Origin of the sequence: Winogradskyella sp. 3972H.M.0a.05 (assembly GCF_040493455.1) — a bacterium.
GTDB lineage: Bacteria > Bacteroidota > Bacteroidia > Flavobacteriales > Flavobacteriaceae > Microcosmobacter.
Genome location: NZ_JANFDA010000009.1, coordinates 1 through 85,816 on the forward strand (window position 1 = coordinate 1; position 85,816 = coordinate 85,816).

Below are 85,816 nucleotides of genomic sequence, written 5' to 3' on the forward strand. Positions count from 1 at the left end.
GCTGGTGGACCGGGACAACAATAGAACATCCTAAACCGACTATATCAAAAACCCCTATCGATCATCGATAGGGGTTTTTCTTTTACGTTCTTTAAAGCAAAGCTAACTGAACTATTTTCTCGCAACTTGATTTTCCAATAGAAAACCTTCTTAAATAGTATGATTGTAAATAAGTACTCCTGGTCGAATGACCAGGAGTACTTTCTAAAAATGAGGAAAGGCGGTTGCTGTATCTATAATCAAAATATTTAACTCACTATGAAATTGCTATAAACAACCCCCGCAACCGCCCAGAAGAATGTAGGTTTTATGTATATTATAATGGTAGATTATAATGACTTTATACTCTAATTAATTGCTCAAGTTTTTTTTGCTCCTTTATTTACTGAGCAAACGTGTTCTTCTATCATTGTTATATTCCATTTACCTACCACTACTTTTTTGCATAATCATTACCAAATTTGTGGGTTTCAATAAGATAAGGATATCCTTCTTCTTGATAGCCTTTAATTTTTTGCTTTAGTCGTTTATATGAATATGGTAGGTTTATTTGCTTGGCTTTCATTAAGTCAATGGACAACGTCCAAAACTGTGAAATCGTAACATTAAACTCTTTTTTTATAATGGCTTTATCTGAGGTAAGCTCTATAAATAGGTTTAGCCAGTTTGCTGCTTCTGTATATCGCTGTACATAGTTGATCTGCTTTTTACCTTGCTGGTCATAATCTGCGCCTGGCAGCATTTTGCCATTCTCCAAATTGTAATTTTGAAAAAACTCTTGCGCTTTATAGTCAAACTTTAGGGTTTTCAAAATTTGTTGTTCACAATAATATTTATAGGGATCTCCGTAAAAAAAGTTTATGGCCTTTTTGTAATTGGGAGGCAAGGTTTCAAATTCGATAAAAACTTCCCTCCCGTTACTTTCATCATTATGTATCTTAAAATCCTTTTTACTTTGGTGATATTTATACTCTTCTAAAGAGAGTACATCTGGTACAAGTTCATTAAATTCTAAGCACAATATGTTGTTAATGTATAGCAAGAAAAACCTCAATAATCTGCCCCAATTATCTTATACTAAAAGCTATTGTAATTCTGCCAATATAGGCGAGTCTAACAATTTTCATTACAGTACAAAACCTGTTGTGCTTATTGCATAAACAAGCCTTCTATTTTAAAGTAAATAGTGATTTGTTAAGTTTAAAACAGGTGATTTTTAGGACATCTTGTTTTTTGTTTCGTATATTTCTGCACGCTTAAAGCGATTAGAAATACAAATATACAAACAAGTTTGAATTATACAAATATCATTGTAATTTAGTGTCAGATATTTCCAACATTTTTTTAAGACTTAAACAAATTGCTGAGCTCAAAGGCTATAACAGCATTAATGATTTCGCTAAGAATGGCTTAGGTTATAAGTCATCTGAAAAGCTGAACCGTTTGAAGCATAGCTCCAAAAAACCTTCGTATGAAATTATCGCTGATATTTCAAACAAGTTTGAAGACATTAACATAAGATGGTTTATTAGTGGTGAGGGTGAAATAACTGGCAATGGCAATTCAGTACACGAACCAAATAGTTCTTACAGGAAGACTTTAGATAAAGAGCTTGCTATACCACTTTATGATATTGAATCTATAAATGGACTGGATTCTTTATTTGAAAACCCTAAAGGATATAATCCTATAGATTCTATTTTTATTCCTGGTTTACCTAAATGCGATGGTGGAATAAAAGTTAATGGTGATAGCATGTACCCTTTGCTAAAGAGTGGTGATATTATTCTGTATAAACAAATAAGTGATTTACAGAATGACATCTTTTGGGGTGAGATGTATCTACTTTCTTTAGCTACTGATGACCACGAATATATTACTGTAAAATATATACAACCTTCGCAAAAAGGTGAGGAATGGTTGAAGCTTGTATCGGAAAATCAGCAGCATGAAGACTGGGATATTCTAAGGTCTAGAGTAAAAGCTTTGGCTTTGGTTAAGGCTAGTATTCGTATTAACTCCATGAGCTAGGGTTGATTTTTCCTCTTCTTGTTTTCTTACTGCCTTAATGAAAATCTAAATCACTTCTTGGGATAGGGTTTCTAAACATTGAAGGCTCTAAATGAGACATCTTGATACATCACCAAGTTAGTAAAATTGATTTATATCTATTTAATAAAGAAGTGAGAACGTATATTGCTCTAAGAAACCTTTCTGATTATCTCCAAAGCTTTATCTAGTGCTTCATCAGAGCTTGTTTCTACATGTGGTTTTACGCCTTTGCCTTCCCAATTGGTTTTGGTTATTGGGTTAATCGCTCTTCCGGTAGGTAGCATGAGTTCAAAGTTGTCGTCCAAGATTCTTGGCTCTACAGTATGGGCTCCTCCTCCTGTAACTTCTCCTACCAGTGTTGCTCTTTTCAGCTGCTTTAAGTCATACGAGAATTCTTCACCTGCAGAAAACGTTTTACCGCTAGTCAGTACATAAACCTTGACTTTTGGCAATGGTGTGCCAGCAACTTTATCGGTATAGGAACTCATAGTTGAATTGCTTGGACGATAATAGAAATCATTGAGGTGTACTTTTTTTCCTTTAGGATATAGATATGAAATGAGATAGCTTATCATTTCGGGATCTCCTCCTCTACATTCTGTAAGATCAAAGATGATGGTTTTACACGTCTTGAAACGCTTCATCATATCATCTGCAGCATCTTTGGCTTTAGCATCCATTCTTATTGGGAAGAAAACAGGCATTTTTACATAACCAATGGTATCGTCTATAATCTCAATATTAGTAAAGCCATAGTTCTTTATGCTTTTGAAAAATTCATTAACGCTAGGTTGTTGAGGGTCTTTGTTTTTTTCTATTGGCTTTCTGCGGATGACTTGAACGTGTTTGTCATTTGTTATATTGAAGATATCTTGTCTAAGGCTAGAAGCTAAACTATCGTAACTGTTGTGGTTAAAATAAACGCCTTTACTGAGATTGGATATTAAAACACTGCTTACTTCTTTTCCTTTATCTGGAAACGTATATTCTGTCTTATACAAATCGCTTATCTGTTCTACAATTTGTTTTACATATTCGTTATCAACGCTTGCTTTTTGAGCATTCCCGTTGCACGATACAAGGGAGCATATCAATAGGATTCTAAATAGCAGCTTCATAGTGATTAATTTTGCATGCTTTTGTCTCGAATCTTTTTATACTCTGATCCTTCATTCCAGTTTGGCCAGTCTTTAGAGTTCGCTAATTCTAGACCTATTAAGAAATTCATCGTTGCATCTGCTGTTATGTTTTGAGCATTAAATCCTTCGTAATACTCATCGGTTACCTGATGATAGTGTTGCATATAGTCAGCAATTTTTTGAGCTTCTGCTTCTCCGCCTTCAACCGGATTCTGATTTCCCATAGCCCATACTGCCGGAACGCCTTTTTTTACAAATGGATAATGGTCTGAGCGTTGAAAGATGTTCATATATGCTGGCGAGGTATCTTCTACAGTATTTCTATCAATCTTGGCTACGGCGTTATCGACATAGGTATCCATCTCGGAATATCCTTTAAGGACACTTGTTGCTGTTTTCATTTTGTTTGTAGCAAAATGTCCATCTGCATTGATAACACATACTGCCTTATTTAAAGGATACAATGGATTATTGGCATAATACTCTGCGCCAAGAAGTCCCATTTCTTCTGCCGAAGTAAAGAAAAACACTATAGAGCGTTCTGGTTTTTTTCGCATCGTTTTATAGGCTCTTGCAACCTCCAAGTGCATTGCAGTACCAGACGCATTGTCAATGGCGCCGTTAAATATGGAGTCCTTACCAAACCTTGCCGGTCTGGTTCCTACATGATCCCAATGTGATGTGTAGATAATATGTTCGTCTGGTCGCTTTTTTCCCTTAAGTATCCCAAGCACATTCCTAGTAGTGACGACATCTTCAGATACTGAAGAGTTTGTTAATGACATTTTTGCTTTCAGGTTTAATCCTTTAAAATCTTTTGATAGCGCTTGCTCTGTATAATCATCTCCATGTCCTGAAGCGGAAAGCAAATCTTTCATAACTGGAATTGAAATAATTCCAGAACACAAGAGCCCTTCTGATACTGTTTCAATATGATCTTTTACAAAAGCTGCGGAATATCCGCTGTTTGGTGATTGCCCTATTTGATCCCAATCGATGAACTCGTGATGGATCATGAACACGGCTTTTGCCCCTCTTTCCATGGCCAATTTTTTCTTGAGATCATAGCCTCCATGTTGTGAAACACTCATGCCATTGAACATGCTTTCATCTTTGGTGTAGAACCCTGGATCGCTAAACAGCACTAAAACAACTTTATCCTTAACGTCTATGTGCTTATAATCATCCCAGTTATATTCTGGTGCAATAATACCAAAGCCTGCAAATACAATCTCTGCATCTTTTAAAGACACTTTTTCGTTGGCTTTGAGACTGGTCTTGGAATAGAAATCTTTAGTAAAGTCATATTCCGAAGTTTCCCCATTGTTTTTAAAAATCACCATCTTGCTTGGCGTTTCGTATTTTAGGCGAGATATGGTAAACTCCTGAAAGTAGCTATCTCCATTGGCAGGTTCTATCCCTATCTCTTTTAATTTTCCTGCTAGGTATTCTACTGTTTTTTCTTCTCCCAAGGTCCCTGGTCTTCTTCCCAGAAATTCATCTGAGGCTAAGGTTTTTATATGGGTCTTTATATTGTCTTCTGATATGGAAGGTAATGATTGTCCTTGGCAACTGTAAGTGGTTTGCAATAGCAGTATTACGGCTAAAAATTTCAATAATCTCAAATTCATTTTTCTTCGGGTTGTTGAACTACCAAAGTTAGAGTTGATCTACTCTATCTAATTGTAAAAATTAGACATAAAACATTCAAGCATTTCTAGCCTTAGTGCTTATGCTTTCTTTTCAGAGGTGCTTTAATCATATTATAATTTTTCCGATAGTATATACGCTTTTCATCTGAAGAAATTGTAGGTGAAAAATCGGGTCCAGCACTATTCAAATCATCTAACAAACTTGGCGTTGACCATCCTTCATCTAATGCATAAGAAATATATAGGTCACATGTTTCATTCCATTGGTCAATCTCAAATCCAGTAAAGATTAGGTAATCTCCATTTGGTGATAAGCATGGATCTGAGCTATTCAAATGGAAATTTGGGAAAAGAATTTGTTTGCCTTTTTTAGTGTTTTCGCCTTCAAAATGTGTTTCGAATAAATAATAATTGCTTTTTCCATTTTCGACAACTTCTCGAGAATATATAAGCTTGCCGTCATTTGAAATCGTTGGGTAAGACTGTTCTTCTTTTACTTCACTTAGATGTACCATAAATTTTGGGCTGCTCCACTTATCTCCTTCTTTTTCAACATACCAAATATTGTTTTTAGAAACCTGTTTTCCATTTACTGGTCTATCGGAATTAAAAAAAAGAAGCTTTCCCGTTGGTGATATGGTTGGCTCATAATCTTTATACTCTCCAGAGATGCTGAGCAAAACGGGTTCTGTCCAAGTATTCTCTTCAGCATTTGCTCTGTACAAGGCTAGGCGAGGTGTATCTCCAGAAATTTTGATGTTGTGTGACGCCAAGTATTCTCTGTGTGGCATAGAAAAGTACATGACACTATCATTATCCGAAAAGCTAACTCCTTGCACTAGCCTCTGAGCTCTTTCCTTATAGGGTGTAAAATTCTGAGCGATACTTACTTGAGCAATAAAGAAAAGTGTGATTAAAATAATACGGTTCATCTATAACATCACTTAATCGTTACATTACTCGTCTGCAATTGAAAAACACCTTCTCTACTGTCGCTCCAAATAAGTTGAAAGCTGCCATCTGCCTTTGTAGTTAAACCCAAGTAATGACCTCCTCCAATAAATTTGTTGGCCACATCTCCATTTTCTTTTGTTCTTGGATTAGAGCTAACATTAGTAACTCTTACAGGTCTTTGAAAACTCTCTCCTCCGTCTCTTGAAATCGAAAAATATACGTCATAGGCTTTTTGATCTTCACTATGTTGTCCATCAACCCATGAGATTCCTAGCACGCCATCTTTATTAACTGCAACACTGGCAACATTGGCTTTGCTTAATAGATTATTATCAAAATGATCGATGCGCTTTTCCTTTGTCCAGCTTTGCCCGTTATCTTTTGAATAGTTAAGCCATATACCGCTAGAGCTACTGCCATTGGCTACGGCTCTTACGAAATAGATTCTGTTTTTATATTTTGAGTTAGAACCAACATCAGCTGCCATTCTGGAATATCCTCGCCCTACTTTAGGGTTATCTGAAACTACTTTTTTATCGGAAAGTTGTTGGGTTTTTGGGTTATATAGATTCACCCAAACTTTTCCTGAACGATGTAATGTAGGCACTACTACTATACCACTGGAAAGAATAGCTGGTTCGCAAAAATTTAACCGCAAACCTTCACCTTTTACAACAGCGACTTCTTTGAACGCGTTGTCATTTTTTGATTCATATAAGACCACATCTGCTCCCATATCTCCGTTGAATCTAACTGTCGTGAGATAAAAAGATTCTTTGTAGCCAACTAACTTAGTTCCATCGTGTCCGTGCCCAAAACCATTAAAGGATTGTATTTGATTATTCCACGACGCACCACTATCGTTTGAAGTAAATACTTTTAATGGAAACTGATGCTTAAAACTATTTGGAGTACCTAGCCAACTCATGGCTGCTTTACCGTCTGGAAGTAATGCAACCCAAGGATCATAACCCCAATAATCGTGAGCGGTTTCGGACCAATTTTTACCGCCATCTTTAGAAGCAAAACTAGATAATCGGCAACTCGCATAGGGTCTATTGATATCTGTAACCACCATAGCTGCTGCCAGCAAATAATTATTGTTAGTTGGATGTGCGGTTATTGAAGGTTCTACTATTGGCAAATCGGTAAACCTAGACTTTATAGGAACATTCTTTCCTGCTATTGCATCTTTGTTTGTATCTAATTTAACTCTTGGAATTTCCCCTGAATTTTGAGCTTCGGATACTGATGTCATACAGCTAATAGAAAACACTGACAGACATAACACTACGACATGATTTATATATCTCTGTTTCATACTCTTGCTTTAATTTTTCTAGAATGATATTGGTTGTAATCTTTGAGCTTTGAGACTTACTTGTGTCTCCTCTCCTTCTTTAGAAATATTTAATTCTATAATTCCTTTACCAAGAGCATCATGTTCTATTTCTGCTTCGACATATGCTTGCCCTTTTTTGCCTTTTATAAAACCATCAAGTTTTTCAATTTCAGTTTTAATGAGATTCATGAAATCTTTTGAATCGACTTCTGACCAGAGTATGAATCTATACTCCCATTCATTCATATCGCCTTCAGAATAAGTGTACTTGGTAGCAAATCTTCTGATGAGATTATTTAAGCCGACGATGTAATTATCGGCGAGTTGTGTTCTTGCATAATCGTTTCTACGTTTCCAAGGATATTCCATACGATTGGCTATATCTTGAGCACGTCCAACACCATAATACTTTGCTACAACTTCGAATGAAGCATCTATCCCAGAAGACAAGCCTGAAGATGTAATGACATGACCATTGTTTGTGTATTTCACATTATTAAGGACTTCAACTTTTGGAAATTGTTCTTTTAAGATTGGTATTAAGGAAGCAAACGTAGTGGCTTCTTTACCGTCTAGAATACCTGCCAAGGCTAAGTAAAAAGCACCACTACATACTGAAAACATCGTGTCTGTCGTTTCATCTTTTGCTTTCAGCCAATTAACAATATCCATATCCTGATTTGCTTCAGCAGGACCACCTCCAGGCACCATTATCACATCTACAGTTGGAAGATTGGAGAAGGTATAATCTGGAGTTAAACTGGTATACATTCCGATACGTTTAGGGTTTTCGTCCTTAGCCACAGTGACTACATTAAACCCTGCGTGTTCAAACACAGACATTGGACCTGTTACATCCATGATGTCGGCATAATCGAATAGTAAAATCGCCGCTGTTCGCCTTGGAGCATTATTAGAGGGTTTTTCCTCCAATCCTTTTACTCTGGTTAGGTATGCCATATTACAGGATGCACATACTCCCGACGATTGAAAGATGGTCCCATCATCTGGGCAACCACAAGGTGGACAGTAATATTCTACACTATATTTTGAGTCCGAGGATAACTCAGATTGTGAGTGAGCAGCTAGTAAAGTCATAAATGCAATAAAAACTAATTTGATTTTCATGGTTTTCTATTTTTGACCAAATTAGTATTCAACACATGGTGTTGCTTGTACAGAATTGCTGCTAGAGTTAAATTATTACTAAAGTTTTTTAATGGTGAAACTTATATAGACTGTCTGTATTCTGAAGGTGATACACCTTCATTTTGAATAAAGTTTCTGGTAAAGTGACTGGTATCGAAGAAGCCTAATTGTAGTGCTATATCTGTAATGGAATCTTCTCCTCTTAGGAGATTCTTAGACTTTTCAACTCTAATATTTCTTAGATACTCTAAAGGCGTTTGGTTATATCTCTTTTTGAATTCTCGCACTAAATGATAAGTACTAATGCCTGAATGTTTTGCTAATGCTTTCAATCTGAAATTTTCACTGATATTATCGTTTATGAATTCTACTGCTGTATTGAGATAATTGTGCTTGCTCGATGTATTATGCTTGTGCGCAATTGCATCAGTATAATCATTGAACAACAATTCAAAAATTTCAATATTCAAACATTCTAAGCTAAGTCTGTATTCTGGTCGCTTACTTTCGTAAAAGAATTGCTTTAATTTGGCTTGAAGGCGTTGATCTCGAATTGGGTCATTTCTAAAGTGAATATCTCTGGTGGTTCTCTGAAAGATATCATCGAGTTCTTTGAGGTATTGTTCTTCAAATCTAAATGCATTAAAACTTAGCTCATTCCCTTGATAAGAACTGCCAGCATGCAACTCACCAGGATTTATGATAAGAACTGTACCTTCCTCAATCTTGTATTTCTTGTGTTCTGTAAATCCTTCATTAATACCCTGTTCTATAAGAATTATGGTATAATAATCGTGAAAGTGCTTGCCGAATTCGAAATTACTATAGGTGGTTTTGGAAAATGAACTTCCAGCCCAAATATCAGTATTCCAATAATCTACGCAAGTATCTCTCATAGAGTTATTTATTGTTGTAGTAACAAGACATCGCTGCCTCTGAATGCTCCAATAAAGATGTCTAACTTTCCATCGCCATTAAAATCTGCAATCTCAGCATCTACACCATCAGCCGAAATAGTACCAAAAGCAGTATTGGTTACATCTTTAAAGTATCCTTTTCCATCATTCAAGAACAATAAGGGTTTACCAAAGCTTAGTAATAACAAGTCTTCATCACCATCTTTATCAAAGTCACTAAAGCTAGCATCTATAGTATTGTAAGTATCAGTAAAGCCTAGACGCTCTTGGGTTTTATCAATATACTTTCCATTCTCATTTATAAGTAGACGTTGAATAGGTGGTCGTTGTTGAAACATATAAACATTTGCAAAGTAAATGTCCAAATCGCCATCATTATCTATGTCTGCATAAGTTGCTTCTCTTGTTTCGTCACCAAGGGATTCATCTGAAATATATTTTGAGGTTACATCTTCAAAGTGTCCTTTACCATTGTTGAGAAGGATGTTATTTTTATTTTCATTAGCCACAAGAATATCCAAATCGCCATCGCCATCGAAATCTACAGTTTGCATGTCTTGTGTAATGTTTTCAACTGTCGGCAACCTTTCACTCGTTTGATCTTCAAACTTTCCTTTATTGTTTTTTAAATAGACATTTTGCCCATTGTTAGCAATAACGACATCAATCCAACCATCGTTATCAAAATCGTCAGCAACAACACCATTAGATGTTCCTTTTGCTGGGAATGCATCCGTCACATCTTTAAAGTTACCTTTACCATCGTTGAGATAGTATTCGTTGACCTTATCGTCTTCAGTGACAAAAATGAGATCTAGATCACCATCATTATCAAAGTCTTTTAAGGCAATATCTTCGGTATCATGATATGGATAGTATGGATATGGTTTTTCTTTTTGAGTGGCTTCAATATCTGGTAATTGATCACTAGCATCAGAGAACTTTCCAGATCCATCGTTGACTAATAAAATGTTTTTTACAAATTCTACAGCAACGGCAATATCCAAATCGCCATCACCATCTATATCTCCAACTTTAGCATCCATAGAATTTCGCTTTGTTAACGATACAGGAGGTAGGTTGGTATTAGATACATCTACAAATTTTAAGTCCTGTCCCTCACAAAAAAAGGACAGTACTAATACTAATGCAACAACTGGTTTTCTCATTTTAATTGGTGATTTTATCTTTGATTTCCTTCTTAATTTTTGAAATCTCACTATCGTCATAAACGTTCCCGTTTTGTATAACTGAATTAACACTCCTAACATTACTGATATTTGCCAGAGGGTTTTCATTTAACAATACTAGGTCTGCAATTTTTCCTTCTTCGACGGTTCCGTAATCGTTTTGAATTTCCAGAAAAACCGCAGGATTTATAGTCGCTGTCTGTAACGCTTCAAGAGTTGATAAATCTGCATCTACGAAGGCTTCTAATTCATTATAAACACCTATACCTGGAAAGCACAATGGATTGGCTCCCATGTCTGTGCCAGCAAGCAACTTAACGCCTTTCGAGTTCATTTTACTGACTATATCCAAATACTTTTTATACAATCTCTTTTTGATGTTTATGAAGTCTTCATTATCTCTATTCTTAAGATGGTCATTGTGTTCTGGTGTCCAATATTTTTGAAGGTATTCTGGCAAGTAAGCCAATTGCGTCTTGTCCTTCGTCAATTCATATTCGAACCATGCGTTTTTATACCACATACTCAAAGTAGGGCAATGCCAAATATCGTGTTCTACAAATAACTGATATAAAGAGTCTGCTTTGGTTTCACTAAAATTACTGAGCCTATAATCATTGGCAATTACTGACCTATTGGCACCTGTTTGTGCCGATCTTATTCGTGCTAATGTATTATCATCAAATTTTATAGAACATTCTTTTATAATCTCTAACAAATGCTCCTGACTTTTCATTCCAGTAGTTGCAGCTTCAGAAGGTGGTACTGTGAATGGCACATGACCAACAAAAGGAAAATCTAATTCATTTGCATAGTTACTAAGCTCCAAATAAATATCTCGAGGCAGTAATGAGTAGACTTTAAGAAAATCTACGCCTTCTGCAATTAACGAATCAACAACTGGTTTCACTTGTTCAGTTGAAGCGATTCCAACAGAGCCGTCCCACATCGGATTTGGACCATCCAACAGAGGTCCTCCTGCAATGATTTTTGGGGCAATAAGGGAATCGTTCTTGGCTAACCTTCGCCAGCGCTTTACCAAATTTAAATCACCAGCCATATCGCGTATCCCAGTAACACCATGAGCAACAAATAGAGGCAACAGTAAATCTTTATCTTCAGTTTTGGGATTCATACGCCATACTTCGGGATCGTCTGGGTGTGTGTGCATATCCCAAAGCCCTGGAATTAAATACTTCCCAGAACCATCTATAACTTTTGCATTTCTGTACTTTTTCGTTTCTGAATTGGTTTCAATCTTCTGAATGCGGTTTCCTTTAATAAACACATCTCGCGAAGATTCTATTTCTCCTGAAGTTACATTAACAACTGCGACATTCTGTATTACTACATCAGCATCTATTGTGATTTCTGATTGACATGATAAGCATGCAATTGAAAAAAAACAGATAAAAATGAAAGTCTTTCGCATCGGAATTCGTCATTTAACTAGAGTGATCTGTAATCATCTTCCACTCGCCATTGATACGTTTCATAACAACCGAAAACCAACCTCTTGATAATTCGTCCCTATTAGGGAATTTTAGATTGAAGCGTCCTGTTACAAAATACAAGTCACCCGCTAATCTTCTGTAGTTGAAGTTGTCGAAATGTAATTTACCCATTCGCTCTTTTGGGAAATACTTTTTATAGTCGCCTATGATATTATCGTATCCAAAAGTTATTCCTCCTCTAGAGGCAGTTTGAATGAGTTCTGTTGTCGCATAAGCCTCCATGTAGCATTCAATATCTGCATTGTTCCAGCAGTTTTCTTGAGCTTTAAAATTTTCCTGAATTTTGGCTTCATCTAATTCATCCAAATACTTCGAAATCACCTCATCTATTAGATGCACATATTGTTGCAACAATGGATAACCTTGATCTGTATTCACCTGAATTGCTAATGCATATTGATGTTTTGAGGAATACTCAACGTGAGACAAATACCCTGGAAAGAAACCCGAATGTCCATAGCGAGTATCGTTTCTTTTACTCCAAATAAAACTTCCTAAACCATAGCCTTGATCTAAGGGTTGTCCAGTTGCCATATTGATTGGAGTCGTTAGCATTTCTTTGGATTTGCTACTCAAGATACTGCTTTCATGAAGTGCCTTTGTAAACTTTGTCAAATCTTTAACATTGGTTACAATACCGCCTCCTGTCCATTCAAAACTTGGGTTTATTTCTAGTTTTCCATCTTTAACCATTTTTGCTGGTAAACCAAAATAGTTCTGGGGACCTATATAACCTTGTGATAAGTTACTAAAAGAACGCTTATTCTGAACCGAAGTCAATCGTAAACCTAATTTTGAAATCAACTTGTCTTTTAGCTGTTGGTTATAGGCAGTCCCTGAAACTTTTTCAATGACTAGCCCCAGAACTATATAGTTGGTGTCTGAATAAGCCCATCCTTGATTCACAGGATGGGCTGCTGGTTTATTTAGCACAAAAGCAATACAATCTTCTGGCGATCTATCTTTAAGTGGGTTAGATTTAATATCGCTCATAAACTCTGGCTGAAAAATATATCTTGGCAAACCAGAAGTATGATTCATTAGATTCTTGATGCTTATGTCTTTAGCATTAGGCAGCTCATTAAACCATGACTTATCTCCTAAATACTGTTCTATCTTATCATCCAAACTTAGTTTTCCTTGATCAATGAGTTGAAGTGCTATAGCACTAACAAACATCTTTCCAACACTACCAGAAGGCATTCTGACTTCAGGACTCATTTTCATTTTTTCCTCTTTATCGGAATATCCTGAAGCCAGATTCACACCTCTTTCGTAATCAAAGTTTACAGCAAGTGTTATTCCTGGTATTTGATATGTTTCAACAATTTCATTGAGTGTATTTTGCAAGTCAGCTTCTAGCCTTTCAATGGTTGTTTGCGAAAAGCTTTTTGCGCAAAACACTAGTGCCAGAGCTAATAAATAGATTTTATTCATTCCTTTATTTTGTATTCAGTACTTTTTCTATGCGCCTTTTGCATTCCATTAAATGGAATTTTGAATCTGAATTATAATTGTAATTCCGCAATGCAAAATTTATTCGCTTCAATAATGTGTCTAGCTGACCATGAATATTCGATTTTATATCAGAATCTACCGTTTTTATTGGCGTATGTCCAAACCAATTGACCGCAGCAGAAGGCACTGTTGGCGCCTTATAGTCTTCATTCATATAATACTCTAACTTGGTCAGGTAAGTCTTTTGCAAATTTCTCCTCAACACCTCTATAGATGTTCCGTTATAGATTTCTTCCCAAATACCTTTTCTCAAGTCTGTCATCATTTCATTTAGGGTATAGGCATTGTCCTTATCAAAATATTCTGCTTCAATGAGTCTAGCCAGCTTGCTTTCATTCAATAACATATTAATACTGGCATTCTGATAATTTTGAATTCTATTTAGAACACCAGACATTTCCAGCTTTCGCAATACATTTTCATCAAACAACCAATCTGGAGCATTATAGAAGTCTTCATTAAGCATCTTCATAGCTCTTTTTTGGCGTTCTTTTGAAACAAACTCATAGATGTTTCCGGCTTGACCATTCTTTTTCGGTTTATGATAAGCGCCTCCAATATTGTGAGTCACATGTCTCAAATAGGTATACCATTGAGACATGGCTGTAAAATATGCTTCTGAAAGCGTCGTGTAATCTTTCCCATTTTCACGATTCCATTCTACCAAATTTGGCACGATACGCTCAAGGTTTGCTAGTCCATAAGCGGACGCCTTCATACTGTCATCTCCTAAATCTTCTGTTTGTGCTGATGGATCGGGATGGTTTGTTGTACTGGTCTGCATACCATATCTATACTTTGGGTCATTGGCCTTAGCTTCTATCCAGCTGTTAAGAATAGGAGTTTCTTCTTCTGGAGTTTTTGCCTGGGGAATGGGTTTATATCCGTACATAATCGAAAAATCGTCATAGGGTCCAATCTTATCATTGAATAAATGCACATCTCCATCTCCAGGTTGTGCCACATAGTTGGCTCTGGCATACTCCATAATACTAGAGGTTATGCCCCATTTTTTTGTAAATGAAGATGAACGCAATGAATCTACAGGGTAAGCTGCACTAGCTGCCATATTGTGTGGTAAGCCTAGTGTATGACCTACTTCATGAGCCATAACGTAGCGTACCATTTGACCTAAATCTTCCATTGATAGCTGCGATTTTCTTGCATCTTTATTTACAGCTCCTGTTTGTATCATTGACAGCGCTCTTAACCATTGAATTATATTATGATACCAGAGAATATCACTCTCAATGATTTCTCCAGAACGTGGGTCGTGCGTATGTGGTCCTTGAGCATTTACGATTTCTGTGGTGATATATCGTACTACCGAATATCTAACGTCTTCTGGAGTCCAGTCTGGATCTTCTTCCTTGGTTGGTGCATCCTTAGCAACAATAGCATTCTTGAACCCAATCTTTTCGAAAGCAGACTGCCAATCTTCTATACCTAGTTTGAAGTACTTTCTAAACTTAACAGGTGTCGCTGGATCTATATAATAGACTATTGGCTTAACAGGCTCTACAAGCTCTCCGCGATTATAAGCGCTCCAATCCGATGGCTCCATACGCCAACGTCTTATGATACGTCTGCTTGTTGCGCGTTGCTCTTCAGTGCCATAATCTATCACTTCGGAAGAGAAGTATCCAACTCTATCATCTCCATATCTCGCCATCATAGGTTCTTCTGGAAGCTCCACGATGGATTGGTTTAAGCCAATCGATAATGTTCCTGTAGAATTATTGGCGGGTAAGTTCCCTCCTTTGTAAGTATGGATATGATCGATCTCAACATTTTTTGGAAAGACTTTCATTGAAGAAATCAAGGAACGTGACTTGTCTAAATTCCTTATTTGAAATTGTTTCCTGTCATTACTAGACAATGGGCTTATCACTTCATTGTCACTGGTAAAAAAGTTAGTGACGTCTATCACATAAGAGGTAGAGTCTTTACTCATTCCTTCTATTTTGAAGGACTGAAGAATAGGTTCAAAATTGTTGTACTTTACTGATTTTGCGATTGGCAAATCATCATTTGCAACATTGTGATAAGATGAAGATCGCAGTAAAATCTTATTGTCTATTTTATCCCAATGAATAACATGTCTTGGTCTTGGACTCATCCCCGCTCCACCAAACTTTAATCCTTCAACAAATCCTGAGATTCGGGTTACAAGTAGATAGGTCTTTTCTAAATCTTCTTTCTCTAATTCAAAGTAATACTTGTTGTCTTTTTTGAATACTTTAAAAATCCCTTCTCCTATTTTTAAAGTACTGTCCGTAAGCTTTTCGTATTGCGACTTTTCTTTTTTTACAGCGGTTACTTCATTTTTGTTTTTCTTTTTCCTTTTTCGCTGTGCATTAGTCTGAAACGTGAATAGTAATACTAGTGTAATTGTAAATGCGAGTTTTAATTGGTTCATATCTGAGCGTATTGATTTCTTTTCTTATCAATAGATTGAACTGAAAAAAGCTAGGCACTTCAAATATGAAATGCCTAGCTAGAATAACTGCATTACAATAACTTAAAACTAAATTAAAGACTACAAAAATAGCTTAAGCAATCATTCTGTAAATGATTTAATTCGAATCTGCTAAATGCCAACTAAGAAAACCGTAATAGTCGACCGTTAGGCTAATTCAAGATAAATACGTACTACTTAGAACTCGAATTAAACAAATACATATTTATTCTTCAACCAATCAAATTGAATGATGCTAAAGTAGTATCGATAATACTCCAATAATTGTAAAAATTAGACACCCTAAAAGTTTGCTACTATCCATGTCTATTTTGTACAATTATGCATCCACCAAAATTGAGTGCTTTGCCTAAAGTAATTCTCAATGCAAAAATTATTAATTCTCCTTGCTGTAGCATGTTTTTGCTATTCTTCTGCTCAAATTTCAATTAAAGGGACTGTTATCGATGAGTCTTCTAATCCTATCTCTTTTGCTAATGTTTTAGTAAAAAAACAATCTGACTCTACTCTTGTAAAAGGAAGCATCACTGAAGCTAATGGTAAGTTTGAAATGACACTTACTGCTCAAAACGATTACATACTAATTGTATCTTACTTGGGCTACGCTGAAGCATCTTTCAGTTTTTCGGAGTCTAAAAACTTTGGAGATATTATTCTAAAAGAACAAGCAGAACAATTGGAAGGAGTTACTGTTACATCGCAAAAACCATTTCTACAACGAGAACAAGATAAGCTAGTGGTTAATGTTGAAGGCAGTATTGTAAGTGTTGGTAATTCTACCATGGAAATCATTGAAAAATCTCCAGGGATTATTGTTGACCAGAATGATAACATCTCGCTTAGTGGCAGATCTGGAGTCAGGGTTTATATAGATGGCAGAGATACTAGACTACAAGGCGAGGATTTGGCTAACCTCCTACGGAGCATGCCATCATCTAATATAGAGAAGATTGAAATAATAACGAATCCCTCTGTAAGATATGAAGCTCAGGGCAATGCTGGTATTATAAATATTGTCACTAAGAAAGGGAAGTTTTATGGTACTAATGGAAGTCTTACGCTTAGTCCTGGTCACGGGCGCTATTTTAGGTGGAATAATAGTATAAATGCCAATCATAGAACTGAGAAATTAAATATCTATGGCCAATATGCATTTGCTAAACGAAATCAATATCAAGAAATCGTGATAGATAGAGCGTTTTTTGAAGAAGGACAAGTAGTATCAAAATATGATTTACAAAATGATTTTGAGCTACCTCTCGAAAATCATTCTGGTCGATTGGGATTGGATTACTTCTTATCGGATAAAACAACCATTGGTGTTTTGCTTTCAGGATTAAAAAATATTAATGAGAATGATTCATTCAGTATGATTAATGGTTTTACACCAAATGACATGCTCATTTCTGAAGAAGAAACAAAAACAGATATAAAGTCTAAGTGGAATCAGCTAACAGGAAACTTGAATATGCAACACAAGTTCAATAATAAGAGTAGCTTAGAAATTAATTTTGATGCAGCTAGATATGATAATTCTTCCGACCAACGTTTTGTATCCAATTTTTTGTTCACTGAAAACAACGTTCAATTTCAAGATATTTTGACTGGTGATGTGGATGGGTTTCTAAATCTGTATGGCATCGCTATAGATTACACGCTTCCTTTTCAGAATAAAAACAAATTAGAAGTGGGTTGGAAAAATACCTTGGTTAAAACGGACAATGATCTTCAATACTTTAATCTTGCCAATGGAACTACTACTGTAAATACAGATTTAAGCAACCATTTTATATATGATGAAGCCATATATGCAGCCTACATCAGCTATAACATCAACAAGGAAAAGTGGAATGCTCAATTGGGCATACGTGCAGAAAACACCTTTATTAAAGGGAATCAATTGACAACGCAAGAGTCTTTTAAGAATGACTATATCAACATATTTCCTACTGCATCATATAACTACTCTTTTAATGAAAATAGCGTTTTGGGCATCTCTGTTGGAAGGCGTATAGATCGTCCTAGTTACAGTCAACTAAATCCATTCAGAACTTTTGTTAATACGAACACTTATAGAGAAGGAAATCCTTTTCTAAATCCGCAATACACATGGACAGGCGAGCTTAATTATACGCTTAAACAGCGCTATTATTTTGCATTCAATTTTGGTTATACCATCGACAATCTAAACATGGCTATTTTACAAGACGGGAATGATGAAGTTGTTGTCGTAAGACCAATAAACATTAGTAATTTAAAAAGCTATTCTTTCGTTGCTAGTGTTCCTGTTAAGTTCTTTAAATGGTGGCAAAGCAATTGGAATCTCAATGCTTCGATGAATGATTTTGACGGTGACATTGATGGCTTTAATTTCAACAGAAACAATCCAATTGTGAGCTTAAATTCTAGTCACAACCTCAACCTTGGTAATGGCTATAGATTGCAAATAAGTGGATTTCATGTCTTCCCACATTATGCTAGTGTCACCGAAATAGAAACCATATCTTCTATTTCTATTGGAGCACAGAAGAATATCCTAAAAAACAAGGGTACCGTTCGAATAAATATTAGTGATATTTTTTGGAATCAGTACCCTACTGGTCGAACTCGGTTTGGTAATATCGATGATGCTTTCACGAGTTATAGAGATACACGTTATGCTACTCTATCTTTTACCTGGCGATTTGGAAAACAAACCGTAAGATCTGAACGTCGTCGATCGTCGCAGGTACAGGATGAACTCAATAGAGCTAGGCAGCAATCGAATAACTAACTCTTAATTTTCTAAAGCCATTTTTATTGCCGATTCTGCATTGAGTATCGCACCTGTAACACTCAATGATTCAAATGGCACTTCTTTATTATTATCTGGACGTTTTACTTTTAAATCTATTGGTGTGGCGGATTTCAATATGATATGTCTTACTTGTTTGGCTGATAATTTTGGAAAATAGCTACGAATTAATGCAGCTACACCAGCCACCATCGGACTAGCCATACTGGTACCATTATATTTTGAATATGTACTGTTGGGTGTTGTAGAATATATTTGGTAACCAGGTGCAAAAATGTCTACAAAGTACTTATCGAAGTTTGAAAATGATGCCACAAAATTTTCATTGAAGTTATACGTAGTTGCACCGACTTCTATCCAATTCTTTGGTGTTTTCTTTCCTAAGAATCCTCTTCTTTCAAACTCTTTGTGAGGGAAATTATTAGTACCATCTAGTTCAGACGCAGCATTCCCAGCAGCATGTACTAATAATACGTCTTTTCGTTGTGCATATCGAACGGCATCATCTACAATCTTCTTGTTCCATGAAAAGGCTTTACCAAAACTCATGTTAATTACTTTGGCGCCATTATCTACTGCATAGTAAATCGCATTTGCTACATCCTTATCACGTTCGTCACCATTGGGCACTGTTCTTATGGACATAATTTTTACGTTATTAGCTATGCCTCTCATACCAATATTATTGTTGGTGTCTGCTCCAATAATGCCTGCTACATGCGTACCATGAGCAGAGTCTGGTCCTTTACTATCGCTACAACCATAGTGTTTTTCATTTTGGTTTTCATAGTTGTCTTTAATGATGCTTCGTCCATCAAAATCTGGGTTGTAATAAAAGTTAATAGCATCATCATAAAATGTCTTTGCAGCCTGTAATTGTTGCTTATAACTTTCTAGAGTCCCTCCATTATTTACATATTGTGATAGTGCTTTGGCCGTAGCTTCTATATCTGGATCCTTAGTAACGATGTCACTAAATCTATTTCCAGATACTTCATTAGGATAGAGCTTTTCGAGTAGTGCAATGTTATCAATACTTTCTTGGGCTGCTCTTTGGCTTTTTAGGTAGTTTTCTCTGGAAGATGCATACGCTTTTACTGCTTTAATAAACGTATTCTTATCGCCTTTGTAGCCTTCGCCTGCAGCAAAAATCCTAGTTTCTTCAAGAGTTTCTCCTGTAATATTTTCTCCATTCGGATTACCCAAAAAGCTCCAACCATGGATATCGTCTACATAACCATTTTGATCATCATCAATACCGTTATTGGGAACTTCATCTTCATTAACCCACATTACATTTTTTAAATCTTCATGATCATGATCTACTCCAGAATCTATCACTGCCACAATCACTGTTTCAGAAGCCTTCCCTTCTAGTAATGATAATGCTTCGTTAGTTGATATTCCTTTATAGCCATCATTATTAGTGCTTACATGATGCCAATCATTCGGAAATTCTTGTTGTCCTGAAATTGTGGTAATAAAAAATAAAGTCAAGCAAATGACTGTAAGTGCTTTAGTATTCATTGTATTTTAATTTGGTTTTCAACCAAATTAAAATGTAGGATTATAGGGAAATTGTAAAAATTAGACACCTAATTAATTAGACCATCTTACCGATAGCATTTGAAGGTATTTCTCTTCTGAAGCACTGATTTCTTTATCAAAAAAGTTTCTTGGAGATAGCGATGTGAATTTTTTAAAGTCTCTTATAAAGTGTGATTGATCAAAAAACCCTAGCTGAAGTCCTATTTGAGTTAAACTCTCATGTTTATTATTCATATGAAGGTTTACAGCTGCATTGAAACGCACAATCCTAATGTAGGTTTTGGGAGATATACCGAGGTACTTATCAAATAAACGTTCAATCTTTTTGTAATTGGTATTGAACGTTTCGGTCAACGACTGAAAACGAACTTCTCCTCTGTACGAATAAATATATTCCACAATAGATTCGAACAAAAAATGATCATCATCCAGACCATATTTCGATAATGCTAACAGTATATAATCTTCTACTGCTTTTATCTTTTTATCTACACCTTCTGCTTCAAATACCTTGCTTTCCAAATCCATTAAATCCAAATTACCCAGCAGATCAATTTCCACAAACAAATCTTTGAACTCCTTACTCGTCAATCCTGTGAACAGATGGAATCCACAAGGGTTTATCTTAATCCCAAAAGCCGAAGTACTTCCTTTGGTAAAATAATAATTGATAGGCTTAGTCTTTTGCCCAAAAATCGTGGACTTCTTTAGTGTAATTGGAGGATTGTTAATTGACGTGCTGCGCCTAAGATTTTTTTCGTCAATAAATAACAACCCGAATGTACCATCTGGCACAACCAAATCTGTAATATCCTCGATAATATATCTGCTATCTATTTCAAAATAGCTATCGATATACTTCGAATAGAATTCGCTAGGATAATATTCTTTAAAATACATAATCGTATATGAATACTCAATGTGTATCGAAAATTTACAATTTGTTACTTAACTAAGAGGTGAAAAACGGTGCGTTAACATAAAAATAACACTTTTGCATTGGTATTGAAGCACATTAAAAAGCAGCAAAAAAGCCTTGATCAAAATTTGATTAAGGCTTTAGTGTATACAATGAATATTTTTTCAAACCGAATATTTGCTTGTTTGATGATATGACAAGAATCTTACATAGAATGAAACTAACTGTAACTTAATTATACAAAAATGCTCCCGTTATCGCTTTATAAGCCTTAGTGTTATTCCCGACATATCATCACCATATAATTTTATGATGTAAACCGATGCCTTTAGATCATCTATTGAGATCTTTTCAAAATCGCCTTTAATAGTCTTTATCAGCTGTCCGTTTAGTCCATAAAACTCAACACTATCTAAACCACTTATATCTCCAAGAATATTAACATTGTCTTGGGCAGGATTTGGATAAAGTTTAACGCCTATTTGCTGTTCGATGTTCGATATGCTTAGATTAGAATCATTAATATAAATATAGGCCGATCCACTGCTAAACAAACTATTCTGACCATTCTCATCTTCATCTTCAAAGTGCACGCCAACAATTATGTAGTCTTCAGTTAGGGCAACAGCTGTAGCAAAATTATCTTGTGCCTCTCTATCTGAGGCAATAATTTTATCGGTCTCAGACCAAACATCATTAGTGTCATTTTCAAAAATATAAGCTGACCCTGCATTATTTAAGGTATTTAGGCCGTCACTGTCTTCATCTTCTTTGTAAGCACCTATGACTATGTAATCCCCACGAATTGCTACGCTATAGCCGAACTGGTCTCCCAATGCACGATCAGAAGGCACTAATTTCTGTAATTGACTCCAGCTAGAGCCGTCTTTTTTATAAATATATGCCGATCCCGAACTGCTCAAATTATTGTTACCATTGATATCATCCTCTTCTAAATATGCTCCTACTATCAAATAATTGCCATCAATTGATACTGAATAGCCAAACTCATCATCTTCTTCTCTATCCAAAGCGGTTAGCTTCTGTGTCTCTAACCAACTACCTCCCATTTTTTCAAAAACATATACGGAACCAGAATTGTCGAGAACATTATTACCATTCGAATCGTTGTCCTCAAAATGTGAACCTATGACCGCATGATTCCCCTGTATATCTACAGCATACCCAAACCAATCATCATTATCTCGGTCGGAAGCGACTAGCTTCTTTATTTGAGTCCATGAGTTATTTATACGTTCAAATATGTATGCAGATCCAGGTTCGTCTAAGCTATTACCACCAAACTCATCTTCCTCTTCATTATACGCACCTACAATTGCTGCATTGCCATCTATAGCTACTGAAAACCCGAATAAATCATTATTTTCACCATCGGAAGATTCTAATTTTATGACTTCACTCCACACATTTCCCGTACGCTCAAAAATATAAGCTGTTCCGGCTACATTTTCCGGTGCGCCAACAATGATATAATCACCACTTATATCTACCGAAGTACCAAATTCATCATTAGATGAGCGGTCCGAAGCCACTATTTTTTGAACTTCTGACCAATTTCCATCATTATCTCTTCTAAATACATATGCAGCTCCTGCCTGTGACATTAAGTTGCCCCCACTTTGGTCACTATCCTCTAAACGAGCTCCGATGACGGCATATTCTCCATCGATAGCGACAGCGTACCCAAATTGATCATCTGTTTGCCTATCTAATGCCACAATTTTAGAGACTTCTTGCCAATTTTGGGACCAACTATAAATTGTTACAAAACTTAATACGAGTAGTAGTTTACATTTCATGCTATTCTAATTTTAGACTGTTCTTATCTTCTAATTGATGTTTACAAGCATGAGAAGTAAACAACTTTCTCTATTTTTATATTTTTACATGAAATGCTTACTTAATTTCTCCTTAATCATTAAATGGTAGACGAACAACTTATCAAAGGGTTAAAAAATGGTGATTCAAAGGCATTGGAAATCATTTATACCAGATACAGAAAGGACTTTATAAGTTTTGCTAGTAGGTATTCCATTTCCGAAGATAGTATCGTAGATATATATCAAAATGCAATTATAGCACTCAGAGATAATGCGATTAAAGGAAAAATTGAAAACTTAAAAAGTGAACTTAAAACGTACCTATTCAGCATAGGAAAGTACATGATATTTGAACATTCTAGAAAGCAACAGAAAGTTCATTTGGTTGAGGATGTTAGTTATTTTGACATAAAGGATATTAACCTATCTGACCTTACTTTGGAAACCTCTGAATTGACGGAGGAGCAAAAGTTGTTGCACAATGTGTTTAAGAATATGGGGGGCAAGTGTAAAGAAATTTTGACCTTATTTTATTACAGAGGACTTGATCTCGAAGAGATAATGATAAAACTAAATTATAATAACAAAGATGTGGTTAAGAGTCAAAAGTCTCGCTGTTTAAAGTCATTGAGATCAATGATGTTAAATCAATAGTTATGAATAATGATGAATTAATAGCGCTGTATATTTCTGGAAAACTCACGGAAGAACAACAAATCGAATTTGATCGTTTGGTCAAAAACGATGAAGATTTCGCTAATGAAGTGAAGTTTCATGAAGACTTGAAGGTTGTTGCTACAAAAGAAGCTCACGATACAGTCAAGTCAGAATTAATTACTATTGAAGAGAACTTAGCTAATACTAAAACGTTTAGTAAAACATGGCTCGTAGCTGCCAGCATAGCGTTGATAGCAACATTATCTGGGTATTGGATGTTCAAAAATAATGACGTGAATCATCAAGATCTGTATTCAGAATATTTTCAACCATATCGTAATGTTGTGCAGCCTATTGTTCGAGGTGATAATTCTAAAGATTTGAAATACTCAGCATTTAAGGCCTACGAAGCTAAAGAGTATACTGTTGCTTTAAATCTTTTTGATTCACTCTTACAAACTACACATGATGCTTCTATTAGTTTTTATAAGGCTAATGCCTTAATGCAACTCAATGAGCATGATAAAGCAATTTCTATTTTAGAATCTCACTTAGATCTTGGTAATAATCTGGCAGATAAAAAAAATTGGTACCTAGCTTTGGCATATTTAAACACAAATAGACCGGAACAAGCTAAAGAACAACTCCGCAAGTTACTTGCCACAACATCTCAGTTCAAAAGAAAGGAAGCTCAAAAGCTACTTAAAAAAATAGAATAACTGTTTTGTGTTTACTTTTTGCTTTGGTTGACATTAATTAGAAAACCATTCTAATAAACAACCAAAATTATGAAGCGCTTCTTGTTATTTAGTTTTGTTATTATTCCTTGCCTCATACTAAATGCTCAAGTAGGTATTGGTAATACAGACCCAAAAGCTTCTCTAGACATATCTGCATCCAATGTGTCTAATCCTCTAGAAACAGATGGCTTATTGATTCCGAGACTTACTGGCTTTCCTTCTACTAGTCCAGGAGCAGATCAAAACAGTATGCTTATCTATTTGACCACATCAGTAGGACCCAATTCACCTGGATTTTATTACTGGAATCAAGGCTCTTCATCTTGGGAAAAATTATTAACCACATTATCTGTTATTGAAGACCATGATTTCTATGAAGAAGGAACAACCAATGCGCCAACGAACATTAATAGTGATAAATTCACTTTTGGTAATATGGCAATTGGGAAGAACAATGCGAGTTACAAATTGGATGTTGTTGAAAGTACTTTGGATCGTACGATTAATGTTACCAATTCTGCTACTTCTGGAGCATCGTTTGCAATTTCAGGATTGTTTAATATTGTTGGAGGCAATGTTACCAATAACAGTAGCCAAAGAGGTATTTATAACTTATTATCTGGTAATGGTAATAATCCCAAAATGGGTGTTTATAATAATATCACAGGAACAGGAACTTCAACAAACAGGTATGGAACTTATAATGAACTATCAAATAATAGTGAGTCTAGCGACTATGGGATATACAATACTATAACAAGTTCTTCTAATGGATCCAATAGAGCAAAAATAGGCACTTATAATACGATCAATAATAGTGGAACCAGTGATAACTTTGGAGTGTACAATACTTTAAACGGGACTTCAACCCGCCCACAAACAGGGGTGTTTAATTGGATTATAAGCTCAACAAATGCACAGCAATATGGAGTGAGAAATATTCTAGGAAGTGGTGGATCCACAGGATCTCAATATGCAGTTTTCAATGAGTTTAACGGACTTAGCAATGCATTTCAAATAGGAATGCTGACCTCAATATCCAACAATGGTGATGGCAATAAAATTGGTGTTTCTAATCAAATCAATGGTTCAGGAAATGGCAACCATACAGGTTTAGTAAATAATTTGCAAGGTGTAGGAACAGGAACTAAAACAGGGATATTCACTTCTGTCAATCCTTCAGCTGGTGGAACACACTTTGGGATAGTGTCTAGTGCCCTAAAAACAGGTAGTTTTTCAGGGTTTTTCATTGGAAGTGTATCTATTGGCACCGAACCATATTCTTCTTCAACACCAAATAATTATATTTTTCCAGCTTCAAGAGGCACTAATGATCAAATTATGCAAACCGATGGAATGGGAAACCTAAGCTGGATTGATTTACCGAATACAAACTTTTGGTCTAGGTCAGGAACTGAACTAGACGTTCTAAATTCTGGTGATGATATTCATTTCAATAGTGACCAAACTAGTATTACGTTTGCACAAAGTACGGGAACTCCAAGCCCTATGATATATATGTTTGATGGCGGATTTACAAATTCGGATAAAATGGTTATAGCACATTCTACAGCTTTTGGTGGTTGGGGATTGGAGTACGAAGATGTTGAGGACAGTTTCATCTTCAAAGGAGGTGCAACTGAGCGTGTCGAAATAGATTTGAATAATGGATTTCCACTAAGAGTTTATGGAACAGCAAGAGCAGTCGATTTTCAATCTGATACAACTACATATCCAGATTATGTATTTGAAGCCTACTATGAAGGAGCTTCATCCTTAAACAATAACTATTCTTTTAAAACATTAAAAGAGGTTGAACAATTTATCAAAGCTAAGGGTCACTTACCAGGTGTTAAATCCTATGAGGAAGTTAAGGTCAATGGAATGGTAATTAGTCTATCTGAAACTTCTATTAAGAACCTTGAAAAAATTGAAGAACTATTCCTTTATGCCATTGAATTACGAAGAGAAAATGAAGAGCTCAAGGAAAATTATAAACAATTAGAGGAACGTTTAGCTAGACTCGAAGCTTTAATGAGGGATTGAACTAATCCTGTTTACGATTCTTTCTTATTAAAAAAATTATGATCGTACAAATAATTAGTGTGCCCAGTATGTAAAGCCAATAAGATTGATTATCGACAATAGGGGAAGCATCTCCAGAAATTACAAAGCCTGCCCAATAATAAGGATGCTTTAGAGTAAGATCATCTGTTGAGCTTAAGTACTTAACTTTAGCATTCTGTAATGCAATATCTTTCTCTTGTCCTTCTTTTAGGTTCTCATAAAAGCTAACAATTATCTGAGATGTTTCTTGGTCTGGTATTTTCCATAAGCTCATTACTGTACTGGAGACTCCAGCAAATGTAAACGCATTGGAAAGACTTAATACGCCTTTACCTTTCATTTCTTCACCAATTCCAGTCTCACAAGAACTCAACGTAACCAAATCAGAATTAATGTTGAGACTATATAGCTCTTCTAACCTAAGGATAGACTTACTAGGTTCTTCGTCCTTGGAATTACTAAAGTATATTTTGCTCCATTGTGGATTATCACAATCTACTTCAGAATGTGTTGCTAAATGGATGATATTGTTACTATTTATCTGATTTAAGAATTCGTTTTTACTTGCATTCTCATCTAGAAAAACCTCACCATCCAATAGACCTCCGATTATATTTACCTCATCCAAACTAGATGGTAAGACATTGTTACGGTCATAGCTTTTAGTTGAAAATGGTGCAAAAAGCTTTAATCCTTTATTTTTTGAAGCAGGCAACACTACTCTTTGTGCCAAAGAATTCAGTCTCAAAAAACTGGTTAGTTCAACCAAAAACTTACCATTATCATCTTGACCAGTATTTAAAGCTTCAATAGGAAGTAAATGCAATTTATCGTCCGACACCAGTATAGTTTTCTTATTTGAATCAATATAGTTTTGAAACAATGTTGTGTAAATGGTATAACCCAGTGCTTTATAATCTGTACTTGTATTTTCCCTTAGACTGTGATTGAATTGTTCAACTTGGTCTTCTAGTGAGTCAATACTAATCTTATCAAATTTTAATGTATTGCCATTTATGTTCAAAACATAAACTACCGAATTGCCCCAAAAGAAGTGTATAATGTTGTATTTGCTATAATTTTGCTCAATGATATCCTTTAAGTTAGAATCATCATGGTATTTCAATCTAAAATATTGCGGTTGAGTTTGCTTAAGGTCTTTTTTAAAACCTTCGAAAACTTGCTTTAAACTATCTTTTTGTTTGATAAGGGATTCAGAATCTACATTGGCTTTCAATAATCGATTTATGGAATCCATTCCTTTCATCAATTGGCGCTCTGTGTGAAGAGTTTCAGATGGAATAATTTTAAAAAGTTTCTCTTGCTTTATGGCACTAATCTCATTTAGCACAGCTACAATCTTACTCTCATCACTAATGCTTAGCGCTTTGTAGAATAGTGCTTCATCTTGAGCTTGTTGCCAACTGTTATGATATATGTCTAATAAGTTTCCATAAACTTCCTTAAAGGTTTCTGCGCTTATAAATTTATCTTCTTTACTTAGGCGACCAACAGTTTTGGTAGCTTCGTGCAATAACTCGTAACAGTTTTTGGCAAGACTCAAGTAGGCTGCCTCCTTGGTTTTTTTGTAAAGTTCTAAAGCCATTTCACCCTTAAACCTCAGCTTTTCCAAGATAGAGGAGCCTTCAATTAAGAGGTTTTCAGAGCTGAGTTCAGTGAAGAAGTTATAGTTTTCAGGAGTACTAATGATGTTGTTGAAAAATGCTTTGTTTAAGTAGTCTTTAGATTTTTGGATGTCTCCCAGTTTATAATAGCTTTTTGCAAGCTTAAGCAATACCCATGCATGACTATCTTTCCTAACATATTGGTATTGTTCGTTATCCTTGAAACTTTCGTATATATCTATTGCTTTTTGGTAATTTCCTTTAATGCTATATAGCTCAGCTTTGCGTTCATCAATAAAGATATCCGAAAAATGAGCACCAGCTGAGACTTCTTCAAGGTTAGCAATGGCCTCTTCAGCAAGATCAAAATCTCTAACGTCATTAGCGTAATCTATGATGTCAAAATAATACTGATACTTTAACCAAAGCTTAGATTTATCTAGCCAGCCATAGGTCTTTTCATCTTTAATAAAAGTTCTGATCTCTTCATCTTGCTCCCTACGCTTATAAATATTAAACTTCTTGGCATGAAAATAGGCAATACCTTCAGGATCTCCCAGTGTTTTTGATAATTCGAGACCTTCCTCTGCATATTTGAAAGCAGTATCATAATCGGAAACAGTAATTCTAATTAGTCCCAACATATCAATGTTACTAATTCTACTATCTAACATTGAGACGTCTTTACTATCCAAATACTTTTGGTATAGTTGAAATTCTTTATTGGCATAATATTGTGCATTGTCTATCTGATAATTTAGCCTGTACATTGTGGATAGGGCATAATAGAGTTTACCTATTTCATAATCCTTCCCTTTCGCAGCTTCAACAAAGTCGAGACCTTCATTAAGCTTTGCAATAATATGGTCTAAAGGCTCAAACATGGTAGACATACATTTTGCTATTTTGCACTTAGCCAAAATAATTTTAGCCGGAAGGTTTAACACTTGGTATAAGGAGTCGGCTTTGGAGAAAAGTACTTTGGCTTCCCCGTATTTTCGCTCTACGGTATAGAGTTTATCTGCTCTATTAAATAAACTATCAGCCTTTTTAACCTTAATGCTATCAATAGTGAAACTTTTTTTTGATATATCTGCTATAGGAGTCTTAAATGGTTTAGTACTACTGTTGAATATTGAGAATAATAACACGAGTGATAAGATTCTAAGCCAAAAAAGTGTGTGCTTGCTAAACATAATACTTTATGAATCAATGACTACCTTATTCAATTTACAGTAGCAACATAAATTTACTTTATTATTTGTGTCCTTGTTATAATAATGTAAACAAAAAAGCAAAATAATTCTTTTTGCCCATGCAATTTCAATCATTTAGCGAATTAAAATTTGAAACAAAAAAGCCAAGACATATGTCTTGGCTTTTCATTTGTACAGAAGGCGGGACTTGAACCCGCACGGCCATAATGGCCATTGGATTTTAAGTTTCACAGTTACTCTTTTGTAAAAATTAAACATTTGATTATCAGTTAATTAATAGTTTAAAAATGCTGAAAATTTGACCAAAACATATACGATTACATATACTTTATAAAAATTTAAAAAAACTCACATAAATGTCTAAAATACAATTATTTATAGATATTCTCTTTTGGCTATAATTGCTATTTTTTACCTCAAAAACTTGTCAAAATTGTAAAATTTCGTAAAATAATTCTTTCAAAAATCATCTTCAGATTTATCAATTCAGTAGATGAAATTTGTTATAAATTTAGAGTTAAACTAAACAATATTTGTTAAGAATTTATCTTTTATTTATTCTCAATTGTGGAATGTTAGTAGAAATATAAAAAAGTAATATGAATGAAATTATTGATTGAAAAAGCCATAATGATTTCGTCAAGTATGTATTTGGAATAATTTCAGAAAATTTAAATGAAGAAATTGAAGCAAACCAAAAGTCAACAAAACCAATTTCTTTTTTAACATCTTTGGATCTTTCATAAAATGAATAGTAATCATCTAGATAGTTTTCTAGAGTTTCACGTATTGTACTGTTTCTGTGATGAATTATATCTATTCTGTCATTATTTCTATGAAGTGTTAAATAATACTTTGGCGGAGCTAATCCACCTCCAGAGAGTCCTTTAGTTTTTTTATGATGCTCTGGCACTGATAAACTTATACTATCTAAGTAGTTTAACTCTATTGACTTAAACAGTTTTAACTTATTAAGTATTGAATCGTTCTCCTTACTTAAGCTATTTTTAACTACCTCATAATTTAAAGTACTGAATTGATTGTATTGTTTTTCGTTTTCTAATCTATTATGTGCGGATTCTTTTAGGTAATCAGATAAATAATAATTGTTATCATTTATCTTATAACTAATAAAGTGAGATGTTGGAAAAAATAATATTGCCAGGTAAAACAGAATAAATAAACTATTTAACCCTTTCTTCTTATACTTTTTTGAAATCTTTAATGAATGGAATAAATAAAACAATACAACAGAAGAAAGAACAACAATAAAGCTCTCAATCACTTCCAAAAGGAATAGAAGCACTATTAAATTCAGAATAGGCAATACTAAAAGATAAATTATTTTTTTACTCTTCATTTTTTTTCAATTAAGATCCTAAAATAGTCACTATTAGCTGAACTAAATATGTCTTCTATGGCAATTAATGGTATACTATTTGCATTAGCTTTAATATACAAATTGAATTAAAATTAATAGTGTATAAAAATTAAAGAAACATTAAAAAAATGTATTTCATCCATAAAATAACACCTTTAATCGATGAAATTATAGCTTTATTAGCTTTATACGATAAATGTCGTACATTTGTACCATCTCAATGACCATGTGTTAGAGGAGAAAAGAAGCCGTTCACTTGTGGGCGGTTTCGGCATTTTATATACTATATTTCTCACTTTCCGCAATTAATTTTCTATGTCTATTGTTGTATTTTACGCAATAAGCAGTCCAGGGTAATATATAATCTCCCCTATCATCTAAAACAACAAGAAATCTTTCTGAAGGGTGGTAAATCAGAATTCTATGCTTACTCCCATGAGGCTTTCGCCAAACTAGCAAATCTTTACTATCTGAGTTATTTATCATTGGTTTTATCCAACCTATTCTCTCACATCTTTCTAAATCTGGTATCCTATCATCTTCTATTTCTCCTGAGTGAGTAAAATGATAAAAGGTATATTCTTTTCCATCTACTATAGGATGCTTCTTCAGTCCAAGTCTAGTGCCACGAAAAGATGGTTTATCTAAAATGAAGTCATTGGTAAATATCTCATAAACTGCTTCAATATATGATGCATAATGTCCTCCAAAATCATTTAAGCATATTATCTCTGGCAGATGCATAACTAGTGTTTTTGAAAGTTAGACTTCCACACTAATACGTTAAGCTTCCTTTCATTCGGTAGTGTATTGTTTAATAGTGAATATCCTGACCTCTCTCTAATTTTTTCAATTAAATTTTTCTTCGCTGAATTATTTGAATCTATACCTCTATGTAGATAAGATAAAGCTCCTATTAAAAGATCTGTAATTTGAAGAATTTCTGATTCGTGTGATCTTATCTGCTGTACTTTTTTTATGATTTTTTTATTAAAATCATATTGGGATGTTCTAAGTATTTTTTCGAGCTTATTTACTTTATCTTGACTCTTAGTATCTTTTATATCTATATATATGTTATATGCATTTTCTGGACTAAGAATATTCCTGATTAATAAAAAAAACATTTTATAATAGAAGTCATCATGACTTTGAAAGTGGGCCTCATGATCTAAAATGTTTTTATCTGGAATGACAATAGCTCGAAAATGTAAGTCATCATCATCAAAAAAGTAATCAAGAAGGTCTAAATAAAACTCCTCTTTTGACTTGGATACCTTATTCCATTTTATTTCAAAACTTCTACCCTTTTCGTTCTCTTTCCATTTCAAGCCGTGCTTTTTCTTTATGGATCTAATTCTTTTATTAATATCGGAAGTAAGTCCTTTATTTGCCCATATAGCTCCAAGCACCATTGATTTTTGGTCATCATTTTCTAAGTGACAACTCTCATCACAATATGTATTAAATTCATATCTCATTAAGTAATGTTAAGCTTATTAATTTAATTAAACAAATCTATAGGTTTTTATAATACTTATAAAGAGATATTTTCTCTTGGAAATTGTTATCATTACTATAAACACAACATATACGAGTACATATACGACTTCACTTTTAAAAAACACTGTTATTAAGAAACACTGTTAAACAAAAAAAGCGCAACCCCTTATAAATAAAGGGATTGCGCTACAGTACAGAAGGCGGGACTTGAACCCGCACGGCCATAATGGCCATTGGATTTTAAGTCCAACGTGTCTACCAATTCCACCACTTCTGCTTGGACTTTATATAAAAGTAGAGCGAAAGACGGGATTTGAACCCGCGACCCTCACCTTGGCAAGGTGATGCTCTACCCCTGAGCTACTTTCGCAGTCATTTAAAATGAACGTACAATCTTTCGATTGCGGATGCAAATTTAAACTATTTCTTATAATTGCAAAGGCTTTAAAGCAAAATAATTTAAGCTTGTTTCTTTTTAAGGAGCATTCGCTTTATTTCGTTGAGCTTCATAAGAGCTTCTACAGGCGTCAATGTATTGATATCTGTGTGCAGAATTTCATCCTTAATTTCTTCAAGCAGAGGATCATCCAAGTTAAAGAAACTCAACTGTAAATCGTCTTTCAATGACTTTACCTTATCGGTTAGCTCTTCACTAGAATGCGACTTTTCCAGCTTCTCTAAGATTTTATTCGCGCGTCGTATCACCTGCTGTGGCATTCCAGCCATTCGTGCGACATGGATTCCAAAACTATGCTCACTTCCGCCTTCGACAAGTTTACGCAGAAACAAGACGTTATCTTTTAACTCCTTAACAGCAACATTGTAGTTCTTAATGCGCTCAAAAGTTTCAGTCATTTCGTTGAGCTCATGGTAATGTGTTGCAAATAATGTTTTAGGCTTGGCAGGATGTTCATGCAAATATTCGCTAATTGCCCAAGCTATCGAAATACCATCATAGGTGCTTGTACCTCTTCCAATTTCATCCAACAACACCAAGCTTCGATCCGAAATATTATTCAGGATAGATGCTGTTTCATTCATTTCGACCATAAAAGTCGATTCTCCCATCGAGATATTATCGCTAGCTCCCACTCTCGTGAATATTTTATCTACGATACCAATCTGTGCTTCAGCAGCAGGTACAAAACAACCGATCTGAGCCAATAAAACAATCAGAGCGGCTTGACGCAGAATAGCGGATTTACCAGACATATTTGGCCCAGTAATCATTATGATTTGTTGCGAATCTCTATCGAGGTGTACATCATTGGCTATATACGATTCTCCAAGTGGTAATTGCTTTTCTATAACGGGATGCCTTCCATCTTTTATAGTTAAATCAAAAGACTCATTCATCATTGGCTTGATGTAATTATTATCTTTTGACAATTGTGCAAAGCCACAGAGGCAATCTAACTGCCCAATTAAATGTGCATTTTGTTGAACGGATTTAATGAATGAATTCATCCACATTACCAACTCAGAAAACAGTTGCTGTTCTATTGCTAGAATACGTTCTTCTGCGCCCAAAATCTTAGCCTCGTATTCTTTGAGTTCCTCAGTGATGTAACGCTCTGCATTAACCAGAGTTTGCTTTCTAATCCATTCTTCTGGCACCTTATCCTTGTGTGTATTGCGAACTTCGATATAGTACCCAAATACATTATTTGACGCAATCTTCAATGAAGGAATCCCAGTGCGTTCACTTTCTCGCTCTAGCATACTGTCCAAGTACGCTTTCCCTGAAGAAGATAGTCCTCTGAGTTCGTCTAACTCCATTGAAAATCCTTCAGCAATGGTACTCCCTTTCAGGATATTTACTGGTGCTTCCTCGTTTAGTGTTTGCTTGATTTTTTCTCGGAGTATATCACAACTCTGTATTTGAGTGCCTATGATTTTCAAAGACTCATTTTCGCAATTTGAAGCTAATGCTTTTATCGGGACAATAGCTTCTAAAGAATTTTTAAGTTGAACAACTTCTCGAGGCGTCACCTTTGCCGTTGCTACTTTAGAGATAAGGCGCTCTATATCGCCTATATGCTTTATATGATTCCGAATCTTTTGAAGTGTGGTCTCATGTGTGTTGAGATAATCCACCACCTCATGACGTTCATTAATCTTATCCAAATGCTTTAAAGGCAAAGCCAACCATCGCTTTAGGGTTCTTCCTCCCATTGGCGAAATGGTCTTATCGATAATATCTAATAAGGTTACTGCATTGGTATTTGTAGAATGGTATAGCTCTAGATTTCTAATCGTAAACTTATCCATCCACACGTATTCATCTTCTGCAATTCTAGAAATTGAGGTAATATGCTGAAGCTTATGGTGCTGTGTTTCGCCCAAGTAATGTAAAATAGCTCCTGAAGCGATAATGCCTTCATACAAATCTTCAATTCCAAATCCCTTCAAGGTTTTGGTATCAAAATGTTTAATAAGTGTTTCGTTGGCATAATCGGTTTGAAACACCCAATCTTCTAAATAAAATGTATGGAAGTCGTTACCAAACACTTCATTAAATTCTTGACGTTTCTGTTTAGAAACTAAAACCTCGCTCGGATTAAAATTCTGAAGCAACTTATCGACATACTCTGCATTGCCCTGAGAAGTTAAGAATTCTCCTGTGGAAACATCCAAAAAGGATACACCAATTTTTTGTTTATCAAAATATACAGAACATAAGAAGTTATTGGTCTTAGAGCTAAGCACCTCATCGTTGAGGGCTACTCCTGGTGTCACCAATTCTGTGACGCCACGCTTTACAATCTTCTTGGTAAGCTTTGGATCTTCCAATTGATCACAAATGGCAACACGTTCACCAGCTTTGACAAGCTTTGGCAAATATGTGTTTAGCGAATGATGCGGAAATCCAGCCAACTCAGTTTCACTCTCACTCCCAGCACCTCTTTTGGTAAGAATAATATCCAGTATCTTGGCTGTTTTTACTGCATCGCTCCCAAAGGTTTCGTAAAAATCACCTACTCTAAATAATAACAATGCATCAGGATACTTAGCTTTAATAGCATTGTATTGTTGCATTAACGGAGTTTCTTTTTTTGCTTTTTTAGCCAATGATATCTATGTTTTTAATCTTACTTTTGCCAAAAGTAGAAGTATGCTAAAATAGTTATATTTCTATGTTTTAAGCGATTAAAAAAACGGAAAGTTATCTACAATTTGAAGGACTTATCAAATGCGAAAATTAAAAAATAGCGAATTAGACAGATTAGATATTGACGCGTTTAAAAAGGCTAAGAAAACACCACTTATTATTGTTCTTGATAATATTAGAAGTCTAAACAATATTGGTTCTGTCTTTAGAACAAGTGATGCTTTCCTTATCGAAAAGATTTACCTCTGCGGTATTACAGCAAAGCCACCGCACAAAGACATTCATAAAACGGCTTTAGGCAGCACCGAAACGGTCGATTGGGAATATGCTGAACATACTATAGATGTCGTAACATCACTCCAAAAGAAGAATGTAAAAGTTTGTGCTATAGAACAGGCAGAACATGCCACGATGCTCAATGCCTTTACTCCTGAACCTAATACTACTTATGCAATAATTTTTGGAAATGAAGTGAAAGGTGTATCACAAGACGTTGTTACTGCAAGTGATCATGTGATTGAAATCCCGCAATTTGGCACCAAGCACTCGCTCAATATCTCTGTAAGCTGTGGCGTTGTGGTTTGGGATCTGTTTTCTAAGATGAATGATAAATAACGCTACAACTTCTCGATACTAAATTCTTTTCAGAATTTCACTCGAAGTGACGATAGCTTACAAAGCATTCTTCTGATGATTGAAAAACGCATCTGCCTGGTTCTGCATTAACTCTCGTGCTTTCTTACGCTTGTAGTCCAATAGCTCTTCCTCATCAGCAATGTCATTGTAGACTCTATTGTTGACATCTCTATCCGTAGCCAATAGCACATTGCGCTCGTTTACTTTTTGCTCTACCCAGGTCTTCACTGTGGTTTCAGCATCTTCTAGTTTATAATCAAACTCGCCTTTTGGAGATATTAATTTGGCAAAAATCGGTGAGGTTTCAATAGCTAAAAACAATAAAAAGATGAAAAATGAAGGTAACCAAGGTAGCTTTCCTAGCGCATTAATACGAGCCATTAACCCATCAAAGCCATCAATTACTGGCTGAGTTGTGGTCACCTTATTGGCATAGTCTGCATTGAGTTGTGCTATTTGCGCTTCAATAGTTTCAATCTTGGCTTTATTTTCTGCTTTGAGTGTATTCAATTCAGCTAGAGCAGCATCATGCTTTTCGCGTTTTTCTTTATATACAGGCCCTTTGCCAAGTAGCTTAGTGCCTGCAGTGCCTTCTGCTTCAGAAATATACACATCGTATAATGCATTCACTTCTGTTTCTTTTGTTGCAACTTGCCCCTGAAGCATTAGTATTTCAGAATTAAGATCTTCAATCTTTGGTGTGAATTGTTCCGCAATCTGTGTTTGATTATTGAGCGTCATAGCGTTTTTCTCCTCAAGAAGTACTTGATCAATTTCCTTTTGAAAAATCTTAAGCTCTAAAGGTTTTGAAATGACAACAGCTATAATCACAGCCAAAAAGATTCTTGGCAATGCCTGAATGAATTCATCTATAACTGAGTTTCGCTTTTTGATCGTAGAAACGATATAACGATCGAGATTAAAGATGAGTAACCCCCAAACAAACCCAAATGCTATCGCAGTAATATAGTTATCAAAAACAGTATATAAAGCATAAGATGCGGCTATAAACGCCATAACTGCTGTAAAGAACACTGTGGCTCCAATACCAGCATATTTATTCTGCTCTCCGTTAGAACAGGTTTCGAGAATGTCTGTATCAGCTCCGGAACAAACGATGAAAAATTGTTTCAACATCACACTCTAATTTTTTGATTGATTAGTTATTAGAACGCTAAAAATGCTGGTTTGTTACAAAAAAGCCTCGAAAATCGAGGCTTTAACTTAGTTTTTACTTTTTTGCTTTCGTAATTTCTTTGATTTGGAATAGATATGAACTGTTTTCTTTCCATTCACTTCCTTGTACTCTACATGTCCCGGAGATTTACCTTTAGACATTCTTAAAGCTTCTTCAGCACTAATCTTTTTACCTTCAAAATAAAACTCTGCACCTTCTTTAGCTAATTGTTCTAAACTTTTTGGTGGTGGCGGTGGTGGAACCTCAACCACTTCTACTAATTTTCTTGGTTTTGACCTTACTTTTTTAACCTTAGGGTATTTTTTAGCATACTCAGCTATAATCTTTTTATAGCGTCGTTTTTCTTCATCGGTTGCATTTGGAGGAAGTGGTGGTGGTGGAGGCGGAACCTCTACGACCTCAACTTTTACTGGTCTTGGTACTTCTTTTACCTCTGCAACTGCTTTTCGTCTTTTCTTCTCTTTGCTAGTTTTTTCTGTATAGGCTTTATACTCCTTGTAAGCCTTTAAAGCCTTTTCATACTTCTTCATTTCAGCATCCGAAGCATTCTTTGGAGGTTTTGGCGGCACTTCTCTTACTTGTATCCTAGTAGGAGTCACCTTTCTCAACTTAGCCTTACTTACTTTTTCTTTATACTCCTTCAAAGATTTCTCATATACTTTCAGTTGTTCTGCCGTAGCATTTTTTGGTGCTGGTGGCGGTGGTGGCGGTAAAGGAATACTTGGGAATGACTCAGCACTTTCTCTTTGTGCTTTGGTCATCTTACCATATATGTGTTTCATTCGAGCAAGCTCCTTTTCGTATATCCTTATGGATTCTCCTTTCTTTACTGAATTGTACTTTCTTGCCAACTTATTGTACTCGGCCATTTCTTCCTTTGTAGCACCTTCCTGAAATATACGCTTGGTCAGAAATGTACGCTTGGGCATTTCAGCAGGAATAGGAGGTGTCATTTTAATATTGTACTTCGCCTTCTCTTCTTCCGAGATAACGCTAAAAACTTCATCAGCTTTTGCCTTTAAAGCTTTCAAGTTTGAATTATCATTACGCTCAGTTTTTAACCATAATGCAAGAGCATCTGTATACTGCTTAGAAAGCATGTGATAGGTTTCAATCTCTTTATTTAGTTCTATAATATCATTAGACTTCTGAACAGGCGTTTTTTTAGTTACCACTTTTTCTTGACTAAAGCCATAAACCAGAACTGCTAGAAGCGGCAAGAGTAACAAGCTTCTTATCCAGACGCTTCGCCTTGACGTTTTTGTTTTCATAATTGTTAATCGTTTTTTGATGGATGAATAATTAAATGCATGAACCAATTCTGCCTTACTTTCATAGGAAGAAAAAGCCAATACAATTTCTTGGTATACTGATAGCGAAACGCCCTGATTAATTACTGCTGCATCTGCTAAATACTCGTGATTGAGTTTTATGTCTTTCTTTAGTAAATAAATCAATGGATTGAACCACAGTACTATCTGTAATAATTCTATAAAGAGTATGTCTACACTATGCTGTTGTTTGGCATGAGCTTGCTCGTGCAACTGAACGGCTTCAGGAATCTCATTGTTTTCATATTTAGTCTTATCGAAGAAAATATAGTTGAAAAATGTATGAGGTACTGCCAACTTCTGAAGCAATACATTAGTAAATCCGTTGTGATGCTGTTTTGGATTGTTCACAATCTTCGTTCGGATACTGAAAAGGTTAATCAAAAATTTGCAGCCAAAAATGATTACTCCCAATCCGTAAATAGTCCAAGCCACCATTACCAAAATGCTTAGAAACTGATCCGTCTGCGCTCCATCGTTTCCTTCAGAAATCAATACCATTTCTGATACTGATTGTAAAGGCTGTTCAACAATTGTTGTAAACGTAATAGAAGGAATTATTACGGCTGCAAATAATGTGAGTAGCAAATAGTATCGCTTGAATCTGTGAATAGATTCTTTTTCTAAGAATAACTTATAGAAAACCTGAAGTATTAACAGGCAAGCACTAAATTTTAAAACATATACTATCATTACTTCTTTTCTATTTCTTTATCTATAATCTGCTTCAACGCTTCTAATTCTTCTTTACTTAGATCTGTTTCCTGAGTAAAGAACGAAGCAAATTGCGAGGCACTGTCGTTGAAAAAGGTTTTTATAAGCGTGTTTACATGCTTAGAGAAATATGCTTTTTTCTTTACCAAAGGGAAGTATTCTCTAGATTTCCCAAAGAGTTTATAGTCGACATAACCTTTATCTATCATACGCTTTAGCAATGTAGCTACTGTTGTCGTAGCTGGTTTTGGCTCAGGATAGGCATCGAGCAAATCTTTCATGAAAGCACGATCTAGTTTCCAGAGGTATTGCATTAATTGTTCTTCAGATTTTGATAGTTGCATACTCTACACAATTAGAATTAACTCTACAAATGTAGAAATAAATTTTTGATTCTACAAATGTAGAGTATACTTTATCTCTAAAAGCCTTATCTTTGGTGGCTATTGCTATAAACCCCATAAAATGAACAAGCTGTTTTTGAATACGTTGTGTTGCGTTTTGTTTGCTGCATTTAGTTATGGACAAACAATACAAGATTTAATGGATGCTGTTACTGAAGCAAACCTACAAACTACCGTAAATGAATTTTCTGGTGCGGTTTCCACTACTGTTGGAGGTAATCCTGTTACCATAACAAATAGACAGCAAGCCAACAATGATCTAGCTGCAGATTATTTGGTAGAACAATTCATGTCTATGGATAATCTTACAATCACTGACCAGGCGTTTAATACTAACGGTAGAAATATTATAGCAACACAATTAGGAAAAACAAATCCTGATGACATTTACATGATCTGCGCACATTATGATACTGTTGCTGATTTTTGTGCGGATGATAATGCCACAGGAACCACTGCTGTTTTAGAAATAGCAAGAATATTATCTACGCAATGTTTTGATAACACTATCATTTATGCCTTATGGGATGAAGAAGAAATTGGATTAAGAGGTTCTTCTCATTATGCAAATTTGGCCAATACAAATGGCGACAATATTCTTGGAGTTTTAAATATGGACATGATGGGTTATGATGGTGATAGCCCTGGACAACCTGGCGATAACGAGTTTGATATTGATGTTAGAAACTTCGCCAACTCCATTGCCATGAAGGATGATATTATTGATGTATTAAATGCGTATACATTTGACTTAAGTGTCATCGTTGTAGACCCAGGCACAGCCGCAAGTGATCACGCAAGTTTCTGGGGCAATGGATATTCTGCAGTTTTGGTTGGTGAGTCTTGGGAAACTAATGACCAAACACCTTTCTATCATACATCTGGTGACGTAGCTTCTACACTAGACTATCCTTACTTTACAGAAATGACTAAACTGGTTTTAGCCTATACTGCGACCAAAGGAAGTCTTGTTGCTGTGGATAATACAGTTACACAAACCCCTACTATGTTGACCTCTAATCAAAGTTCTGCTACATATCAATGGTACGATTGCGATACTGACACTGCTATAGCTGGAGAGACTGGTCAATCGCTCACTGTAACATCAAACGGAGTTTATAGAGTCGAAGTAACAATAGGCACCTGTACAGAAGTTAGTGATTGTATTGTTTTTGACACACTCTCTACTGAGGAATTTGAGACTAATGAAATAACAATTTTTCCAAATCCTGTATCAGATTCAATTAACATTAATACGCCTTTAACTGACGATTTAAAGTTTAAACTTATTGATGTTTCAGGTAAAGTAATATTGACCACAGAATCTGACCGTCAAAACACTTCAATAGATGTTTCAAAATTAGCATCTGGCGTCTACTTTTTAAGTATTTCTACAAGCGAAAAATCTGGTTTATTTAAGATTGTAAAAGAATAAATCCACTCTTTACATCAAGAGATATTTACTGCTCTTCAATTTATAAAAGCAACCAAAAAGTTGCGTATTAAAATTATTCATTCTATATTAGCAACCGAAAAGTTGCATTTTAATCAAAAAAAACGAACAATTATGAAAGATGTCATTACAAAAGAACGCACGTTCAACCGTTCCATTCAAGCTGTTTGGAATGCTATTTCTAAAGCAGAAGAGTTATCAGCATGGTTTATCGATGCAGATTTTAAAGCAGAAAAGGGGTACAACTACCGCTTTACGTCTTCCGGAGAAGAAAATTGCACAGCTATTGTAGGCGAAATTCTTGAAGCTGATCCTTACACATTATCTTATACATGGATTGTAGAAGGCACTAAAGCTGTAACTACAGTGACCTGGCGCTTAGAGTCTGAAGGTGAAAATACTAAGCTTTACCTCGAACATTCTGGTATTTCTAATTATGAAGGTGAAACGGCTGTGACAATGTTCAACAACTTTAATGGTGGTTGGGATAATTGTATGAGCGAATTAAACACATACTTAAAGAAAGAAGCACATGCAGGATAGAGTCACCAAACTTTTTAAAGCTATTGCTGATCCAACAAGGCGTGAAATTTTTCACGCTTTGGTGGTTGCAAGCACCGCATTATCAATTACACAGATTGCAAGCGATTTTGCGATGACAAGACAAGGCGTTACAAAGCATATAAAGACATTGGAGGATGCTGGACTGATCTACATCAATAATGTAGGTCGAGAACGCTTTTGCAATGCCGATCCTAAACCCTTAAAAGAGGTTGATAAATGGTTACAGTCGTACTCTAAATTCTGGGATGATAAATTGGATAACCTAGAGAAGTTCTTAGGTCAAAAGCATACCTAATAGATTATGGAAACAACTCAAGATTATACTATTTCAATACCTCTAGAAACTTCTAAGCAAGAATTATTTTCTGCATTAAATGAAAATCTTGGTCAATGGTGGGGAACCATAAGTAATTCAAACTTTAAGGAAGGTGGTCGTTTTACTGTTACTTTTGAAAATGATTACTGGTGGACTTTTCAGATTTTAGAGTTTACTCCAAATGAAGAATTGATCTGGAAATGTATTGATGGCGAACCAGATTTTAATAAAGAATGGATTGGTCATGTACTCCATTGGAGCATCATAGAGGTGAATCATAAAACCGTCTTGAAATTTCATCAAGCAGGCTTAAATCCTACTGTAGATTGTTATGAAATCTGCTCGACAACTTGGGATCGTTTCTTGGTAAAAGAACTAAAACAGTTTTTAGCTCAAAGAAATCTTCCTAAGCTCAATTGAGTTTATACATCACATCCTGCGCTTCTAATTCTGAAAGCAATTCTTGAGAGATTTTCACTTTTTGCTTTCGACTTGGCATTTGTAGTTTGATTTTTTCAGCGTTGTCATAGATTAAGAAATTAAGTGAACTATTTCCTTGATGCAATCTAAATAGGTCCTCTATTTGCGAAATCTTACTAGCTTCGAGATCATTAATATTTAATTGAATGGATAGTTTTTTAGCATAGGTATCCATTACATCGTGAAGCAATTGGAAGTTATTAAACTGTATTCTAGGATCACCTTTTTTTCCAGTATCTCTATTGACCCAGCCTTCTTTCACATAAGCTCTAACATATACAAAGGAATTCTGGACTAAGAAATGTCTAAACTTCAAGTATTCTTCACCAAAAATCCTAAACTCAAAACTATCTGTATAATCTTCAACAGTAAATGCAGCCCAACCCTTTCCTTGCTTACTAATACGATGTTGAATGTCGGTCACAACGCCTCCAAAAGTCAGTTCTCTATTGACATAACTTTCTAAGTCATTGAATAGGGCTAATGATGCATTACAGAAGGTTTTCATTTCAACTTTAAAATCATCTAAAGGATGTCCAGAAATATAAATTCCAACCACCTCTCTTTCTCTTGCTAGTTTCTCCATGGTTCCCCATTCTTCACAAGGCGGAACTTGTGGTTCTGGAATTTGAACTTCACTAGCATTTCCGAATAAACTTACTTGAGCAGAATTTTCGTTTTCCTGATATTTATTTCCATACCTGATAGCCTTCTCTAAAAACGTAATACCATCACCTTCATCACTAAAATATTGCGCGCGATGGGTATTCGAAAAACAATCGAACCCTCCTGCATTTGCCAAACCTTCAAATGATTTCTTGTTAGCAGCTCTTAAGTCTACACGTTTTGCCAAATCGAAAATAGACTTATAATGCCCATCTTCTTTTCTGTTTTGGACAATGGTTTTTACTGCACCATGACCAACCCCTTTTATCGCTCCCATTCCGAAGCGTACCGCATTATCTTGATTTACGGAAAACTTGTAATAACTCTCATTGACATCTGGTCCTAGCACATTCAATTTCATTCGCTTGCATTCTTCCATAAAGAAAGTGACTTGCTTAATGTCATTCATATTATTAGACAATACAGCAGCCATATATTCTGCTGGATAGTGCGCCTTTAAATATGCTGTTTGATAGGCAATCCAAGCATAACAGGTAGAGTGAGATTTGTTGAAGGCGTAACTTGCAAAGGCTTCCCAATCTTTCCAGATTTTTTCGAGCTTGTCTTTATCCATGCCTTTAGCGGCTGCCTGATCAATAAACTTAGGCTTCATCTTATCCAAGACAGCTTTTTGCTTTTTACCCATGGCTTTACGAAGTACATCGGCTTCACCTTTAGTAAAATTTGCAAGCTTTTGAGACAGTAACATCACCTGCTCTTGGTAAACGGTAATCCCGTACGTTTCCTTGAGATATTCCTCCATTTCTGGCAAATCGTAGTTAATCTCTTCATCACCATGCTTCCTTCTAATAAAACTTGGAATATATTCCATTGGTCCTGGACGATACAAGGCATTCATGGCAATAAGGTCATCAAAAACTGTTGGCTTCAAATCCTTCATGTGCTTTTGCATCCCAGGAGATTCGTACTGAAATATTCCTACGGTTTCTCCTCGTTGGAACAACTCGTATGTTTTTTCATCATCTAGAGGGAAATTCTCAGGGTCTAATTCTACACCATGCTTGGCTTTTACAATCTTCACGGTGTCTTTGATTAGCGTCAATGTTTTCAAGCCCAAGAAATCCATCTTAAGGAGTCCTGCACTCTCTACAACAGAGTTGTCGAATTGTGTGACGTATAAGTCAGAATCTTTTGCTGTTGCAATAGGCACAAAATTGGTGATATCATCTGGTGTGATGATAACTCCACATGCATGAATTCCTGTATTTCTAACTGACCCTTCTAATACTCTCGCCTGATTTACAGTTTCTGCTTCTAGATCTTCACCTTCGGAAATATTGAGTAATTGATTGACTTTTTCTAATTCTTCGGATCGGAATTTTTTAGCCAGATCTTTTTCATTCACACCAAAAATCTTTCCAAGCTTAGACATATTAGGAATTAGCTTAGCAATCCTATCTGCGTCTCCTAAAGGCAGGTCTAGTACTCTGGCCGTATCTCGTATGGAAGACTTTGCAGCCATGGTTCCATAGGTAATAATCTGAGCTACTTGGTTGGCGCCATATTTATTAATTACATAGTCCATTACGCGCCCACGTCCTTCATCATCAAAATCAATATCAATATCTGGCATACTGATACGATCTGGATTAAGGAAACGCTCAAAAAGTAAGTCGTACTTAATTGGGTCTATATTTGTAATCCAGAGACAGTATGCAACTACAGACCCAGCGGCAGAACCTCTACCTGGCCCGACAGATACATCCATATTTCTGGCTTCTCTAATGAAATCTTCCACAATTAAGAAATAGCCTGGGTAGCCTGTATTCTCAATTGTAGCCAACTCGAAATCGAGACGTTCTTTGATTGTATCTGTTAATTCTCCATAACGTTTCTTGGCGCCTTCGTAAGTGAGATGTCTCAAATAAGCATTTTCGCCTCGTTTACCTCCATCGATATTATCGTCTTCATCTTGAAACTCTTCAGGAATATCAAATTTTGGAAGTAATACATCTCTTGCTAGCTCGAATGCTTCAATCTTGTCAATGATTTCCTGAATATTTGTAATTGCTTCAGGCATATCCTTAAACAAGGATTTCATATCGTCTTGCGACTTGAAATAGTATTCCTGATTTGGTAATCCATAGCGGTAACCTCGTCCTCTACCTATTGGAGTAGCTTGTTTTTCTCCATCTTTCACACACAACAAAATATCGTGCGCATTAGCATCTTCTTGCTCTGCATAATAGGTGTTATTGGTAGCGACAAGCTTTACATTGTGTTTTTTAGAGAACTCTATTAAAACCTGATTGACACGTGTTTCATCTTCTTGATTGTGTCGCATAAGTTCTATATACAAGTCATCTCCAAATTGCTCTTTCCACCAAAGGAGCGCTTCTTCTGCTTGTTTTTCACCAACATTCAAGACTTTGCTAGGCACCTCACCATAAAGGTTTCCTGTAAGTACAATAATATCTTCCTTATGTTTCTGAATGATATCCTTGTCTATTCTTGGTACATAGTAAAACCCTTCTGTAAATGCACTAGAGGATAGCTTTGCTAAATTGTGGTATCCATTTTTATTCTTTGCTAGCAAAACGATTTGATAGCCATTGTCTTTACGTGTCTTATCTAAGCGGTTTTCACAAACAAAAAACTCACAACCAATAATCGGCTTTATTGTATTGCCTTGCTTTTCTTCTCCGTTTTCTTCTGCTTCTGCGTGTTGTGCTTTTACACTTTTATTGTGTCCAGATATCGCCTGAACAAAATGAAAAGCTCCCATCATATTCCCATGATCTGTCAATGCTACTGCAGGCATGTTATGTTTAGCTGCAGAGCTAACTAAATCCTTTACACTGATAGTAGACTGTAAAATTGAAAACTGCGAATGATTGTGTAAATGTGCAAATTGTGCATGCTCTAGGTCAGCAATATTCTGCTGTATATCTTCTGAAGATATATCTTGTTTTTGCTGTTGTTGAAGTCGCTCATTAATCTTTGCACTTTCTCGTTTGAGATTGATGTGCTTAAGACCAATTAATTCTATAGGCTGAGGATTAACCTCTGAGAAATTTTTGAAATAATCTGGCTGAACATCTAGCTGTTCTTCAGTGTATTCTCTAAGGCGAATAAGCTCAAAAAAGCAACGTGTCGTTGCTTCCACATCTGCTGTCGCATTGTGTGCTTCGGCAAATGGTTGATCGAATAAGAATTCGTGTAATTCTGTAAGTGTTGGTAGTTTGAATTTTCCTCCTCTTCCTCCTGGGATTTTACATAACTCTGCTGTATGCTCTGTACAGGTATCTAATACTGGTAAATCTTGAAGGTTGTTATCTACTCCATATCTATGAAACTCACAGCCCATGATATTAACATCAAATCCTACGTTTTGTCCGACAATAAATTTAGCTTTCGCTAAAACCTCGTTAAACTTCTCCAGAACTTCATCGAATGTAGCACCTTGTTCTTTTGCTAATTCTGTTGAAATGCCATGTACTTTTTCAGCATCGTACGGAATGTTGAAACCATCTGGTTGAATCAAATAGTCTTGATGCTCGATACAATTACCCATGGCATCATGCAATTGCCATGCAATCTGAACTGCTCTAGGCCAGTTATCAGTGTCTGTTATCGGTGCATCCCAACGCTTTGGTAATCCAGTTGTTTCTGTATCAAAAATTAAGTACATAGAATTGTTTTGATGTAAAAAATCAGAACTTTAAAAATAAGAAATCTATAAGGTTTTAGAAGTAAAAGTTATAAACAGTTGTAAACAAAAAAGCAACCTGAGTTGGTTGCTTTTGCATGTTATCATTCTTGCTTATTGTTAGGCCTGTAAATAGTCTGGAACACCATTTATATCCGTGTCAACAGCATCTGCAGGGTCACCATCTCCATCTGGATCTGGATTTTCATCTATTGTAAGAATTCCATCTTCATCATCGTCACTGTCTAAATAATCCATTGTACCGTCTCCGTCTGTGTCTCCAGTTTCAAAATTAGAGCGAATACCATCTCCATCATCATCATTATCCAAATAATCTACATCCATATCGCCATCTGTATCAATTGGATTTCCTTCAGCATCTTTTGCTTCGTCTATAGTTAATACACCATCTCCATCATCGTCATCATCTAAATAGTTTGGTATTCCGTCACCATCGACATCATCGTTTTCTAAATCACCATCACCATTAAAGTCTTCAAAAACATTTGGCACGCCATCGGCATCGGCATCTCCACAATCTAGCGAATCTATCACTGCTTGTATTGATCCATCATCATCACCACAGAATTCAATCTGTTCATTGAGATAAAGCATATAGTTATTACATGCTGCAACATAAGTTCCTATTGTAGCTGTATTGAATGCTGACTCTGCTGTATTTCTGTTGTTTGTTGCCATTTCGCATGAAATGGTACAATCTCCAAGCGCATCTATTCTATCTTGAATGTCTCCACTAATATCGCCACAATACGACATTTGAGTTTCTAAAGCTGCTTTATATGCCATACAAGCTACTTCAAAAGCATCGCTATCGACGTATTCTAATTCTGGAGCAAAGGTTGCTTGGTAAGCTGTAAGTGCAACCATGGCATCTGCTTCGGTATCATCACACGTTATTGGATTAGATGGAATCGTTCCTATTATTGGGACTCTAAAAAATACGCCTTCGTTAAACCCAACTGAGTTAGTTCCTGATGCATTAAAGGCTATGAAGTTAAATCTTCCCGTTAGGGTATTATTTACAACATCTATTTCATCAATATGCATTTCACCATAATCAGGATTTACTGGATTACTTGGATCAGTAATTGGCCCGGGGTTATTCACTGATGAAAACTCATTTCCTGAAGCATCTCTATATTCTGCTCTAATTGAGGGAACATCTCCAAAAATATAAGTCCCTTCTGCAACTGTTGGTACTATTAATTTAACTTCTTCTGAAGCTATTCCACCAGAAACGGTTAAGAATCCATTTCCATCAATTGTTGCACTGAAGAAATCAGCTCTCCAAACGGTGTTATAGTCTCTATTAGCTTGAAAGGCTGGGGTATTAAACTCCACATCATCACCGCAGCTTAAAATAGTAATACAAGCTAACAGCAATAAAGTAATTTTCTTTTTCATTTATTTTTTTGAATCTAAAAAGCAGCAGTAATCTACAAACAATCTCCTAATCCTGCTAATAAAGTCTGCAAATCGCCATTTTCATCGCCACAAGCATCTATACTTTCTTGTAACGCTACTTTATAATTATTGCATACTTCAGGATATTCAGGAGAACCTGTATCTGTATTATTGAATTCTTGCTCAGCAAAAAGTAATGCCTGAGTTGCTTGTAAACAGGTATTTTGATTTCCAATAGCAACCAAACCTCCTATTAGAGGAACTCTGTAAAAGTTTCCTTCATTGAAATTAACCGTTTTCAACCCATCACTTGTATAGGCATGAAACCAAAATGTTCCTGTAATTCTTTTTGGATCTACAGAGTCATCAACAAAATCTACAATAATTTGACCTTCGGCAGGATAAAGTGATAAGGTTTCGTGAGGATCATTGGCCGTAGAATAAACGACACCTTGTGCATCTCTGAATATAGCAACACTGGCACTTGCTGATCCTAGCTCATAAGTTCCAGCTATATCATTAGATGTTACTAATTGCAAGACTTCGGTACCGCTACCACCTTCAAAAATAAAACCTCCAAAATCTATGTCGGCTGCATAATATGTAGCTCTCCACAACTCCCCATTTCTATTCCCTTCAATCGAAGGTGTATTGAATACCACATCATCACCACAACCAAGGAGCATTGTGAAGGTCACTAACAGGATTGATATTTTCTTCATCTCTAATTGAGTTAGGGCAAAATTTATTTGGTCGATTTGGGCTAAGGGCTTCAAATCTACATAATAATTTCTACATAAAGAAACGTTTAAGTCTTTGTTAAATTATGCACGCCTAATATTATCTATAAACCTTTAGTTTTTAAGGCTTAAATTAAAAAAAAGTATTACATTTGCGCACTTATTAATAATCGAGGTCGTGTACCTCACTAATTAATTTATATGTCAGTTAAAATTAGATTACAAAGACACGGAAAAAAAGGGAAGCCTTTTTACTGGATTGTTGCCGCTGATGCGCGTGCAAAAAGAGATGGTAAGTACTTAGAAAAATTAGGTATTTACAACCCTAACACTAACCCTGCAACTATCGATCTTAATATTGATGGTGCTGTACAATGGTTACAAAATGGAGCACAACCTACAGATACTGCTAGAGCTATCTTATCTTACAAAGGTGCTTTATTAAAGAATCATTTAGCTGGTGGTGTGAAAAAAGGTGCTTTAACAGAAGAGCAAGCTGAACAAAAGTTCAATACTTGGTTAGATGAAAAAGCGTCAAAAATCCAAGCAAAAGCTGATGGTTTATCAAAAGCTGCTGCTGAAGCTAAAGCTAAAGCTCTTGAAGCTGAAAAAGCGGTTAGCGATGCAAGAGTTGCTGTTGAAGAGCCAGAAGTTGAAGAAGTTGCTGAAGAGGCTACTGCTTCTAACGAAGAAGAATAAAAAATTAATTTTTATACTTTTAAAACCTGACGTTAATTGTCAGGTTTTTTTGTTTTTATGAGGAAAGAAGATTGTTTTTATCTCGGTAAGATTGTAAAAAAATACAGTTTTAAAGGTGAAGTTTTGGTAAAGCTAGATACAGATGAGCCAGAACTTTATGAAAATATCGATGCTATTTTTATAGATCTTAGAGGAAGTTTGGTTCCTTTCTTTATTGAAGATTCTCAATTACATAAATCTGATTTGCTGCGCTTAAAGTTTGAAGATATTACTTCAGAAAAAGATGCAGATGCCATACTGAAGAGTGATCTATACCTTCCATTAGAGTTGTTACCCAAGCTTGAAGGCAATAAATTTTACTTTCATGAAGTCATCGGGTTTTCTATGGTCGATAAATCTTTTGGAAACATTGGAATTATAAAAAGCATAAATGATTCCACAGCTCAAGCACTTTTTGAAGTCGATAGGGATGGTATTGAATTATTGATCCCAATGAATGATGAGTTTATTGTTGAAGTCAATAGAGAGACTAAAACCATTACTGTAGATACTCCGGAAGGATTGATTGATCTTTATCTTGAATAATGAACACTAACAAGATTCTTCGCTTCGCTCTGAATGACAGTTTTAATTTAATCTATTGGAATTTACGTGAGTGCATTTAAGTTTAAACAATTTACAGTCGAACAAGACCGATGTGCCATGAAAATTGGTACAGATGGTGTACTCCTTGGTGCATGGACTAGTGTTGAGAAAAATCCATTTTCTGTATTAGATATTGGAGCTGGCACAGGTGTTCTTAGTTTAATGTTAGCGCAACGCAGTTTTGCAGAACTCATAGATGCTATAGAAATAGATGCTGATGCTTATGAACAGTGTACCGATAACTTTGAAAACTCTCCATGGAATGATCGGTTGTTTTGCTATCATGCCTCATTAGAAGAATTTACGGAAGAAATTGATGATAAATACGACCTCATCATCTCTAACCCTCCTTTTTATTCCGAAGACTATAAAACTGAAGATTCATCAAGGGATTTGGCACGATTTGCTGATGCACTGCCTTTTGAAGAGCTATTGAGTTGCGCTTCAAAATTACTGTCTCCAGAAGGTACTTTCTCTGTAATCATTCCTTTTAAAGAAGAGCCTTCTTTTCTAAGTAAAGCATTAGAATATGGATTATATCCTTCAAGGATACTACATGTTAAAGGAAATCCAGATTCAAGTTTCAAAAGAAGTCTAATAGAGTTTTCACGTTATCAAGCTACTACTGAAATTTCAGAATTAACCATTGAAATTTCAAGGCACAATTACACAGAAGTCTACAAGGAATTAACCAAGGATTTCTACCTCAAAATGTAAGCCTTAAAATTGCTCGCTGAAAACGTTTTCGTTACATTTGCTACCACAAAAAAACTAACTCATGAAGCCAGATTTATTCGAAGCACCTGATTATTATAATATTGACGAACTTTTAACGGAAGAGCACAAATTAGTGCGCGATGCAGCAAGAGAATGGGTAAAGCGCGATGTGTCTCCAATTATTGAAGAATATGCGCAACGCGCAGAATTTCCACCTCAGATTATTGGTGGATTAGCAGAGATTGGAGCGTTTGGACCTTACATCCCTGAAGAATATGGAGGTGCAGGATTGGATCAGATTTCTTATGGTCTAATAATGCAAGAAATAGAACGTGGTGATTCTGGTGTTCGTAGTACGGCATCTGTTCAATCATCATTGGTAATGTATCCGATCTGGAAATATGGTAATGAAGAGCAGCGTCAAAAATATTTGCCTAAGCTAGCTTCTGGTGAGTGGATGGGTTGTTTTGGTCTTACTGAGCCAGATCATGGTAGTAACCCAGGAGGTATGGTAACCAATTACAAAGATATGGGTGATCACTACTTGCTTAATGGTGCTAAAATGTGGATCAGTAATGCACCTTTTGCTCAGGTTGCTGTAGTTTGGGCAAAGAACGAAGAAGGTCGTATTCACGGATTAATCGTTGAGCGTGGTATGGAAGGCTTTAGTACTCCTGAAACGCACAACAAATGGTCACTTAGAGCTAGTGCAACGGGTGAGTTGATTTTTGATAATGTAAAAGTGCCTAAAGAAAATCTTCTTCCAAATAAATCTGGATTGGGCGCACCACTTGGTTGCTTGGATTCTGCTAGGTATGGTATCGCTTGGGGAGCTATTGGAGCTGCTATGGACTGTTACGATACTGCACTAAGATACAGTAAAGAAAGAATCCAATTTGGGAAGCCTATTGGTCAATTCCAGTTACAGCAAAAGAAACTAGCTGAAATGATTACTGAAATTACTAAAGCACAGTTGTTAACCTGGAGATTGGGTACGCTTAGAAATGAAGGTAAAGCAACTTCTGCTCAAATATCTATGGCCAAGCGTAATAATGTAGATATGGCTATAAATATTGCCAGAGAAGCAAGACAAATTTTAGGTGGAATGGGAATCACTGGTGAATATAGCATCATGAGACATTCTATGAATCTTGAGAGTGTAATTACTTACGAAGGTACTCACGATATTCATTTATTGATTACTGGTTTAGATATTACTGGCCTAAACGCCTTTAAATAGAGGTAAAAAAGTATAACAATAAAAAAAGCCTGATTTTAGAATCAGGCTTTTTGTTTTATATAGTTCGATGTTACTTCGCAACAATGATATAGGTGTTTCTCTTTCCTTTATTGAGAACAATATATTTGTCGTTAATAAGATCTTCTGTTGTAAGCTTGTAGTCTTCTTTTACTTTTTCCTTATTTACCGAAACAGAATTTTCCTTTAGTGCTCGTCTTGCTTCACCATTAGACCCTAAGAAATTAGTTTTAGCCGCTAAAGCACCAATCATATCAACGCCTTCCGTCAATTCTCCTTTTGAAATTTCAGCAGTTGTCACGCCTTCAAATACATCTAGGAAAGTTTGCTCATCTATAGTTTCGATATCTGCCTTGAATGTTTTGCTGAACAGGATTTCTGATGCTTTCTTAGCATTTTCAAAATCAGATTTAGAATGCACAAAAATCGTCACTTCTTCTGCTAAGCGTCTTTGTAATGCTCTTTGATGCGGTGCTTCTTTATGGTCTTCAATTATAGAATCAACAGTTTCTTTATCTAAAAACGTAAATATCTTGATGTACTTCTCAGCATCTTCATCTGAGGTGTTCAACCAAAACTGGTAGAATTTATAAACTGATGTTTTATCAGTATCTAACCATACGTTACCACCTTCAGATTTACCAAATTTAGAACCGTCTGCTTTAGTAATTAGAGGACAAGTCATGGCAAAAGCCTTCGCTTCTTCTCCAACATTCATACGTCTAACCAACTCAGTTCCTGTAGTGATGTTTCCCCATTGGTCACTTCCTCCCATTTGCAATAAACAATTATGAGCTTTGTGCAAGTGATAGAAATCGTATCCTTGGATTAGTTGGTAAGTAAACTCGGTAAATGACATCCCTACAGTGCCTTCTCCAGAAAGACGCTTCTTAACGGAATCTTTAGCCATCATATAGTTTACGGTAATGCGTTTACCTACATCTCTGGCAAAGTCGATAAAGGTAAAGTCCTTCATCCAATCATAATTATTCACCAGAATTGGTGCATTGGCTTCCGGAGAATCGAAATCTAAGAATCTTGATAATACATTTTTTATGCCTTGTACATTCTTATTCAAAGTAGCTTCATCCAAAAGGTTACGCTCATCACTTTTCCCAGACGGGTCTCCAATCATTCCAGTAGCACCTCCAACCAAAGCAATAGGCTTGTGTCCTGCTTGTTGTAAGTGACACAATAAGATTATTGGCACAAGGCTCCCAATATGTAAAGAATCTGAAGTAGGATCGAACCCAATATAGGCTGTAGTCATCTCTTTATTGAGTTGTTCTTCAGTTCCTGGCATAATATCGTGTACCATACCTCTCCATTGCAATTCTTCTACAAGATTCTTTGTTATCATATTAGTAAAATTAAGATTTGGCAAAGATAAAAATCAGTATAGAATTAATAGTGCTTAAGGGATATTTCTTTACTTTCGTTTTATGATATTAGTCACAGGTGGTACAGGGCTGGTTGGCTCGCATTTATTATACAAGCTTGTTGAAAGCGGTAACAATGTGAGAGCTATTTATAGAAGACAGCACAAATTGGAACATGTAAAGCATGTCTTTTCTTATTATTCTGATTCGCCTGATAGTCTTTTCGATAGTATAGAATGGATTGAAGCTGACCTTAATGATATTCCTGCTCTCGAAACTGCCTTTGATAATGTAGATTATGTCTACCATTGTGCAGCTTTTGTCTCTTTTGAACCAGATAAATACCATTTACTTAGGCAGACTAATATTGATGGCACCGCTAACATCGTAAACTTAGGCATTAAGTATAATGTAAAGAAACTTTGCTATGTTAGTTCTATTGCCGCCATTGGCAGTAATGAAAATCCTGAAACATTAATCACCGAAGAAACTGCTTGGAACACTGAGGATGATAATAGCGTGTATGCCATAAGTAAATATGGTGCCGAGTTGGAGGTTTGGCGTGGTACTCAAGAAGGTTTAGATGCTGTAGCGGTTAATCCTGGAATTATTTTAGGCCCTGGTTTTTGGCATGGTGCAGGAAGTGGCAGCCTCTTTAAAGGCATCTATAAAGGCATGAAATATTATACTGAAGGCATTACTGGTTTTGTGGATATTTGGGATGTTGTAGATCCTATGATTTCTTTAATGGACAGCTCGATAAAAAACCAAGGTTACATCTTGATTTCTGAAAATATGTCTTTCAAAGATTTTCAAGTGTTAGTTGCTGAAAGCTTAGATGTGAAACCTTCACACAAAAAAGCAAGTAATTTTATGTTGCAAATTGCATGGAGATTGGATTGGTTGGCACATAAACTTTTAGGAAAACGTAGACGACTGTCTAAAAACACCGCGAAATCTCTTCAATCAAAAGCTTTGTATGATAATTCTAAAATAAAGGAGGCTTTAAATTATGAGTTCAAATCCATAAAAAAGTCTGTAGAGGAAATATCGTCTTTATTCTTACAGGATAATTCCATTAAGACTTAGGCTTCTTCTTTTTTGGAATATTAGTAGGTTTCCCTTTTAAAGGTTTTGTTTCTAACTTCCCTATTGAATCTCGTCGTTTTTGTCGGGCAGCTTTTGTAGAATCTTGCTTCCTCTTTTTTTCCTCATTTTCTTTCTTCATCTGTGCATCGTAGTCTTTCTTCTCCTCTTCAATTCTATTTTTTACAGTTGTAATAATGTTTTTGTAAGCTTCTACATCTTGGGCATAATATCTATTACTTGTCGCAAATTGTACACTGTCAATATTGTGCTTTTCGTATAAAAGTGTTTCAGGAGAAATGCCATTATTTTCAAGAATCTTTCTGTTCGAAGCTTTTGCTGCATTAAAGATATAGGCATCATATAAAACCTCAACCATCTTCTCTTTGGGAATCAGGTTATCTGGCTTTTGAGGTTTTTTGGAACCTTCACAGCCAAATAAGACTAAAGCAATTATTGCCAGAATATATCCTTTCATCTAATTCCTATTGAATGTCAATCGTTTTGCTGCTCTAACGTTATTAACCTCTCCATTATTATACGCTAGATGACCATTAACAAAGGTATGCGTAATTTTCGATTTAAATGTAGTGCCTTCAAAAGGAGACCATCCGCATTTGTATAACACATTATCTTTATTTACTTCCCAGCTATCATTTGGGTTTACAATCACTAAGTCTGCAAAATATCCTTCGCGGATATAGCCTCTTTTTTCAACATCGAATAATATTGCTGGATTATGGGCTGCTTTCTCTACGATTTTTTCTATTGAAATTTTACCATTATGATGTGCTTCAAAAAGTGCTACTAAGGCATGTTGCACTAATGGTCCTCCAGAAGGTGCTTTTGTATATACTTCTGCCTTTTCTTCTAATGTATGTGGTGCGTGATCTGTAGCGATTACATCAATTCTATCATCTAAAAGTGCTTCCCATAGTTGGTCTCTATCGTTGGCCGTTTTTACAGCAGGATTCCATTTTATATGAGTTCCTTTTTCTTCGTAATCTTTATCTGTAAACCAAAGGTGGTGAATACAAACTTCTGCAGTAATCTTCTTATCTTTTAAAGGAATACTATTATCAAACAAAGCTGTTTCCTTTCCTGTTGAAAGGTGAAATACATGCAACCTTGCACCTGTTTTCTTTGCCAGTTCAATTGCCTTAGATGAAGACAGGTAACAGGCTTCCTCGCTTCTAATTATTGGGTGTAGCTTAATAGGAATATCATCGCCATAGATAGCCTGATAATGCGCCTGGTTGTTTCTAATTGTGTTTTCGTCCTCACAATGCACGGAAATTACCATATCTGTGGAAGAGAATATTTTTTCGAGAATTTCTGGATCATCAACCAACATATTTCCTGTTGAAGACCCTAAAAACAGCTTAAGCCCTGCTACTTCTTTGGGATTTACTTTTAGAATTTCCTCTAAGTTATCGTTGGTACCTCCAAACATAAAGGAATAATTAGCATAAGCGGTTTCGGCTGCTCTATCGAATTTCTTATTCAGCTCTTCAATAGTTGTGGTTTGCGGCTTAGTATTTGGCATTTCTACGAAAGAAGTAATTCCTCCTGCTATAGCTGCTCTGGATTCTGTTTCTATATTAGCTTTATGGGTTAAACCTGGCTCTCTAAAATGAACCTGATCGTCAATCATCCCAGGAATTATATAACTGCCTCGAGCATCAATAACCTCGTCTGCTAAAGTTGGGTTTATTTCGGCAGAAATAGCCTTGATATAATCACCTTCAATTAAAATATCACTTTCAATGATGGCTCCTTCATTGACTATACGTCCATTTTGTATTAAAGTTGTTCTCATAAACACTTTTAATTCTTACTGAATAAGCTTTTTATTTTCATACTTATAACTCCAAAAACGGCTTCTGAAATAATTCCTCCGCTCATTTTAGACTTCCCTTTTGTTCTATCCGTAAATATTACTGGCACTTCAACAATTTTAAATCCTTTTAGATGTGCTTTAAATTTCATTTCAATCTGAAAAGCATAGCCTACGAATTTAATTTTATCTAGATTGATTTCTTCCAACACCTTTCTTGAATAGCATACAAACCCTGCAGTAGTATCGTGGATTTTCATCCTGGTAATCAATCTCACATATTTTGATGCAAAATAGGATAATAGTATTCTGGTCATTGGCCAATTGACCACATTAACTCCTTTTACATAGCGAGATCCCACTGCAACATCGTTTCCTTCTGTAGCACAAGCATTATATAGTTTTATAAGGTCATTAGGATTGTGGGAGAAATCTGCATCCATTTCAAAAATGTAATCATATTGGTGCTGTAGACACCACTTAAACCCATCTATATAGGCTGTCCCTAGTCCTTCTTTTTTTGAGCGATTGAGCAGAAATAATGATGATTCGAATTCTTCTTGAAGTTCTATAACCGTCTTTGCTGTACCGTCTGGTGAATTGTCATCTACTACCAAAATATGAAATGCCTTATCCTGACCAAAAACTGCTCTGATAATAGATTCTATATTCTCAATTTCGTTGTAAGTAGGAATGATGACAATGGCATCTTGCATATCACGGAAATTTTAGCAAAAGTAAGTTTTTAAATGATTATTCTAGGATAACAGCAATAGATATTATTTGACGCAAAATAGAATAAACAATCTAATTTTCTTTATACTTTAGCATTATGTTAAGAGAAGTAATAACAAATGATTGGTACACTATTTTTATAGTCATCGGTTTGGTATTTATTGTTGCTTCGAAGACCTTATTTGGATTGCGATTTATGGATTTTTTACTCGTTGTAGGAAATTCTAAATACTTAAAAATCTATGCCAGGGAACAAAAATTTATCGACACTTTTGATTCTCTACTTTTTGTAAACCTAGTACTTTCATTTTCTGTATTTTCTTATATCTCTTATTCGCAATTAATTGCTCCTATAGATTTTGATCTCTTTACATTTTTGAAAGTAGCTTTTGCAATTGCAGCTATTATTCTCATGAAGGTTTTAATAGAGCGATTAATAGGTAGTCTTTTTGATATAGATCCAATTATTGATAGTTATTTATTTCAAAAAACCACCTTTAAGAACTATACAGGCTTGCTATTACTTCCTCTTAATGCTTTATTATTATTTACTCTAACGCCTTCAAAATTTGTTATTTATGCAATATTTGGTGTTATAGTCTTAATTAATTTGATTGGATTTGTTACATCTTTCAAAACCCATCAAAAATTACTTATCAACAATTTATTCTATTTTATTTTGTACCTTTGCGCTCTCGAAATTGGACCTTATGTGATTTTATATAAGGTTTTTGTAGAGTATAACGCTTAAAATATTGCGTCTGCTTATGAAAGTGAAAACAATTTTAGTATCACAACCAGAGCCTAAAATAGAAAATTCGCCATACTTCGATTTACAGGAGAAGCAAAAGGTAAAGATAGATTTCAGACCTTTTATCCATGTCGAAGGACTTGCTGCAAAGGAGGTAAGACAGCAAAAAGTTGATCTCAGTGGTTATACGGCTATTATATTAACTAGTCGTAATTCTGTTGATCACTTCTTTAGAGTAGCTGAAGAAATGCGTTTCAAGGTGCCAGATACCATGAAATATTTCTGCCAGTCTGAAGCTGTTGCTTATTACTTGCAAAAGTATGTGGTGTATAGAAAGAGAAAGATATATGTGGGTAAGCGTACTTTTGCTGATTTATCGCCATTAATCAAAAAGTATAAGGACGAAAAATTCTTATTACCAACTACAGATAAAGTAAAGCCAATAATCCCTGATACTCTAGATAATCTTGGAGTAAACTGGAAGCAAGCTACTTTTTACAAAACAGTAATTAGCGATCTTTCTGATTTGGCAGATGTTTATTACGACATCTTGGTATTCTTTAGCCCATCTGGAATTGAATCATTATTCCATAATTTTCCAGACTTTAAACAAAACAATACCAGATTAGCTGTTTTTGGAAATACAACTATTAAAGCTGTAGAAGAAAAAGGATTGCGTGTCGATATTGCTGCGCCAACTCCAGAAACTCCTTCTATGACAATGGCTTTAGAAAAGTATATCGAACAAGCTAATAAAGGAAAATAAATAAGGCACTTTTAGTCAATAATAAAAAAAGCGGATTCAAAATTGAATCCGCTTTTTTTATTATTATTCTTTAAGCTCATTTTACATTTGGTGCTCCTGCCAATATTTCTTCATTGGCATAATCTTCAAATTTCTTAAAGTTTTCTCTAAATGAAGCCGCTAGCTTATACGCTGTCTTATAGTAACCTTCATCATTATTCCATGTTGTTCTTGGGCTTAGTACCTCTGTTGGCACACCAGGACAAGTTCTAGGCTGCATAACTCCGAAAACAGAGTGGATATGATACTTTTCGTAGCTATAATCACCTAGATCACCATTCATTGCTGCTGAAATCATGGCTCTGGTATACTTCAATTTCATTCTATGTCCTATTCCATAAGGACCACCTGTCCAACCTGTATTAACTAACCATACATTAACACCAGATTCTTTCATCTTGGCACTTAGCATCTCTGCGTACTTCGTAGGATGCAAAGGCATAAATGGCGCTCCAAAACAAGCAGAAAAACTTGGTAATGGTTCATCTATTCCAGCTTCTGTTCCAGCAACTTTAGCTGTATAACCTGAAATAAAATGGTATGCTGCTTGACCAGGCGTTAACTTAGATATCGGAGGCAATACTCCAAAAGCATCTGCTGTTAAGAAGAAAATGTTTTTTGGGTTTTTACCTATAGATGGTTTTTGAATATTATCGATATGGTAAATCGGGTAGCTAACTCTAGTGTTTTGAGTGATAGAAGTATCAGCAAAGTCAACATTGCCGTTATCATCCATTATAACATTTTCTAGAATTGCTCCTTTTTTAATTGCATTATAAATCTCTGGTTCGCTTTCTTGAGATAAATTAATCACTTTAGCATAACAGCCTCCTTCAAAATTGAATACTGTATTTTCAGCAGTCCAACCGTGCTCATCATCTCCGATTAAGCTTCTGTCTGGGTCAGTAGATAACGTTGTTTTCCCAGTACCAGATAATCCAAAGAATATTGATGTATCTCCATCTTTACCAACATTGGCACTACAGTGCATTGGTAAAGTATTTTTGAATACTGGTAATATAAAGTTCAATGCAGAAAAAATACCTTTCTTAATTTCACCTGTATAACCAGTTCCACCAATAAGTGCAATTTTTCTGGTAAAGTTTAATATTGCAAAATTATGTTGTCGTGTTCCATCAATTTCTGCATTTGCCATAAACTCAGGCGCATTAATCACCGTCCACTCAGGATCAAAGTTTTCCAATTCTGCTTCAGTAGGTCTAAGGAACATATTGTAAGCGAACATGTTACTCCAAGGATATTCGTTTATAACACGAATATTTAAGCGATAATTATCGTCAGCACATGCATAACTGTCTCTCACAAAAACTTCCTTTTCTGATAGATACGCTACAACTTTATCGTAGAGTGCATCAAACTTATCTGATTCAAAAGGAATATTAATATTTCCCCACCATACACGATCTTTAGTAATATCGTCTTTAACAATAAATCGGTCTTGAGGTGAGCGACCAGTAAATTCTCCTGTATTAACAGCTATAGCTCCAAAAGCAGATTCTACACCTTGCCCTTTTTTAATAGTTAAGTCGTGAAGTTCGTCTGAGGAAAGTTGATAGTGTACTTTGGCATTCTTGATTCCGTAATCATCTAGCGAAATCGATTTCGTTGCTTGGGTATGGTCTACCATATTTTTGTCATGTTGTTTAAAGTGCAAAGGTAAAATTTTATTTAAAGTTACCTCCTATAATCAGCTCAATTCGAATTAATTTTCAAAAAATTTATCAACAAAAACACCCATGATAAAATCAATAAAAGTCCTCCTATTGGAGTCACAAAACCAATCTTCTTAAAATCGAAGCTTGTTAATGTATTTGTAGCCAAAGCATATATAGATCCTGAGAATAAAACGACACCAATGATTACTAAATAGAGTATTATCTTTTGGTAAGTCAATGAGACATATGATGATGACCCTACAAACAGTAAGAACAGGGCGTGATACATCTGATATTTAACCCCTGTCTCAAAAGTTGCTATCGATTCTGCAGGAATAACTTTTTTTAGTCCATGAGCAGCAAAAGCTCCCAGAATAATACTTAGTATTCCTAAAATCGCCGCAGTTATTAATATAGATTTGTTCATTATAAATGTTGGTTTATATTTTTAAATATTAGTGCTTTTATTACATTCGTGACCATAAAATTACTCAAGAAAAAACACTATGCGAAATATTCTGGTAATAGGATCTGGGAAATCTTCTTCTTATCTTATTAAATACCTGTTAGAGAAGGCAAATGCTGAAGATTTACAGATTACGGTAGGTGATCTTAATATTGAAAATGCGAGAAAACTTGTTGGAGATCATCCTAGAGCTAATGCCATTACATTAGATGTTTTTAATGCAGAATCTCGCAATGCTGCGATTACTGATGCAGATATTGTTGTCTCTATGTTGCCAGCTAGATTTCACATCGAAGTTGCTAAAGATTGTGTTGCTTTAGGTAAACATATGGTGACAGCCTCTTATGTAAGTAAGGAAATGCAAGCACTAGATGAGCAGGTTAAGGCCAAGGGTCTTGTGTTTATGAACGAAATTGGTGTAGATCCTGGAATAGATCACATGAGTGCTATGCAGGTGATAGACCGCATTAGAGACAATGGCGGTAAAATGATTTTGTTTGAATCTTTCACAGGAGGATTAGTGGCTCCTGAAAGTGATAACAATTTGTGGAACTATAAGTTTACTTGGAATCCAAGAAATGTTGTAGTTGCTGGTCAAGGTGGTGCTGCAAAATTCTTGCAAGAGGGAGCGTATAAGTATATTCCCTACAACAGATTATTTAGAAGAACTGAGTTTCTAGAAGTAGAAGGATTTGGTAGATTTGAAGCTTATGCAAATCGTGATTCTTTAAAATATCAACATGTTTATGGATTGGATCATGTACAAACGCTTTATAGAGGTACAATGAGACGTGTTGGTTTTTCTAGAGCATGGAATATTTTTGTAACGCTAGGAATGACAGATGATAGTTACACTATAGATGATAGTGAAAACATGAGCTATCGTGATTTTGTAAATGCATTTTTACCTTATAGCCCTACAGATTCTGTAGAGCTAAAGCTAAGACATCAGGTTAAGATCGACCAAGATGATATTGTCTGGGACAAACTATTAGAACTAGATATCTTCAGCAGCACAAAAATGGTTGAACTCGCTAAAGCGACTCCAGCACAAATTCTTCAGAAAATATTAATGGACAGCTGGACTTTGGATGAAGATGACAAAGATATGATCGTAATGTATCATAAGTTTGGCTATGAGCTAAATGGTGAAAAGCATCAGATCGATGCAACTATGGTTGCACTGGGCGAAGACCAAACCTATACAGCGATGGCCAAAACAGTTGGATTACCTGTAGCTATGGCCACTATGGCAATCTTGAAAGGCAAAATCAATACACCAGGTGTACAGATACCAATTAACAAGGAAGTATATAACCCTATTTTGGAGGAATTAGAAGACTATGGTGTTGTCTTTAATGAAAAAGAAGTTCCTTATTTAGGTTATAATCCATTGAATGCTTGAAGAGCACGACAGTTTGAAGCATCTTCGAACTTAAAACAATTAGAATTACAATCTTAAATCATTTTCTTAAATTTAAGGCTTAATTAAAACCTTAATTTATAATGAAGGTTATAAATCAAAACATTCATATCGATGGAATCGATAAGAAGATTCTGCGTGCTTTAATGCAGGATGCCAGAACACCCATCCTTGAAATTGCAAGAAATGTTGGCATCTCTGGAGCAGCTATCCATCAAAGACTAAGAAAGCTAGAAAAATCAGGACTTTTAATTGGCTCTAAGTTTATTGTGAATCCAAAAGTTCTGGGTTACACCACCATGGCTTTTGTTGGTGTCTATTTGGATAAAGCCGTAAGTAATCCTGAAGCTGTAAAACAACTCCAAAAAATACCTGAAGTACTAGAATGTCACTACACAACAGGTCATTGGAGTGTGTTTATAAAAATACTCGCTAAAGATAATGAGCATTTAATGCATCTGCTTAATAAAGAAATACAATCAATTTCTGGTGTTTCTAGAACCGAAACCTTCGTCTCTCTTCAACAACAAATTGATAGACAGATTAAGATTTAACCAGATCTTTAAAGCTTTATGAACTTTTTAATGATTGTCTTTGTATTCGCTTCAAACTGAATCTTGACAAAGTATGATCATCATATAATATTGAAAAGTGCTGAGTAATGAACACAGCACTTTCTTATAAAACTGTTAGTCTCTTGGTGGGTAAATTCCTTGAATACAAATACAGTAGTTAATTGTTAAAAAAGGCTGCATATTATTTACTGGACTAGACGAACCAGTATTACCTGTATCTACAGTTCCTCTAACTGGAGCGCTAAATGTAGACAAAGTCGTATCTGCTGAAGATGCGGGAGCATACGAATTTGCACTATTAGCTGGAATATTTCCCTGTGTTTCATCTGTGGTTCCATCTCTGTTTGATGCTGGTGTTTCTATGGTAGCTCTAACTGTTTGACCATCGAAAGTCACCTGATGTCCATGTGGAGGCAATTGAGCAACATTCAAAATATTTGACTCCGTCCCTCCTTTTTGACCTAGTCTCCAATTCGTAAACCCAGGAGCAGCACCTTGACTGATTGCCACATGACCTCTTAGATCTGGCAATCCAAAAGTTGTACGTCCATCTCCACCGTAAGTTGTTCCCAATAGTGAAAAAAGTGCTTGATAATCCGCTATTGCCAAAAGTTGTCCATTACAAGGCAGCCAACCTCTAGGTGCAAAACTAAAAGCAAAAGCTTGTATTGTTCCAATGTAATCTTCCATGATGATATAGATTTAAAAGTTAATAACACCAAATTTAGAGGCGCCATTACTCATCTATAGCAGTAGTATCACGGGATAAAAAATCAGGTAAAAACCCTTATTTCTTTTTAATTAAGGTTCCCTAACTTTACTGTAAACTATTAATCTTATTAATCATGGAATCAAAAACATTAGAATCAAATTCAGCCCCATCTGCTCCACCAGTACTTCAATTAGGTATTTGTGAAGCCATAGAATCTGCACAGACTTGGAGAGGAATGAACAGTAATAGAGCGAAAGCGTTTCTTATACCTATAGCAGATTTATTGGCATGCTTTGTAGAGATGGAGATTGCTACTTATAATAGTGAGAAAAAAGAATTTACTGTTAAAGAAGATGTTCCTCATGACCTTAGAGCCTACATGGGAACTAAAAACGACCCAAGTTATTGGAATGATCCAAATAAAGGATATGGTAATAAATTGCTAATTGTAGCAACTAAATGGGATGATCGATTAAAGAAATATGTAGATATTGTAGATCGAATTACCAACTGCCCAGAAAACAATCATAAAAGTTCTATTAATGGAGATGGACTAGTTGGAAGCGGTGTGTATGATTTTACCGTACCTTGTCCAAACGAATGTGATCCAAGCAGTTCTTTAATGAAATAAATTTATGAATCCCATTTTAGACGACTTTTTCGAATACTTAGGGATTGTATTACTGTTTATTAACGCATGCTTATATATTTGGAGCTACAGAACCATAAGAGGTTCTGTAGCTCTGAAGTATTTCAGTACATATCTTGCGACAATATTTATAGTCTTATTATCTAGTTTATTAATTGTCAAGGTTTTTAAAGTTAGAAACAACCTTTATCTATCTCATCTATATTTTTTGTCACAGTTTGTATTATTGTCCCTTTTTTATAAATCTCAATTCAAGAAAAATCAAAAAAAATGGGTAAACATTACCTTGTCTTTGGTATTATTAATTGTAACTATTCAATATATTAATAAGCCTCAACTTTTGAAAAAATTCAACTTATTCGAAATTTTCATATCTTCATTCCCCTTAGTTGTATACTCAATTGTTCATTTATACAATGCGTTAAATAATAAAGGAAAGTACATGCTTATCAATGCTGGTGTTTTAATGTACATCGCTACAAGTACACTTATCTTTATTCTAGGAGATTATATTACTTCTAACACTAAGAACCATTTGATTGCTAAAATATGGTTTATTAATAAAGTATTATATGTAGGATACTTATTGCTAATTCTAGTCGAATGGAAGAAGAATATTTCGCCTCTCTCGAGCAAATCATAGGAGCACTTGTTTATGGCATTATTTTTTTGGTTCTAGTAACTACTGGGCTGATTTTGTTTTTTCATTACTCAAGGAAAAAGATCACTGAGAAGGAAATAGAAAAAATAGCTATCTCATTAGATCAAAAACAGAAGGTACTACAAGCATCTATAGCCGCTCAAGAAGAAGAGCGAAAGCGTATTGCTAAAGACCTACACGATGCCATTAGTGCTAAACTAAATGTTGTCAGCCTTACCACCCATGTTTTACTTGAAGATGAAGGGTTAGACATAGAACACCAAAATTCGTTAAACCATATTTTGGATGTTACTACCAAAACTCTGGAAAGCTCTCGGAAGATTGCTCATGATCTCATGCCTCCAATATTAGAAAAATTTGGCTTGAAAGTAGCTTTGGAAGAATTACTCGAAGAATTTACAAAGAGTAAACAAATAGAGATAGAAAGTAATATCGATGACCTTAACTTTCTATCAACTGACAAAGGATTGCACATCTTCAGGATTATACAAGAATTGCTTAATAATTCAACAAGACATGGAAAAGCATCTTTAATTATTCTTGAAATAAAAAAGCTATCCAATGAAGGCTTTAGAATCACATTTAGTGATAATGGTGTAGGTTTTGACTTCGATGAGGATCGTAAAAAACCTGGAATAGGCCTTCAAAATATAGAAAGTAGAGTAGCAATACTTAATGGTGAGTTTATTGTCAATAGTAAACTAAACAAAGGAAGTACATTCATTATAAATTGTAATAGTGATGAATAAAAAAATCAACATAGTATTAGCAGATGATGAACTTTTGTTTCGACAAGGCTTGAAAGCAATTTTAAGTAAAGTGAAGCAAATTAAGGTTTTGTTTGATGCCAATGACGGCAATGATCTTATGCAAAAATTAAGAACTACTGAACAATTACCAGATATTATTATTACGGATCTAAAAATGCCTAATCTAAATGGTGTTGAAGCCACAAAACTCATACGAAAAGAGTTTCCAAACATAAAGATTATAGCCTTAACAAGTTACTTTAGTAAACCATTCATCATTAACATGATTTCCATTGGAGCTGTTGCATATTTAGCGAAAGATAGTACACCTAAGCTAATGCTTACAACTATAGAAGAAGTATCTGAAAAAGGGTTTTTCTATGATGAAAAAGTGATGAAGTACATACATGAAGGCCTTTTGAATCCGGCAGAAAAGAAACTAAAGTCAAACTTTGATACGACGTACTTTACCAAAAGAGAAAAAGAGGTATTAGAACTCATCTGTAAACAGCTTACCACTAATGAAATTGCCGAAGCCTTATTTATTAGTCCAAGAACCGTTGAAGGCCACAGAAACAATCTTCTTCTCAAAACCGAATCAAAAAACGTAGCCGGATTGGTAATCTATGCCATTCAAAACAAACTAGTCTCTTTGGAGGCTAATAACTTTTAATTTCGACTATAAACTTTAAACAAAAAGAGATTGGCAAATACCAATCTCTTTCTTTAATTACTAACTTAAAAACTATTAACCTTTCATCATTAGTAATCTACTTAGTTTAATCCTAACACTGCAGAGAACACATAGATAATGCCCATTTCCTCTGGTTGGTTAATAACAGGAGCTGTTGCAAACCCTACTCCCCAATACAATGTCTCTGCTCCTCCTAATTGCGATCTTCCATAAAAAGTCCCAGATAAGCCTCCATTGTTTGCTACTTCTTGAGTGATTTGTTTCGCCATTTCTGTTATCGTATTAGTATCTACAGGTAAGTCCCAAGAAGTAAAATCTTGAGTAATCGCCTGAGTAACACACTTTGGAGCTTTACCAGCTACATTAGCTTTCCAAGGCGCCATTATTGCAGAATCTTCTTGATAACTAGCATAAGCTGGAAATGCGTCTGGCCAGCTTCCTGATAAATCTTTTGCTAGCTTAGCTTCAATTTTGCTAACAACAGTACTAACCGTTACTCCTGCTGGAATTTGCCCCAATCCCAATCTACTGTATGCCTCTTGGAATTCATTTACGTTTACTGTGATATTAGTTACACTTACTTTTGCCATGATATTATAATTTATATAGTTGTGTCTACTCGTTTATTTGGTTTTTCGACTTCGACCATTTCAATAATTCGTTGCAACATCTACTGAACATTACAAAGTTTGAAAAACAACCAAACAGTCTTTACCGAATAAAGCCTTCAAATAAGAAAGACGTATTTATACTGTAAGAAGTGAAGAGTAGAGTATAAATTACTTTCGCGTAGAATTACTCATTTTGCTATATAAAAAAACCCCTTATCGCGATAAGGGGTTTTCCACTTTATAAATGAAGTTTTAATCACTTCCTAAAATCTGTACGGCCCAATAAACTAATGATGCTAAAGCTCCAAGAGCAGCTACCAAATAAGTCCTAGCTGCCCATTTCAAGGCATCTTCAGAGCCTTTGTATTCTTCTGGCGTTACCATGTTCTTGTTTTTTAACCAAGCCAATGCTCTATTACTCGCATCATATTCTACTGGTAATGTGATAAAGCTAAATAACGTTGCAAACCCCATCATTACCAATCCAGCAATTGCAACCCAATATCCTAAACCTACACCTGCTGCAGCTCCAAGCACCAAACCTCCGATTATAAGCCATTGCGACATTCCAGAAGAAACACTCACTATTGGTACTAACTGACTACGCATTTGTAACCAACCGTAAGCTTGCGCGTGCTGAACAGCATGACCAACCTCATGCGCAGCAACAGCAGCCGCAGCTGCATTCCTTTGGTTATAAACTGCCTCACTAAGATTTACTGTTTTATTTTTAGGATTATAGTGATCTGTCAATTGACCAGGTGTTGAAATGACTTCAACATCATAGATACCATGATCGGATAACATCTTTTGAGCAATCTCAGCACCACTCATCCCATTTCTTAATTGTACTCTGGAGTACTGAGCAAATTTTCGCTTCAATGTATTGCTTACTAGCCAACTTGCTAGCATTATTCCTCCAATTAGTATCCAATATTCCATTCCCATAATTTCAAAGTTTTTTAAGATTGATATTAATTTATACGCAAAAAATGCGCCAATATTATTTTCTGCTCTTTTGTCAGTTACTTTTATTTAGAAGCAAAATCGTAAAGCTTTTTAGGACCTTCTAGTAATACTCTTATGATCTGAAGTGTCCCATCTTCTTTAGTCGCAACCTGCCATTTTATTAATGATATCTTACCTTCTTCTATTTCGATACCAGTAATACTCCTTGGATGCACACAGCTGCCATCGTTAAATAATGCTATTTCATTAGTCTTCGGAAACCTGGGCCTATGCGTATGACCAACTATAGTGAGTATATTATCATTCTCCCTAATCCATTTCTTTAATCGCTTCTCAACCTTAATAAGATTCTTATAATTCTTAGCTGGACTTGTTGGATCTGCAATTCCTAGAATTTGTAATGGCTTCCAAAGTACTCTCACCATAAACCTACTCCATTTCCAGAATAGATAATTCCACCAATCTGCCTGGTGACCATGCGCCAAAAACAATTCCTGTTCGGTTTCCGTATGCCTTAGAACTATCGCTTCATGATATTGTAAATCACAAAATAGCTCCACATCTTCCCCTATCTTTTCATCAAAGTAAGTCGACAAATGCTTTTCTACATATTCTGGATCTCTATAGACCATATCATGATTCCCCCAAATCATATGCAGACGTCCTTCCTCATGGAATTGTTTCATTAGCATATAGACATTCTTATGGGCATCTAGAATAGCATTAAAAGATATGTTTTCCCACAATTCATCGCCATCCCCTAATTCACAATAATCAAATCCAGAGTTGTAATAATGACTTAACGCATGAAAATAGATATTTCTATTGTTTGCAAAATCATCCGCAAAGCTATTATCTCCTCTATGACAATCACTAAACAGAATAAACTTAGAATGATCATTAAAGTTTACTCGCTTTGCATTTTGATATGCGTTATCTAATCGTTTTTTGGCTGAAAACACCTGAATTCTTTTTACCGAAATTAGGTAATATTATTTCAATAAACTAAAAAACCCTTTCTGAACAAATCAGAAAGGGTTTTGATATTATTAAACAATAATTCTTAAGCTTCAAATGGAATTACAGAAACGTAAGATTTGTTATCCTTCTTTTTAGTAAACTGTACGATACCATCAACTTTAGCATGTAAAGTATGGTCTTTACCTAGGTATACATTTTCACCAGCGTGGTGAGCTGTACCTCTTTGTCTAACGATAATATTACCTGCTATTGCAGCTTGTCCTCCAAAAATCTTAACCCCAAGGCGTTTCGATTCTGATTCTCTACCGTTTTTAGAACTTCCGACTCCTTTTTTATGTGCCATTGTATTCTAGTTTTATATTTTAAAATTAACTAAGAGCAGCAATTAAATCGGCTTTCTTCATAGAAGAGTAACCTGTAATCCCTTTTGCTTTAGCCATCTCTTTTAACTCAGCAACAGTTTTGCCACTTAAGTCTTGAGTATTTGTTTCTTTAGTTTCAGTTGCAGCTGGTTTAGCTTTAGCCTCTTCTTTAGCTGGAGCAGCTTTTTCTGCTTTAGCTGGCTTAGCACCTTTTGCTACAATGCTTTCAATTTGAATTTCGGTAAGAGCTTGTCTGTGACCATTTTTTACTCTATACCCTTTACGTCTTTTCTTTTTGAAGACGATTACTTTATCACCTTTAAGGTGCTTTAAGACTTTCGCACTAACCTGTGCTCCGCCTATAGCTGGGGCGCCTACAGTTACATTGTTACCGTCACCGATTAAAAGAACGTTATCGAAAGAAACTTTCTTACCTTCTTCTGTTCCAAGACGATTAACAAAAACTTTTTGGTCTTTCTCAACTTTGAATTGATGCCCTGCTATCTCTACAATTGCGTACATAGCGTAACGTTTTTATTAATTTAAATTCTTTAAAAAATGGATGCAAATATACATCTATTTAAGGAATCTACAAACGTTATACCTGATTTTGAGAGATATTCCAGCTTTTTTTGAAGTATTGCATAAACGTTAGTGTTAAAACTACCGTTGTTGCAAAGCCCATAATAGCAACCACGAAGGAAACAATACCCACACCTATATTAGAATCTCTTCTAAAAGGCTCTAGCAATTCTTCAACAAATCCTGGTTGTAATTCTGTAGCATATAATAGGAAAAAAATAGTAAAAATTAGCGTAGCTACGAACCCTGTTATCACGCCTACCGAAAAGCCTTTCGGATAATTAAAATCATCGCCTTGCTCAGATTTGTAGGATCTTATAGCTTCATAAATACCAAATCCAACAACTACTCCATTGAACAAACTAAAAATTGGTTTTGTGTGCCATCCCAGTAAACTAAGTATTAAAAAATAGGCAATTAATGAGCCACTAATGGCTATTCCGTATCGAATTGGAAGAATAAAATTTTTCATGATTCAATAAGTATTTAGAAGGTGGTAAGTCTTAAAGTTCGTGAAAAATCGCTTAAAAACCTCATTTTTTATGATTCTTTTTGCAGTTTAAATGTCTCAAAAAGCATTGTGATTCATTATTTTTGCTCATCTTCTGTAACATATGATACGGAGTTAAGACAAACATTAAAAATCAATTTAAAATTTTTAAAACAAAATCGCATGAAAAAATTCTTAATGGCATTTGCTTCTTTAGTAGTTTTTGGACTTACTGCAGATGCTCAAAAAGTCGAATTTGAAGAATTTGATTTAGATAACGGCCTCCACGTTATTCTTCATCAAGACAACTCTGCTCCTGTAGTTACAGTTGGAGTTATGTACGACGTAGGTGGAAAAGATCTTGGAGGAGATGAAAAAGCCGGAAATAGAACAGGATTTGCTCACTTCTTTGAGCACTTATTATTTGAAGGAACTGAAAATATTGGACGTGGCGAATGGTTTACTATTGTAACGTCTCAAGGTGGTAGCAATAATGCCAACACTTCTATGGACAGAACTTATTACTACGAAGTTTTCCCTTCAAACAGTTTAGAGCTGGGACTTTGGATGGAATCTGAAAGAATGTTACACCCAGTAATTGATCAAGTAGGTGTAGACACTCAAAACGAAGTTGTTAAAGAAGAGAAGCGTCTAAGAATGGACAACTCTCCTTACGGACAATTGTTACCAGCGGTCACTGAGAACTTATTCAAAAAGCATCCTTATAAGTACAAGAACATTGGTGAGATGGAAGACTTAGATGCTGCTACACTTGAAGAGTTTAAAGCCTATTTCAAAAAATGGTACGGTCCACAAAACGCTGTACTAGTAGTAACGGGAGATTTCCAAATGGAAAACACCAAGAAAATGGTTAGAGATTACTTTTCAGAAGTAAAAAGAGGAACTACTCCAGTAAGAAACTTCCCTAAAGAAGACCCTATTACTGAAACCATAAAAGCTAAGCACTACGATGCTAACATTCAATTACCAGCAATAGTTGCTGCTTACCGTGTGCCAGGCTTTGGAAAAAGAGATGCTTATGTAATGGATATGGTATCTTCATATTTAAGTGATGGTAAAAGTTCTAAACTGTACAAGAAACTAGTTGACGAGCAAAAGCAAGCTTTAGCTGTACAAGCTGTTAACTTAGGGCAAAAAGATTATGGTATTTATGCATTATTCGGAATTCCATTAGGTGATATTGCACTTACGGATCTTTTAGCTGAAATGGATGAAGAGATTGCTAAAATGCAAAACGAATTGATATCTGAAAAAGATTACCAAAAGCTTCAGAATAAATTCGAAAACAGATTTGTAAACTCTAACTCTAGCATGCAAGGTATTGCAAACTCATTGGCAAGATACTACATGCTTTATGGTGATGTAAATTTGATTAATGACCAAATCAATATTTACAGATCAATTACTCGTGAGGAAATTCAAGCTGCTGTTAAAAAATACTTGAACCCTAACCAGAGAGTAGAATTAGAGTATTTACCAAAGAAAGATGATCAATAATATTATAGTATCAAGATATATGAAAACTAAAATAATAGCATTATTTGCAATGTTTTTTGCGGTTGTTTCAGTTAGTGCGCAAGTAGACAGAACAAAACAACCAAAACCAGGACCAGCACCAAAGATTACATTAGAAGTTCCTGGTGAATTTGAATTGAAAAACGGAATCAAAGTTCTCGTTGTAGAAAATCACAAACTTCCTAGAGTTTCTTATTCTCTAAGAATTGACAATAAGCCTTCTACTGAAGGTGATAAAGCAGGAGTTTCTAGCTTATTAGGAGCTATGTTAGGAAACGGAACTACAAACATCTCTAAAGATGAATTCAACGAAGAGATTGATTTCTTAGGAGCTAACCTAAGCTTTGGTTCATCTGGAGCGTTTGCAAGCTCATTAGCTAAATACTCGGATCGTATTCTTGAGTTAATGGCAGATGCAGCAATGAATCCATTACTTACCGAAGAAGAGTTCAACAAAGAGAAAGACAAATTATTAGAAAGCTTAAAGTCTAATGAGAAAAGTGTCGATGCAGTAGCAGGAAGAGTTGGTGCTGCTTTATCTTACGGAACACATCACCCAAGAGGAGAATACACTAGTGAAGATACTGTAAAGAATGTTACATTCTCTGATGTATTAGCATATTACGAAACACACTTCAATCCAAATAATGCATACATCGTTGTTGTTGGAGATGTTGATTTCCCTACTCTAAAAAAGCAAATCAAAAACCGTTTCGGAAAATGGGAAAAGTCAGCTGGAATTGATGTTACTATTCCAGACCCAAGTCCTAACGCACAGTATACTCAAATTAACTTTGTAGACATGCCAAATGCTGTACAGTCTAATATTTCATTGACTAACAATGTTGATTTGAAAATGAAAGATGAAGACTATCATTCAGTATTAATAGCTAATAAAATTCTTGGTGGAGGATTCAATAGTTATTTAAATATGAATCTTCGTGAAGAGCATGGGTACACTTACGGTGCTCGTTCTAGCGTAGGAACTAGCAGATGGAATGCATCTCGCTTTACTGCAGGAGCTTCAGTAAGAAATGAAGTAACTGACAGTGCAGTTGTTCAAACACTTAAAGAAATAAAGCGAATTAAGACTGAGCCTGTAGAAGCAGACGCTCTTAAAAATGCAAAAGCGAAGTACGTTGGAGATTTTGTATTAGCCTTAGAAAGACCACAAACAGTGGCTAACTACGCGCTAAACATCAAATTAAATGATTTACCTAGCGACTTCTACACTACATATTTAGAAAAGATCAATGCAGTTACAGCTGAAGATGTAAATCGTGTTGCAAACAAGTATTTCAAAACAGAAAACGCACGTATCGTTGTTGTAGGTAAAGGAAGTGATGTTTTAGAAAATCTTGAAAAAACAGGAATTCCTATCAAATACTACGATAAGTATGCAAATGCTACTGAAAAGCCTGTATTCTCTAAGCCAATACCAAAAGACATTACTGCAATGTCTGTTGTTAAAAATTATGTAGCGGCTATTGGTGGCAAAGATAAAGTTAAAGAAGTAAATACTGTTTTAACTAACGCAAATGTTACTATCGAAGGTGCGCCTTTTAAACCAACAGCTACCATCAAACAAATGTCTCCAAATAAGTTCTCTATGGAAATGGTTATTGAAGGAATGGGAACAGTAATGAAGCAAAAATTCGATGGTGCTTCTGGTTATCAAGAGCAACAAGGTCGTAAGATTCCTATGGAAGAAAAAGATGTAGATAAGCGTAAGCAAGAAAGAGGTTTATTTCCAGAGCTTTTTATGGAAGCTTCTAATATAGAGCTAGAAAGCATTGTATCAGTAGATGGTACAGACGCTTACAAGATTAAGTATACAGAAGGGGATGAAGTATCATACAGATATTACAGTACAGATTCTAATTTATTAATCAGAACTGAGTCCACTCAAGAAGCGCAAGGACAGAGTGTAACAACTATCAGTGACACAAATAACTACAAGGAAGTTAATGGAGTTATGTTTCCACACACAACAAAAATAACTGCTGGACCTCAGGTTATTATTTTAAATGTTTCTGAAATAAAATTAAATGATGGTGTTACTGACGAAGACTTTAATTAGGAATAGTTATAACTCCAAATAATACTAAACCGAGGTTTCTAAAATCTCGGTTTTTTTATGCTCTTTTGTTAGATAAATACACCCCTACTAAAATTACCACTGTAGCTAAAGCTTGAATTACATGAAACTGTTCACCATCAATCAATCCCCAAATAAGTGCTACAATTGGCATTAAATAAGTTACAGAAGAAGCAAAGACAGGTGTAGAAATTTGAACCAACTTATTGAACAGCACCTTTGCCAATGCCGTTCCAAAAATTGATAATATCAATACATACAATAACGACATTTTCAGCTTTGGATCCTCAATATTAAATTCTGAAAAGAAGCCTGTAAAAAATAAAATTATAATTGCAGGAAAAATGATTGGCAAAAAGTTACCCGCTGCAATCGTTAAAGGCTTAACATCTTGAAGGTGTTTCTTTATGATATTCACATTGGCAGCATACATAATTGTTGAAGCGATTACAAAACCTGCATACCAATAATTCTGGTGAGGGTTTAAGTGAGCCCCTTTCAATATCAGCATTGCAGTCCCAACAAAACCTATAATTACACCTAGTACTTGTCTTTTAGTTGACGTAATCTTAAAAATTGCCAATCCCATCAATATAGTATTCAGTGGCACTAAAGAATTTAAAATCGAAGCAATAGCACTATCGATTTCGGTTTCAGCAATAGCAAAGAAAAAAGACGGAAAAAAAGACCCAAGAAATCCTGAAATTATAAGCCATATCCATTTGCTCTTATGGATGGTTTTCAAACTACCATAGCCTATTGCTAACAAAATTACACCAGTAACTATTATCCTTAACGAACCCAATTGAAAAGGAGACAAGCCGATTAGAGATTTCTTAATCAGAATAAAAGAACTGCCCCAAATAAGGCTCAGAACTATTAAATAAATCCATTTTAAGCTACCAGACAATACTAATGTTGTTTTAAAAGAATCACAAAAATCGTTAATTCTCTTACAAGAAACACCAATATTTTTTAGATTTGCTCTAAACCCTATAATTAATTACTATGAAGACATTCAAAAATATATTAGGTATTGCCGTTCTTTCTTTACTGGTTTTTTCCTGTAAAAGTGAAAAAGCTCCAGAAGTTAAAACTGTAGATACTGAAGTAGAAGCCAAAGTAGAAGTTGCAGAATTAGATCCAAATGCAACCTATGCGAAAGCAGAATTTACTATCGAAGGCATGACTTGTCAAATGGGATGCGCTAAGACCATTGAAAAGAAAATGGCTAAAATGGAAGGCGTAAAATCTGCGAAAGTAGATTTTGGAAAGAAGCTTGCCATGGTAGAATATGATGAAGCTAAAGTTACTCCAAACTCTCTTGAAGAAGTGGTTGCCAAAGTTGGAAAGATGTACGAAGTTAAAGACATGAAAACTGTAGACAACTTTTCTTCAGACAAGTAAGTACATTCTCAAAAAATAAAACAAAAAACCTCACCGCTAAAGTGAGGTTTTTTGTTTTCCATTATGCCAATTAAAACTGTTTTAAAAACGTAATCTTACTAATAAACTGTGTACTTTGCTGAGAAGGGTCAAAAATATCAGTTTGTGTATCATTCAAGACTAAGTATATGAATGACAAGGGCATATATTCCCAGCTAAATCGTACATTCCAGCGTCCTTGTTCGTTAAAACTATTATATTGGTAAAAGGTAGACATTTGCACTCTGGGATTAAGTGCTAGCCGCAAATTGGCTGTATATAAATCAGTCTCTAAATCTTCCTGCATAACCCCTACCCCATTTATATCATTATGTTCATAGTTGAAAGAAAATGTAGCCTGTGGAATTGGAGCAACTCTAGCAGAAGCATTTATTGTGGTTCTTGTTCCATTGTAAAAATTTCCAAAATTCACACCAACATCTCCTGACCATTTCTTAGAACGATCTGTATTATATCGAACCGTATATCTGGTATAGAAATATCGATCCTGTTCAATTTCCAGACCCAAAGGAGCAAAATCAAAGTTGATATTTTGCCAAGTTGGCGTCGTTGAGACTTCAACGAAACTATTATCCTTAAACCATGTATACACAGGAAAAATGTATAGGCTTGCCTGTTGAAAATTATCAGGATTATCCGCATCATGATTATAATTCACAAACATCCCTGGATCCCATCTTCGAATCCAATCTATATTCTTTGGCCTCCAGATATAGTAACCTCCGGGATTATGTCTTATTACATTGTTTTGTCTCACAAAACCCATTCTAGGATTGTAGTTAGAGTCCGTATATTCTGTCACCCAACCATAATAGTAGTTGTTAGTATCATTACCGATAAAAATACGTCCAGCAAATCCTGTATCTCCAGTCAATTCATCAATGGAAGTTGACATTATGTATTGTATATCCCATTGACTTGTTGGCCTTATTTGCCCATCGATAGTAATTGTCGTGTTATTATTACTTTCTAAATCTAATTCCGAATATGTATCATCCAATCGATGCGTAACCATTACACCTACATTATTCTCTCTTCCGTAGTTTTTTAAATATCTAAACACACCAAAATTGGCTCCAGCAGAATTTTCCGTTTCCCGCTGTCGAACAAAAAGTCCAGCTAAAGCGTTATTCTCCGTCCGCTGAGTAAATCGAGCACCTACATCAATAGGAGCTGGAATAGCATTAAACTCCCCTTGAAGACCAATACGCCTGCTAAAAAATGGTCTAATAGATTGTTGTAAACCACCTGCCCAAATTCCTGAATTTTCTAAAAAGAATTGTCTACGCTCTGGGAAAAATATATTAAATCGCTCAAGGTTATTAACTGCACGATCTACATCAGCTTGAGCAAAGTCTGTATTTACCGTAAGATCTAAAACGGTTTTAGGATTAATCGCCCACTTGGCATCAAAACCAATTTTAGGCTCACTCTGTTTATCATTTAAAACACCTCCTGCCTTGTTTTCATCATACTGATACAAAGCATAAGGCTCAACTCTAATATTTGTAGATGGAGGAGGCGCTTCAATACCAGTTAATCGAGCGGCATAGGTCATGCGATATGGTGTAAATGATTGTGGAATTGCAGGAAACGAAGACACTTCAATATCTCTCCTAGCATACCGTACTAAAGTAAATCCAAGTTCTATAGCACTACCCTCTTCAGGAAGGTTATAACGCAAAGACTTAAACGGAATAGCCATTTCTACCGTATAACCATCTTCAGTTCTTTGTGTTCTCACTCTCCACAATGTATTCCAACCAGTATCAAAATTGTTACCATTAAAGTTTTGAAAGTCGCGCTGATTGCCATATGGTGTAGTCTGAAATCCCTGAGCGTATTGTTTGAGGTTTTGAGGATCTAGAGCTATTCCAAAAATGTCATTCTCTCCCCAGCTAAAATCTCTTCTAAGATCCTGAATCCGTATTCCTTTAACACCTACAGAATCTTTACAGAATGCACCTATATAGAGGTTTTTATCGTCATACAGAAAACGGACTTCAGTAACATACTTTACCTTACCGCCTTGTCGAGGCTCTCTTCTAAAAAAATCGTTGACCATCATAGCTTCCTGCCAATCTGATTCATTAAGACTACCATCAAGATTAATATTGCTTTTTGCTTTTGAAACCTTGACTTCTAGTTGTGTGTCTGGTGGTTGAAAATTGTCAGCATTGTTTTGCTGTCCAACAAGCTTGAAAGTAACAATCAAGCATATAAAAAATATACTATAACGCATTTCTTCTAGGATTATAAGTTTTAGTTAGGTGTAATAAGTTTAATAGGAAAGGAAACTAGATAGAAGCTATACTAATATATAGCATTAATACTTCCAAAAGTGCTCAACAACACTTTAGAGATAATACGTTTCAGTACAAAAATTTTGATTGCTTTTTCTAGCTCCTATTACCAGATAGGAGGAGGCTTGTTATAAACACATCTAGGAAGCACAAAACAATGCAGAGGTTGCTCATAGTGATCTTGAAAAACACTCCTGTAAGTGAAATCAGTAAAGTCATTTTCAATTAATACACTCTCCCCATCAATAAAATATGTGTGATCCTGTGACTGAGAAATGATATCGCAGAGTTCACAATGCTCCGTATCAGTATCTTCATACCAATGTGAAATAGAATGCGCACTTCCTACTCGTAGAAAAAGAAATGCAGCTAAAAGGAGTATTGCTTTGATATTTTTAATATCGACCTGCATCAGACTAAATTAAAAAATTATCTAGTCTACTTAGTTGCTTTTAACATAATGCTATGAAAAAACAAACCTCACTATAATAGAATAAGGAGGTTTGTTTGTCTTCAACCACTACATTTACAATGCCTCATACCAAGCTCTTTGGCTCTTTTAACTGATAAAATGTATACTGTTGACTTGCATCTCTTAAACGAGGCATGACTTGTAGACGGATGGTATATCTTACTCTGGCCACAACGATACACCTTTGTAGTGTCATTAAGCACAGGTAATGTATAATTAGAAAAAGACTGAATAGGATCTAAATCTGATTGAAATGATGGTGAGGTTATATAACTTGGATTATCATTTAATGTTTTTGATTCTCTTCCAAGAAAAAATGATAACGTGATTGCTAGAATAAAAAGTGTGGTTTTCATTTGTCTTTGGGTCATAATTAATTTTCATTCCAAATAAATTTGCTAACGATTGAGTTCATATTTGAAGGTAGATCCGCACCTTTTACCTCCGCATGATTAACCCCCATTTGCTCTAGCCAGTTTTGCCAATATGCTGTAATAACATCTTCTTCAAAAGGGCTATTATTATGGGGATTAATACCAAGAACTAAAACATCTAGTTCATCCAAATTTTGATTTGCAGGAATTAGCCCAAAGTTTTTCTCTTTCATTAACTCCTCCCAATTAGAACCTGTTAACTTATTAGAGCGAATTAACTGCGGGATTAAATAGGTAGTCTGGTTCTGATCTTCATATTTTGTATTCTTATGAAATACATATCCATCTGTTAATACAATTAAAATATTCCTGTATCCACTTTTGATACAATAATCATTTACTTTGCTTTTAAAGAATCTCCACGTATCACTACCAATAAATTTATTATCTCTTATTGCTGCCTCATAGATTTGTGTTGTTATGCTATCGTACAGATTTGAAATAGAATGAATTCTTTCCTTTGTTGCATTATCTTTTGTGATTCCAATTTTTAGAGAATTTACCTTGGCGTTTAGAGATTTATCTGCAGGCTCGGGATCTAAGTAAAGCTGAATATAATCATTGAGTTTAATATATTTTTTATTTACTAAATGCGTTTCGAATGCCTCTACTATTGAATTTATATATCCTATGTCTCGCTCATAGTAATTCATTGTAGGATTAGGATATTTTTCTGGACTAATTCTATCTGATAGGTCAATTAAAACACTAATGTTTAGGTCTGCTCTAACGGATGATAGTTTCTGTGACGATGTATAACTTTCTTCTTTATCAATATGAACCTCTTTAGGATCGTCTTTACAAGACATAAAAAGAAAAGTGATTAAAAATAAGCATCTGTATTTCTTCATATCTTAATTTGTTAATTTATACAATCTCCCTTCGTAATCTTCATTGTTAACACTATGCTTTTCAAGATGTTTTGCTTCTTCATCTTTACAGAGAGACAATAGTTCGTTTCTACGTTCAAGTCCATCAAAATTATCTGTTATGGCCAAATACCACCCTTTTACATATTCTGTATGATACGTTAGGTAGTGCTTATTCGAAAAAATAAAACCATCAATAATTCTCTGAAGATCTTCAATCTTAGCTTGAATTTCTGAAATCTCTTCTTTTAGTGGATTTAGTTTTTTAATCTGTTTAGATATCTTAAGCTCACAGTTTTTTATATCATCTTTTTTTGTTCTGATGAAAGATTTGATTTTATCAAAATTATCATACTCTTTCATAATGAAATCAAAGACCAATCCCCATATGATATAGACTACGAAACCAGCAAAAATAATTCCCCAAAACTCTGCTTTTGTAAAAGCAATTTCGACATCAAAAGGAGGTGAATTCAATGTTTTCTCAATGTCATATATTTTTTTCTCAATTTGATAGGCAAGTATGGCATCAAAAATAAAAGTGATCACAAAGAGAGTCCCAATTTTAAAATAAGATAGCCAACCCTTATGCTTTTGAAACATATGTATTAAGTAGCCCAGACCCATAAATGCAAACGGAATGGTGACTATAAATATACCTTCTAGCAAACCATCCTCGAAGGCTTTTGTAAGTGCATGCCCATCAAAAATGGCAGCAGTTAACTCGTTTGAATCAAAGTTTTTAAAAAACGCTGAAAACGATGCCGACATATAAAAAACCAAAAGATAAAATGTTATAGGAATTAAGACGATTAGTCCTAAATAAAATTGAGCCTTAGGTTTTTTATCTACTTCCAATCCATAAGCTTCAGGATTCCTTCTCACTTCGACCATATCATGTTTAAACTTTGATATTTTTTCCTCTTCTTTTTTTATAGACTCTTCAATTAATGCCTTAGCAGTTTTCCTTTTTTTAAGCTCTATTTCTTGCCTGCCTTTATCTTCCCTGTATGGTTTATTGAGCTCGTCTTGCAATTCTTTATTCTCACGACACTTACCCTTATAATCCATATATACGTCCTCCAAACAAGCCCTGAAAACCATGTGATTACCCTGAGCTTGTTTAGAAGAGCCATAACCACTTTCAAAAAAGGTTAGCTTAATTTTTTTTGTATCCTCTTCTATGTTTTTTTTGGGGGCTTCAGAAGAATCATTTTTTAGAGCAAATATTTTTTTTAGAGCACTCATATCGCATTTGTTATTTCTTTAATTAGTTCTTGTTTTGAGATGTTTTCTTTAGCTCTTTCCAAAAGAAAATCTGATAGTTCTTGCACATTCTCTTCTAAAAACCCAAACTTTATACAATACTTCTTTAATGTGTTTTCTTCATCTTTAGTAACGATATTGTCTGCCCAAATCATTATGGCAAGATCATATAAATAGTCAATACGATCTTCTAAAGTTTCTGGTAATGAAGTCCCATGAGAAGGATTTTGCAATATCTCATTTAGTTCATTAGTACTAACACCCCTTTCTTCAGCAAATCTGTATAACATTTGCAGCTCAAGGACATCAAAATTATCATCTGAAAACGCCATTTGGTATAGCCTCAAAAAATGGCTTTTTAGCTCAGTAGTTATATTCGGATTCTCCATGTTTTATTAATTTGATAGGTTTTCACAAGCTATACCATCATTATCTGAATCGAGATTGCCGTAACAATTCGGATCATTATCATAAGTCGATTGTGCCTCAGATTGAGAAGAAAAATCTGAGCAAGTTCTCGTTGGGCAATCATCATCCGAGCATGAAACTATACTCAATATGGAGATCATAATTATTACAATAATACATCCTCCTTTGGGTTTTTTATAGGTTTTACGATTCGATTTAGGCGTTACATAATGCCCTTTAACATAAGTGCCATCTTTTTTGAAATAACCTTTTCTGTATGCCATTTTTTAGTTGGTTTTAGATTATAAATACTATTGTTACTGAAAGAATGAATAAGAGAACCAACATACATCCTCCTTTTCTCCCTTTAGAAAATGATTTTCTATAGGTCAAGCCTGGAATTCCTGTCCTTATTGAATAACCTTTAGAACTTAAAGACCCTCTTTTGGAACGATAGCTTGGCGTAATGCCAGATTTGCTAATGTTAATTCCAAAGTTCTTTCCAAACTTTATTCTCTTCTGAAAACGGAAGCTCATTTTTTGATAATTAATACCTCAAACATAAACCCATTAAAAACCAAAGCCTTACGGAAATCCGTAAGGCTTTGGTTACACTGGTAAGATGTGTTAAGCATACCTTATTAATTTCCAGGTTACAGCTTTCTTTCTGTTTGGAGGAAATGTTTCGTTTTTAGATAGAGGAATTTCATCTGAATAACCATCTTGAGATTCCCATACTCCAGATTCGGGACATTTTTCTCCTGTTCTTCTTGTCGTACCAATTGGTGTTCTTGACATCGCTTTAGTTTTAAATATTAATAATATCCAAATCTAAAACTAGGATAGAGCTATACCTTACGGTATACCTCAGGGTGTTATTATTTTGAAATTAATTTTAGATTAAACCTCTGTCGATAGCTATAGCTACAAGTTGTTCAGAAGTATTTGCATCAAAAAGCACCTTAAGTTTATTAATTCGCTTTTCAATACTGCTTAGGCTGCGTGCAGGGAATTCTTGTTCCTTAAAATAGTCTGCTATCTGTTCTCTTTTTAGCCCTTTAGCAAGGAGTTGGAGTAATATTTCATCATACATATCAGTTTGGGAAATATCATCCACATTTCTTAGTAATTGTTCTATTCCATAAGAGTAGTATATTTTGCCCTCTAGTAAGGCTTTGATGGCTTTCTTTAAGTCATGAGATTCTTCTCGACCTTTTTCAACATAAGCGCCTATCTTGTATGTGTCTAAAAGGCTTTTTATTTTTCCTATTCGATGCTCAACAGAGAACACGATGATTTTTAAATCAGGTTGAATCGCTTGAGCAGCTTCAATGAGGGCTTCACCAGATTTTAAAGTTCTTTCTCGATGATCCGCCTTAAAAGATAGGTCTGTGATCAAAAGATCAAATGGTTTGCCTGCTTTAAATGCAGCTTTGACCTTTAGCAATGCGTCATCACAATATTGGGCGCTGACAATGTTAAGAATATTTAATTCTGTAAGGATGCGTTCAACACCTTTATTGATTGAATTTTGGTCTTCGGCAATTAAAACATTTTTAAACATTTAAGGCGATTTAACTGTTAAACTTCAAAGTGGCTTTAAAACCATTTCCTCTTGAAGTTGTAAAACTAAATGATCCTTTAATGCTTTCAATACGGGATTCCACATTTGCCAGCCCGTTGAACTTGGTTTCATCAACAGAAAAACCTAAACCATCATCCACATAACGGATTTCTTTTTTGTTGTTATGCTCTTTGAAAACAATACTAACCAGTTTGGCTTTACTATGCTTTTTCATATTTACCATAAGTTCTTGCAAACATCTATAAACAACCATCTTTTTATGGTCTGGGACTTTGTTCCAGTTAATGGTGTTAATATTGTTGATTACGACTTTAGTACCTTCTCGGTTATGTTGCATTAAAAGATTGGATAGGCTTTTAGAAAAGTTTGCCAAATCTATACTCGCAGTTTCTGTAGAGATATCTCGTGTTCTTAAATAAATATCTTCAATGTTGTTGAGTAGTAAGTTTTTTTTGTCATTAGGAACGTCTATGTCATCCTCAATGTAATTCATTAAATCCGAAACATCATTTGCTAACTCATCATGGACTTTTTTCGAAAATTCCGTTTCTTTAAGGTATGCTTGTTTGATTTTGTCTTTTTTGTGTTTTGTACTCTGGGAATAGTATGTAAAAATTGAGATAAAGATTACTAATATGGCTATTATCAAATAAAGCAGCTTCATACTTTTTTCCTTTTCCTTTTCGAGAATAGCTTTTTGATTATCATATCTGATAGCTGCATAAAGGTTAGTAGATATTCTTTTCGCATTATCAATACTATCGGTAAGTCTTTTCAATTGGGGATAGTTATTGAAAAATCCTAAGTAACATTGCAATTCAAAGATTGCTATTTTTTCATTTATTCTGTTATTAGATTCAGCAATTGGAAGTGCCTTTTTAGTATAATCGAAGGCTTTTAAGACGTCTCCATTTCTTTTATAATGCTCCCCTAAACTTATATAACTACTAACGATACCTTTATCAAAGTTTTTTTCTTTTCTCAATAGTAACGCTCTTTCTAAATTGTCAATTGCCTTAGGATCATTCACAATAGACTGTGTTTTGCCTAAATTATTTAAAGTTCTCGCCATTTTTATTGAATCGTCAGCTAAGATTTCACTTTTCAATAAGCCTTTGTATAAGTAAATTGCACGATTAAAATCTCCTTTTTCCCTGTAAACATTTGCAAGATTATTAATTGCAGTAATTCTATATATAGAATCTCCAACTAGCTCTAGTGCTTTTTCATAATACTCTATTGAAGTACTAAAGCTTTTGCTCTCTTTATATAATATTCCTAAATGATTATACAATGACAATCTAAAACGATCATTAATAGGCTCATAAGGTGTTTTGTCTAAAAGCTTTAAAGCTTCAACAGCACTACCTTCACTTTCATATATCATTCCTAAACTATTTTGAATTTGAGCAATCGAGGTTAGGATAGATACTTGACCAAGAACATTATTATCATCAATGTGAAGTTTTAGTTGTTCATCAAAATATTTAAAACTTCTTGTTGCATCATATGCATTACTTGCATTTTCTGCTAAATCTGAATAATACTTTATACTATCTACACTTTGTTGTGCCAATAGATTATTGCCAAGTAATAAAACAACAATAATGATTTTACAAAAAAAGAGGAATGAAGTTTTTATTGCTTTCATTCCTCTAAAGTACTAACTATTATTGAGTTAATTAACCACCTGTTAATCCCCCTCCTGGTGGTGGAGGCGGAGGCGGCGGTGGGATGTTTCCATCATCATCGCAACATGCTTGAGGGTTGGTCACAGTTTCTGTTATGCTTTCCGGAGTGCAGGAAAAAAATCCCAAATTGAGGAAAGCCGCAATTAATACTAGATATATTTTTTTCATTTTGTGTTATTTAAAATTGAACAATGGTGTTGCTGTCCGAGCATTCTCAGACCTTATGGCGTCCATGCCATAGCACCTTAAAAACATGAAGAGACGTCTCTCTTTTTGGGAAGTTTGGAGCGCAGTAAGAAGACTATTAATACTTCCCAAAAACAGCACTGTATTACTGCAGCTCCTTAGATAAATTGAAGTGTACTAACCTTATAGTACCTAAGGCGTAAATCAATTATGAAACAAATGAATGAAGAATGACTTGGAAACCCTGGAAACAAAAAGGAAAAGAAATGGAAAAGATTTTCCAGAAAAATTCCAACTAGATAATTACCTTTAGTCAACTAATAACTAGCTATTTATGAATAATTTACTACTAAAAAGAGCTTTTGAGGAAGCAGAAAAAAGATTAGATACAGATGTCCCCACTAAGTTGGCTAAGCATCTGTCAGATTTTATTTTTAACGATGTTGGCGAGCAGTATGGGGAGAGAATTCTTAGGGATAAATACAATGCCGTAAAAGAGAACGACAACAAGAGGGTAAGCTTGAAGAGTTTTGCTAAAGAAGCCTTGAGTCATTTTATAGGATATAAAAGTTATGCTCAATTTGTAAAAGAAAATGTTAAAGAAGATTTGAATTTTTGGGATTGGGTAAAAAGAAAAAAAGTAGTCATCACTATTAGCATTTCCATTTTAATCCTATCAATATTTATAATAGCAGGAATTAATACACAAAAATGGATGGTCTGGCAAGAGAATCATTATATAGAAGTGAAGTTTGATTTGGAAAAGTATGATGTTGATCAGCTTAAACTTTACAGACAAGAACGTATCGATAATTTCAAGAAGATTATTCCAGATTGTAATACAGACTTCTTTAAGCCAGATGGAAGTGAAAATTTATGGTATGGGAAAAATGACAAAGGTGAATTGGAGTATTTCACAGATTTAGGATTGCATCCAGAAACAGGGAAAACACTTAAAAAGATAACAATATATATGATTCGGAAATACATATGCGAGACATATAATTAGTTTCATTTCACAATAAAACCCCCTATCGATAATTGATAGGGGGTTTTTGATATAGTCGGTTTAGGATGTTCTATTGTTGTCCCGGTCCACCAGC

76 protein-coding genes and 2 tRNA genes are annotated in these 85,816 nt (G+C 35.1%); 27 read left to right on the forward strand and 51 right to left on the reverse strand.

All coding sequences use genetic code 11. The annotated features are described in order from the left end of the window. Positions 1-433: 433 nt before the first annotated feature. Complete coding sequence (locus NCE97_RS14700; protein WP_353780043.1) at positions 434-1,021, reverse strand: hypothetical protein; 588 nt, start codon at positions 1,019-1,021, stop codon at positions 434-436. Positions 1,022-1,320: 299 nt separating this feature from the next. Between NCE97_RS14700 and NCE97_RS14705 the strand changes: the two genes are divergently transcribed. Beyond that, on the forward strand, positions 1,321-2,031 hold the full coding sequence (locus NCE97_RS14705; protein ID WP_353780044.1) for a S24 family peptidase: 711 nt from the start codon (positions 1,321-1,323) through the stop codon (positions 2,029-2,031). 170 nt (positions 2,032-2,201) lie between these two features. Here the strand turns inward: NCE97_RS14705 and NCE97_RS14710 are convergent, their stop codons facing one another. From NCE97_RS14710 to NCE97_RS14755, 10 genes are all read right to left on the reverse strand, one after another. Then, complete coding sequence (locus tag NCE97_RS14710) at positions 2,202-3,170, reverse strand: S41 family peptidase (RefSeq protein ID WP_353780045.1); 969 nt, start codon at positions 3,168-3,170, stop codon at positions 2,202-2,204. A 5-nt stretch (positions 3,171-3,175) separates the two neighbouring features. Continuing rightward, positions 3,176-4,822 (reverse strand): M20/M25/M40 family metallo-hydrolase, encoded by a 1,647-nt coding sequence (locus NCE97_RS14715; protein ID WP_353780046.1) that lies wholly within the window; start codon positions 4,820-4,822, stop codon positions 3,176-3,178. A gap of 92 nt (positions 4,823-4,914) precedes the next feature. Continuing rightward, entirely contained in the window at positions 4,915-5,775 is an 861-nt protein-coding gene (locus NCE97_RS14720; RefSeq protein ID WP_353780047.1) for a TolB family protein, read from the reverse strand. An 8-nt stretch (positions 5,776-5,783) separates the two neighbouring features. Further along, complete coding sequence (locus NCE97_RS14725; protein ID WP_353780048.1) at positions 5,784-7,118, reverse strand: sialidase family protein; 1,335 nt, start codon at positions 7,116-7,118, stop codon at positions 5,784-5,786. 18 nt (positions 7,119-7,136) lie between these two features. After that, a complete protein-coding gene (locus tag NCE97_RS14730) occupies positions 7,137-8,267 on the reverse strand; it encodes a DJ-1/PfpI family protein (RefSeq protein ID WP_353780049.1) in 1,131 nt (376 codons plus the stop codon). A 101-nt stretch (positions 8,268-8,368) separates the two neighbouring features. After that, on the reverse strand, positions 8,369-9,184 hold the full coding sequence (locus tag NCE97_RS14735) for a helix-turn-helix transcriptional regulator (RefSeq protein WP_353780050.1): 816 nt from the start codon (positions 9,182-9,184) through the stop codon (positions 8,369-8,371). 8 nt (positions 9,185-9,192) lie between these two features. Next, entirely contained in the window at positions 9,193-10,374 is a 1,182-nt protein-coding gene (locus tag NCE97_RS14740) for an FG-GAP repeat domain-containing protein (RefSeq protein ID WP_353780051.1), read from the reverse strand. A 1-nt stretch (position 10,375) separates the two neighbouring features. Further along, a complete protein-coding gene (locus NCE97_RS14745; RefSeq protein WP_353780052.1) occupies positions 10,376-11,827 on the reverse strand; it encodes an amidohydrolase family protein in 1,452 nt (483 codons plus the stop codon). Positions 11,828-11,840: 13 nt separating this feature from the next. Then, positions 11,841-13,346 carry a serine hydrolase gene (locus NCE97_RS14750; protein ID WP_353780053.1) on the reverse strand — a complete coding sequence of 502 codons (1,506 nt, stop codon included), beginning with the start codon at positions 13,344-13,346 and terminating at the stop codon, positions 11,841-11,843. Between the two features lie 4 nt (positions 13,347-13,350). Next, a complete protein-coding gene (locus NCE97_RS14755) occupies positions 13,351-15,846 on the reverse strand; it encodes a zinc-dependent metalloprotease (protein ID WP_353780054.1) in 2,496 nt (831 codons plus the stop codon). A 424-nt stretch (positions 15,847-16,270) separates the two neighbouring features. Between NCE97_RS14755 and NCE97_RS14760 the strand changes: the two genes are divergently transcribed. Then, positions 16,271-18,679, forward strand: a complete 2,409-nt coding sequence (locus NCE97_RS14760; RefSeq protein ID WP_353780055.1) for an outer membrane beta-barrel protein — start codon at positions 16,271-16,273, stop codon at positions 18,677-18,679. Positions 18,680-18,682: 3 nt separating this feature from the next. Here NCE97_RS14760 and NCE97_RS14765 read toward each other — a convergent pair whose 3' ends face one another. The 3 genes from NCE97_RS14765 to NCE97_RS14775 form a co-directional block, all read right to left on the reverse strand. Further along, the gene (locus NCE97_RS14765) at positions 18,683-20,227 is read right to left on the reverse strand and encodes a S8 family peptidase (RefSeq protein WP_353780056.1); all 1,545 of its coding nucleotides are present in this window, start codon (positions 20,225-20,227) and stop codon (positions 18,683-18,685) included. A 72-nt stretch (positions 20,228-20,299) separates the two neighbouring features. Further along, the gene (locus NCE97_RS14770) at positions 20,300-21,148 is read right to left on the reverse strand and encodes a helix-turn-helix domain-containing protein (RefSeq protein ID WP_353780057.1); all 849 of its coding nucleotides are present in this window, start codon (positions 21,146-21,148) and stop codon (positions 20,300-20,302) included. Positions 21,149-21,421: 273 nt separating this feature from the next. Continuing rightward, positions 21,422-22,987, reverse strand: a complete 1,566-nt coding sequence (locus NCE97_RS14775; protein WP_353780058.1) for a T9SS type A sorting domain-containing protein — start codon at positions 22,985-22,987, stop codon at positions 21,422-21,424. 123 nt (positions 22,988-23,110) lie between these two features. On the opposite strand from NCE97_RS14775, the gene NCE97_RS14780 reads away from it, so the two are divergent. From NCE97_RS14780 to NCE97_RS14790, 3 genes are all read left to right on the forward strand, one after another. Then, the gene (locus tag NCE97_RS14780) at positions 23,111-23,662 is read left to right on the forward strand and encodes an RNA polymerase sigma factor (protein ID WP_353780059.1); all 552 of its coding nucleotides are present in this window, start codon (positions 23,111-23,113) and stop codon (positions 23,660-23,662) included. A gap of 2 nt (positions 23,663-23,664) precedes the next feature. Then, a complete protein-coding gene (locus tag NCE97_RS14785) occupies positions 23,665-24,384 on the forward strand; it encodes a tetratricopeptide repeat protein (protein WP_353780060.1) in 720 nt (239 codons plus the stop codon). 69 nt (positions 24,385-24,453) lie between these two features. After that, on the forward strand, positions 24,454-26,451 hold the full coding sequence (locus NCE97_RS14790; RefSeq protein WP_353780061.1) for a phage tail-like protein: 1,998 nt from the start codon (positions 24,454-24,456) through the stop codon (positions 26,449-26,451). Between the two features lies 1 nt (position 26,452). Here the strand turns inward: NCE97_RS14790 and NCE97_RS14795 are convergent, their stop codons facing one another. The 7 genes from NCE97_RS14795 to mutS form a co-directional block, all read right to left on the reverse strand. Beyond that, positions 26,453-28,990: a CHAT domain-containing protein gene (locus NCE97_RS14795; protein WP_353780062.1), complete on the reverse strand. Its 2,538-nt coding sequence runs from the start codon at positions 28,988-28,990 to the stop codon at positions 26,453-26,455. 868 nt (positions 28,991-29,858) lie between these two features. Beyond that, complete coding sequence (locus NCE97_RS14800) at positions 29,859-30,674, reverse strand: hypothetical protein (protein WP_353780063.1); 816 nt, start codon at positions 30,672-30,674, stop codon at positions 29,859-29,861. A gap of 297 nt (positions 30,675-30,971) precedes the next feature. Then, positions 30,972-31,439: a hypothetical protein gene (locus NCE97_RS14805; protein ID WP_353780064.1), complete on the reverse strand. Its 468-nt coding sequence runs from the start codon at positions 31,437-31,439 to the stop codon at positions 30,972-30,974. Positions 31,440-31,441: 2 nt separating this feature from the next. Further along, the gene (locus NCE97_RS14810; RefSeq protein ID WP_353780065.1) at positions 31,442-32,176 is read right to left on the reverse strand and encodes a DUF3800 domain-containing protein; all 735 of its coding nucleotides are present in this window, start codon (positions 32,174-32,176) and stop codon (positions 31,442-31,444) included. Positions 32,177-32,390: 214 nt separating this feature from the next. Next, positions 32,391-32,475: transfer RNA gene (locus tag NCE97_RS14815), tRNA-Leu, on the reverse strand. A gap of 21 nt (positions 32,476-32,496) precedes the next feature. Then, a tRNA-Gly gene (locus tag NCE97_RS14820) sits at positions 32,497-32,568 on the reverse strand. Positions 32,569-32,657: 89 nt separating this feature from the next. After that, positions 32,658-35,270 carry a DNA mismatch repair protein MutS gene (gene mutS / locus NCE97_RS14825; protein ID WP_353780066.1) on the reverse strand — a complete coding sequence of 871 codons (2,613 nt, stop codon included), beginning with the start codon at positions 35,268-35,270 and terminating at the stop codon, positions 32,658-32,660. A 121-nt stretch (positions 35,271-35,391) separates the two neighbouring features. On the opposite strand from mutS, the gene NCE97_RS14830 reads away from it, so the two are divergent. Further along, positions 35,392-35,925: an RNA methyltransferase gene (locus NCE97_RS14830; RefSeq protein WP_353780067.1), complete on the forward strand. Its 534-nt coding sequence runs from the start codon at positions 35,392-35,394 to the stop codon at positions 35,923-35,925. A 57-nt stretch (positions 35,926-35,982) separates the two neighbouring features. Here NCE97_RS14830 and NCE97_RS14835 read toward each other — a convergent pair whose 3' ends face one another. The 3 genes from NCE97_RS14835 to NCE97_RS14845 all read right to left on the reverse strand — a co-directional run bounded on the left by NCE97_RS14835 (position 35,983) and on the right by NCE97_RS14845 (position 39,533). After that, on the reverse strand, positions 35,983-37,083 hold the full coding sequence (locus tag NCE97_RS14835) for a DUF4407 domain-containing protein (protein ID WP_353780068.1): 1,101 nt from the start codon (positions 37,081-37,083) through the stop codon (positions 35,983-35,985). 87 nt (positions 37,084-37,170) lie between these two features. Continuing rightward, positions 37,171-39,063, reverse strand: coding sequence for a M56 family metallopeptidase (locus tag NCE97_RS14840; protein ID WP_353780069.1), 1,893 nt, complete (start codon positions 39,061-39,063; stop codon positions 37,171-37,173). Positions 39,064-39,167: 104 nt separating this feature from the next. Next, positions 39,168-39,533 carry a BlaI/MecI/CopY family transcriptional regulator gene (locus NCE97_RS14845; RefSeq protein ID WP_353780070.1) on the reverse strand — a complete coding sequence of 122 codons (366 nt, stop codon included), beginning with the start codon at positions 39,531-39,533 and terminating at the stop codon, positions 39,168-39,170. A 121-nt stretch (positions 39,534-39,654) separates the two neighbouring features. Between NCE97_RS14845 and NCE97_RS14850 the strand changes: the two genes are divergently transcribed. From NCE97_RS14850 to NCE97_RS14865, 4 genes are all read left to right on the forward strand, one after another. Then, positions 39,655-41,028, forward strand: coding sequence for a M28 family peptidase (locus NCE97_RS14850; RefSeq protein WP_353780071.1), 1,374 nt, complete (start codon positions 39,655-39,657; stop codon positions 41,026-41,028). A 132-nt stretch (positions 41,029-41,160) separates the two neighbouring features. Further along, positions 41,161-41,589: an SRPBCC family protein gene (locus NCE97_RS14855; protein WP_353780072.1), complete on the forward strand. Its 429-nt coding sequence runs from the start codon at positions 41,161-41,163 to the stop codon at positions 41,587-41,589. Then, positions 41,579-41,905, forward strand: coding sequence for an ArsR/SmtB family transcription factor (locus NCE97_RS14860; protein ID WP_353780073.1), 327 nt, complete (start codon positions 41,579-41,581; stop codon positions 41,903-41,905). Before NCE97_RS14855 ends, NCE97_RS14860 begins: the two co-directional genes overlap by 11 nt. A gap of 6 nt (positions 41,906-41,911) precedes the next feature. Further along, the gene (locus NCE97_RS14865; protein ID WP_353780074.1) at positions 41,912-42,346 is read left to right on the forward strand and encodes an SRPBCC family protein; all 435 of its coding nucleotides are present in this window, start codon (positions 41,912-41,914) and stop codon (positions 42,344-42,346) included. Here NCE97_RS14865 and dnaE read toward each other — a convergent pair. The 3 genes from dnaE to NCE97_RS14880 form a co-directional block, all read right to left on the reverse strand. Continuing rightward, complete coding sequence (dnaE, locus tag NCE97_RS14870; RefSeq protein WP_353780075.1) at positions 42,339-46,724, reverse strand: DNA polymerase III subunit alpha; 4,386 nt, start codon at positions 46,722-46,724, stop codon at positions 42,339-42,341. The two genes, NCE97_RS14865 and dnaE, sit on opposite strands and share 8 nt — an antisense overlap. A 138-nt stretch (positions 46,725-46,862) precedes the next feature. Next, complete coding sequence (locus NCE97_RS14875; RefSeq protein ID WP_353780076.1) at positions 46,863-48,167, reverse strand: DUF6252 domain-containing protein; 1,305 nt, start codon at positions 48,165-48,167, stop codon at positions 46,863-46,865. A 32-nt stretch (positions 48,168-48,199) separates the two neighbouring features. Continuing rightward, positions 48,200-48,889 carry a DUF6252 domain-containing protein gene (locus NCE97_RS14880; RefSeq protein WP_353780077.1) on the reverse strand — a complete coding sequence of 230 codons (690 nt, stop codon included), beginning with the start codon at positions 48,887-48,889 and terminating at the stop codon, positions 48,200-48,202. A gap of 219 nt (positions 48,890-49,108) precedes the next feature. Here NCE97_RS14880 and NCE97_RS14885 point away from each other — a divergent pair, with 219 nt between their 5' ends. The 4 genes from NCE97_RS14885 to NCE97_RS14900 all read left to right on the forward strand — a co-directional run bounded on the left by NCE97_RS14885 (position 49,109) and on the right by NCE97_RS14900 (position 52,208). Next, positions 49,109-49,606, forward strand: a complete 498-nt coding sequence (locus tag NCE97_RS14885; protein ID WP_353780078.1) for a 30S ribosomal protein S16 — start codon at positions 49,109-49,111, stop codon at positions 49,604-49,606. Positions 49,607-49,663: 57 nt separating this feature from the next. Then, positions 49,664-50,191: a ribosome maturation factor RimM gene (rimM, locus tag NCE97_RS14890; RefSeq protein ID WP_353780118.1), complete on the forward strand. Its 528-nt coding sequence runs from the start codon at positions 49,664-49,666 to the stop codon at positions 50,189-50,191. Between the two features lie 117 nt (positions 50,192-50,308). Further along, positions 50,309-50,968: a tRNA1(Val) (adenine(37)-N6)-methyltransferase gene (locus tag NCE97_RS14895; protein ID WP_353780079.1), complete on the forward strand. Its 660-nt coding sequence runs from the start codon at positions 50,309-50,311 to the stop codon at positions 50,966-50,968. Between the two features lie 61 nt (positions 50,969-51,029). Next, a complete protein-coding gene (locus NCE97_RS14900; RefSeq protein WP_353780080.1) occupies positions 51,030-52,208 on the forward strand; it encodes an acyl-CoA dehydrogenase family protein in 1,179 nt (392 codons plus the stop codon). Between the two features lie 70 nt (positions 52,209-52,278). Here NCE97_RS14900 and tyrS read toward each other — a convergent pair whose 3' ends face one another. Then, positions 52,279-53,586, reverse strand: a complete 1,308-nt coding sequence (gene tyrS, locus NCE97_RS14905; protein WP_353780081.1) for a tyrosine--tRNA ligase — start codon at positions 53,584-53,586, stop codon at positions 52,279-52,281. A gap of 82 nt (positions 53,587-53,668) precedes the next feature. Between tyrS and NCE97_RS14910 the strand changes: the two genes are divergently transcribed. After that, positions 53,669-54,694 (forward strand): NAD-dependent epimerase/dehydratase family protein, encoded by a 1,026-nt coding sequence (locus NCE97_RS14910; RefSeq protein ID WP_353780082.1) that lies wholly within the window; start codon positions 53,669-53,671, stop codon positions 54,692-54,694. Here NCE97_RS14910 and NCE97_RS14915 read toward each other — a convergent pair. The 3 genes from NCE97_RS14915 to NCE97_RS14925 are packed head-to-tail and all read right to left on the reverse strand — an operon-like array spanning position 54,684 to position 57,244. Further along, the gene (locus NCE97_RS14915) at positions 54,684-55,169 is read right to left on the reverse strand and encodes a DUF4296 domain-containing protein (RefSeq protein ID WP_353780083.1); all 486 of its coding nucleotides are present in this window, start codon (positions 55,167-55,169) and stop codon (positions 54,684-54,686) included. The two genes, NCE97_RS14910 and NCE97_RS14915, sit on opposite strands and share 11 nt — an antisense overlap. Further along, positions 55,170-56,510 (reverse strand): dihydroorotase, encoded by a 1,341-nt coding sequence (locus NCE97_RS14920; protein WP_353780084.1) that lies wholly within the window; start codon positions 56,508-56,510, stop codon positions 55,170-55,172. Positions 56,511-56,518: 8 nt separating this feature from the next. After that, a complete protein-coding gene (locus tag NCE97_RS14925; RefSeq protein WP_353780085.1) occupies positions 56,519-57,244 on the reverse strand; it encodes a polyprenol monophosphomannose synthase in 726 nt (241 codons plus the stop codon). A gap of 116 nt (positions 57,245-57,360) precedes the next feature. Here NCE97_RS14925 and NCE97_RS14930 point away from each other — a divergent pair, with 116 nt between their 5' ends. Both NCE97_RS14930 and NCE97_RS14935 read left to right on the forward strand, forming a co-directional pair. After that, positions 57,361-58,014: a DUF4271 domain-containing protein gene (locus NCE97_RS14930; RefSeq protein WP_353780086.1), complete on the forward strand. Its 654-nt coding sequence runs from the start codon at positions 57,361-57,363 to the stop codon at positions 58,012-58,014. A gap of 16 nt (positions 58,015-58,030) precedes the next feature. Beyond that, the gene (locus tag NCE97_RS14935) at positions 58,031-58,780 is read left to right on the forward strand and encodes a uroporphyrinogen-III synthase (RefSeq protein ID WP_353780087.1); all 750 of its coding nucleotides are present in this window, start codon (positions 58,031-58,033) and stop codon (positions 58,778-58,780) included. A 76-nt stretch (positions 58,781-58,856) separates the two neighbouring features. On the opposite strand, the gene pckA is transcribed toward NCE97_RS14935, so the two are convergent. Further along, complete coding sequence (gene pckA, locus NCE97_RS14940; RefSeq protein WP_353780088.1) at positions 58,857-60,467, reverse strand: phosphoenolpyruvate carboxykinase (ATP); 1,611 nt, start codon at positions 60,465-60,467, stop codon at positions 58,857-58,859. A 65-nt stretch (positions 60,468-60,532) separates the two neighbouring features. Continuing rightward, a complete protein-coding gene (locus NCE97_RS14945) occupies positions 60,533-60,922 on the reverse strand; it encodes a DUF423 domain-containing protein (RefSeq protein ID WP_353780089.1) in 390 nt (129 codons plus the stop codon). A 79-nt stretch (positions 60,923-61,001) separates the two neighbouring features. On the opposite strand from NCE97_RS14945, the gene NCE97_RS14950 reads away from it, so the two are divergent. Continuing rightward, positions 61,002-62,366 (forward strand): saccharopine dehydrogenase family protein, encoded by a 1,365-nt coding sequence (locus NCE97_RS14950; protein ID WP_353780090.1) that lies wholly within the window; start codon positions 61,002-61,004, stop codon positions 62,364-62,366. Between the two features lie 101 nt (positions 62,367-62,467). Beyond that, entirely contained in the window at positions 62,468-62,938 is a 471-nt protein-coding gene (locus NCE97_RS14955; RefSeq protein WP_353780091.1) for an Lrp/AsnC ligand binding domain-containing protein, read from the forward strand. A gap of 135 nt (positions 62,939-63,073) precedes the next feature. On the opposite strand, the gene NCE97_RS14960 is transcribed toward NCE97_RS14955, so the two are convergent. Then, complete coding sequence (locus NCE97_RS14960; protein ID WP_353780092.1) at positions 63,074-63,649, reverse strand: phage tail protein; 576 nt, start codon at positions 63,647-63,649, stop codon at positions 63,074-63,076. A gap of 155 nt (positions 63,650-63,804) precedes the next feature. Between NCE97_RS14960 and NCE97_RS14965 the strand changes: the two genes are divergently transcribed. From NCE97_RS14965 to NCE97_RS14980, 4 genes are read left to right on the forward strand one after another with little or no spacing between them, the layout of a single operon-like run. Continuing rightward, positions 63,805-64,302, forward strand: coding sequence for a hypothetical protein (locus NCE97_RS14965; protein WP_353780093.1), 498 nt, complete (start codon positions 63,805-63,807; stop codon positions 64,300-64,302). A 4-nt stretch (positions 64,303-64,306) separates the two neighbouring features. Further along, the gene (locus tag NCE97_RS14970) at positions 64,307-64,963 is read left to right on the forward strand and encodes a hypothetical protein (RefSeq protein WP_353780094.1); all 657 of its coding nucleotides are present in this window, start codon (positions 64,307-64,309) and stop codon (positions 64,961-64,963) included. Continuing rightward, positions 64,924-65,730 (forward strand): sensor histidine kinase, encoded by an 807-nt coding sequence (locus NCE97_RS14975; protein WP_353780095.1) that lies wholly within the window; start codon positions 64,924-64,926, stop codon positions 65,728-65,730. The genes NCE97_RS14970 and NCE97_RS14975 overlap by 40 nt, the downstream gene beginning before the upstream one ends. Beyond that, complete coding sequence (locus NCE97_RS14980; RefSeq protein WP_353780096.1) at positions 65,723-66,403, forward strand: response regulator transcription factor; 681 nt, start codon at positions 65,723-65,725, stop codon at positions 66,401-66,403. Before NCE97_RS14975 ends, NCE97_RS14980 begins: the two co-directional genes overlap by 8 nt. A gap of 101 nt (positions 66,404-66,504) precedes the next feature. Here the strand turns inward: NCE97_RS14980 and NCE97_RS14985 are convergent, their stop codons facing one another. The 6 genes from NCE97_RS14985 to NCE97_RS15010 form a co-directional block, all read right to left on the reverse strand. Then, the gene (locus tag NCE97_RS14985; protein ID WP_353780097.1) at positions 66,505-67,014 is read right to left on the reverse strand and encodes a hypothetical protein; all 510 of its coding nucleotides are present in this window, start codon (positions 67,012-67,014) and stop codon (positions 66,505-66,507) included. Positions 67,015-67,287: 273 nt separating this feature from the next. Beyond that, positions 67,288-67,977, reverse strand: a complete 690-nt coding sequence (locus NCE97_RS14990) for a zinc metallopeptidase (protein ID WP_353780098.1) — start codon at positions 67,975-67,977, stop codon at positions 67,288-67,290. Positions 67,978-68,066: 89 nt separating this feature from the next. After that, entirely contained in the window at positions 68,067-68,966 is a 900-nt protein-coding gene (locus NCE97_RS14995) for a metallophosphoesterase family protein (protein ID WP_353780099.1), read from the reverse strand. Positions 68,967-69,067: 101 nt separating this feature from the next. Next, complete coding sequence (gene rpmA, locus NCE97_RS15000) at positions 69,068-69,328, reverse strand: 50S ribosomal protein L27 (protein ID WP_353780100.1); 261 nt, start codon at positions 69,326-69,328, stop codon at positions 69,068-69,070. A gap of 25 nt (positions 69,329-69,353) precedes the next feature. Beyond that, positions 69,354-69,869 carry a 50S ribosomal protein L21 gene (gene rplU, locus NCE97_RS15005; RefSeq protein WP_353780101.1) on the reverse strand — a complete coding sequence of 172 codons (516 nt, stop codon included), beginning with the start codon at positions 69,867-69,869 and terminating at the stop codon, positions 69,354-69,356. A 76-nt stretch (positions 69,870-69,945) separates the two neighbouring features. Beyond that, complete coding sequence (locus NCE97_RS15010) at positions 69,946-70,401, reverse strand: DUF4199 domain-containing protein (RefSeq protein ID WP_353780102.1); 456 nt, start codon at positions 70,399-70,401, stop codon at positions 69,946-69,948. Positions 70,402-70,602: 201 nt separating this feature from the next. Here NCE97_RS15010 and NCE97_RS15015 point away from each other — a divergent pair, with 201 nt between their 5' ends. Together NCE97_RS15015 and NCE97_RS15020 are read left to right on the forward strand one after the other, a co-directional pair. Beyond that, positions 70,603-71,937 carry a M16 family metallopeptidase gene (locus tag NCE97_RS15015; RefSeq protein WP_353780103.1) on the forward strand — a complete coding sequence of 445 codons (1,335 nt, stop codon included), beginning with the start codon at positions 70,603-70,605 and terminating at the stop codon, positions 71,935-71,937. Between the two features lie 19 nt (positions 71,938-71,956). Continuing rightward, positions 71,957-74,035, forward strand: coding sequence for a M16 family metallopeptidase (locus NCE97_RS15020; protein ID WP_353780104.1), 2,079 nt, complete (start codon positions 71,957-71,959; stop codon positions 74,033-74,035). Between the two features lie 55 nt (positions 74,036-74,090). Here NCE97_RS15020 and NCE97_RS15025 read toward each other — a convergent pair whose 3' ends face one another. Then, entirely contained in the window at positions 74,091-74,963 is an 873-nt protein-coding gene (locus NCE97_RS15025; RefSeq protein ID WP_353780105.1) for a DMT family transporter, read from the reverse strand. A gap of 98 nt (positions 74,964-75,061) precedes the next feature. Here NCE97_RS15025 and NCE97_RS15030 point away from each other — a divergent pair, with 98 nt between their 5' ends. Then, positions 75,062-75,460: a heavy-metal-associated domain-containing protein gene (locus tag NCE97_RS15030; RefSeq protein ID WP_353780106.1), complete on the forward strand. Its 399-nt coding sequence runs from the start codon at positions 75,062-75,064 to the stop codon at positions 75,458-75,460. A gap of 70 nt (positions 75,461-75,530) precedes the next feature. Here the strand turns inward: NCE97_RS15030 and NCE97_RS15035 are convergent, their stop codons facing one another. From NCE97_RS15035 to NCE97_RS15080, 10 genes are all read right to left on the reverse strand, one after another. After that, positions 75,531-77,741 (reverse strand): DUF5916 domain-containing protein, encoded by a 2,211-nt coding sequence (locus NCE97_RS15035; protein ID WP_353780107.1) that lies wholly within the window; start codon positions 77,739-77,741, stop codon positions 75,531-75,533. Positions 77,742-78,315: 574 nt separating this feature from the next. Continuing rightward, complete coding sequence (locus tag NCE97_RS15040; protein WP_353780108.1) at positions 78,316-78,630, reverse strand: hypothetical protein; 315 nt, start codon at positions 78,628-78,630, stop codon at positions 78,316-78,318. Between the two features lie 17 nt (positions 78,631-78,647). Further along, positions 78,648-79,559 (reverse strand): hypothetical protein, encoded by a 912-nt coding sequence (locus tag NCE97_RS15045; protein ID WP_353780109.1) that lies wholly within the window; start codon positions 79,557-79,559, stop codon positions 78,648-78,650. Between the two features lie 3 nt (positions 79,560-79,562). Next, positions 79,563-80,825 (reverse strand): MraY family glycosyltransferase, encoded by a 1,263-nt coding sequence (locus tag NCE97_RS15050; RefSeq protein WP_353780110.1) that lies wholly within the window; start codon positions 80,823-80,825, stop codon positions 79,563-79,565. Next, a complete protein-coding gene (locus NCE97_RS15055) occupies positions 80,822-81,232 on the reverse strand; it encodes a hypothetical protein (RefSeq protein ID WP_353780111.1) in 411 nt (136 codons plus the stop codon). Before NCE97_RS15055 ends, NCE97_RS15050 begins: the two co-directional genes overlap by 4 nt. 6 nt (positions 81,233-81,238) lie before the next feature. Beyond that, positions 81,239-81,535, reverse strand: coding sequence for an excalibur calcium-binding domain-containing protein (locus NCE97_RS15060; protein ID WP_353780112.1), 297 nt, complete (start codon positions 81,533-81,535; stop codon positions 81,239-81,241). A 13-nt stretch (positions 81,536-81,548) separates the two neighbouring features. After that, positions 81,549-81,788 (reverse strand): DUF4236 domain-containing protein, encoded by a 240-nt coding sequence (locus NCE97_RS15065; RefSeq protein ID WP_353780113.1) that lies wholly within the window; start codon positions 81,786-81,788, stop codon positions 81,549-81,551. A gap of 90 nt (positions 81,789-81,878) precedes the next feature. Beyond that, positions 81,879-82,049, reverse strand: coding sequence for a hypothetical protein (locus NCE97_RS15070; RefSeq protein ID WP_353780114.1), 171 nt, complete (start codon positions 82,047-82,049; stop codon positions 81,879-81,881). A gap of 97 nt (positions 82,050-82,146) precedes the next feature. Continuing rightward, the gene (locus tag NCE97_RS15075; protein ID WP_353780115.1) at positions 82,147-82,815 is read right to left on the reverse strand and encodes a response regulator; all 669 of its coding nucleotides are present in this window, start codon (positions 82,813-82,815) and stop codon (positions 82,147-82,149) included. A gap of 10 nt (positions 82,816-82,825) precedes the next feature. Continuing rightward, positions 82,826-84,487, reverse strand: coding sequence for a tetratricopeptide repeat-containing sensor histidine kinase (locus tag NCE97_RS15080; RefSeq protein ID WP_353780116.1), 1,662 nt, complete (start codon positions 84,485-84,487; stop codon positions 82,826-82,828). Positions 84,488-85,047: 560 nt separating this feature from the next. Here NCE97_RS15080 and NCE97_RS15085 point away from each other — a divergent pair. After that, positions 85,048-85,722 (forward strand): hypothetical protein, encoded by a 675-nt coding sequence (locus NCE97_RS15085; RefSeq protein WP_353780117.1) that lies wholly within the window; start codon positions 85,048-85,050, stop codon positions 85,720-85,722. Positions 85,723-85,816 lie beyond the last annotated feature (94 nt).

Coding starts and splice junctions, on each gene's coding strand:
- NCE97_RS14710 (WP_353780045.1), bottom strand. CDS start 3,170: ATGAAGCTGCTATTTAGAATCCTATTGATATGCTCCCTTGTATCGTGC.
- NCE97_RS14715 (WP_353780046.1), bottom strand. CDS start 4,822: ATGAATTTGAGATTATTGAAATTTTTAGCCGTAATACTGCTATTGCAA.
- NCE97_RS14720 (WP_353780047.1), bottom strand. CDS start 5,775: ATGAACCGTATTATTTTAATCACACTTTTCTTTATTGCTCAAGTAAGT.
- NCE97_RS14725 (WP_353780048.1), bottom strand. CDS start 7,118: ATGAAACAGAGATATATAAATCATGTCGTAGTGTTATGTCTGTCAGTG.
- NCE97_RS14730 (WP_353780049.1), bottom strand. CDS start 8,267: ATGAAAATCAAATTAGTTTTTATTGCATTTATGACTTTACTAGCTGCT.
- NCE97_RS14735 (WP_353780050.1), bottom strand. CDS start 9,184: ATGAGAGATACTTGCGTAGATTATTGGAATACTGATATTTGGGCTGGA.
- NCE97_RS14740 (WP_353780051.1), bottom strand. CDS start 10,374: ATGAGAAAACCAGTTGTTGCATTAGTATTAGTACTGTCCTTTTTTTGT.
- NCE97_RS14745 (WP_353780052.1), bottom strand. CDS start 11,827: ATGCGAAAGACTTTCATTTTTATCTGTTTTTTTTCAATTGCATGCTTA.
- NCE97_RS14750 (WP_353780053.1), bottom strand. CDS start 13,346: ATGAATAAAATCTATTTATTAGCTCTGGCACTAGTGTTTTGCGCAAAA.
- NCE97_RS14755 (WP_353780054.1), bottom strand. CDS start 15,846: ATGAACCAATTAAAACTCGCATTTACAATTACACTAGTATTACTATTC.
- NCE97_RS14760 (WP_353780055.1), top strand. CDS start 16,271: ATGCAAAAATTATTAATTCTCCTTGCTGTAGCATGTTTTTGCTATTCT.
- NCE97_RS14765 (WP_353780056.1), bottom strand. CDS start 20,227: ATGAATACTAAAGCACTTACAGTCATTTGCTTGACTTTATTTTTTATT.
- NCE97_RS14770 (WP_353780057.1), bottom strand. CDS start 21,148: ATGTATTTTAAAGAATATTATCCTAGCGAATTCTATTCGAAGTATATC.
- NCE97_RS14775 (WP_353780058.1), bottom strand. CDS start 22,987: ATGAAATGTAAACTACTACTCGTATTAAGTTTTGTAACAATTTATAGT.
- NCE97_RS14780 (WP_353780059.1), top strand. CDS start 23,111: ATGGTAGACGAACAACTTATCAAAGGGTTAAAAAATGGTGATTCAAAG.
- NCE97_RS14785 (WP_353780060.1), top strand. CDS start 23,665: ATGAATAATGATGAATTAATAGCGCTGTATATTTCTGGAAAACTCACG.
- NCE97_RS14790 (WP_353780061.1), top strand. CDS start 24,454: ATGAAGCGCTTCTTGTTATTTAGTTTTGTTATTATTCCTTGCCTCATA.
- NCE97_RS14795 (WP_353780062.1), bottom strand. CDS start 28,990: ATGTCTACCATGTTTGAGCCTTTAGACCATATTATTGCAAAGCTTAAT.
- NCE97_RS14800 (WP_353780063.1), bottom strand. CDS start 30,674: ATGAAGAGTAAAAAAATAATTTATCTTTTAGTATTGCCTATTCTGAAT.
- NCE97_RS14805 (WP_353780064.1), bottom strand. CDS start 31,439: ATGCATCTGCCAGAGATAATATGCTTAAATGATTTTGGAGGACATTAT.
- NCE97_RS14810 (WP_353780065.1), bottom strand. CDS start 32,176: ATGAGATATGAATTTAATACATATTGTGATGAGAGTTGTCACTTAGAA.
- NCE97_RS14830 (WP_353780067.1), top strand. CDS start 35,392: ATGCGAAAATTAAAAAATAGCGAATTAGACAGATTAGATATTGACGCG.
- NCE97_RS14835 (WP_353780068.1), bottom strand. CDS start 37,083: ATGTTGAAACAATTTTTCATCGTTTGTTCCGGAGCTGATACAGACATT.
- NCE97_RS14845 (WP_353780070.1), bottom strand. CDS start 39,533: ATGCAACTATCAAAATCTGAAGAACAATTAATGCAATACCTCTGGAAA.
- NCE97_RS14850 (WP_353780071.1), top strand. CDS start 39,655: ATGAACAAGCTGTTTTTGAATACGTTGTGTTGCGTTTTGTTTGCTGCA.
- NCE97_RS14855 (WP_353780072.1), top strand. CDS start 41,161: ATGAAAGATGTCATTACAAAAGAACGCACGTTCAACCGTTCCATTCAA.
- NCE97_RS14860 (WP_353780073.1), top strand. CDS start 41,579: ATGCAGGATAGAGTCACCAAACTTTTTAAAGCTATTGCTGATCCAACA.
- NCE97_RS14865 (WP_353780074.1), top strand. CDS start 41,912: ATGGAAACAACTCAAGATTATACTATTTCAATACCTCTAGAAACTTCT.
- dnaE (WP_353780075.1), bottom strand. CDS start 46,724: ATGTACTTAATTTTTGATACAGAAACAACTGGATTACCAAAGCGTTGG.
- NCE97_RS14875 (WP_353780076.1), bottom strand. CDS start 48,167: ATGAAAAAGAAAATTACTTTATTGCTGTTAGCTTGTATTACTATTTTA.
- NCE97_RS14880 (WP_353780077.1), bottom strand. CDS start 48,889: ATGAAGAAAATATCAATCCTGTTAGTGACCTTCACAATGCTCCTTGGT.
- NCE97_RS14885 (WP_353780078.1), top strand. CDS start 49,109: ATGTCAGTTAAAATTAGATTACAAAGACACGGAAAAAAAGGGAAGCCT.
- rimM (WP_353780118.1), top strand. CDS start 49,664: ATGAGGAAAGAAGATTGTTTTTATCTCGGTAAGATTGTAAAAAAATAC.
- NCE97_RS14895 (WP_353780079.1), top strand. CDS start 50,309: ATGAAAATTGGTACAGATGGTGTACTCCTTGGTGCATGGACTAGTGTT.
- NCE97_RS14900 (WP_353780080.1), top strand. CDS start 51,030: ATGAAGCCAGATTTATTCGAAGCACCTGATTATTATAATATTGACGAA.
- tyrS (WP_353780081.1), bottom strand. CDS start 53,586: ATGATAACAAAGAATCTTGTAGAAGAATTGCAATGGAGAGGTATGGTA.
- NCE97_RS14910 (WP_353780082.1), top strand. CDS start 53,669: ATGATATTAGTCACAGGTGGTACAGGGCTGGTTGGCTCGCATTTATTA.
- NCE97_RS14915 (WP_353780083.1), bottom strand. CDS start 55,169: ATGAAAGGATATATTCTGGCAATAATTGCTTTAGTCTTATTTGGCTGT.
- NCE97_RS14920 (WP_353780084.1), bottom strand. CDS start 56,510: ATGAGAACAACTTTAATACAAAATGGACGTATAGTCAATGAAGGAGCC.
- NCE97_RS14925 (WP_353780085.1), bottom strand. CDS start 57,244: ATGCAAGATGCCATTGTCATCATTCCTACTTACAACGAAATTGAGAAT.
- NCE97_RS14930 (WP_353780086.1), top strand. CDS start 57,361: ATGTTAAGAGAAGTAATAACAAATGATTGGTACACTATTTTTATAGTC.
- NCE97_RS14935 (WP_353780087.1), top strand. CDS start 58,031: ATGAAAGTGAAAACAATTTTAGTATCACAACCAGAGCCTAAAATAGAA.
- pckA (WP_353780088.1), bottom strand. CDS start 60,467: ATGGTAGACCATACCCAAGCAACGAAATCGATTTCGCTAGATGATTAC.
- NCE97_RS14945 (WP_353780089.1), bottom strand. CDS start 60,922: ATGAACAAATCTATATTAATAACTGCGGCGATTTTAGGAATACTAAGT.
- NCE97_RS14950 (WP_353780090.1), top strand. CDS start 61,002: ATGCGAAATATTCTGGTAATAGGATCTGGGAAATCTTCTTCTTATCTT.
- NCE97_RS14955 (WP_353780091.1), top strand. CDS start 62,468: ATGAAGGTTATAAATCAAAACATTCATATCGATGGAATCGATAAGAAG.
- NCE97_RS14960 (WP_353780092.1), bottom strand. CDS start 63,649: ATGGAAGATTACATTGGAACAATACAAGCTTTTGCTTTTAGTTTTGCA.
- NCE97_RS14965 (WP_353780093.1), top strand. CDS start 63,805: ATGGAATCAAAAACATTAGAATCAAATTCAGCCCCATCTGCTCCACCA.
- NCE97_RS14970 (WP_353780094.1), top strand. CDS start 64,307: ATGAATCCCATTTTAGACGACTTTTTCGAATACTTAGGGATTGTATTA.
- NCE97_RS14975 (WP_353780095.1), top strand. CDS start 64,924: ATGGAAGAAGAATATTTCGCCTCTCTCGAGCAAATCATAGGAGCACTT.
- NCE97_RS14980 (WP_353780096.1), top strand. CDS start 65,723: ATGAATAAAAAAATCAACATAGTATTAGCAGATGATGAACTTTTGTTT.
- NCE97_RS14985 (WP_353780097.1), bottom strand. CDS start 67,014: ATGGCAAAAGTAAGTGTAACTAATATCACAGTAAACGTAAATGAATTC.
- NCE97_RS14990 (WP_353780098.1), bottom strand. CDS start 67,977: ATGGAATATTGGATACTAATTGGAGGAATAATGCTAGCAAGTTGGCTA.
- rpmA (WP_353780100.1), bottom strand. CDS start 69,328: ATGGCACATAAAAAAGGAGTCGGAAGTTCTAAAAACGGTAGAGAATCA.
- rplU (WP_353780101.1), bottom strand. CDS start 69,869: ATGTACGCAATTGTAGAGATAGCAGGGCATCAATTCAAAGTTGAGAAA.
- NCE97_RS15010 (WP_353780102.1), bottom strand. CDS start 70,401: ATGAAAAATTTTATTCTTCCAATTCGATACGGAATAGCCATTAGTGGC.
- NCE97_RS15015 (WP_353780103.1), top strand. CDS start 70,603: ATGAAAAAATTCTTAATGGCATTTGCTTCTTTAGTAGTTTTTGGACTT.
- NCE97_RS15020 (WP_353780104.1), top strand. CDS start 71,957: ATGAAAACTAAAATAATAGCATTATTTGCAATGTTTTTTGCGGTTGTT.
- NCE97_RS15030 (WP_353780106.1), top strand. CDS start 75,062: ATGAAGACATTCAAAAATATATTAGGTATTGCCGTTCTTTCTTTACTG.
- NCE97_RS15035 (WP_353780107.1), bottom strand. CDS start 77,741: ATGCGTTATAGTATATTTTTTATATGCTTGATTGTTACTTTCAAGCTT.
- NCE97_RS15040 (WP_353780108.1), bottom strand. CDS start 78,630: ATGAAAACCACACTTTTTATTCTAGCAATCACGTTATCATTTTTTCTT.
- NCE97_RS15045 (WP_353780109.1), bottom strand. CDS start 79,559: ATGAAGAAATACAGATGCTTATTTTTAATCACTTTTCTTTTTATGTCT.
- NCE97_RS15050 (WP_353780110.1), bottom strand. CDS start 80,825: ATGAGTGCTCTAAAAAAAATATTTGCTCTAAAAAATGATTCTTCTGAA.
- NCE97_RS15055 (WP_353780111.1), bottom strand. CDS start 81,232: ATGGAGAATCCGAATATAACTACTGAGCTAAAAAGCCATTTTTTGAGG.
- NCE97_RS15060 (WP_353780112.1), bottom strand. CDS start 81,535: ATGGCATACAGAAAAGGTTATTTCAAAAAAGATGGCACTTATGTTAAA.
- NCE97_RS15065 (WP_353780113.1), bottom strand. CDS start 81,788: ATGAGCTTCCGTTTTCAGAAGAGAATAAAGTTTGGAAAGAACTTTGGA.
- NCE97_RS15070 (WP_353780114.1), bottom strand. CDS start 82,049: ATGTCAAGAACACCAATTGGTACGACAAGAAGAACAGGAGAAAAATGT.
- NCE97_RS15075 (WP_353780115.1), bottom strand. CDS start 82,815: ATGTTTAAAAATGTTTTAATTGCCGAAGACCAAAATTCAATCAATAAA.
- NCE97_RS15080 (WP_353780116.1), bottom strand. CDS start 84,487: ATGAAAGCAATAAAAACTTCATTCCTCTTTTTTTGTAAAATCATTATT.
- NCE97_RS15085 (WP_353780117.1), top strand. CDS start 85,048: ATGAATAATTTACTACTAAAAAGAGCTTTTGAGGAAGCAGAAAAAAGA.